The sequence below is a fragment of the Anaerotaenia torta genome, assembly GCF_050433395.1.
Taxonomy (GTDB): Bacteria; Bacillota; Clostridia; order Lachnospirales; family Lachnospiraceae; genus Mobilitalea; species Mobilitalea torta.
On sequence record NZ_JBNPXH010000015.1, the window covers coordinates 31444 to 146786 of the forward strand.

General features: G+C 46.2%; 94 protein-coding genes, 2 tRNA genes and 2 other annotated features (1 of these 98 running past the window's edge). Of the genes, 17 read left to right on the forward strand and 79 right to left on the reverse strand.

The genetic code is table 11. The features are described from left to right. Nucleotides 1-275: 275 nt before the first annotated feature. The 3 genes from HNQ56_RS20800 to kduI all read right to left on the reverse strand — a co-directional run bounded on the left by HNQ56_RS20800 (nucleotide 276) and on the right by kduI (nucleotide 2851). Nucleotides 276-1061 carry a gluconate 5-dehydrogenase gene (locus tag HNQ56_RS20800; RefSeq protein WP_429150254.1) on the reverse strand — a complete coding sequence of 262 codons (786 nt, stop codon included), beginning with the start codon at nucleotides 1059-1061 and terminating at the stop codon, nucleotides 276-278. Between the two features lie 46 nt (nucleotides 1062-1107). Then, nucleotides 1108-1914, reverse strand: a complete 807-nt coding sequence (locus tag HNQ56_RS20805; protein ID WP_429150092.1) for a carbohydrate-binding protein — start codon at nucleotides 1912-1914, stop codon at nucleotides 1108-1110. Between the two features lie 109 nt (nucleotides 1915-2023). After that, on the reverse strand, nucleotides 2024-2851 hold the full coding sequence (gene kduI, locus HNQ56_RS20810; protein WP_429150093.1) for a 5-dehydro-4-deoxy-D-glucuronate isomerase: 828 nt from the start codon (nucleotides 2849-2851) through the stop codon (nucleotides 2024-2026). Nucleotides 2852-3159: 308 nt separating this feature from the next. Between kduI and HNQ56_RS20815 the strand changes: the two genes are divergently transcribed. Beyond that, nucleotides 3160-4029, forward strand: a complete 870-nt coding sequence (locus tag HNQ56_RS20815; protein WP_429150095.1) for an AraC family transcriptional regulator — start codon at nucleotides 3160-3162, stop codon at nucleotides 4027-4029. 5 nt (nucleotides 4030-4034) lie between these two features. On the opposite strand, the gene HNQ56_RS20820 is transcribed toward HNQ56_RS20815, so the two are convergent. The 4 genes from HNQ56_RS20820 to HNQ56_RS20835 all read right to left on the reverse strand — a co-directional run bounded on the left by HNQ56_RS20820 (nucleotide 4035) and on the right by HNQ56_RS20835 (nucleotide 7547). Continuing rightward, nucleotides 4035-5387: an MATE family efflux transporter gene (locus HNQ56_RS20820; RefSeq protein WP_429150097.1), complete on the reverse strand. Its 1353-nt coding sequence runs from the start codon at nucleotides 5385-5387 to the stop codon at nucleotides 4035-4037. Between the two features lie 105 nt (nucleotides 5388-5492). Next, nucleotides 5493-5897, reverse strand: coding sequence for a DUF2680 domain-containing protein (locus HNQ56_RS20825; protein ID WP_429150099.1), 405 nt, complete (start codon nucleotides 5895-5897; stop codon nucleotides 5493-5495). A gap of 105 nt (nucleotides 5898-6002) precedes the next feature. Beyond that, the gene (locus HNQ56_RS20830; RefSeq protein ID WP_429150101.1) at nucleotides 6003-6536 is read right to left on the reverse strand and encodes a DUF3267 domain-containing protein; all 534 of its coding nucleotides are present in this window, start codon (nucleotides 6534-6536) and stop codon (nucleotides 6003-6005) included. Nucleotides 6537-6545: 9 nt separating this feature from the next. Next, nucleotides 6546-7547, reverse strand: coding sequence for a tetratricopeptide repeat protein (locus tag HNQ56_RS20835; RefSeq protein ID WP_429150103.1), 1002 nt, complete (start codon nucleotides 7545-7547; stop codon nucleotides 6546-6548). A 163-nt stretch (nucleotides 7548-7710) separates the two neighbouring features. On the opposite strand from HNQ56_RS20835, the gene HNQ56_RS20840 reads away from it, so the two are divergent. Both HNQ56_RS20840 and HNQ56_RS20845 read left to right on the forward strand, forming a co-directional pair. After that, entirely contained in the window at nucleotides 7711-8730 is a 1020-nt protein-coding gene (locus HNQ56_RS20840) for an asparaginase (protein WP_429150105.1), read from the forward strand. A 168-nt stretch (nucleotides 8731-8898) separates the two neighbouring features. Continuing rightward, nucleotides 8899-9924, forward strand: coding sequence for a CPBP family intramembrane glutamic endopeptidase (locus tag HNQ56_RS20845; protein ID WP_429150106.1), 1026 nt, complete (start codon nucleotides 8899-8901; stop codon nucleotides 9922-9924). Here the strand turns inward: HNQ56_RS20845 and HNQ56_RS20850 are convergent. The 5 genes from HNQ56_RS20850 to HNQ56_RS20870 form a co-directional block, all read right to left on the reverse strand. Continuing rightward, the gene (locus HNQ56_RS20850) at nucleotides 9809-11089 is read right to left on the reverse strand and encodes a pyridoxal phosphate-dependent aminotransferase (protein ID WP_429150107.1); all 1281 of its coding nucleotides are present in this window, start codon (nucleotides 11087-11089) and stop codon (nucleotides 9809-9811) included. The two genes, HNQ56_RS20845 and HNQ56_RS20850, sit on opposite strands and share 116 nt — an antisense overlap. Before the next feature lie 87 nt (nucleotides 11090-11176). Further along, nucleotides 11177-11429: a binding site (T-box leader), on the reverse strand. A gap of 86 nt (nucleotides 11430-11515) precedes the next feature. Then, nucleotides 11516-12607, reverse strand: a complete 1092-nt coding sequence (locus HNQ56_RS20855; protein ID WP_429150109.1) for a glycoside hydrolase family 43 protein — start codon at nucleotides 12605-12607, stop codon at nucleotides 11516-11518. A gap of 59 nt (nucleotides 12608-12666) precedes the next feature. After that, nucleotides 12667-15390: a DUF5050 domain-containing protein gene (locus HNQ56_RS20860; RefSeq protein WP_429150111.1), complete on the reverse strand. Its 2724-nt coding sequence runs from the start codon at nucleotides 15388-15390 to the stop codon at nucleotides 12667-12669. A gap of 186 nt (nucleotides 15391-15576) precedes the next feature. Beyond that, nucleotides 15577-15648, reverse strand: a tRNA-Gln gene (locus HNQ56_RS20865). A 248-nt stretch (nucleotides 15649-15896) separates the two neighbouring features. After that, nucleotides 15897-17075 (reverse strand): cation diffusion facilitator family transporter, encoded by a 1179-nt coding sequence (locus HNQ56_RS20870; RefSeq protein WP_429150112.1) that lies wholly within the window; start codon nucleotides 17073-17075, stop codon nucleotides 15897-15899. A 142-nt stretch (nucleotides 17076-17217) separates the two neighbouring features. Between HNQ56_RS20870 and HNQ56_RS20875 the strand changes: the two genes are divergently transcribed. Next, nucleotides 17218-19080 (forward strand): glycerophosphodiester phosphodiesterase family protein, encoded by a 1863-nt coding sequence (locus HNQ56_RS20875; protein ID WP_429150113.1) that lies wholly within the window; start codon nucleotides 17218-17220, stop codon nucleotides 19078-19080. A gap of 47 nt (nucleotides 19081-19127) precedes the next feature. On the opposite strand, the gene HNQ56_RS20880 is transcribed toward HNQ56_RS20875, so the two are convergent. The 13 genes from HNQ56_RS20880 to HNQ56_RS20940 form a co-directional block, all read right to left on the reverse strand. Further along, nucleotides 19128-20303, reverse strand: coding sequence for an iron-containing alcohol dehydrogenase (locus tag HNQ56_RS20880; RefSeq protein ID WP_429150114.1), 1176 nt, complete (start codon nucleotides 20301-20303; stop codon nucleotides 19128-19130). Between the two features lie 36 nt (nucleotides 20304-20339). Continuing rightward, complete coding sequence (locus HNQ56_RS20885; RefSeq protein WP_429150116.1) at nucleotides 20340-21296, reverse strand: CPBP family intramembrane glutamic endopeptidase; 957 nt, start codon at nucleotides 21294-21296, stop codon at nucleotides 20340-20342. A gap of 37 nt (nucleotides 21297-21333) precedes the next feature. Further along, nucleotides 21334-22695: a D-alanyl-D-alanine carboxypeptidase family protein gene (locus tag HNQ56_RS20890; RefSeq protein WP_429150118.1), complete on the reverse strand. Its 1362-nt coding sequence runs from the start codon at nucleotides 22693-22695 to the stop codon at nucleotides 21334-21336. Nucleotides 22696-22977: 282 nt separating this feature from the next. Beyond that, nucleotides 22978-24681 carry a S8 family peptidase gene (locus HNQ56_RS20895; protein WP_429150120.1) on the reverse strand — a complete coding sequence of 568 codons (1704 nt, stop codon included), beginning with the start codon at nucleotides 24679-24681 and terminating at the stop codon, nucleotides 22978-22980. A 15-nt stretch (nucleotides 24682-24696) separates the two neighbouring features. Beyond that, nucleotides 24697-26400: a S8 family peptidase gene (locus HNQ56_RS20900; RefSeq protein WP_429150122.1), complete on the reverse strand. Its 1704-nt coding sequence runs from the start codon at nucleotides 26398-26400 to the stop codon at nucleotides 24697-24699. 154 nt (nucleotides 26401-26554) lie between these two features. Beyond that, nucleotides 26555-26911: a 50S ribosomal protein L20 gene (rplT, locus tag HNQ56_RS20905; protein WP_429150123.1), complete on the reverse strand. Its 357-nt coding sequence runs from the start codon at nucleotides 26909-26911 to the stop codon at nucleotides 26555-26557. Between the two features lie 26 nt (nucleotides 26912-26937). Next, entirely contained in the window at nucleotides 26938-27135 is a 198-nt protein-coding gene (gene rpmI, locus HNQ56_RS20910; protein ID WP_429150124.1) for a 50S ribosomal protein L35, read from the reverse strand. A 29-nt stretch (nucleotides 27136-27164) separates the two neighbouring features. Then, a complete protein-coding gene (infC, locus tag HNQ56_RS20915; RefSeq protein ID WP_429150125.1) occupies nucleotides 27165-27659 on the reverse strand; it encodes a translation initiation factor IF-3 in 495 nt (164 codons plus the stop codon). Nucleotides 27660-27945: 286 nt separating this feature from the next. Then, on the reverse strand, nucleotides 27946-28572 hold the full coding sequence (locus HNQ56_RS20920) for an ECF transporter S component (RefSeq protein ID WP_429150126.1): 627 nt from the start codon (nucleotides 28570-28572) through the stop codon (nucleotides 27946-27948). A 426-nt stretch (nucleotides 28573-28998) separates the two neighbouring features. Then, nucleotides 28999-29733, reverse strand: a complete 735-nt coding sequence (locus HNQ56_RS20925; protein ID WP_429150128.1) for an N-acetylmuramoyl-L-alanine amidase — start codon at nucleotides 29731-29733, stop codon at nucleotides 28999-29001. A 103-nt stretch (nucleotides 29734-29836) separates the two neighbouring features. After that, nucleotides 29837-31549 (reverse strand): glycosyl hydrolase family 18 protein, encoded by a 1713-nt coding sequence (locus HNQ56_RS20930; protein WP_429150129.1) that lies wholly within the window; start codon nucleotides 31547-31549, stop codon nucleotides 29837-29839. A gap of 517 nt (nucleotides 31550-32066) precedes the next feature. Then, nucleotides 32067-32708 (reverse strand): CpaE/TadZ family protein, encoded by a 642-nt coding sequence (locus HNQ56_RS20935; RefSeq protein ID WP_429150131.1) that lies wholly within the window; start codon nucleotides 32706-32708, stop codon nucleotides 32067-32069. After that, on the reverse strand, nucleotides 32668-34167 hold the full coding sequence (locus tag HNQ56_RS20940) for a serine/threonine protein kinase (RefSeq protein WP_429150132.1): 1500 nt from the start codon (nucleotides 34165-34167) through the stop codon (nucleotides 32668-32670). The genes HNQ56_RS20935 and HNQ56_RS20940 overlap by 41 nt, the downstream gene beginning before the upstream one ends. A gap of 324 nt (nucleotides 34168-34491) precedes the next feature. On the opposite strand from HNQ56_RS20940, the gene HNQ56_RS20945 reads away from it, so the two are divergent. Continuing rightward, entirely contained in the window at nucleotides 34492-35265 is a 774-nt protein-coding gene (locus HNQ56_RS20945; protein WP_429150133.1) for an adaptor protein MecA, read from the forward strand. Nucleotides 35266-35341: 76 nt separating this feature from the next. On the opposite strand, the gene HNQ56_RS20950 is transcribed toward HNQ56_RS20945, so the two are convergent. Continuing rightward, the gene (locus tag HNQ56_RS20950) at nucleotides 35342-35542 is read right to left on the reverse strand and encodes a DUF1858 domain-containing protein (RefSeq protein ID WP_429150135.1); all 201 of its coding nucleotides are present in this window, start codon (nucleotides 35540-35542) and stop codon (nucleotides 35342-35344) included. Between the two features lie 242 nt (nucleotides 35543-35784). Between HNQ56_RS20950 and HNQ56_RS20955 the strand changes: the two genes are divergently transcribed. After that, entirely contained in the window at nucleotides 35785-35952 is a 168-nt protein-coding gene (locus HNQ56_RS20955) for a DUF362 domain-containing protein (protein ID WP_429150137.1), read from the forward strand. 108 nt (nucleotides 35953-36060) lie between these two features. On the opposite strand, the gene HNQ56_RS20960 is transcribed toward HNQ56_RS20955, so the two are convergent. From HNQ56_RS20960 to HNQ56_RS21060, 21 genes are all read right to left on the reverse strand, one after another. Further along, the gene (locus tag HNQ56_RS20960; RefSeq protein WP_429150139.1) at nucleotides 36061-36840 is read right to left on the reverse strand and encodes a helix-turn-helix domain-containing protein; all 780 of its coding nucleotides are present in this window, start codon (nucleotides 36838-36840) and stop codon (nucleotides 36061-36063) included. A 161-nt stretch (nucleotides 36841-37001) separates the two neighbouring features. Next, nucleotides 37002-38330 (reverse strand): replicative DNA helicase, encoded by a 1329-nt coding sequence (gene dnaB / locus HNQ56_RS20965; RefSeq protein WP_429150141.1) that lies wholly within the window; start codon nucleotides 38328-38330, stop codon nucleotides 37002-37004. Nucleotides 38331-38537: 207 nt separating this feature from the next. Then, complete coding sequence (rplI, locus tag HNQ56_RS20970) at nucleotides 38538-38984, reverse strand: 50S ribosomal protein L9 (protein ID WP_429150142.1); 447 nt, start codon at nucleotides 38982-38984, stop codon at nucleotides 38538-38540. A 41-nt stretch (nucleotides 38985-39025) separates the two neighbouring features. Then, a complete protein-coding gene (locus HNQ56_RS20975; protein WP_488167877.1) occupies nucleotides 39026-41086 on the reverse strand; it encodes a DHH family phosphoesterase in 2061 nt (686 codons plus the stop codon). A gap of 161 nt (nucleotides 41087-41247) precedes the next feature. Then, nucleotides 41248-41439 (reverse strand): hypothetical protein, encoded by a 192-nt coding sequence (locus HNQ56_RS20980; protein ID WP_429150145.1) that lies wholly within the window; start codon nucleotides 41437-41439, stop codon nucleotides 41248-41250. Between the two features lie 187 nt (nucleotides 41440-41626). After that, nucleotides 41627-43156 carry an alkyl hydroperoxide reductase subunit F gene (gene ahpF / locus HNQ56_RS20985; protein ID WP_429150146.1) on the reverse strand — a complete coding sequence of 510 codons (1530 nt, stop codon included), beginning with the start codon at nucleotides 43154-43156 and terminating at the stop codon, nucleotides 41627-41629. Between the two features lie 52 nt (nucleotides 43157-43208). Next, nucleotides 43209-43772 (reverse strand): alkyl hydroperoxide reductase subunit C, encoded by a 564-nt coding sequence (gene ahpC, locus HNQ56_RS20990; RefSeq protein ID WP_429150147.1) that lies wholly within the window; start codon nucleotides 43770-43772, stop codon nucleotides 43209-43211. A 318-nt stretch (nucleotides 43773-44090) separates the two neighbouring features. Then, nucleotides 44091-46166 (reverse strand): glycoside hydrolase family 5 protein, encoded by a 2076-nt coding sequence (locus HNQ56_RS20995; protein WP_429150149.1) that lies wholly within the window; start codon nucleotides 46164-46166, stop codon nucleotides 44091-44093. A gap of 243 nt (nucleotides 46167-46409) precedes the next feature. After that, the gene (locus HNQ56_RS21000; protein ID WP_429150150.1) at nucleotides 46410-47378 is read right to left on the reverse strand and encodes a glycoside hydrolase family 16 protein; all 969 of its coding nucleotides are present in this window, start codon (nucleotides 47376-47378) and stop codon (nucleotides 46410-46412) included. 64 nt (nucleotides 47379-47442) lie between these two features. Continuing rightward, on the reverse strand, nucleotides 47443-48408 hold the full coding sequence (locus HNQ56_RS21005) for a carbohydrate ABC transporter permease (protein WP_429150151.1): 966 nt from the start codon (nucleotides 48406-48408) through the stop codon (nucleotides 47443-47445). Then, the gene (locus tag HNQ56_RS21010; RefSeq protein ID WP_429150152.1) at nucleotides 48409-49296 is read right to left on the reverse strand and encodes a carbohydrate ABC transporter permease; all 888 of its coding nucleotides are present in this window, start codon (nucleotides 49294-49296) and stop codon (nucleotides 48409-48411) included. A 1-nt stretch (nucleotide 49297) separates the two neighbouring features. After that, the gene (locus HNQ56_RS21015; protein WP_429150153.1) at nucleotides 49298-51718 is read right to left on the reverse strand and encodes a DUF5696 domain-containing protein; all 2421 of its coding nucleotides are present in this window, start codon (nucleotides 51716-51718) and stop codon (nucleotides 49298-49300) included. Next, nucleotides 51705-53738, reverse strand: a complete 2034-nt coding sequence (locus tag HNQ56_RS21020) for a YIP1 family protein (protein ID WP_429150155.1) — start codon at nucleotides 53736-53738, stop codon at nucleotides 51705-51707. The genes HNQ56_RS21015 and HNQ56_RS21020 overlap by 14 nt, the downstream gene beginning before the upstream one ends. Nucleotides 53739-53765: 27 nt before the next feature. After that, on the reverse strand, nucleotides 53766-54635 hold the full coding sequence (locus HNQ56_RS21025; protein WP_429150156.1) for a carbohydrate ABC transporter permease: 870 nt from the start codon (nucleotides 54633-54635) through the stop codon (nucleotides 53766-53768). Between the two features lie 7 nt (nucleotides 54636-54642). Next, nucleotides 54643-55581 carry a carbohydrate ABC transporter permease gene (locus HNQ56_RS21030; protein WP_429150158.1) on the reverse strand — a complete coding sequence of 313 codons (939 nt, stop codon included), beginning with the start codon at nucleotides 55579-55581 and terminating at the stop codon, nucleotides 54643-54645. Nucleotides 55582-55587: 6 nt separating this feature from the next. Then, entirely contained in the window at nucleotides 55588-58548 is a 2961-nt protein-coding gene (locus HNQ56_RS21035) for an extracellular solute-binding protein (RefSeq protein WP_429150160.1), read from the reverse strand. A gap of 176 nt (nucleotides 58549-58724) precedes the next feature. Beyond that, on the reverse strand, nucleotides 58725-60350 hold the full coding sequence (locus HNQ56_RS21040; RefSeq protein WP_429150162.1) for an ABC transporter substrate-binding protein: 1626 nt from the start codon (nucleotides 60348-60350) through the stop codon (nucleotides 58725-58727). Between the two features lie 489 nt (nucleotides 60351-60839). Next, a complete protein-coding gene (locus HNQ56_RS21045; RefSeq protein WP_429150163.1) occupies nucleotides 60840-62717 on the reverse strand; it encodes a heparinase II/III family protein in 1878 nt (625 codons plus the stop codon). Nucleotides 62718-62727: 10 nt separating this feature from the next. Beyond that, on the reverse strand, nucleotides 62728-63552 hold the full coding sequence (locus tag HNQ56_RS21050; protein WP_429150165.1) for a sugar phosphate isomerase/epimerase family protein: 825 nt from the start codon (nucleotides 63550-63552) through the stop codon (nucleotides 62728-62730). Nucleotides 63553-63799: 247 nt separating this feature from the next. Further along, the gene (locus tag HNQ56_RS21055; RefSeq protein ID WP_488167878.1) at nucleotides 63800-63985 is read right to left on the reverse strand and encodes a hypothetical protein; all 186 of its coding nucleotides are present in this window, start codon (nucleotides 63983-63985) and stop codon (nucleotides 63800-63802) included. Between the two features lie 209 nt (nucleotides 63986-64194). Continuing rightward, nucleotides 64195-64470 carry a CD3324 family protein gene (locus tag HNQ56_RS21060; protein ID WP_429150169.1) on the reverse strand — a complete coding sequence of 92 codons (276 nt, stop codon included), beginning with the start codon at nucleotides 64468-64470 and terminating at the stop codon, nucleotides 64195-64197. A 583-nt stretch (nucleotides 64471-65053) separates the two neighbouring features. Here HNQ56_RS21060 and HNQ56_RS21065 point away from each other — a divergent pair. From HNQ56_RS21065 to HNQ56_RS21075, 3 genes are read left to right on the forward strand one after another with little or no spacing between them, the layout of a single operon-like run. Continuing rightward, on the forward strand, nucleotides 65054-67390 hold the full coding sequence (locus HNQ56_RS21065; RefSeq protein ID WP_429150171.1) for a xanthine dehydrogenase family protein molybdopterin-binding subunit: 2337 nt from the start codon (nucleotides 65054-65056) through the stop codon (nucleotides 67388-67390). Continuing rightward, nucleotides 67377-68216, forward strand: coding sequence for an FAD binding domain-containing protein (locus tag HNQ56_RS21070; RefSeq protein ID WP_429150173.1), 840 nt, complete (start codon nucleotides 67377-67379; stop codon nucleotides 68214-68216). Before HNQ56_RS21065 ends, HNQ56_RS21070 begins: the two co-directional genes overlap by 14 nt. Beyond that, entirely contained in the window at nucleotides 68203-68673 is a 471-nt protein-coding gene (locus HNQ56_RS21075; RefSeq protein ID WP_429150175.1) for a (2Fe-2S)-binding protein, read from the forward strand. Before HNQ56_RS21070 ends, HNQ56_RS21075 begins: the two co-directional genes overlap by 14 nt. Nucleotides 68674-68812: 139 nt before the next feature. Here HNQ56_RS21075 and rpsR read toward each other — a convergent pair whose 3' ends face one another. The 4 genes from rpsR to HNQ56_RS21095 form a co-directional block, all read right to left on the reverse strand. Beyond that, entirely contained in the window at nucleotides 68813-69085 is a 273-nt protein-coding gene (rpsR, locus tag HNQ56_RS21080; protein WP_429150176.1) for a 30S ribosomal protein S18, read from the reverse strand. Nucleotides 69086-69164: 79 nt separating this feature from the next. Further along, nucleotides 69165-69626 (reverse strand): single-stranded DNA-binding protein, encoded by a 462-nt coding sequence (locus HNQ56_RS21085; RefSeq protein WP_429150178.1) that lies wholly within the window; start codon nucleotides 69624-69626, stop codon nucleotides 69165-69167. A 41-nt stretch (nucleotides 69627-69667) separates the two neighbouring features. Continuing rightward, nucleotides 69668-69955 (reverse strand): 30S ribosomal protein S6, encoded by a 288-nt coding sequence (gene rpsF, locus HNQ56_RS21090; RefSeq protein WP_429150180.1) that lies wholly within the window; start codon nucleotides 69953-69955, stop codon nucleotides 69668-69670. Nucleotides 69956-70155: 200 nt separating this feature from the next. Then, nucleotides 70156-70677: an STM3941 family protein gene (locus HNQ56_RS21095; protein ID WP_429150181.1), complete on the reverse strand. Its 522-nt coding sequence runs from the start codon at nucleotides 70675-70677 to the stop codon at nucleotides 70156-70158. 172 nt (nucleotides 70678-70849) lie between these two features. Here HNQ56_RS21095 and HNQ56_RS21100 point away from each other — a divergent pair, with 172 nt between their 5' ends. Beyond that, nucleotides 70850-71509, forward strand: coding sequence for a nitroreductase family protein (locus HNQ56_RS21100; RefSeq protein WP_429150183.1), 660 nt, complete (start codon nucleotides 70850-70852; stop codon nucleotides 71507-71509). A gap of 134 nt (nucleotides 71510-71643) precedes the next feature. Here HNQ56_RS21100 and HNQ56_RS21105 read toward each other — a convergent pair whose 3' ends face one another. Beyond that, complete coding sequence (locus HNQ56_RS21105; protein WP_429150185.1) at nucleotides 71644-72180, reverse strand: inorganic diphosphatase; 537 nt, start codon at nucleotides 72178-72180, stop codon at nucleotides 71644-71646. Here HNQ56_RS21105 and HNQ56_RS21110 point away from each other — a divergent pair. Next, nucleotides 72163-72384 carry a hypothetical protein gene (locus HNQ56_RS21110; protein ID WP_429150186.1) on the forward strand — a complete coding sequence of 74 codons (222 nt, stop codon included), beginning with the start codon at nucleotides 72163-72165 and terminating at the stop codon, nucleotides 72382-72384. The genes HNQ56_RS21105 and HNQ56_RS21110 overlap by 18 nt on opposite strands. A 17-nt stretch (nucleotides 72385-72401) precedes the next feature. On the opposite strand, the gene HNQ56_RS21115 is transcribed toward HNQ56_RS21110, so the two are convergent. The 7 genes from HNQ56_RS21115 to HNQ56_RS21145 form a co-directional block, all read right to left on the reverse strand. Next, entirely contained in the window at nucleotides 72402-72665 is a 264-nt protein-coding gene (locus HNQ56_RS21115) for an HPr family phosphocarrier protein (RefSeq protein ID WP_429150187.1), read from the reverse strand. A gap of 27 nt (nucleotides 72666-72692) precedes the next feature. Then, nucleotides 72693-73952 carry a zinc-binding dehydrogenase gene (locus HNQ56_RS21120; protein WP_429150188.1) on the reverse strand — a complete coding sequence of 420 codons (1260 nt, stop codon included), beginning with the start codon at nucleotides 73950-73952 and terminating at the stop codon, nucleotides 72693-72695. A gap of 54 nt (nucleotides 73953-74006) precedes the next feature. After that, on the reverse strand, nucleotides 74007-74942 hold the full coding sequence (gene pfkB, locus HNQ56_RS21125) for a 1-phosphofructokinase (RefSeq protein ID WP_429150189.1): 936 nt from the start codon (nucleotides 74940-74942) through the stop codon (nucleotides 74007-74009). Between the two features lie 123 nt (nucleotides 74943-75065). Then, complete coding sequence (locus HNQ56_RS21130; RefSeq protein ID WP_429150191.1) at nucleotides 75066-75521, reverse strand: PTS mannitol transporter subunit IIA; 456 nt, start codon at nucleotides 75519-75521, stop codon at nucleotides 75066-75068. A gap of 169 nt (nucleotides 75522-75690) precedes the next feature. Next, entirely contained in the window at nucleotides 75691-77790 is a 2100-nt protein-coding gene (locus HNQ56_RS21135) for a BglG family transcription antiterminator (protein WP_429150193.1), read from the reverse strand. Nucleotides 77791-77929: 139 nt separating this feature from the next. Further along, nucleotides 77930-79312, reverse strand: a complete 1383-nt coding sequence (locus tag HNQ56_RS21140; protein ID WP_429150194.1) for a PTS mannitol transporter subunit IIBC — start codon at nucleotides 79310-79312, stop codon at nucleotides 77930-77932. A gap of 372 nt (nucleotides 79313-79684) precedes the next feature. Beyond that, nucleotides 79685-80515 (reverse strand): alpha-helical endospore appendage domain-containing protein, encoded by an 831-nt coding sequence (locus HNQ56_RS21145; RefSeq protein WP_429150195.1) that lies wholly within the window; start codon nucleotides 80513-80515, stop codon nucleotides 79685-79687. Between the two features lie 382 nt (nucleotides 80516-80897). Here HNQ56_RS21145 and HNQ56_RS21150 point away from each other — a divergent pair, with 382 nt between their 5' ends. Continuing rightward, the gene (locus HNQ56_RS21150) at nucleotides 80898-82361 is read left to right on the forward strand and encodes a hypothetical protein (RefSeq protein WP_429150196.1); all 1464 of its coding nucleotides are present in this window, start codon (nucleotides 80898-80900) and stop codon (nucleotides 82359-82361) included. Nucleotides 82362-82541: 180 nt separating this feature from the next. Here the strand turns inward: HNQ56_RS21150 and HNQ56_RS21155 are convergent. From HNQ56_RS21155 to HNQ56_RS21175, 5 genes are all read right to left on the reverse strand, one after another. After that, nucleotides 82542-82612: transfer RNA gene (locus HNQ56_RS21155), tRNA-Cys, on the reverse strand. Between the two features lie 81 nt (nucleotides 82613-82693). Next, nucleotides 82694-83734: an HD-GYP domain-containing protein gene (locus HNQ56_RS21160; RefSeq protein ID WP_429150198.1), complete on the reverse strand. Its 1041-nt coding sequence runs from the start codon at nucleotides 83732-83734 to the stop codon at nucleotides 82694-82696. 192 nt (nucleotides 83735-83926) lie between these two features. Continuing rightward, nucleotides 83927-84364 carry an HIT family protein gene (locus HNQ56_RS21165; protein WP_429150200.1) on the reverse strand — a complete coding sequence of 146 codons (438 nt, stop codon included), beginning with the start codon at nucleotides 84362-84364 and terminating at the stop codon, nucleotides 83927-83929. A 75-nt stretch (nucleotides 84365-84439) separates the two neighbouring features. Beyond that, nucleotides 84440-84916 carry a GNAT family N-acetyltransferase gene (locus tag HNQ56_RS21170; RefSeq protein WP_429150202.1) on the reverse strand — a complete coding sequence of 159 codons (477 nt, stop codon included), beginning with the start codon at nucleotides 84914-84916 and terminating at the stop codon, nucleotides 84440-84442. 49 nt (nucleotides 84917-84965) lie between these two features. Further along, the gene (locus HNQ56_RS21175) at nucleotides 84966-86735 is read right to left on the reverse strand and encodes an alanine--tRNA ligase (RefSeq protein ID WP_429150203.1); all 1770 of its coding nucleotides are present in this window, start codon (nucleotides 86733-86735) and stop codon (nucleotides 84966-84968) included. A gap of 59 nt (nucleotides 86736-86794) precedes the next feature. Then, nucleotides 86795-87040, reverse strand: a binding site (T-box leader). 175 nt (nucleotides 87041-87215) lie between these two features. Between HNQ56_RS21175 and zupT the strand changes: the two genes are divergently transcribed. Then, nucleotides 87216-88064: a zinc transporter ZupT gene (gene zupT / locus HNQ56_RS21180; protein ID WP_429150204.1), complete on the forward strand. Its 849-nt coding sequence runs from the start codon at nucleotides 87216-87218 to the stop codon at nucleotides 88062-88064. Between the two features lie 86 nt (nucleotides 88065-88150). Here the strand turns inward: zupT and HNQ56_RS21185 are convergent, their stop codons facing one another. Together HNQ56_RS21185 and HNQ56_RS21190 are read right to left on the reverse strand one after the other, a co-directional pair. Then, nucleotides 88151-88717, reverse strand: a complete 567-nt coding sequence (locus tag HNQ56_RS21185) for a histidine phosphatase family protein (RefSeq protein ID WP_429150205.1) — start codon at nucleotides 88715-88717, stop codon at nucleotides 88151-88153. Between the two features lie 15 nt (nucleotides 88718-88732). Next, on the reverse strand, nucleotides 88733-88861 hold the full coding sequence (locus HNQ56_RS21190) for a dihydrofolate reductase family protein (RefSeq protein ID WP_429150206.1): 129 nt from the start codon (nucleotides 88859-88861) through the stop codon (nucleotides 88733-88735). A gap of 238 nt (nucleotides 88862-89099) precedes the next feature. Here HNQ56_RS21190 and HNQ56_RS21195 point away from each other — a divergent pair, with 238 nt between their 5' ends. The 3 genes from HNQ56_RS21195 to HNQ56_RS21205 are packed head-to-tail and all read left to right on the forward strand — an operon-like array spanning nucleotide 89100 to nucleotide 91519. Then, complete coding sequence (locus HNQ56_RS21195) at nucleotides 89100-89681, forward strand: TetR/AcrR family transcriptional regulator (RefSeq protein WP_429150207.1); 582 nt, start codon at nucleotides 89100-89102, stop codon at nucleotides 89679-89681. Further along, nucleotides 89674-90366, forward strand: a complete 693-nt coding sequence (locus HNQ56_RS21200; RefSeq protein WP_429150208.1) for an ABC transporter ATP-binding protein — start codon at nucleotides 89674-89676, stop codon at nucleotides 90364-90366. The genes HNQ56_RS21195 and HNQ56_RS21200 overlap by 8 nt, the downstream gene beginning before the upstream one ends. Continuing rightward, nucleotides 90356-91519 carry an ABC transporter permease gene (locus HNQ56_RS21205; RefSeq protein ID WP_429150210.1) on the forward strand — a complete coding sequence of 388 codons (1164 nt, stop codon included), beginning with the start codon at nucleotides 90356-90358 and terminating at the stop codon, nucleotides 91517-91519. The genes HNQ56_RS21200 and HNQ56_RS21205 overlap by 11 nt, the downstream gene beginning before the upstream one ends. A 117-nt stretch (nucleotides 91520-91636) precedes the next feature. On the opposite strand, the gene HNQ56_RS21210 is transcribed toward HNQ56_RS21205, so the two are convergent. The 11 genes from HNQ56_RS21210 to HNQ56_RS21260 form a co-directional block, all read right to left on the reverse strand. Next, nucleotides 91637-93946, reverse strand: a complete 2310-nt coding sequence (locus HNQ56_RS21210) for a GH36-type glycosyl hydrolase domain-containing protein (protein WP_429150211.1) — start codon at nucleotides 93944-93946, stop codon at nucleotides 91637-91639. After that, a complete protein-coding gene (locus HNQ56_RS21215; RefSeq protein ID WP_429150213.1) occupies nucleotides 93946-94188 on the reverse strand; it encodes an SGNH/GDSL hydrolase family protein in 243 nt (80 codons plus the stop codon). Before HNQ56_RS21215 ends, HNQ56_RS21210 begins: the two co-directional genes overlap by 1 nt. 96 nt (nucleotides 94189-94284) lie before the next feature. Then, nucleotides 94285-95748, reverse strand: coding sequence for a sulfatase (locus tag HNQ56_RS21220; RefSeq protein ID WP_429150215.1), 1464 nt, complete (start codon nucleotides 95746-95748; stop codon nucleotides 94285-94287). 4 nt (nucleotides 95749-95752) lie between these two features. Next, nucleotides 95753-97387, reverse strand: a complete 1635-nt coding sequence (locus tag HNQ56_RS21225; protein WP_429150217.1) for a glycoside hydrolase family 3 protein — start codon at nucleotides 97385-97387, stop codon at nucleotides 95753-95755. A gap of 18 nt (nucleotides 97388-97405) precedes the next feature. Further along, nucleotides 97406-103189 carry a sugar-binding protein gene (locus tag HNQ56_RS21230; RefSeq protein ID WP_429150219.1) on the reverse strand — a complete coding sequence of 1928 codons (5784 nt, stop codon included), beginning with the start codon at nucleotides 103187-103189 and terminating at the stop codon, nucleotides 97406-97408. A gap of 53 nt (nucleotides 103190-103242) precedes the next feature. Continuing rightward, a complete protein-coding gene (locus tag HNQ56_RS21235) occupies nucleotides 103243-104796 on the reverse strand; it encodes a glycoside hydrolase family 3 protein (RefSeq protein WP_429150220.1) in 1554 nt (517 codons plus the stop codon). A 42-nt stretch (nucleotides 104797-104838) separates the two neighbouring features. Next, a complete protein-coding gene (locus tag HNQ56_RS21240; protein ID WP_429150222.1) occupies nucleotides 104839-106323 on the reverse strand; it encodes a sulfatase family protein in 1485 nt (494 codons plus the stop codon). Nucleotides 106324-106454: 131 nt separating this feature from the next. After that, entirely contained in the window at nucleotides 106455-108113 is a 1659-nt protein-coding gene (locus HNQ56_RS21245; protein ID WP_429150224.1) for a DUF3502 domain-containing protein, read from the reverse strand. A 77-nt stretch (nucleotides 108114-108190) separates the two neighbouring features. Then, nucleotides 108191-109081, reverse strand: a complete 891-nt coding sequence (locus tag HNQ56_RS21250) for a carbohydrate ABC transporter permease (RefSeq protein ID WP_429150226.1) — start codon at nucleotides 109079-109081, stop codon at nucleotides 108191-108193. Nucleotides 109082-109107: 26 nt separating this feature from the next. Next, nucleotides 109108-110046, reverse strand: coding sequence for an ABC transporter permease (locus tag HNQ56_RS21255; RefSeq protein WP_429150228.1), 939 nt, complete (start codon nucleotides 110044-110046; stop codon nucleotides 109108-109110). A gap of 182 nt (nucleotides 110047-110228) precedes the next feature. Continuing rightward, complete coding sequence (locus tag HNQ56_RS21260; protein ID WP_429150230.1) at nucleotides 110229-111497, reverse strand: FAD-dependent oxidoreductase; 1269 nt, start codon at nucleotides 111495-111497, stop codon at nucleotides 110229-110231. A gap of 198 nt (nucleotides 111498-111695) precedes the next feature. Between HNQ56_RS21260 and HNQ56_RS21265 the strand changes: the two genes are divergently transcribed. Then, a complete protein-coding gene (locus HNQ56_RS21265) occupies nucleotides 111696-112574 on the forward strand; it encodes a helix-turn-helix domain-containing protein (protein ID WP_429150231.1) in 879 nt (292 codons plus the stop codon). Between the two features lie 119 nt (nucleotides 112575-112693). Here the strand turns inward: HNQ56_RS21265 and HNQ56_RS21270 are convergent, their stop codons facing one another. Then, complete coding sequence (locus HNQ56_RS21270) at nucleotides 112694-114520, reverse strand: sensor histidine kinase (RefSeq protein ID WP_429150233.1); 1827 nt, start codon at nucleotides 114518-114520, stop codon at nucleotides 112694-112696. Further along, nucleotides 114517-115343, reverse strand: partial view of a response regulator gene (locus tag HNQ56_RS21275; RefSeq protein WP_429150235.1) — the 3' portion only. It continues 757 nt past the right edge of the window; 827 of the gene's 1584 nt are visible here — the last part of the coding sequence; the start codon falls outside the window, past its right edge; the stop codon is at nucleotides 114517-114519. The genes HNQ56_RS21270 and HNQ56_RS21275 overlap by 4 nt, the downstream gene beginning before the upstream one ends.

The following is a 115343-nucleotide window of genomic DNA, read 5'->3' on the forward strand; positions in this document are numbered from 1 at the left end:
AACATAATGCATGTTCCTGTAATCGTAGTGCACCATACAGGTGCAGTTGTTTTCATAGCTTATATTACAGGAACATAATGCATGTTCCTGTAATCGTAGTGCACCATACAGGTGCAGTTGTTTTCATAGCTTATATTACAGGAACATAATGCATGTTCCTGTAATCGCGGTGTACCATACAGGTGCAGTTGTTTTCATAGCTTACATTATACGCGAAAAAGCAGCCCGGATCAACCAGAAGCTGCTTTTCGCTGTTATAATAACTGATGAATAGTCTAGTCGTTGGCAGGCTGCTTACCAATGTAAGCCAGAATACCGCCGTCCACATACAGAATATGGCCGTTTACAAAATCAGAAGCATCGGAAGCCAGGAAAATTGCCGGCCCGGTCAGATCCTCGGTCCTGCCCCATCTTCCTGCCGGAGTCTTGGCAATAATGAACTCATTAAACGGATTGCCAGGCACACGCAGGGGTGCTGTCTGAGGCGTCTCAATATATCCGGGTCCAATGCCGTTGCACTGGATGTTATAAGCTCCGTATTCCGAGCAGATGTTCTTGGTCAGCATCTTCAAACCGCCCTTGGCAGCTGCATAAGCAGATACCGTCTCACGGCCCAGCTCGCTCATCATGGAGCAAATGTTAATAATCTTGCCGTGTCCCTTCTTAATCATGCTGGGAATTACCGCCTTGGACACGATAAAGGGAGCATTCAGGTCAACATCAATAACCTTGCGGAAATCCGCAGCACTCATCTCCGTCATAGGAATACGCTTGATGATTCCCGCATTGTTCACAAGGATATCAATCACGCCTACTTCCTGCTCAATCTTTGCCACCAGCTGGTTGACTCCATCCTCATCGGTTACGTCACATACATAACCATGCGCCTTAATCCCCAGTTCGTCATAAGCCTTCAGACCTTTATCCACCATCTCCTGGTTAATATCATTAAAGCAGATGGCCGCCCCTGCCTCCGCATAGGCAACCGCGATGGAAAAGCCGATTCCGTAAGAACCTCCGGTAATTAAAGCAACCTTCCCCTTCAGGGAAAAACGTTCCATAATCTGACTCATTGTGCTTCCTCCTTTTATTTCATCTGAAATTTACCTAAATAGCCTGTTCCGTTTCACTTTCTGTACCATATATCTCAATCTGTGTCAATGCGGGGAAGGGGGAAGGGTCTTCCGATTTAATCAGCTCACACAGCTCCACCCAGCGGACTTCCTTCCTGTCCAGCTCCAGGATATGGGCTTCACTGGATTTCTCCATCTTCCACAACCGGCTTGTTCCGTCACTGAAGCACAGGGTAATCTGCTGCCACCAGTTGTCATGAGGAAAGTCGGCTCTGGTGTAGAGCACAATTTTATCAATTACAACCTCTCTGCCAAAATCTACTCTCATCCTGGCATCCTCCTGGCGGTTGATACCCCAGGATTGGTAAGGCCAGTCCCCGTGGGAGCGGTTCTCCCTCACTCCGTCAATGGCATTTCTCGCGGCAAAAACAGATTCTCCGCGGGTCTCCACATTGGCCGTAGCATGGGGGAATACCCCCTCCGCTTCATGCTGGTCCATTACATTGAGTGCCAGATTCCGGTAGGAGGATACCTCCTCCGGGGTTGCCTTTCTCACCCACAGATAATGCAGGCTCCCGGTGAACACCTTGGGAGAATAGGCTCTTCTCTTCTCCCCGAAGGGAATAGGATAGCATATCTTCCCGTCGGTCAGATAGAGGAAGGCGCTGCCCAGGGCATCATCGGCCTGAACCATCAGATATGTCTTCTCTTCCGTGCTGCGGATGCGGATCTGATCTCCCTCCTGGTACTCCCGGGAATAGACCAGCCCCGCTTCTCCCGAACCGCTGCTTTGCGCAAGGACATTGCCCTCACGGTCCACTATCTCAATTGTCAGTTTCATATCCTTCTCCTCCCGGCAGATTATCGGCCTTTCCTCCATAGGGCTGTTACCTGCTTTGCGATAGGCTGCTCCTTCTGCCTCAATATCCGCGCTCCGACTCAGTGTACAATTACGCAAGATCCTTCATTGCAACTGCATCCATATCATCAAAATCCTGGTTTTCTCCGACCATACCCCAGATAAAGGTATAAGCCTGGGTGCCGCAGCCGGAATGGATGGACCAGCTGGGGGAAATCACGATATCCCGGTTTCTCATAACAATGTGCCTTGTCTGGGTGGGCTCGCCCATGTAGTGGAATACCAGAGCATCCTCCGGCATCTCGAAATAGAGATAAACCTCCATTCTCCTGTCATGGGTATGGCAAGGCATGGTATTCCATACGCTGCCGGGCTTCAGCTTGGTCATTCCCATCACTAACTGGCAGCTCTCCACCTGTCCCGGCAGAATATATTTGGTGATCACTCTGTGATTGGAGGATTCCAGAGCTCCCAGCTCCACATTCACACAATTCTCCGGCTTGATATGCACGGTAGGATAGGTCTTATGAGCCGGCGCACTGTTGAAATAGAATAATGCGGGGTTCTTCTCGTTCTCACTGGCAAATACAATGTCCTTAGAACCCATTCCAACATACATGCCATCCTTATATTCCAGGGTGTACTCCGTTCCGTCCACCGTCACGGTGCCTCTTCCGCCGATATTGATGATGCCCAGCTCTCTTCTCTCCAGGAAATACTTCGCCCGGATCTCCTCTCCGGCTGTCAGGGTCAGAGGGGTAACGGGCACTGCCGCTCCGATAATAATGCGGTCAATATGGCTGTACACCGTCTTAATCTCGCCGGGTACAAACAAGCTTTGTACTAAAAATTCTTCTCTCAGCTGCTCTGTGGTGTAATGCTTCACGTCCTTGGGGGATACTGCTGTTCTTAATTCCATGATAATCATCCTCTTTTCTTAAATATACAATTCATCGTCTATGGTTACTGTTCGTTCGCACTCTCGCTGCTTCATCGGTGCAAATCCCTTCAAAATGCTTTATTAAATTGCTGCCAGGGTATCCGATACTGTAATTCTATCATAACATATTTTCTTTTTCCTGTCGTTTGTTATTAAAAATATTGAATTTATTGAACACTAATGATAGAATATCCTTATACATGACCGGAATTAGCAAAAACAACCGGATCGTACCGGGTCCGCTTGAATAATAACCGATTTGAATCATAATAGAAAGGAATAAGGCGATGAAGGAATTCAACTCCTGTCAATCGGCAATCAATGCCTGTATCTCCAATAAGTACTTTGCTATCGCGCATTTATTTTTCGAAGAGAAGACCATGAATATACACATTCACGACTGCTACGAGATCTATTACTCCATCTCGGGAGGCAAGCAGTTTCTCATCGATAATAAGGCGTATAAGATTGAACCCGGAGACCTGTTTTTTATTAACCAGTACGAGAGCCATTACCTGACTCAGATTGACCATGAGGAGCATGAGCGCATCGTCATCTCGATTCACCCCGATTTTCTCCGCTCCATCTCCACTCCGGCAACGGAGCTGGATTACTGCTTCCTGAACCGGAGCCCCGGCTTCAGCCACCGGATTTCCCTGGATAAAAACCAGCAGCAGCGTTTTATGTATTATATCCATAAGATTACCAGCCTATCCGGATATGCCGAGGATGTTCTGGAGCGTATTGCCATTACCGAGCTGATGGTGTTCTTTAATAAGGAATTCCATGCAACCCAGCAAAATGAGAATCTGACGGAGGATTTCAATTACCAGTACGACCAGCAGGTAAATGATATTCTGGAATACATCAACCAAAATATCGGTGAACCCCTCACCATCCAGCAGCTGGCAGACCATTTCTTCCTCAGCAAGTCCTTTATCTGCCGGATCTTCAAGCAGTCCACCGGAACTACGGTGAATAAATATTTAACTGCCCGCAGAATCAGCATCGCCAAAGCGCTCCTCTCGGAGGGTGCCAGCGTCAATGAAGTCTACGAGCAGTGCGGTTTTCTGGACTATAGCACTTTCTTAAAGGCCTTTACCAAGACCGTGGGGCTTTCCCCCAAAAAATACTCCATGTACAATAACCGGATCTGATCCGGTTATTCTTCTATGTTCACCGTTCTCCGCCTCCAGCGCCCTGAGAAGAAGAATAAGACGCCGAGCACCACCGTGGTGACGGTGGCCAGGGGAACCGCCAGGCCCACACCCGGCAATCCCATTCCCGCCACATCACTCAGCAGGTATGCCATGGGAATTCGGATTACAAGAGCCGACATGATATTGCTGAATAAGGAGAAGGTGGTATGCCCTGTTCCAACAAAGAAGCCAATGAGAGAAAAGGCGACGGGAACCACAAGGTAATCAATGGAGAAGATCCTCAGGTACGGGACACCGATTGCCACCAGCTCCGGATCCGGGGCAAACATACGCAGCACCTCTCCGGGAAATATGGCCGTTAATATGAAAATCGGGATGGATATTGCATAGGCCAGTCCCATTCCCGTCAGCATGGTTTTAATGGCGCGGTCCTCCCGCCGGGCTCCGATATTCTGGGCCACCATGGCGGATATGGCCGCATTCATGGCGATTGCCGGAAGAATGGCAAAACCGTTGTACTTGCCTACCGCTCCTACCGCCGCAGACGCCGTCACTCCCATGACATTCACCAGCATTGTCATGAATAAGAAGGAAAGATTGCTGATCAAATTCTGAATGGTAAGGGGAATCCCCAGTTTCAGGATGTTTTTCATCTGTTCCATATCGATCCGGAAGGATTTTATATTAAAGTCAAACACAAATTTTCTTTTCCGAAGATAGATCACACATAATATCATGCTCAAGGCCTGTGATATTATCGTTGCAACCGCCGCTCCCAGGGCTCCCTGATGAAAGACTCCTACTAAAAGCAGATCCAGGACAATGTTGGTGATGCAGGCGATGGTGACAAAATACAGGGGGCTTTTGCTGTCTCCCATTCCCCGCATAATAGCGCTTAAGGCATTATATCCAAAGATAAACACGGTTCCCAGGGCAGTGACCATCAGATAGACATTTGCCTCGGAAAAGGATTCCTCCGGGGTATGGATCATGCGCAAAATCGGCTCCTTCAGCAGCAGCATGAATGCCATCAAAACCACCGCCGTGACCATCAGAGAGGTAAGGAGCGTACCGATGATTTTCTCCAGCTTCTTCGTCTTCTCCGCACCCACGGACTGGGCTATCATGATCGTTCCGCCCGTACTGATCCCGATTGCCACATTGAGAACCAGCATAGTGACCTGGCCTCCGATATTGACCCCCGACATGCTGGCCGTCCCGTTGAACTGCCCGACAATGACCATATCTGCAACACTGTACAGAGTCTGGATAATATTTGAGATAATAAATGGAATGGCAAAGATAATCAGCTGCTTTGCCACATTTCCCTTCGCAAGATTCTTCTGTTCGTACATTGTTAATTCCTTTTCTTCTTATGATATTTAAATAAGGTATTCTTGTAAGGAAAGCCCTTACCTGCCTGGGGTTATTTCAATCGCTTTCCATCTGACTCACATCTATTATTTGTGCTTTCTGCAGCCCTTAGGCCTCATAAGCGGAAATTCTCCGCTTTCTCTGATCCTATTCAAACGGTTCATCCGTTCCGTCTTTATCATAACTGCATCTTCCTTTGCCATTACGCCAAGGTCTGTCAGCTTGTCCAGAATCTTATCCTGTGCCGTCATCTCATTTTCTACGAGAGCATACACCTCGTTCTTCTGGTCTATGGTCAGAGTATCCCATTTCTTAATGGCATTGTTCATTTTTTCTTCAAAGAGCGCACGGTTGGCTTTCCGGTCCTTATTCTTTTCCGGCAATTGCTCCGTCTGCTCCGGTGCCTGGGATGCCATGGCAGCCACCGGATGAATTCCGGGCATCGCTGCCATTACTACGGCTGCTAATACAAATAATCGCGTTTTGTACATATTGTTCCCTCACTTTCTCAATAACCACAGGCAGGGAAGCAACTTTCACCGTTAGTATTGCCCAAAACCAGAAAGAATAATTAGTGAAACAATGCGCATTCTTTGTTATATAAAAGATATAATTAAATTCGGCAGCAGCAATGCCACCGCCGCGGCATAGATTGCATCCAGCCAGAAGACGGAGCCTATGGCTCCCACATATACCAGACCGATAAACGGTGCGGCTAAAATCTTAGTCAGCAATCCAATCTCTTTATTTCTCAGGATATGATCTACCATTACCTTGGCATCCCCGGTGCTGGGAAAGGAATGCATTAATATGGAAAATCCCAGCCAGGCCAGCACCAGATTCAGTATATTATTATATTCCTTAAAGGCAACCACCTCAATGGAAGCCGGCAGAATGATGAAAAGTCCGATTACCGTATTCACAAAGAAAGGCCCCATAGAAGTCAGAAATACCTTTCCGGGCTGATCCGAGGCTTGATGGATCACATAGCCGCTGGGATTCTTAAATTGAAAATATTTTACCTCATAGACCTCCAGCCCGCACAAATAACAGAACAGCTGGTGTGCCAGCTCATGTATAATCACACCGGGAAAGGTCACAATAGAAATCAAAAAACCGGGTATCAGCATATTCTCCTCCTATTCACCGATATAATAATCCCGCAGGGAAATCTCTCCCGCCAGTAACTGCAGGGTATTCTCTTCCAATACCTCGCCGCTCTGCTCTATTTCATTGCGGATCACTTGCGCTTCCTCCTGCATTCCATTCACGGTCAGGGCAATCAGATAGGTCTCCCTGACATACCTGCCGTCGGAGCTGCTCTCATATGCATCTTTTGCCGCCCGGAGCCCGGCCTGCAAATCCCCTTTCACCATAGCCAGGGTAGCTGATGCACGAAGGGCGCCGCTATCCCTCTTATCCTTCTGCAGTGCCTCTTCCAGAATCTCTCCCGCTTCCTCCAGCTGCCCCAGCCTCCGGTATACAACACCAAGCTGAGCCCGGACATCAAGACATTCGGGGTCAATTTCGTAGCAGGTCTGCAAATAATCCAGTATTGTCCGGGAATCAGGCGAGAGCATTGCCATATTGTAATTCAGATAGGCATCATCCTGCCCCTCTGTATACATCAGCTTTTCAATCTGTTCCCGCAGGTAGGAAAGGTACTCCTCTTCCCCTGCCAATCCCTGATTCGCTGCTTCCTCAACAACCTTTGTCACAGCTGCAACCGAATTGAAATAGTTCTCCAGTCTGATATAATGGCGGTCAATGGTATTATAATCTTCATCCTCCAGACTTTTCCCTACCAGGTAGGTATCAATTACATATCCGGCAATATCATAATACCCCGTCTTCATGGAAAGCCCCGTCAGCTTTATCATAATCGGAATAGAATCCGGATGTCTCTCCGCCACCTCCAGCAGCTCCTCCAGCGCGGAGGATGCCTCACTGTTTTCAACCCTGTTCCCTGCTTCTTTATATATCTTGTAATCCCTCACTGTCTGAGGAAAGCTTATCCAGCTGATCACTTCCAGAACAACAATCCCTGCAAGAAGAGCCAGGACCCATACCGGTATTCTTAATTTTACCGGCTCGGGACCGGCTTCTTCAAAATCCTCAAACCCCTCAAATTCCTCATCCATAGGAATACTCCTTCCCAGGCCGATGTCATTAAGTTAAACTGGCAGCATCAGCACTATTATTTTACTTTACACTAATTCAAAATTCATGTAAAGTGAATTTATTCAATTCTATACTGCTTCCGCTAAGAAGACGGTATGATTTTAAGCAAAGAAGGGCAATTTTATGAAAAAAATTCTTATGATCGGAACCGGCGGGACCATCGCCTCGGCAAAATCAGGACAAGGGGGGCTTCATCCCCAGCTCACATCGGACGAAATACTTATGTACATTCCGGGAATCTCACAGATCTGCCAAGTGGAGACCGTACAGATCTGCAATATGGACAGCACCAATATCTCTCCCGATATCTGGCTTTTGCTGGCCCAGACACTTCGGCAGCACTATCATGATTATGACGGCTTTGTCATCAGCCACGGTACGGATACCATGGCCTTCACTGCCGCGGCCCTGTCCTATCTGGTTCAGAACTCGCCAAAGCCCATTGTTCTCACCGGTGCCCAGCGCCCTATTCATATGGAGGTGACAGATTCCAAGACCAATCTCTTCGACAGCTTTCTCTACGCCTCCGATGAGCAGGCCAGCGGTGTCCAGATTGTCTTCAACGGCAGGGTGATATTGGGAACCAGAGGAAGAAAGACGCGTTCCAAAAGCTTCCAGGCCTTTAGCAGTATTAATTATCCCTATCTTGCATCCATCCAGGACGGGCATCTCATCCAGTATATTACCCAGCCGAAACCGGAGGAACCTCTTTTTTATGATAAATTAAATCCAAAGGCAGGCTTGTTCAAGCTTACTCCCGGAGCAGATTCCGATATCCTGGATTATATGTTTACCAGATATGATGCGGTGATTATTGAAAGCTACGGAGTCGGAGGAATTCCTTCTCTTCCCCACCACCATTACCTTGAAGTAATCCGGGAATGGATCCGCAAGGGCAGAACGGTTGTAATGACCACTCAGGTACCCAATGAGGGCAGCGATATGAATATCTATCAGGTGGGACACGACCTGAAGAAACAGGTCAGTGTGCTGGAAGCCTATGATATGATTACGGAGGCTGTTGTCAGCAAGCTGATGTGGATTCTGGGACAGACCAGCCAGCCGGAGGAGATTAAGCAGATGTTCTACACTACCGTGAGCAACGATATCCTATACTACAGGAACAAGAGCATGTTCCTGTAGTCAACACTTACTACGTAATATAGTTACCCTATATTCTGGTACTACAGGAACAAGAGCATGTTCCTGTAGTCGGCTCTTTTTTAACATTTCGGCATAGAGTTTCTGACCCGCTTGTGCTATGATATTCGTAAACAACCATCAGTACCTTTACAGAAAGGAATTCAAATTATGAATAATAATCCCTCCTTCCGGCAGCAGCCTGCAGCCGGAGCACCTGCTTCCCGTCCCGCGGCTGATCCAAAATTGGAAACCAAAAGAATTATATTATATCTGGCAATTACCTTTATCCTTACTTACCTTGTGGAAATCGCAGTAATCCGCCCCATGGTCACCGGAGAGGATGCCCAGCTCGCCCTGGCGGGCCAGTCCCTGGTATCCGGAATGATGTTTGTCCCGGCTCTGGGCGTATTCCTGACCCGGTTGATTACCAAAGAGGGCTTTCGCAATACTCTCCTGATACTTCCAAAATTGAAAACCCATCTTCCCTACTATCTTATCGCCTGGTTTGGGCCTGGTCTGCTGACACTTCTGGGTGCCGGTATCTATTTTGCGCTCAATCCTTCCCAATTCGACCCGAACCTCCCCATTCTGGTGGAGCGTTATCAGAATGCAGGTGTGGAGGTCTCCGTCAGCCAGCTGCGATCCTCCCTGTTAATACAGACAGCTACCGCCCTCCTGATTGGCCCCCTGGTTAATCTGATTAATTGCTTCGGAGAGGAATGGGGCTGGCGGGGCTACCTGCTTCCCAAGATGAAGGAGAAATTCAAAATCATCCCCATGCTTCTCATCAATGGCGTTATCTGGGGATTATGGCATGCTCCTTTGACCGCATTGGGCCATAATTACGGCTTGAACTATAAGGGCTTTCCTTTTACCGGAATCCTTGCCATGATCATTTTCTGTATCGTAATGGGAACCATATTCTCCTTCCTGACAATTCGGACTAAGAGCTGTATTCCTGCCGCTTTTGCCCATGGAGGCCTGAATTCCATTGCAGCGGCAGGCCTTTACCTGACTGAAAACGGAGGTAATCCTTTTATCGGACCGGCTCCCACGGGCTTCCTCGGCGGAATTGGCTTTATTGCAGCTGCGGTTGTAATGGCAGTGCTGATGATAAAGGACGAGAAACGAAGAAGTGCGTATCCTGCCGGTAGTCAGCCAGGAAGTCCCGCAGGGAGTCAACCGCTGTCTTGAGCTGTTCTATCTCCGGCAGATATACCATTCTGAAGTGATCCGGCGTCTCCCAATGAAAGCCTCCCCCATGGGTCAGCAGAACCTTTTTCTCCTTCAGAAAATCCAGTACAAACTGCTCGTCATCATGAAGGCGGAACCTCTTCCTGTCCAGCCTGGGAAAGATATAAAAGGCGGCCTTCGGCTTTACAAGGGTAATTCCCGGTATTTCACCTAATGCCCGGCAGACATATTCCCTCTGTTCATAAATTCGTCCGCCGGCCTGGAGCATGGCCTGTGTCTCCTGCTGGAATTGCAGAGCCGTGCTGATGACGGACTGCGCCGGAACATTGGAGCACAGGCGCATGGAGGACAGCAGATTAATTCCTTCTATATAGCCTCTGGCACGGGATTTGTCACCGCAGAGGCACATCCACCCGCAGCGGTATCCGCAGATGAGATGGGATTTGGACAGGCCGTTGAAGCTGACAGTCAGTAAATCCGGCACCAGAGATGCCAGGGCAATATGCTCCTCCTGATCCATCACCAGCCGGTCATAGATTTCATCCGCAAACAGAATCAGATCCTGTTTCCTGGCAATCTCCACAATTTCCTCCAGAAGCTCTTTCGGATACAGGGCTCCTGTGGGGTTGTTGGGGTTGATCACTACGATACCTTTGGTCTCCGGCGTCAGCTTTCTCTTAATATCCTCGATATCGGGATACCATCCGGCTTCTTCATCACAGATATAGTGAACCGCCTTACCTCCTGCCAAAGTTACGGAAGCCGTCCATAGGGGATAGTCCGGGGAAGGTACCAGAATCTCATCTCCGGGATTCAGCAGTCCCTGCATAGATAAGGTGATCAGCTCGCTGACACCGTTTCCGGTATAGATATCCTCCATGGTAACATGCTGCATCCCTTTCTTTCGGCAATATTCCATAATTGCCTCTCTGGCCGGAACAATACCTCTGGAATCAGAATATCCCTCCGTATCGGACAGATTTTCCGCCATCCTCCGCACCAGCCTCTCCGGTGCCTGGAAGCCAAAAGCCGCCGGGTTGCCGATATTCAGCTTCAGAACCTCCTGACCGGAAGCGATCATCCGGTTTGCCTCCTCCATCACCGGCCCGCGGATATCATAGCATACATTCTCCAGCTTCCTCGATTTTTCAAATACTCTCTTCATACGAATCTCCTTCCTTTCTCCTGGCTTGTCAACTTTGTTTTGTCTGTGTTTTTGGCAACAAAAAAACCCCAAGCGTTATATTCTAACGCTTAGGGCGAATGTTAATCCATCCGTGTTACCACCTAAATTCAGAAAGGAATGAGACACTCCGTCTTCTGCACTCTGCCAGTACTATCATACTGCCTCCCTGTAACGCGGGAAAACGTTGAAGCCTACTAAGCCGCGGCTGTTCGGTTCAAAGCTCCAAGACTGCTTCCATGATAATTCCATAAAGATTCGCACCAACCATCTTCTCTCTGTAATATCCTTACCATGTACTACTTCTCTTCATCGCCTTTTTGAATTTTCTACATTCTAACAGACAGAACGGGGATTGTCAATACAAAAGCAATAAACTTTCCGGTCAGATCGCTGCAGTCCATTCGGCTATTCTTCAAATTCATAGCTTTTAATCCGCTCATACTCCTCCGAAGTGATCTCCAATACGGTTCCGTGCTTGAAGCCATAGGGGAAGGAGAACCTTGCATCCGATCTTTTGAAGATTCCGCCCTGGATATCATCGCACAGGAACGGCACATAGCCCTGTCCCTTGCCCGGTACCCCGTAATAATCCAGCATTAGACACCATCTGCCGTCCTCCAGCCGGAAGGCGGTAGGAGCCTCATACAACCCTGCCTGCAATCGGTTCATCTCTGCGTCAAAGGCTTCCATCCGCTCAAAAGGCCCTGTGGGATCAGCTGCCTTCAGCAGAATAATCCGCTCCGGATTCTTCTCGCTTTTAACAAAAAGATAGTAAGTGCCGTTCTCCTCCACCATGCAGGAATCGATCACACCGCTGTCCTCCTTGCGGTACAGAAGCTCCGGCTGGGAAAACGCCTCAAAATCCCGGGTCCGTGTATAATAAATCGCTTTTTCGCCGTAATCATTGCTCTCATGAGGAGAGGACCAATGCAGAATATAATCCCCCTTCTTCTTATCGCGGATAATATCCGGCGCCCAGCGGCAGCCGAATTCCTTTCCTCCCAGGGTAATCATCTTCTGCTGCGACCACCGGACCAGATCCTCGGATTCCCACATCACCAGCTCCCTGCTGCCGTTGCGGGAGATTTCCTCCCAGGAATGATGATACTGATTCCGCATCCCGTAAGCCAGGCTCAGGTCCGTTGCAAAGATGCGGAAGCTTCCGGTGTCCGTTCTCACAATGGTAAAATCCCGCACTCCTTTATCCCCATGGTAGCTCCAGAGCACCGGATTTCCGCCGTTCACCTCTTCCCAATGAAATCCGTCCTTGCTTACGCTAAAATAAACCTGTTCACCATCCGGTGTTCTTTTCTCTTTAAAATGTACAAATAAATATGCCTTCATCTCTTGATCCTCTCTCCCATACCGACTCCTTAAATTCTTAAGCGCATCCTTTGCATCCAAGGTTTTTCCTTCGGCTGCCTCTTGCTCCGCAGCTTCAACAGTCTGATAAATCCCATTAAGAAACATTGATTTCTCATAGGTCTCCATACTCATAAGAACCATATCTCCATAACCGCTTTTTGTCAAGAGTATAATTATGCATATCGTAAGTTTTAGTGTGACACAAGTTTCATTCTAATTAGGGAATGGTAACCATCCTTATCATTATAATAGATATATCCTGCTGTAATATTCATCACATCTCCATAACATTCGGTCTCCATAATTAAATCTGTACCATCCAGTTTGCATGAGTATATCTTATCTGATTTTACATAGTAGATTCTATTGTTCTCTATAGTCATCCCATATCCGCCTTTCGGAACCACTACAGTACCGGTACCGCCGTTAACAGGCATCCGTTTGATCATATCAGCACTATAATTATAATAATAGATATCATCTTCATATACAACCATGCTATGCAGACCTTCCTCCTCGGACAATCTCCTATCCTGTGAGCCGTCTGTCTTCATACGATAGATACTGCTGCCATGAGTATCATTGATATAATAGATATAATCCCCGACGATGTTCAGAGCTCTTCCATATCCGTCGCTATCCGATTCAATATACATCTCCTGCGTACCATCAATACGCATCTTGAGGATATGACCGCTGCCAGTATAATATCCGCCCTCGGCCGGTTCCTGTGTGAAATAAATCCAATCTCCCACAACGGTCATATAATCCGCCTTTTTGCCGGATAGATGAATGGGAGCCTCGGTTCCATCCTTGCGGACTTTATAGATACCCTTTGGAGATGAATTATGCGGGTACGACAATGAATAATAGATATCATCTCCAACCGCATTCAAGCTATGGTAGCCGTAGTAGACTTTATAATTATCAAATTGGATCTTTTCAGAACCATCCATATTCAAACGATATAGCTCACCTTGGTCAGCCAAAAAAATACTCTTTCCATCGGATGCAGTAAATGCGCCATTAACGATATTACTTGCTGTATTCCCCCTTGAATTGGGATCATTGTGTTCCTCCGCCAGGTTGACCGTCTTCATTCTTATATATTCTCCGACCCAGCCAGAGCTGTCATAAGTCTGGCAGATGACCATGTCCTCCGCAATGTAGATCCATGCTACAGATTCATCGCGAAGCTTCGTTCTGGCTTTACCATCAATTGTTATCCCATATAACTTCCCATTGTCTTCTAAATTGCTATAATATAAGGTATTACCTGAAACATTCATACGGGAAGATTTATCCGTATTTAATGCTTTCAATCCTGTACCATCAAATTTAATTCGATTGATAAAGCTATTCTCATCCGTGAAATATACATATTCGCTATCCGTTATAATATTCTGAACATAATCATGAAGCTTTTTCTGGCTTGTACCGTCATGCTTCATTCGGATTAAATCATACTTATTATTTCTATAGAAAATAAAGTCCTTCGTTATATTTATTTCGTCACAGCTCTTATCCTCTGTCAGTTTTCTTCTATCCGACCCATCCAAATTCATTCGATAAATAGTTCCATTACTAATATAAAAGATATATTTATCATATAGGACGAACTTATAAATCGAATCCTTATTGTTAATCACTTTGGCTTTATTTCCTTCTAAATCGGATTGGAAGAGCTTATGATCAGAATGCTTCCTTGTGTAATAGATAGATTTGTCGGTTACATTCAGATTGCCTATATCGGACAGCCCCTCCAGGAAAAGCTTCTCCGTACCGTCTAATCTTTCTTTATTCGCCATGCTGATATCCCGCGAAGTAGTATAAAGCCAACCGTTCTTATAAGCAAATTCTCCCCCGTTATTAATGTTGTTTGATGTATTGCCGAAAGCGAAGGTGCTTTCCTTATCCTTCTCCGCATTCTTCTTTGAAGTAATCTCAGAGGTTTTCTTCCCTGTATTCCACTTATAATCATAACCTAAGGTTTTAGCAGTAAAGCTTCCCGGCACCATGATATAATTCGTACTTACATCATGGTTTGCCAGCTGAATCGGGTATGCAGACATTGTCACTTTTGTTCCGTTAACATAAGCCGTTCTGCTTCCGACCATCATCACAATCACCGTATCGCCCTTGGATATGGTAATCTCTTTCGTTTTACTGTTATAAGCGTATTTTGCTTTAATCTTAGAATCAGCAAATACACTCTTGGCTCTAACCAGGGTAGTATCATTATGAATAACACTTGGCATATTACCCTGTTTTACTTTTACGCCATCAATCGTCACTTCACCTTGAACACCTGCATATTCAAAGGCCTTGCCGCCATTATAAGAAACCCGGATCGTCTTCTTATCAAGCATAAGTGTCTTCTTATCACTGCTCCAATTATATTCATAGCCTAAATTCTCTGCTACAAATTTTGAAGGAACATAAATCTTAGTAATGCTATTTGCTGTAAACTTATATTTTACCGGAGCTACAGTTAAATTCACCTTTTTGCCATTCACTACGGCTTTCTTACTGTTGATGGTCAGAACAATCTTCTTATCATTCTTTGCGATTGTTATGGTACCCTTAGACTTATCATAGACACAATCCGCATCGATCGGAGAGTTCTTAAAAACATCTGCATATGATACAAGAGCTACTCCATCCGCAAGGATTCCCGGAGTCCTGCTATCACTTATCTTCTTACCCTTATAAGTAACCTGAAATTGTCTTCCATTGTATGTAGCAGTCTTCTTTGTGGTATAGTTATAAATCTTTAGTTTGGAGGCTGCTTGAGCATCTTTTGCTGGTATAAATGAAACGAGAGCTAATAATATCAGTAAATAGCTGATAAATACTTTCCACTTGTTTCTCCTGTTCTCTTTTGTAATATGTGGCTTGATCTGCTCTGGTTTCATATCTTATTCATTCTCCTCATATAGATGATTAATAGGGAAAAACAGTATAATTCCTATCAATTATCCATCATTAGGAATGATATAGCAATATGAAACTAATTGATAAGCCACCATAATATGGACTATCCAGCCCAGCTATAAACAAAAAACCTGATCATCATTGGATGACCAGGTTTTTGCTTATAACTGGGCTACAAGGATTCGAACCTTGAGATGCTGGAGTCAGAGTCCAGTGCCTTACCGTTTGGCGATAGCCCAAAATTTATTCTTTTTTCTATTTTATGGCCTGTCTTGACCGCCACGAATGCTATTATAATATATAGTTCATTTTTTTTCAAGCATAATTTTCATTTTTTTCAGTTTATTTTTTTACCCGTTTTTTTACTGCTGCTTCCCCCTTGCCTTTTCCATACCCCTACCATCAACTATCTTGATATAATCTGCCCCATTTCTCTGAAATATATACCGGGCCGGACAGAATATCCGCTCTGTCCCCCGCCAGCTTGCTACTCTTCCTCCACAAAACTGTTTTCCAGGGTAATAATACACTGATATCTGGAATCCTGCTGCCGTATCTTATCAATAATTCTGGACAGAAGCTTCTGCTCCTCCGCCTTGGTATAGGAATAGGGAAGAACCAGGTCAAAGATCAGATTAATCTGATGCTCTCCGTTCACGATACGAAAATCGTGGATGGAGGCCTTTCCTTCCATTTCCCGTACGATACCAAATACCATTTCCTTCTTCTCGGTTACGGTACAGTCATTCACCTCGATGGGATCCATATGAATTACAAGGAAGATATCCAGTTTCTCCAGCACATCCCGTTCAATCCGGTCAATGGTCTCATGGGCGTGTTCAAAGCCGATATCATTGGGCACCTCCGCGTGAATGGTAGCCATGTGATGGGTCGGCCCGTAATTGTGAATAATCAGATCATGGGTTCCGCAAATTCCCTCGTAGCTCTCCACCATGTCCGTAATCTTGTGGTATAACTCCCGCCCAATGGCCTGCCCCAGGAGGGGCTCCAGTGTCTCCTTCGCAATCTTAATCCCGGCAACCATGACAAAAAGGGATACCAAAAGACCCACATAGCCGTCAATATTCACTCCGGTAATCCCTACCACCAGGGCGGAAAAAATGGTGGAGGAGGTTACAATAACATCATTCCTTGAATCCGACGATGCAGCTAGCAGCACGGAAGAATTAATGCTTTTTCCCAGCTTGCGGTTGAACAGGGACATCCATATCTTCAGCAGCACCGACAGCACCAGAATTCCCGTCAGCACCGGATTAAAGAGCAGCTCTTCCGGATGCAGCACCTTATCCAGGGCTCCCCGAAACAGCTGGAAGCCCACCTGCAATATGATAAATGCCACCGCAAGGGCCGCAATATATTCAAAGCGCCCATGTCCAAAGGGATGCTCCTTGTCCGCCGGCCTTTCCGCCAGTTTTACACCGATAAAGCTAATAACCGAGGATGCGGCATCCGACAGGTTATTAAAAGCATCTGCCATAATAGAGATACTATTAAGAACCATTCCAACCACCAGCTTTGTAAGAAAAAGCAATACATTACAGGCAATCCCCACCAGGCTCGCCAGGATGCCATAGCTTGTGCGCACCTTGACATTCTCTGTATTGGCATAATCCTTAATGAACAATTTTACTAATATCTGTGTCAACTCCATATCCCCTTTCATTGCCTGGCATCATATAATAAATTAAGCGGACATTTTTCTTCTTATTTGCTTGTCTAATTTACACGAATCGTGCATAATACATATATAGGACGTAAGGCCTGTTTCCATGGATCGGAGAGCAATTATGAAAAAAGTCAGACAGCTTAAGGCAAAGTATTTTCATTATCACAATCGTTCCATCTTTTTGCTGGACACCCTGTACAACCTGTTCTTTCTAATGTTTCTCCTGCCCTTTGCAGGATCTGTTATAAAGCTGATTATGAAGCTGTCCGGAATCAGCTACATTACCCAGGAGAATTTACTCAGCTTTCTGGCTTCGCCCTATGCTCTTGTGCTGCTGACGGCGCTGTCCTTCCTGCTTCTGCTGTTCCTCCTGGTCAAGCTGACCTCTCTATTCTACTACTGCAATACGGAAGGTATGGCATCTCCTCCCCGCCTGCTGCAAATCGCGGTATCCGGATTCCGAAAAACAATTCACGGGATACACAGGGAAGGCCCTGCACCGCTGTTCTTTACCATATTATTTTACATTCTGTCCAATCTTCCGGTTTTGTTTGGCGTTATCTTTCTTGCGGATATAGAGTTTACCAAGGGAAAAGGCAATGATCTGCTGGTAAAGAGCCTGCTGCTCCTCCTCCTTCTTGCCTCCGGCCTCTTTTCTCTCCGGAGCTTATTTACCCTGCATTATTATATGAACGAACAACTGACCTTCTCCAATGCCCTGCGATATTCCAGAGAATTGCTGAACGGGCGGCGTCTTCGCACCCTTCGTATTCTGGCGGTGAATTACCTTCTCTTCACACTGGGATTTTTTCTCTTTTATTTCGGACTCCTTTTCATCACGGCTATGGGTGCCTATTTCTTTGCTGATAAGAGCCTGGCCATCACGGTGTTCCTTGCTGCCTACCCGAAGATTAATCTTTATGCAACTCTTTTCTACAGTATGTTCACCTTTGCATCCTATATCAATATCACCGCCTCCCTGTTTCACACCTACCAGCGGGAAGCCTTGAAAACCATTATGTTCAGGGACATCATGCCCGATTATCCGGACGCCGAATATCATTTTTCATACAAGAGCAGAAAACAGAAATTCGGGATCAACGGGATTCTCCTGCTCTTCCTCGCCGCCGGAATCTTCAATCTCTATTCCCTGATCTATCACGATTCCTCTTATTTCGGAAAAGCGCTGACCGGTGTTACCATCTCCTCCCACCGGGGTAATTCCCATATCGCTCCGGAAAACACCCTTCCGGCCTTGGAGAGCGCTATCCTCGCCAATTCCGACTATGCGGAAATCGATGTCTGGCAGAGCAAGGACGGCACCCTGGTACTCCTTCATGATCAAAATCTGAAGCGCACCGCCGGAGTCAGCTCCTTTATCTGGGAACTCACGGATGCCCAGCTGAATGAACTGGACGTGGGTTCCTGGTTCTCTCCGGATTATCTGAACACCAAAATCCCCACCTTGGAGGAGACTCTGATTTATTGCAAGGACAGAATTATGTTGAATATTGAAATCAAAACCTCCTCAGATACTCCGTCTTTCGAAGAGCAGCTGGTTGCATTGATTGAAGAATATGGCTACGAATATCAGTGTATCGTATCTTCAACCAATTACAACTCTTTGAAAAAAATTAAGGAGCTGAATGATGAGATTCGGACCGGCCTTATTCTATCCGCAGTCTACGGTAAATTCTATGATAAGGATTATGTGGATTTCTTCAGTATCCGGCATAATTTTGTAAACGAAACCGTTGTGGCTAATATCCACCGTGCAGGTAAAGAGGTCCATGTCTGGACCGTTAATAAGGTCAGGGACATGGAGCGGATGAAATCCCTGAACGTGGATTCCATTATTACCGACAATCCCTCACTGGCCCGTGAGATTCTCTATCGGGACAACACCAACTCCACCTTCCTGCAATTAATCCGCAGCATGATCCAAAACCGTTCCCCCTACCGTCTTTCACAGGCATTGGATTAAACGACCAGCGGCAAGCCGCTGGTCTTAATGTTCTATATTTTCAAATCTTACAGCTCAGCTGCCAGCCGGTAAATGTTCTCCACATCCTTGCTGCCCAGCTTTTTGAAACCGCCGATGGTTCCGTTCTCCCCAAGACCCAGGGTCTCCACCATATAGGGAATATCCTCTTCCTTTGCTCCAAGCTCCAGGAAATTAACCGGCATACCGATAGAAGACAGGAACCTCTTTAAGCATCGGATGCCTTCCAGGGCGGTCTCTTCCGGATTACTGTAATTCATATGGCAGCCCCAGACTCTTTCGGCAATCTGGGCAAAACGCATTACATCCTGCTTATACACATAGGTCATCCAGGCCGGGAAGATTACGGCAAGGCCGGCACCGTGGGCCACATCATACAGAGCGGAAAGCTCATGCTCGATCATATGGCTGGACCAGTCCTGTTGCCTTCCCACGCCCACCAGATTATTGTGTGCCACCATGCCTGCCCACATAATATTGGCTCTTGCATCATAATTGCCCGGCTCCAGGATCGCTCGCGGAACCTCCTTAATCATGGTCAGCAGAACCGCTTCACAAAGGCGGTCGGTTATCTCAACCTCCTTTGTATTGGTAAAATACCGTTCAAACACATGGGCCATAATATCCGTGGCTCCTGCTGCCGTCTGATAAGCGGGCAGCGTGACGGTCAGCGCCGGATTCAGAATGGAGAATACGGGACGAAGCAAGTCACTTCCGGCCCCTCGTTTCAGCATTCCTTCCTCCTTCGTGATCACCGTATCCCCGGAACCCTCACTTCCGGCTGCGGCAATGGTCAGGATCGTACCAACCTTCAAGGCTGCGGTAATAGGCTTTCCCTCATAGAAATCCCAGAAATCACCGTCATAAACAGCTCCTGCCGCAATTGCCTTAGCCGAATCAATGGCGCTTCCTCCGCCTACAGCCAGGATAAAATCCACACCCTCCTGCCTGCACAGATCGATTCCCTGATATACCAATCCGCTTCTGGGGTTGGGCTGCACACCGCCCAGCTCAACATAGGCTATCTTCTCCTGATCCAAGGATGCCTTCACCCTGTCCAGCAGGCCCGACCGGAGAACCGACCCGCCGCCATAATGGATCAGAACCTTCGTCCCTCCAAAACGGCGCACATAATGCCCGGCTTCCATCTCCGTATTCTTTCCAAATACAAAATAAGTAGGGCTGCAAAATGTAAAATTATTCATAGCTTAAACTCCCTTTCACTAAAAGTAAATTGCTGGTTAAAGTGTTACTATTTGTATTACAATCATGGCCAGGCACAGCAATACATAGAGTATCGTACCCAGGTTCAGAAAATACCCCGATTTCTTCTCTAATGGCTGCCACGGGCCATAGAGGCTGATTTTCTTAATATTCAGCACGAAGATAAGCACACCCGCGGTAATGGCGGAGAATACCCAGACAACGATAAGCAGGGGAAAGATTATATTTTTCCCTGTGGCAAGGGGCACCATGGACGTTCCGATAAAATTGATCATAATGTGCAAAAGGATGCTATACCTCAGCCGGTTGGTCCGAATTACAACATAAGCAAATATGATCCCCAGAGCCGTCGCATAGAAGAATTGGGATAAATTCATATGGAAAAAGCCAAAGGCAAAGGCCGACAGCAGGATGGCCGGAATATCGCCGTACCTGCGAAGCTTATCCAACAGAAGCTTACGAAAAATCACTTCTTCCACAAAGGGAGCCGTCATAACCGCATACAAAAAAGTTAACAACCGATTGGAATTAGTAAGTGCATCCGTCAGCGGATTCAAATCCGTCAAACCCTTTCCCTTGAGCAGGGCCATAAAGAAAGTAAGAAATACACTGAAAAAATTTGTAATATACATTGCCGCCGTACAGACAAAGAAGATGGCGATAAATTGCAGAGGCTTCAGCCTGACTTCCCTTCCCTTCGGCGAATCCGGTATCCTGCCGGAAGCAAAATAGAAAACCGGAAGCCCCACCCCGATAATAGATAATGCCGTCAATGCCCAGACATACCACTGGGTGTCAATCCATGCGGGGTAGAACCGGGCCACGGCAAAGTTTACCGCATTCTGAACCACCAGAACTGCTGCTGCCATAAGAAACAAGGCAAGGCCTGCCCGGTTTAATATGGATTTCGTTAATCTCTCCGTCTCTTGATTTCCGCTCTGCTGCTCCTGCAGGTTATTCTCCTGTTGATACATATATGTCCCCCTGTTCCAGGCATTGCTGCCTTAACTGCTATTTCAGCCCGTATTTTAATAATGTAAGCGTATCCTTCCACCTGCCGTTAGAGCTGGAATTCATGACGGCACATACCACCTTCCGGCCGTCCTTCTCCGCTGCCGCCACAAGACATTTCCCCGCCATTGTGCTGGTGCCTGTCTTAAGTCCGATGGCCTTGGAGTAGTACCATTCATATCCCTTCCTCACCAGCTTATTGGTATTCTTCCAGGTAACATCCTCTCCGCTTGGGAATAGATTACGGGAAGATCCCTGGCTGCTCACCTTAACGATTGTCTCATTTTCTGAGGCGGCCATTCCGATCAGTCCCATATCATAGGCCGTCGTATATTGACCAATGGCATCATAGCCATCCGGTGTCTTAAAACAGCTGTTTTTGACTCCCAGCTCCTCCGCTTTCCGGTTCATAAGGCGGACAAATTCAGCTATGGCCTCTTCCTTGGAAGCCAGGGTATTCTTAAGGGATTTTCTCCCCACATAAGCTGCAATTGCATATGCCGCATCATTTCCTGACGGGAGGAGCATACCATTGAGTAAATTATAGATGCTTAATACCTGTCCCTGTTTCAGGTAAGCAATGGTAGAATCCGAGGGAATCATGGTAATCTCCTCTCCAATCACCGCCTCTTCCTCCAGCCCGCAGCAGTCCAGTGCCACCAGGGCGGTCAGCAGCTTTGCCGTACTCGCCGGAAAAACCGCCTGCACCGCATTCTTATAATACAGAACCTTCCCCGTTACGGCATCAAATAATACTGCCGCCGAAGCGTCCACACTGATATCCGGATTGGAAATATCCAGGGCCGATTTCAGCTCATTGTCAACCGTCATTTCGGGAATGAATGCCATATAATCAATTTCATTGCTGTTCCGGATAAGCTGAGGTGCCTCCGCTGTTCCTACGGAAGTGCTGAAGGTGGCTCCTGCCGACTGGCCGGTCTCCGCATCCTCCCCATGGTCCGTGGGATTTGAGGCCAGCCAAAATTCCCGGTTTTCCTCACCGCCTGCCGCTGTGTCTCCTGCCTCATCCGCTTCTTCCCGGACTGCATCTCCCGCTGCACCTGGAATATCCGCATTATCTTCGGCTGCGTCAGCATCTTCCGGTTCCCTCTGATTTCCTGACGCAGTTATACTATCCTCTGTCTCTCCTGCCTCATCCGCCAGGATTAGCTGCTCTCCTGAATTCCCCGACAGGCTCCGCCCCTCTTCATCCCCGGCATCGTCACTCTCTAATTCCTGAACTCGTGCTACTCCGCCGTCGCCGCTGCTCTCCAGGCGCGTCAGATAATTCGCTCCCCCAAGCATTCCTGCCGTAACCAGAAATGCAAATAATAGTAATCCCAGAAAACTCTTTTTGTTCATTGACTTCTCCTCAATACTATTCCCAATATCATTGGATACATCTGCTTTTTTAGCTGAATAGGGACGTTACTAATTTGCACTATTAACGTCCCCATTACTATTCTCTCTCATTTTAATATTTGTATCCGAAGAATGCAACTGTTTTCTGCCATCCTTCTATTTATTCCTAATTTATTGCCTTCTCCCACCCTTTTTTAAGTCATTTTTCCGTATATTCCTTCTAAATATATTTTACCAAAATTTCAAATCAGAGTTGTACTCCGCTTCGGGTTTGCTGGCAGACTAATTAACGTCTGAGCGGAGCATGTCAAAAACATTATAGATATCAATCATACCATATCCCCAGTCTCGATTGGGATAAATCAGCGTGGGGCTTCTGTTCGCCCCGCGGATTAGGAATTGCTTTATTTCAACCGAGTTGATGCCGGGATAATTATTTCTTACGTTTCCCCATTCCAGCAGAATGGCAGCTACTCCTGCAGCATGGGCCGCAGCCGCTCCTGTCCCCGACATTGACGTAAACCCCTGCTCCAGTGAAGGAGCCAGGATATTCACACCCGGAGCCGCAAGCTCAGGCTTGACTGCCCCTCCTCTGGTGTATCCGCGGCTGGCTCTCTGATACAGGTTGTTATTGACAGGATTATAGGCCGTCACGGTAATCGGGATACTGGTATTGCCCGGTGAAACGATGGTTGTATAGGGATCCGGCTGCACAAAGTAGGTATTTTCCGAAATAAAGCCATTCATTGGAAGCCAGATATGAAAGCTTCCTTCCAAGTCTCCCCTGGTGTACACCTGAAATCTCCATATTCCCGGAGTCGGCTCTACAAACCGGAGCATAATTACCTGATCCCCGGTCCGGGTTTCAATCATCTGATAGCTGATAAAAATTCTGGTTCTCTCAAAAACAAATCTTATCTCCCTGTTCACATAGAGTCCCTCCGGGATTCTGGGAATGTATTCTCCCCCTGGAGACAGAATATCAACGGAATAAGTATTGGGGGCCCTTCCCCACAGCTCCATTACAAAACCTTCTTCGTCCTCTGCCACGTTCATCTCCACAGTACTGTAGCCGGTATTGGCATCGACCTGCGCAAAAAAATGCCTTCGTGTTGTTCCTTCGTTTCCCGCAGACACGCTTATGGCCACTCCCGGAAAATCTCCTGTAAGATATAATAAGGTCCCCAGACCTCCAAAACCGTCATGGGCCCCCTGGGAGGTACCCAACGCCAGGCAAATAGCCACTGGTTTCTGAAGCCGGCGCGCCATATCTATCACATACTGAACCCCCCACATAATATCATTCTCCTGGTAGGCCGGAACTCCCGGCGGTATAATATAAAATTCCCTCAGCACCTGTTTCATCGGCTTGAGCTTTACCACTACCAGTTCCGAATCCGGAACTACTCCGCTGAATCCGTTTGCCTCATCCTCCGTCCCCGCCGCAATTCCCGCCAGCATCGTACCATGTCCGTTCTCATCTGTACTAGGGACAATACTAAGGGGATCCTGGCTGCTCAGAGCGACATTAATATCATCCGACAGATACTCCGTTCCATACTGTGCTCCGGCAGGATATCTGTCGCTCTCTACTGTCTGATCCCATAGGGCGGCTATTTTTGTGGTTCCGTTACTTCGGCGGAAGACCGGATTGGTATAATCAATTCCGGTATCAATAATTCCTACCAATACTCCCTCCCCCCGAAGATTGAATACCGGAATGCGGCGCAGCCTGAGAATTCCCGAGGCCTCCAGGCTGATTTCACTGGTAAGTCCGAAGGCAGAAGGTATGGAGGAATAGTCATACTGACTTATTGTCCAAAGTAAAAGCTGGGATGCCGGAAGGTAGGCTATGGCAAACCAGTCATTCATAGACTGCACCACAACATCCGGAAACTGTTCCAGCAGCCTGGGATTCTCATTGAGTTCTATAATCACCTCCATATAATCCTCACTGGTTATCCTGTACCTCTCTTCTCCTATCATCTCTTCTCTCCTTCCTTACATAGCGCCAATCCGCAGCGAGTCAAAGATATTGTATACATCCAGAATACCATATCCCCAATCCCGGTTCGGGTATCGGATATTAAGCTCCCGCCGTGCTCCCCGAATCATAAATATTTTCATATCAAGGGTATTGAGACTGGGTTGGTTCCCGCGCACAATGGCCCACTCCAGCAGCATGGCGGCCACACCTGTGGTATGGGCGGCGCTGGCGCTGGTCCCTGTCACCTCTCGGAAGCCTCCTCCCGGTACCGGGGCTACGATGCCGACCCCCGGCGCTGCTATTTCCGGCTTAATCACTCCTGTTCTGGTAAATCCCCGGCTGGAATTGAGATAGAGACTGCCATCCTCCACATTATAGGCAGTAACGGTTATAGGAACAACAGCATTGCCCAGGGACAGGATTGTAGTATAGGGATCAGACCGCACAAAATAAGTGTTTTCCGATATAAAGCCCTGCATTGGCAGCCAGGAATGAAAGCCTCTGGACAGCGTTCCCCTTCCGTATACATTAAAGCGCCAGATTCCGGGACTGGGATTCCGGAACCTGATTAAAATCAGCTGATCCCCGCTCTGGGATTCTATAACCTGGTAATCCACCTGTATTTCTGTTCTTTCAAAAATGAAGGTCACATCCCTGTTCTCATCCAGCCTGGGAACAATCTGAGGTACATATTCGCCCAAAGGTGTCTGTATGTCAATAGAGAATACTCCGCCGGAATCACCCCAGATTTCCATGGAGAAGCCAGGCTCATTCTCACCGATCAGCAATTCCATGGTATTGTAGCCGGTATCCGGATCAATGGTTCCATAATAATGCCTTCTGGCATTCCCTTCATTCCCCGCTGCAACAAGGAAGCCGTATCCCATATTTTCCGCCTGCAGGGAGATATAGCTGCTGAGGGTTCCTCTTCCGTCATGCGCTCCCTGGGAGGTTCCCAGTGCAAAGCATACCGCCATAGGCCGCTGCAGTCTGGATGCGACGCGCATTAGATAATCAACTGCAAACAGAATATCATTCTCCTGATAGCAGGGCACATCCGGAGGAATCCGAAAAAAGTCTCTCATATACTCTTTTGCCTGTTTTAATTTGACCACTACCAGCTCCGCATCCGGTGCGACACCATAGAAATCACTCTCCGGCACTTCATTCCCGGCCGCAATGCCGGCTATCATAGTGCCATGTCCAATTTCATCCACGGTCGGAACAATTTCATAGGGATTCTGGCTCTGCAAAGCCGCATTGATCTCTTCCCTGTCATACTCTGTTCCATAATTGGCTCCCTCCGGGAAATTATCGCTTACAATCGTCTGATCCCATATGGATACAATCTTTGTGGTATTATCGGCTCTGCGAAAGACCGGATTAAGATAGTCAATTCCGGAATCCAAAATCCCCACCAGAACTCCCTGGCCCCGTAAATTGAAATTGGGAACACTGCGGATCCGTGGAATCCCGGAAGCCTCCAGACTGGCTCTGCTGATCAGTCCGAACATAGAGGGCATAACAGAATACCCCAGGCTCATTACGGTAGTATTGGTAATCTGGTTTACCGGCACATGCACCACTGCGGTAAAAAAATTTATGATCTGAACTGTGGCATCGTAGAAATTAGTTAGTATGCTCAAGTCCCCACTGTAGTTAATCAACAGATCCGCATACTCGTTGCTGATAATCCGCTCCCGTTCCTGCTCTGTCATAATCTTATTCCTTTTCTATACACGAAAGGCTTTCATATATAATATATGAAAGCCTTTCGTAATATTTCACTTTTATAAAAATAAAGAGCCCGCTTGCAGATTCTCCCGTGCAACAAAAAGAGATGCCGCAGCATCTCCCTCGTTCATTGTATTCTTATGCCAGCTTAGACTTTGCAACCTCAGCAATGGCCTTAAAGCCTTCTGCATCATTAACTGCCAGCTCCGCAAGCATCTTTCTGTTAATATCCACATTTGCTACCTTCAAACCATGCATTAATCTGCTGTAGGAAAGGCCGTTCATTCTGGCTGCAGCATTAATTCTGGCAATCCATAACTGTCTGAACTGTCTCTTTCTCTCTTTTCTTCCTGCAAAAGAAGAGGCTAATGCTCTCATCACTGATTGCTTTGCTACTCTATACTGTTTGGATCTGGCTCCCCTGTAACCCTTAGCCAGCTTCAATACTCTGTTATGTTTTTTCTTAGCGTTCAATCCGCCTTTAATTCTAGCCATGTTCTATTCCTCCTTATGACCAATCTCTACAGATATGGTAAGATCTTCTTCATATTTTTAATATTGGTTGCATCCGTCATAGCTGCTTTTCTGAGATTTCTCTTTCTCTTAGCGGATTTCTTTGTCAGGATATGGCTCTTATAAGCTTTCATTCTCTTTAATTTACCGGTTCCTGTGATGGAGAAGCGCTTTGCTGCTGCTCTGCTTGTTTTTAACTTGGGCATGGTATTTCCTCCTTAATAAATCTAGTATTTTAACGTTTTTCTGTTAAGAACATAATCATATTTCTTCCTTCCAGCTTTGCGGGCTTTTCCACTACAGCCACATCTTCCAGCTTTGCAAAGAAAGTATCCAAAATTACCTTTGAGGATGAGGTATGGGCCATCTCACGGCCGCGGAAGCGCAATGCCACCTTCACCTTATCGCCGTGGGTAAGAAACTTACGGGCCTGGTTTGCCTTTGTATTCAAGTCATTATCATCGATATTCGGTGATAAGCGGATCTCCTTCACTTCGGTAACCTTCTGCTTTTTCTTGGCCTCTTTTTCTTTTCTTGCCAGCTCATATCTGTATTTGCCGTAATCGATAATCTTGCAGACCGGCGGCTTGGCGGTCGGGGCTATTTTGACGAGATCAAGATTCGCATCCTTGGCAAGCTTCATTGCATCCCTGGAAGACATGATCCCCAACTGCTCTCCGTTTTCCCCAATCAATCGAATTTCTTTGTCCCTGATCTGTTCATTAATCATTAAATCGCTAATAGTACTACACCTCCATAGGTTATAAGTCAAACTGTTACATGGTTCCTTTGCCAATAAAAAGGGTGGATAAAGAATATCCACCCAAATGCACAATCACATAATGCTCTCTTACAGAACAGTACCGAAATCTTATTTGCATTAACCCGTTCACAGTAAATACTTCTACGCTATGGGTGAGAGATGGATTCTCTTCTTCGTACCTTATGAATACCGTCAAAAGTATTCATAGCTCATATACCATAACACAATAATGAAGCCGTGTCAATCACTTTTTTCAGCCAACCTGCATCCCGGACTTTCTGACAAAGATCTCAACCGCCTTGGACACTGCGGTGCCGGCTACAAAACAGATCAAAGCTTCGATCAGTCCATTGATCCCTACAAATAACAATACAAATTCCAGCGGATTGACCGCACCCAGACCGGCTACAAAGCCCTGGATATATTCCGTATTATAAAAAATCAACGTTAATGCCGTCATAAAGAACAGAGTGTTAAGCAGCGGCCCTGCCAGATTGGCAACCGCATGGGAAAGCATATTTACCTTTCCCCATTTCTTCATCCCCTGGAAGATCAGTCCGGCCAGCCATCCCATAAGAATACGCGGTATCAGGCACAGCACCAAAGTTCCTATCGGGCTGATTCCCAGCAGCGCCGCCCCAAAGGGACTCATTCCAAAGCATTGGATGAAGCTGGTCAGGCCAAAGACTCCTCCCAGGATGGCTCCGGCTGCCGGGCCCAGGATTACCGCGCCCACGGTGACAGGCACCACAATCATAGTAATCTCCAGTCCTGGAGTACGGATATACCCCAGGGGTGTGAATGCCATCAGCAGTATAATGGCCGTAAATAGTGCCAGCTGTACCATTTTCAAGGTTTGCTTGTTTGTAATTGTTTTCATTTCTTTCCTCCAATCTGATTGTTCCAATCTAAATTATAGTATTGGTCAATTTACGATTGAATAATTTAAGCACCGTACTGTCTAATCCGAAATCCTCCGGCTCTGCAATACGGTGCTCACTTTAACGTATATTAATTCATGCGAATGATATCATTCACATCCTTACGAATTTAACCACGTTCCAGTTCCTGCCGTAACTAAAAGAGGGTCAGGACTATCCATCGGGCGAGAGAAATCTCCAGGCTGCCTCACCTCATCCGTGTCCGCTTCACGACCGCTTCTATTGTCCCGGCTGCGGGTACAATGAAGCTTACCTGAATCATATCCGACACACCGGACAGGCCCGGATTGTCTCAAAGAATTCTCTTACTTATTCAATTGTAATAGTATACTACCTTATTTTTTCTAAAAATGCAAGAAAAAATATTAGTTAATATCCAAATAAGCTAATATCCCCTGGCAGATGGCCTGGGCCATCTTACCCTGATATTCATCATCAATTAGCAGTGCAGCCTCCTCCCGATTGGAGAGGTAACCGCACTCCACAATGACCAGGGGGCATTCTACCTTCTGGAGCATAAAATAATTGCTGTTGGGCTTGGCCTTGCGATGATTTCCGTCCGCCAGGGTTTCCACCAGCGTCTCCTGCATGATCTGAGCCAGCCGTTTCCCCTGTTCCGAGGTGGAATAATAGAATACCTGGGCTCCTTTGACGTATTCCTCCGTAAAGCTATTCTGATGGATGCTAATGGCAATATCCGCGTTGCTTTCTTTGATCAGCGCAACCCGCGCATTCAGATCTGCGCGCTTCTTGTTGGAATCACTCTCCGAATACAGTCCCACATCCTCTTCCCTGGTTACAATAACCTGTATCTTCTTCTGAGCCAGCAGCTCCTTCAGCTTCAGGGAAATGCTCAAATTAATATCCTTCTCCAGAGCATTATTTACACCGATCTTCCCCGGATCTCTTCCGCCATGTCCCGGATCAATGACAACTATGCTTTGTCTCCCGTTGCCGGTATCCAAATTCACGGCCCCTGAGGCTGCTTCATTCCAGCTCATCTCATCCGCATTTTTTATTACTTTAACTCCTGCCTCCGAGGACAGGATAGTGACAAGGCTAATAAAAAGCAGAAAAATAATATTAAAATATTTTTTCATAGTACTTCTTCCCAAACCGGACTCTTTATATCTTATGAAAGGGATAATCGTACTATTCCAGTGCATTTATGCGGGGCTGCATATGCGGTGGGTACAACGGTTCTTATTTTGAATTCAAATACGGCGTAATGACGTTCCAGACAATCTCCTTCTCCAGACCAAGTTTCCAGGCTGCGATACCTGCCACATCCGCTTCATAGATCACCTTCATCTTCTCTTCGATAGACTTTTCATCCTCCAGCCAGACTTTATAGGTTGCACCATCCTTCTCATACTCGGCATAATGGCAGCCGTATTCGTCACTCCACTCAACCTCCGCTCCGTTGTCCTCCAGCAGCTTGGCAGCGGGAGTCATGGCGAAGCTCTCCGAGCTTACCTCTCCTCCCGGAAGCTCCTTCCAAAGACGGGTATAGAAGGGGATTGCAATAATCGTCTTTTCCCTGGGCACCAGCTGAAGGATGTTATTGACCGCATCTGTGACAAAACCTATGGATGCTACCGGCCCCGCCACCTCGGAGCCCGAGTAGAACTCATCATATGCCATTACAATAACATAATCCACTATCTTTCCCTGCTCCTCCTGGTCATAATACGTTCGATAGGGCGCGGGAACATAATTATCTACCGATAGGACAATTCCGTTATTTCTGCATTTTACAGACAGCTCTCTCAGAAATTGAACATAATGCTCTCCCGTATCCTTTGATATCTTTTCAAAATCAATGTTAATTCCATTCAGCTTATAATCCAGTGCGGCCTGAATCAATGCATTGGACAAATTATCTCTCCGTGAGGTGCGGGAAAACAGATCATACTTGCTGACCTCTGTATTAAAATCGTCCACCAAAGCCCATACCTCCAAGCCCAGCTCCTTTGCCCTTGTTACATACTGTTCTGTTGCCAGGGAAGAGATTGTGCCGGAGACATCATTGATACTGAACCAGGTAGGAGATACTACATTCACTCCCTTGGTCTGAGCAATTAAGTTGCCCAGATTGTCCGCCGCGTCCTTGTTGAATACCTGATGAAATACCAGATTCACAGAGCCCGACCTGGTCTGGGAGGTATACTCCGGTTCCTGGTAACTGCTCTCGATGGTCTTATAAGAAGATTCTTTGGTATTCCTGGACTTTACATATCCCTTGATACCATCCTCTGTCATGACCTTTATGAAGCCCTTCTCAGGAACCTCGTCCGTATCCACCAGCATGAGGCTTGTACCCGATGAGAGCTCCGTCAGTATGGGGCTCTTGATATCCGGCCCGGTTCTCAGCTGGGTGTCCTTCAGAACCTCTGTAAACAGATAATCCCCCCATTTGTACTGAACCACCGCACGGCTGGGATTTTCATAATACTGGTACGTAAGGTCTGAATATTTTTGTACAAAATCCAGGGAGACATAGACCTTGTCTGCAAAGATATATACTGCGGGTATCTGTGTATCCATATCTGTCTCAATCATACTCTTGGTAACCGAGTAGCTTTTGTTGCCGGCCTCCGTCCGTATGATCTCGCCGGGTGTCGTATAGGTTAATATATTTTCATTGGAATCCCAATAAAACCGGTGGTTGAACTGTTCGACCACCGTATCATAGTCTATAAAAACGGAGCCGTCAATCAAGAGTCCTCTGGTGTCGTAGATCTCATCCTGAAGCACGATCAATACCTCCGATTCCTTTACTTCGTAATAGTCTTCCAGAGGCATAATCTCGTCACTGGGGGACAGCTTCTCTACCGCCCAGGCTCCTACTAATATCAGTATAATAATAATTCCGGCAGCTGCTCCGATTACCGCCAATTTAAAACGTCTATCCATACCAGTACCTGTGCCTTTCCTTCTATAATGCTCCTCTCAGAGACTTTTGCAGCAGCTTTTTTCTGCTCATTTTGTATTATAGCATTGTTTCGGCATCCCGTCATTACTAAATTCGACTTTATCTTAGCTATTCCTTAAATTTCGTTCCAGTTCAAAGGGTGGCAGGGAGTACTATGCCCTCCTCCCTGCCACCCTTTGGACTGGAACGAAATTTCATAATGGTTCAGGCTTCCCTGCCGCAGCCAGCCGGAGTGACAAGATGTCCCGGTCAAAAAGTATAGAGGGCTTTTTAAGTGCCGGTTATCGGCTGTTGCAGCAGGGAAGACAATGATACTCCATGCCATGATGTTCATTCACTGTGTTCGATGCAGATATTCCTCCGGACAGAAGCGATGGTGTCATTGGTTGAAATTGTTTGGCTCCATGGATAAGAAGGTCATTTGTGATATGTTATACATTGTTATGAATGTATCCTTCCTGATCAGAGGTCCAGGCTCCTTCTCCGGAAACGATTCAGCTACCTGAACCGGAAGCAGCGTTCCATCAATAATTTTACATCACGGCTGATACGGGTGGGATCCGGGGACTCCGGAACCTCCCATATCCTTTGTTTTATCTTTTTTTGCAGCTTCTGTATCATCTCCTTTCTTCCCCGGGGGATAAAATAGAGCCAGGAGTCTCTTCCCCCTATATCGTCCAGGCTTTCCATAAAGCAGCCAAGCTTTTGTAAGTCCCATGCCGAGGGTCCGCCTACCGCAATCCGAATAGAACAGCGGAGCAATTCCTCCCGATTTTTCATCAGATCTGTTCCAAAGTCCAGAAGAACATATTCGTAATCTCCTCCCAGCAGCCGCACCAACTGACCGGGTACAACCTCCTGGTAGCAGCTTATCCTGTGGTAGGTGAAGCCCTCTTCGGCCGCACTGTTCCATTGATAGGCCTCCCGGATCAACCCCATATCTCCATGCCCATTACACTCCAGCAATGCGGTTCTTTTACCAAGCTCTTCCCCGAGATAGAAGGCAAGCAGCAACCCGGTATGGGTTACTCCGGTTCCATGATGCGTTCCGACCAGTCCGATTACCTTCCTGGTCTTTCTTTCGGCCCGATGAGCCAGCTTATTGAATAATATCGCCTTGGTTTTCATAGTAGTCTCCATTCCGTCCCCGGCACCGGCGGCGCAAATCACTCCTTTCTTCCCGCCTGCCCCTATGCAGGAAGGCGGTCTTCTTCCTTCTTCCCCGGCAGCCGTTTCTAAGTCCCAGTAATTCATCGAAGAGTTCCTGTCCGTTATGAAGGGCAGTTCTGGCAAAGGGATCCGGTTCATAGGGAATACGGCAGCATCTTTGCCGCCCCATATTTGCCGCAGCCCATTGGAATTGCTTCCCGCTGAGGAAATTAAACAAATAGAAAATCTCTTTATATTCTGCTATTCCATCCAACACCTCTTCCGAATAAGCCAATTCCCATTCCTTGGCACCGAGTACCAACAGCTTTATGTCCGCCTCCAGAAATTTCTCCCGGTTGTCCCTGGACAATCTTCCATAATCCACTACCAGCACACCGGTATCAATGGAATCTCCGGCAGGGGTTCCGCCCATGGTCTCCGGCTTTCTGTCCAGAACAGATATCCCTTTAAAGCGCAGCACCTCCTCTCTCTCTTTCTGCATTGCCGCATCGTCCTTCAGCGACTGAAGACACCCGCTTTCATTACTCTCCCGGTATAGGCAGCAAATACCGCGGCTTTTCATATAGAGGCATAACCGAAAAGCCAGATGGGTCACTCCAATTCTGGGCTGTGATCCCGCAATCGCAACTGTAATCCCATGATCGGGCTTCCGGTTGCCGTGACTGTTTCCTCCTAATATTGATAATTGTTTTTTCAGCTGCTCCACGGATGAATATCTCAGTGCCGGCCGATACCGCAGGCAGCGGTTAATAATCCTCTTCAGCTGCTCCGAACAGTCCGCACTTTGATCTATATTGGAAATGCTCCCTGCTTCCGGTGATATTGCCGCTCCGGATGCCATATAATAAAGCAGCATCCCCATTCCGTATATATCACAGCGTTCATCGATCCTCCCCCGATGGTAAAGCTCCGGAGCGGCAAAGCCCTTTGTTGCAGCCGTTAAGCTTCCGGCGGAATGCTCGTCCCGATAGACGGCACTGCCAAAATCAATTAATTTGAGCTGGGAATTATGGATCAGAATATTATCCGGCTTGAGATCTACATAAAGAAGGGGCGGATCAGAAGAATGAAGATAATGGATTAAACCGCAGAGCTGAACTGCATATTCGATTAGGATATTTTCCGGAAGCGGTCCCTTAGTCCGGATACATTCCTTCAGAGTGCTTCCCTCCAGATATTGCTCAATGATATAGGAACCTTCTTCATCTTCCTCAATATCATAAATTATAGGGATACAAGAATGTCTCAGGCTCTTTAATATGATTGCTTCCTTACGTTGTAACTCATATAGGGGATTGTTTTTTGAAATACATTTGATTGCACGATAAGAATTTAACTTGACATGTCGGGCCAGATATACCCTGGCAGTGCCTCCGCTGCCGAGAAGACCCAAGATTTGATATTTTTGAAACCAGATTTCCTGCTGCATTCTCTCCTTTCCTGCCAGTTTGTCTTACCGACTTAAGGGCATATACCAGGAAACAGATCACATTTTTATTATATCCGAATAATGGGTGGAATGCAATTCTTTTCCTATTGTTAAAAATCATGATAATTTATAAAACTTTTGTTACAAATAACGAATTAAACCCCCAGCATAGCCCGAAAATACAGGATTTATTAACACAAATTTCATATCTGGGCATATTGACTTTACCTGTGTTTTAAATTATACTTTTTTTACACCGATGGATGCTTATCGTATATCCGACCATAAGCAGTTCCTGTTTAGTTCAGAAAGGGGTGTAACTTTATGAAAATAGAAAAGATCAGTGACAATCAGATCCGTTGTACCTTGAATAAAAGTGATCTAATTGACCGTGAGCTGAAGATAAGTGAATTGGCATATGGCACAGAGAAGGCAAAGGCTCTGTTTCGTGATATGATTCAACAGGCTTTCTACGAATTCGGATTTGAAGTAGACGACATTCCGCTGATGATTGAAGCTATTCCGGTTTCCACCGAATGTCTGATCCTGGTAATTACCAAGGTAGAGGATCCGGATGAGCTGGACACCCGCTTCTCCAAGTTTTCCTCCTTCAATCTTCCCGAAGGCCAGGGAGAGCCGGATACCGATGAGGATTCCTATGCGGACGAGATCATAAATTGCTTTGACCAGATGGATGATGATATAAATGAAGATATTCTGGACCAGTCAAAGGAGGATATTCTGGAAGAGCCGGCTCTTCCTGTGAATGAAGTTCCCGCCAAATCCAGTGCCCATGTTCCTGCTAATCTGGTTAAGATCTATTCCTTCCGCTCCCTGCAGGAAGTGACCCAGCTGGCCTATATCATGGTGGGCACTTACAACGGCAGCAATACCTTATATAAGAATCCGGTGAATGCCACCTACTATCTGGTAGTCAGCATCTCCGACCACACTCCCGAGGAGTTCAACAAGGTATGCAATATCATTTCCGAATACGGCCGGGTGGAGCGTTCCACTTATGCCAGCTCCAGTTATTATGATGAGCATTTTGAAGTAATCGTCAAGGATCATGCTTTGCAGATTCTTTCCGTTATGTAGTGACAAGCAAAGAGCTGTGTACCAGGGGTTCCATCACCGGTACACAGCTCTTTTTACATATATTATTTTATACACATTATTCGCCGACTTCGGCTTCAATTCTCTCCATCAGATCCTCCGGATCTAATCCATGAACCATAGCTGCCTCTTCCAAGGTCTCAGCCTGGGCGGACGGGCATCCAAGGCAATGCATCCCTATATCTAATAATACCGGAATAATGCTCTGATCAATAGCAATCGCCTGCGCAATTGTCATGTCCTTCGTAATCTTTGCCATATTTTCTTCCTCCTTAATAAAATGATATTTTAACCTAACTTGTAGGATTTCGTCTATTATGACGCGGTTTTCCGCTTTCGCAATAGCTTAGGCCTATTATATTCTATTGATCCGGGAACGTCAAGCCTCCATTTAAAATGGGTGTCTGTCAGCAGCTTGTCAAATCTTCAAAATAGCCTTGCAATATTTATCATACTATATTAAAATATAATGGATCTTTAGGAAAAGGAGGTTGTTTGAAGATGGCATATACTATTAGCGATGACTGCATCAGCTGCGGCGCATGTGTAGATTCCTGCCCCACAGAATCCATTTCTGAAGGCGCTAATCATTATGAAATTGCTCCGGATACATGTATTGACTGCGGAGCATGTGCAGATACATGCCCTACAGGCGCGATTTCAGCATAACAAAAGCTACATAAAAAGAGTGAGGCCCTTTGCGTTTTCTTCGCATCTGCTTCACTCTTTTTTTCTATCTATTCCCCTGTAACAGTTCAGATGGCAATGCCCTCTCCTTTATATGTACACCCTGTTTTTCTTAAAAAACTTTGATTTTTTTCTGCGGTCTGTTGTGGCCGCGGACATCATTCTGCTTTTCTGGTAATCCCGCAGGGTCGCATCAAATTTGCGGTAACGCTCTTCCTCTTTTTCCTCCTGCAGGCGCATCAGATAATTCATTTCCTTGATTACACCGTCTGTAACATTGGCGCTGATGTCCTGGGAAAGGGCGATATTATTCTCCTTCAGAGCCTCTAATACAATATGGCTTAATACAGCCTTAAACTGATCCATCTTCGAGCCTGTCCCTTCGGTAATGTCGCCGCTGCTTTCTGCAATCAGGCTTGTCCCGCCTTCCTCCGGTTCCCCGCTCCCCGGCTCTTCCTTTTGCAAGCCCTCATCTTTAAGCCTGTCCTTTCCCAGTCCTTCTTTCTCTAACTCGTCCTTCCCCATATCCTCTTTCCCCATCTCATTCTTCTCCCGTTCTTTCTCATCCTGCTGCATGTCCTGCTCCTTTCCATCCTGTCTTCCTATCAGAAATACCTCAGCCTGAGCATCCAGCATCTCCGGTTTATCTAAATCAGATATCAGCATTTTAATGGCCTTTAATTGAAATCCCCGTTCCTTTAATATCTTGACCTTTTTAAAAAGCTCAATATCCGCTTCTTTGTAATATCGCTGTTCCATTTCATTTCGGGAAATCGGTAAGCCCAACTGCTTTTGCCAGTATCTGAGAACATGGGCTTCTACATCGACTCGCTTTGAGGCCTCAGAAATCATATACCTAACTTCCTCCACTCCAACACCCTCCCTTATTATGTAATTATTTTCTACTTTTTACATTATAACATAGCAAATTTCAATTGCAATATTATATTACATATATTACCATTTTTTTGTCGACATAAAAAAAGGAAACCTCAAAGAAGTCTCCTCTTTTCTACAGTATAAGCATTCCGCTAACGTTCCAGATTGGCAAACTTGGTAAACTGGGCCTGCCATGCAAGCTTGACGGTACCTACCGGGCCGTTTCTCTGCTTACCGATAATAATTTCTGAAACACCGGGTTCTTCGGTATCCCGGTTATAATAATCGTCACGATAAATGAACATTACCACGTCGGCATCCTGCTCAATGGCACCGGATTCACGAAGGTCGGACAACATGGGACGCTTATCCGGACGCTGTTCCACCGCACGGCTGAGCTGGGATAAGGCTACTACGGGCACGTTAATTTCTCTGGCCAGGGATTTCAGCGATCTGGATATCTCCGAAATCTCCTGCTGCCTGGATTCTGATTTCCTTCCGGCTGTCATCAGCTGCAAATAGTCAATGATAACCAGCCCGAGATTTTTCTCCAGCTTCAGCTTGCGGCATTTGGAACGAAGCTCACTGACGGATATTGCCGAGGTATCATCAATGACCAGGTTGGAATTACCGACAAGACGGGCACTTTCCATCAATAATGCCCAGTCCTCTCCGCTTAGATTACCGGTTCGGATTGCCTGGGAGTCCACCCTGGAGTTCATTGCCAGGACACGCTTTACCAACTGGTCCTGGGACATCTCCAAGCTGAAAACAGCAGTGGTTACATTGGATTTTAATGCCACATATTCCGCAATATTAAGTGCAAATGCAGTCTTACCCATGGAGGGTCTGGCAGCAATCAAAATCAGATCCGAGGGCTGCAAGCCCGCCGTCTTATAATCCAGGTCATAGAAACCCGTTGCAACACCGGTAACACTTCCCTGGTTCTTAGCCGCCGCTTCAATGCTGTCGATGGACCGGAGCACCACCTCCCGGATATCTGTAAATTCCTTGGTCCCCCGGTTCTGTACGATATCAAATACCTGCTTTTCCGTCTTCTCCAGAATGCTATCCAGCTTCTCCTTATCCAGATAACATTCGTTGGCTGTCTCTTCTGCCACTCTGATCAGCCGGCGCAGTACCGCTTTATCCCGAACAATCTGGGCATAATACCTGACATTGGCGGAAGTGGGAACGGCGGTCACCAGATCCCGGATAAACTCCAGGCTGCAGACCTGGGGGGGTACATCCTTCTCCTTCAGCCGGTCCTGCAAGGTGACCAGATCCACCGGCTTTCCCTCATTATGTAACTCCAGCATGGTCTCATAGAGGATGGCATACTGCTGTTCGTAAAAATCTGTGGTAGTGATGATCTCGGAGACCGACACAATGGCATCCTTATCCATAATCATAGATCCGATTACGGACTGCTCTGCCTCCGCACTATGGGGAAGTATTCTCTTTATAAATGATTCATCCATCCTTACCCCGATACCTCCGTTCCTGCCGCTAGGCTCATACTTATGTCCATGTCTTTTACCGCATAAATCGCCACGAAAGTGCTGGCATGGACTCGGTTCCCGCTTTATTTAAACTTTTATTTTCTTCCACCTTGCTCTCACAAAAAGAAGTGGCAGCCCACTTCCCTTTGATCGGATATCATTATTCTCTTACCTGGCCAAGCTCCTTTATACCGCTTCCACCAGTACCTTCAGCTCCGCTGTCACCTGGGGATGAAGCTTTACCGGCACCGTGTAAGAGCCCGCATTCTTAATGGGATCATTGAGTACCAGCTTTTTCTTATCAAACTCCAGATCAAACTGCTTCTTCGCGGCCTCTGCAATTTCCTTCGTGGATACCGAGCCGAAGGTCTTGCCGCCCTCACCCGCCTTGATGGATACCTTGATGGTAAGTCCCTCCAGCTTCTTGGCAAAGGCTCTTGCTTCCTCCAGAATCTCCTTCTCCCGTTTCTCCTGTGCCGCCTTCTGCATATTCAAATCATAAAGGTTCTGCTTCGTCGCTTCCAGGCCAAGTTTCTTCGGCAAAATGAAGTTTCTGGCATAACCGTCGCTGACCTTGACAATCTCCCCCTTCTTTCCGAGGGCTTTTACATCCTGAGTTAAAATAATATCCATTTCTATCTCTCCTTTCGTTATAGGGGCAAAAACACCGAGGACTACAGCTCTCCTTCTTCGTGCATCTTCATTAAAGTATTCTTTACTCTTGTAAGCGCATCCTGAACGGAGATACCCTGCAATTGCGCACCGGCAACACTCAGATGGCCTCCGCCGCCCATCTTCTCCATGATAATCTGAACATTGACTTCATCAATGGACCGGGCACTGATATATATTGTATCATTATAATCTGTCAAAACAAAGGTAGCTTTGATATCATTGATATTCAAAAGCTCGTTGGCTACCTGGGCTCCCAGAATCATCGGACTGTCTCCATCGGAACCGGCACAGACGGCAATGGCAAAATGATTCAAGAAAAGCTCCGTGCTGTTGATGGCATCCGCCTTAATCTTGAAATCCGTCATCTCACCGCGGAAGGATTTCCGTATTCTGGTCACATCCGCACCGCTTCTTCTCAGATAGGCCGCCGCTTCAAAGGTGCGGACGCCCGTTTTGGTCAGAAAGTTATTGGTGTCAATCATAATTCCCGCATAAAGCGCATCCGCCTCCACAGGCCTCAGCTTCAGATTACCGCCGATATACTGCATGATTTCCGCAATCATCTCACTGGTAGAAGAAGCATAGGGCTCCACATAGGAAAGCACTGCCGTATCAATTGCCTCATTGGTCTGGCGGTGATGGTCAAAGATTACAATCGTTCTGGTATATTCCAACAGCTCAGCGCACTCCAGATAGCTGGGGCGATTCACATCAACAATCACCAGAAGGGTGTTATTGTCCACCACTTCCTTGGCCTGATCATTTTTCAGGAACATGTCCTCTTCATAATCCGGGCTTCCCACAAAACGGTTCATCATGGGACGCAGAGAGGAAGTAACCTCATTAATGACGATATGCACTTTCTTGTTGAAGGATTTGGCAATGCGATATACACCGATAGCGGCCCCCAGAGAATCAACATCACCGATTTTGTGTCCCATGACAACAACCTTATCCTTGGCTTCCACAAACTCACGAAAGGCATGGGCCTTGACTCTTGCCTTCACTCTTGTGCTCTTCTCTACGGAAATACTCTTTCCTCCATAATAGGATATCTTCTCCCTGTCCTTCACTACCGCCTGATCCCCTCCTCTGCCAAGGGCCAGGTCAATGGCAGCTCTCGCATACTCGTAGCCGCTGATATAGGTATCGGCATTCACGCCAAGGCCGATGCTGATTGTGACGGACATGTCATTGCCGATATTAACCCCCCGGACGTCCTCCAGTACAGAGAACTTACCGTTTTGCAGACAAGGGAGAAACTTTTGCTGGAATACAAAGATGTACTTGTCCTTCTCCAGCTTTTTAATAATCGCATCAATATTCTGCATATACTTGTTGATCTTCCGGTCAACCAATGCAATCAACAGGGAACGTCTTACTTCATCGATGCTTTCCAGGGCCTCTTCATAGTTGTCGATATACAGAAGACCGGTAATCAGCTTCTGCTCCTTATTCTCCCTTAAAAGCGAGATAATCTCGGTTTCATCATAGAGGTACATTGCAATTAGTGCATTACTGTCATCCCAGACCTTTTCCGTATCCACCAGATCAAAGCTGATATCCTCTGTAAAATCAGGCGCTACCACCTTGCGCAGCAGAACCTTGTAATTACGGCCGTGAAGAACGATATGGAGCACCTCATCCTTCTCCTTCTTGGGCAGGATCTCCTGGGTGATCTCCGGAATGATATTCGTAATGGAACGCTTGGCTGCACTTCTCTCCTGAATGATATCCATAAACTCATCATTGCCCCACTGCATCCTGCCTTCTGTATCCAGTATGGCATAGGGAAGATTCAATTCCTTCAGCAGACGCTTCTGAACCTGACCATAATCCATGGCATAACGGACCAGTTCGGCTGCTATCTTATGGCGCTTCGCCAGGTAAATGGTCATCGCCATGGCAAAGTATACAGCGGTAAATGCCGTCATAACATAACCGGCCAGCCGGTCAATGGGATAAATACTCAGATTCATGCACAGTAATACTAACGTTAATAAAACAGGCCATAGTAAATATGCTCCAAGTGCACCTCTAAGTTTGAATTTACGGTTCATCCTAAACTCCTTAATTTAAAATACAGAATTAATTGCAGCTTATCAATATCCGGCGATACACGACCTATTGCCTTTGATAACCTACATTATAACATTAAAATGGTATATTTAAAAGACAAAATATTGAAAATCCGGTAGTTTCAGTATTACTGCTACCGGATTCATATGGTTTTCCTCTGGATATATCTGGTCCAGATCAATGTTCCCTTGATAATACCTGCTGCGCTTGGGAAGATTCTTCCCCGCTTTTGTTGGCGCTCACAATTAGATACGCTTCCTGCCTTATCGTTTGCATAAATATCCAATTTTATTCCCCTGCTGTCCGGGAGCAGGCCAATTGGCTTCTGATTCATTCCCTTGGCAAAGAGAAAATCATTCCCAAGACTGAGTTCTTATAAGCTGCTATTGTCATTCCATCTCTCATTTCATAATTTAATTATAGCATATGGCATAGCTTTTGTCAGTTTCATTTTTTATTGACTGCCATGAAAAAAAGTCATTCCCGGTAGGAATGACTTTTCACTGTTTATTATTTCCTCATCAATTTCTTATAAGATAGTCAAAAGCGCTCAGCGCCGCAGCGGCACCGGAGCCCATGGAGATCACAATCTGCTTGTACGGGCTGTCGGTACAATCCCCTGCCGCAAATACTCCCGGAAGGCTGGTGGCATTATGGGTGTCCACCAGGATTTCTCCCATACGATTGCGCCCGACCGTATCACCGAGCCAGTCGGTATTGGCTGCCAGGCCGATCTGGACAAACACACCCTGCAATTCAATGTGATGCTCTTCTTTCGTCTCCCTGTCACTATATGTGATGCCGTCCACCTTACTGCTGCCGGTGATCTCCTTCGTCTGCACATTCTTAAGAACCGTCACGTTGGGCAGACTGTAAAGACGCTGCTGCAGCACCGCATCCGCCTTAAGTTCCGGCAGGAATTCCAGAACCGTCACATGACGGACAATCCCAGCCAGGTCAATGGCCGCCTCAATGCCGGAATTACCGCCTCCGATCACCGCCACATCCTTCCCCTTAAACAGGGGACCGTCACAATGGGGACAATAGGCCACTCCTTTATTCTTAAACTCCTGCTCTCCCGGCACCCCCACATTCCTCCAACGGGCGCCGGTAGACAGGATTACGGTCTTACTCTTTAATATGGCACCGCTCTCCAGCGTAACCTCAAGATACTCCTTCTTCTCCAAAGCCCGGGCACGCTGGGCCGTCATGATGTCCACGGGATACTTTTTCACATGCTCCTCAAGGCCGGCAGCCAGCTGGGGTCCCTCAATGTAGGGAACACTGATCAGGTTCTCGATCCCCATGGTATCTCTTACCTGTCCTCCAAACCGTTCTGCCACAATGCCGGTGCGTATTCCTTTTCTCGCAGCATAGATTGCCGCACTGGCTCCGGCAGGACCTCCGCCGATAACCAGCACATCATAGGGCTCCTTTTGCTCCAGCTCCGATGAAGCTGGCTGGCTTCCCAGCTTTGCCAGGATTTCTTCCAGAGTCATCCGGCCGCTTCCGAAGAATTCTCCGTTGAGATACACGGAGGGTACGGCCATAATATCCTTGCTTTCAACCTCATTCTTGTAGGCCGCGCCGTCAATCATGATATGGGTTATACCAGGATTATAAATACTCATGACATTCAGTGCCTGAACCACCTCCGGGCAGTTATGGCAGCTCAAGCTGATATAGGTTTCAAAATGATATCGCTCCTTAATGCCTTTTACCTGTTCCAGTACTCCGGCATCCACCTTCGGCGCTCTGCCGCTGACCTGAAGCAGTGCCAGCACCAGAGAGGTGAATTCATGTCCCAGCGGAATTCCGGCAAATACTACCCCGGTATCCTCTCCCGGGCGGTTGACACTGAAGCTGGGGGTTCTGTCCAGGACCGCCTGCCCCACTTTAATTCTGGAGGACACGGATGCCAGTTCTTCTGTCAGAGCAGTCAGGTCCCTTGAGATGTCATCGCTTCCCGCACTTAACTTGATCTGTACATCACCTTCCATGAGCTTTAGGTACTCTGCCAGCTGTTCTTTAATTTCCGCATCCAATATCATAATTATGTCCTCCTTCATTTATCCATTCCACTTCCTGCAATCTTATGTCTCCTTAAATCTTCCCTACCAGGTCAAGGCTGGGCTTTAATGTCGCTGCTCCTTCTTTCCACTTTGCAGGGCATACCTCACCGGGATTCTTTCTTACATACTGGGCGGCCTTGATCTTATTGATCAGGATGCTTGCGTCACGCCCGATATTGCCGGCATTGATCTCTACGGACTGGATCACGCCATCGGGATCAATGATAAAGGTGCCCCGGTCAGCCAGTCCATCCGCCTCGATTAATACATCAAAGTTCCTGGAAATAGTATGGGAAGGGTCGCCAATCATGAGATATGTGATCTTCTTAATAGCTTCCGAGCTGTCATGCCATGCCTTGTGTGTGAAATGGGTATCTGTTGAGACAGAGTATACTTCCGCACCAAGAGCCTTTAATGCCTCGTAATTATTCTGGAGATCCTCCAATTCGGTGGGGCATACAAAGGTGAAATCAGCGGGATAGAAGCATACGATGCTCCACTTTCCTTTGAAACTCTGTTCTGTAACTTCTACGAATTCTCCGTTGTGATAGGCCTGAGCCTTGAAGGGTTTTACTTCTGTTCCTACTAATGACATAATTAATTACCTCCTGTGAATTTGAATTTATAAATTTTTTGGTTATAAAATGATTATAATAATTAATAACAGTAACCATTACTATTATTATATCAAGGATTTACAATCTGTCAAGAGGAAAACATAATTTTACTTATATATTTTTACGTAAATTTTCAAAGAAACTATTAGCGTTACCTGGGCTGTATTGCCTTATGTCCATGATCAATATGGTAAGTGAAGCATCCCGGATGGAATGAACTTAGTATAAGCCGATTTGGAACGATAAAATGCAGCCGGTTGGTATCCAACAAGCTGCATTTTATCGTTCCGGCGTTACTATCTCTTTCTATATCTCCGATACCCTATCCATGACAGAACGATACCGCAGAATACCACCCCTGCTATGGCGGCGGCTTTCCAACCTCTCCATGGCTTATCTTTCTCCGCTTTGGGGGCGTTCTCCCCACTCCGGCTGCTTTCCGGTATGTCATTCCAGTCTGTTACCGTTCCCTTTACCCCCTTGTCCAGAGCCATCTCCTCTGCTGTTTCCTCCGGCAGAGGGGCCGCATAGGAGTCGGCAAAATAAATATTATCAAAATAATAGGTTCCCATATAATTCGCGCCGATACGAATCTCAATAATTGCTGTTCTGTCAATATCGGCATCGGTCATATCCAGATACAGCTTCTCCCAGCCGTACGCGCTGGGCATAACCTGGGCCGAGGTGAAGGATGACCAGGTACGCCCGTCCTTATCTGCCAGCGTCACTTGAAGTGCCTGATTTCCCTTTGGTACATACGCATCAAAAAGCAGATAGTCCAGCCCCGTTGTATCTACTGAATCCCTGATTGCAGGCGTGATGCATACATTCCTTGAGGTTGCCGTAGGCCTTCTTTCCGCTCCTTCTACCACAAGCTGGATTACCTGACCGTTTTCCGCATCGGAACGGATCTTTGAGGCAGGGACGATATCGGCCGACGCATCCGTGCCGGCACGCAATGCCATCCCACCAAGCTCGGCATTCTGAAACCACCTTCCAGCCCCGGCAGAAGCATCTTTCACCGTAGTATTCTTCCCTGCCGCCGCAACCCGGAGAAGATCAAAGAGGGTTCTATTCTTCTGAAAGCTCTCAGCTGTTCCCACCTTACTCCATTTGCTCCGAATTTTCTCTTCTGAATCATTATAGATATCCACCTTGGGCGTGGTGCCTGCCGTACTGTTATAGATACCCCAGCTTCCCTGATCCACGGTCTTGTAGGTCCAGGTAGTCCAGCTCCATCCGTTTTCTTCGTATACCTTTAATGCATAGGCCCAGCTGTTCAGCTTCTCAAACAGGGTGAATTCTCCGACCAGCACCGGAACATCAAAGCCTGCCTGACGGTCATTTACCACCTTGGAGTCTGTGAATTTACGCTGTGCCACCGCATCTCCGATTCCGTCCCAGCCATAATAGTGATACTCATACATCACATTCTCCCAGCCATACTCAGAAGGCTTCGGCATATGAGCCGGGTCCCAGATGGCATTGAAGATTATGATGTGGTCCGGATCAACCGCCCGGATGGCCCGGTATAGACGATCCATAAACGGAAGCTGCACCCCTCCCCATGGATGCCTCTCGCTCTCCGCTCCCTCCGGCTCGTTCAGCAGATCATATCCGGCTATCACAGGATTGCCTCTATAATGCTGTGCCAGCTGCTCCCACAGGGAAATCGTCTGCTGCTGGGATGCCTCATCCGTAAACAGAATCGATCCCGAGGTATCCCCGGAATGGTCCTTGCCATTCTGAGAACCCGGCGCCGCATGGAGATCCAGAATAACATAGATTTCTCTCTTGCCGCATTCCTCCACAAACCAGTCCAGTGCTGCCATGGTATCTGCCCGGAGTCTTCCTTCTTCATCCAATAATCGGTAGCAGGAAAGAGGAAGCCGTACGACATTGAAATTTAGTTCCTTAAAATTATCGAAATCCTGCTCTGTCACCCAGGCCTCTTCATATATCCGGAACAGCTCATCCGCCTTCTCTTTTCCAAAACGCTCTGTTAAGACTGCGATGGCCGTCCTTTGGTCAGCTGCCGTGGTAGGGCACATCCAGGCTTCCATCACCTGCCATCCGCCGATATTGGTTCCCCGAAGAACTACTTCTTCCCCTTTACCGGCATCATTACGCAGTACTTTTCCATCCGCCTTTAGAAAAAGCTTTGATAATTCTCCTGTCATATCCTTCTCCTCCTCTGATCCTAATTCTTCCCCCGGTTTTACCGCAGTCTCTGTCTCCCCGACTTCTTCCTTCTTCCAAGCTTCTCCGGATTCCTTAACCTCCCCGGCCCTCACCGTAATGACAGTTCCCTGCCATGAAGCCATGCTTCCCAGAAAAAGACACAGGAAGAAAACATATCTATACTGTTTCATTCCCTTATTCATCCCAACCTCCATCTCTTTCCTTATAATCTAGCGCAAATGTCCTCTTTATACAACTCCTCTGCACCGGGATATCTACCGTCACAAACCTGCAAAGGGCCGCCGCAGAATCTTTCATGTGAGGGAAGTCCATACGACCCCAGGCCTTACATGAAATGTTCTTGCGACAGCCCCTCGCAAAGATATCTTCACTCCTTCGTTACAGTTCCTTCCGTCCCAGCTCTTTGCCGGGTCTTATTTTTCTTCCGCCAGGCGATTGATCTCCTCACTCTGGTATACTCTTACATAATCCACAACCATCTGCTTGGGAAAGATACCCTCATCCACACCCTTCGCTCCGCCCCAGTCTCCGCCTACCGCAATATTGAGCAGCAGATGCATTCTCTGGTCAAAAGGCCATTCTTTATAAGTGGGGTTAGGCTTGTATTTCACCGGCTCAAAGGTAAAATACTGCTCACCGTCAATATAAGCGATTATTTTATCCGGAAGCCACTCTACCGTATAGACATGGAAATCCTCACTGACCCCCTCCACACGCTTGGTTGCCGACTTCTGTGTGTTAATTTTGTGATAATAGGACTGGGTATGGACGGAGGCATGAACCTGGTTCATGTCATAGCCTACATGCTCCATGATATCAATCTCTCCCGAAGCAGGCCATGATCCGTAGAACCAGTCTGTAGGAAGCATCCAGATTGCAGGCCAGGTTCCCCGTCCGTCCGGCAGCTTCGCCCGAATCTCAAACCGGCCGTAGAGCCAGTCTCCCTTTTCTTTGGTGATCATCCGGGCCGAGGTATACTTCATCCCCTCATAATCCTCTTTTCTCGCTTCAATCACCAGATTGCCGTCCTCTACATAGGCATTCTGATCGGAGGTATAATATTGCAGCTCATTATTGCCCCAGCCGCTTCCGCCGACATCGTAATTCCATTTGGTATCGTCGGGCAGACCCTCGTAATCAAATTCATCGGACCAGACCAGCTCATAGGTCAGAGAATCATAGTCATATTCAAAATTCTTTGCCTTCAGATCCTTCTCCGGTACCTCCTCTATCTTGCTGGGATCAACGTATGCAATGGAAACCGAACTGCCGGTCCGAAAGCCGCTCTCCTTCTTGCCTCCCATAAGGCTGCATGCCCCTAAAGGCAGGCAGAGCAAAAGCCCGGCTGCTGCCACTGCAGTTCTATATATTGCTTTCTTCATGAAATACCTCCATACTTTTGTTGTCTTCCTCCCTGCCATAGGCTGGACTGTTACTGCCGCTTTCCTATTCACCAGTGATACCCGTATTCTCAATACCCTGTATGAACTGCCTCTGTACAAAAGCATACAGAATCAGCAGAGGGATAATCGATATCAGCGTAGCTGACATCTTATAAGCTTCATTAATTCTGAAATCTCCCCTTCCGCCTGACGAGGAGGCATAGCTCTGAAACGCATTGTCAAAGATATTCAGCCTGGCCGGCAGAAGCTTGATACTGTCGCGCACCAGGGTTGCAGTAACATGGGTCTCGTTCCAGTTCCACACAAAGGAAAACAGGAAGACTACCAGCACCGTAGATGCGGAAATCTTCACTACAATCTGGTAAAAAACCTGTAAGGGACTGGCTCCGTCAATCATGGCCGCCTCATCCAGAGAGTAGGGAATCAGGTTGAAAAAGTTATGAAAAATCAATATGAGTATCGTCGAGTTCACTCCCTGCCCGGTGATCGCCATAAGTATCTGGGGGATGGGCGTCCCGATCAGATTAAAGCCCAGTATCCCCTGGGCCGTAAGAAACACCATCAGACGAGGTATCATCAGCAGCGGCACAGGAATAATGAAAGCCAGGATAATCAGAATAAACCACAGGTTTTTAAACCGGAACCGGAACCGGGACAGGGCATAGCCGGTCAACGCCGACACTATGGTCTGTGCAGCAGCCATCAAGGCGGAAAACCAGATGGAATTCACCAGGGTGGTCTTTAGATCCAATACCTTAGCGGCTACAACCAGGTTGCCAAAGGAAGGCTTCTTGGGAATCCACTCCACCGACGGGTCAATTACATCCTTCGTATTCATCATGGACAGGGATACCATTTTAATCAGCGGCTGCAGGTAAACGAAGCTGACGCAGATCAATACAAAATAGATGCAGAGCTTCAAAAAGGTACGGAATTTATTCATCCTTACCAGTCTGCCCAGAAAGCCTCTGCCGCCAATTCCGTTCCGGCCGGATAATGTTTTCTTCATTTAATAACGCCTCCTTCCCTGTTCCCGGTTATGAAAGATCAAGTATACCAGTCCGATCAGAACAAGCACCAGCAGACTGTATATCCAGGCATAGGTTGAGGCAAACCCCAATCCTCCGCTGGTGTTGGCCATGGATTTCAGAATCAACTCATATAACGGGTTAATGGAGAATGTTCCCATATTGGCAATGGTGAAGATAATAACTACCAGCACAATGGGCTTAATAATAGGAATGGTTATCTTCCATAGTATCTGCCAGGAATTCGCCGAATCAATCTGGGCTGCCTCATACAGGCTTGGATTGATCTTCTGAAGACCATTGACATAGAGGATAATAGGTATCCCCGTAAACCACAGGATAATGGACAGCTGTTCAAAAACGTCCATCAGCATCCTGGCCATAGGCCTTGAATAAGCGGCAATCATCTGTACAATGAAAATATCACCCAAAGCCAGCATATTATCGTATTCCTGCGCCGCGGTGCTTGCCTCCAGCAGCTGGGACAGCACCGGACCTGACATGATAATAACCGGAAGAAAATAAATGGTCCGCATCGCTCCCCGGAGGAAGGTAATCCGATTTAGCAGATAAGCCAGAATAAAGGACAGCACTACAATAACAAAGGTATAAGGAATGATCATCAACAGATACCCGACCAATGCCGGAAAAAACTCCGTGTTCTTAAAAAATGCGGTAATATAATTATCCAAAGCAATCCATTTGATTTCAAATCCGCGCACCGTCTGTCTTACATCCGTAAAGCTCAAATAGATGGTAGCTAGAAAGGGAAACACGGTAAAGACGGCAAATCCAATAATCCACGGCAGCATAAACAGATATCCGTACCGGTTCTGCCTGCTGGCAAACGATCTAGTTTTCTTCTTCATATTATTGCACCCCCTCAGCCTTAATCACGGATGCACTTAGAGGGGCAACCGCAGTCTCGCCATAGATGAACTCATCCTCGGTATAATTGATAATAATCTCTTTTCTCTCTGTTCCCTTTTCATAAGCATTGCGGATCACACCGTTCTCCAGCACTGTCCGGTTCGTCCACTCATAGCCCCTTACCTGACCCAGAATGGAATTCACCTGCCCATATATCTCTCCGATCAGCTTCTCATACTGATTATATTCCGTCGTGTACAAATCGGCGGAGGGTGTATGTGCCAGCAGATAAGAGGGCTCCTTCGACAGGATAAAGGAGGGGAACAGATTATAATCCATCATCCTCAAAATATCCGGCTGGGTATAGAAGGAGAAATTACAATAGGGCGCATATGCCTCCATGGTGCCGTTCAGCACCATCTGCAGGAACGGAACCGCATCGGTCTCAAATACATATTGGGAAGTGCCTACCGGACATTTCAGATAACGGTCCGTATATTTCCACAGGTACATATTCGGATTCTCAAGGTTCAGCTTAACCTGCTGACTAGCTTCTTCAAAGGTCTTCTGGTATAAATCAATAACCTGGGTCGCCGTAATATCCACCCCGTCACTGGTATAATTGCTCAGCAGCATCTCAGTCATACCCCCCACAGTCATGGACTGGGAATAGGGTGCTACTCTCTTTAGCTGGGTCTGGAACCACTGAACGCTTTTCTGCGGCCTTGCATAGCTGTAGAAGACAACCGGCGAGCTCTCCGGCAGCACCATGCCCCGATCCAGAAGAAGATACCAGGAATTTACATGCCTTGTCGCATTGTTGTAATAGCTCATCATCTCTTTATTGATCATGGTGTAATTTCTGGCAAGGGAAACATCCATGCCGCGCTGGGCAAATTCCGTAATTAACTCCTTAAAATCCTTCTTGCTTCCGATTTTATGATAGTAATTAGCCGATGCCGGCGAAGCAATGGTCTCTCCTCCCTGCTGCCAACCATAGAGTCCTGAATTAACATTGGTTATTCCCGTATTCTCCGCTACTGCGTCCAGAATACTCCTCACATCCTCTGCCGAGGTAACAACTACCTCTTCCGTACCCACGATCCCCTTTTTGGAATCAGACATGATAAAGTCCAGACGAATAGGAATATCCTCCTCCGCAGCCGAAGCCTCTCTCAGAACACCCTGTTCCATCAGGTGACTGCGGTAGGCTGCCGCCATTCCGGTATAGTTTGCCGCCGGGCTTCCATCCGAACCGTCCCCTGCAAGGAAGGTGTAGGTCATGCGGATATCCATCTGATTCGGCTGATCCATCAGGGTAAAATAGCCCTGACCTCTGTTGTTATATACCTGATAATAATTCACATTATAGATAAACCTGGGATAAACATAGTTATACGCCGTCAGATTCTCTTCGGGTCTCACAGCAATCTGCATATACTCCGCACCGCTGTCCGCATAAGCAAGAAAAGCTGCCTGGTCATTACCATGAGCAACGCCGAATACCGGCATAACCGGGTTCTTCAGCGGAACCGTGTCTGTCAGACCCTCGCCGTAATAGGGATTCTGAGCAGGGTCCGGGCCATATACATCCCCATAATACATGGAGAAGGATGCGTTATTATTCTGAAACCGGATTAAGCTTCCGCTGCCGTCCGGCACGAAAATATAGCCGGGTATCATGTATTTATCCTTGATGATATCATACATTTCCGTCTCAGGATTGTACTCCTTGGTTCTGCCGCCGCTGGCACCCAGGAAGGGAGTGAGGATAAAGGCTATAATATTTTTGGCGCCCTTACCTGTAATCTCCTCACTTCGGATCTCATAATGAATAGAGTCCTCCCCAAAGGTGATATAGACGCTGACCTTAACCTCCAAGTTCATAAAATTCACATCCAGCCTTCTGGTGGCCGGATTGTCATTCAGCGTCATCAGAGTGGATTCCACCAGATCCTTTGCAGCAGAGGAGGTATTCTTAATCGTCCCCTCCTCATCGTATTCCAGGGTAAGGATGGAGTTGGAGATGGCAGTATAGGTGCTGGTCATATCCGCCTCCAAGGGAATCGCCAGCTCCAGCGCCTCCTCCGGTGACTCTGCATCCATTACCAGCTGGCTGATCTCCTGTCCGAAGGGAATATCCAGGCCGGTCTTCCAGGTATAGCCGTTTCGCTTATCCTTGATAGCAATCACGTCCCGGTCCTCGCGGTAATAATAAATCATGGTATCTGTTTCATGAATTTTCTCAAACTCATCCACTTCTACAATATCATAGCTGACCTTATCCGGCGGAAGCTTCGTGTCCCGATTCGTCGTCAGGTAGGCAGCCCGGACACCGGGTATGGATACAGCCCCCACAGCCAGAAGAGCCAATGCCAGAAGAAGCGGTTTTTTCAATTTCTTTATTTTAGGACTGTACATTCCGCACCATCTCCTTTCCGACAGTCTGCAAGAACTGCCACAACTGATTCCACATAATGATGATTACCAAAGCCAGTATTGCTGCCACAATCATAAACAGCACCGTGATAATCAGACTGACTACTGTCTCGCCGAAGGTATAGTCATGCACCGTCATAAGTCCAATGAAGATGGAGATAATGCTCCACACTGTGCCCACTACCAGAAGCAGAGTCAGCAAAAAGGCTTCGTTATACGTCAGGGCGTAGGAAGCAACCGTAATGATCAGCATTGCCCCCATGATCGGAATACAGCCGTAGGCCGGAACCATGTAGACCTGGGCGAAGCTCCCGTCCCCGTCCTTGATGGAGGTCACAAGGTAGTTGCAGATTACAAACAGGGTAATCAGCGCAAAGAAACCGATGACAATGGAGTTGATATCCAGATCCTCAACCTCCGAATACTGGTAAATAAATCCTTTCATCGTTGTATATGCCATAAAGATTACAAAGAAAAGCAGATACAGCGCGGTAGCGCCGGCCACCGTCCCTTGCTTCTTCACCCTGATATCATAATACCGGTCGATGGGATGTCTTGGAATCCGGAAAGCATAGAGGGTATCTCCCAACATCGGAACCTGGAACAGCTTCTCCTTCAGCCGTCTCCTTGCCTGCCTGATCCGGCGCTTTTTATCAAAAATCCGCGTCAGGCGGCTGGTCAGATACAACAGAACGATCACCGCCACCAATAAGGGCATACGCTTCTGAATCCAGTCATTTCTTACTTCCCAGAAGGCCTCCGAATAATACTTGCGGTCACCGGACACCTTAAAATGCTCCATTGCCTTCGGATATTCCTCCGAATGCAGATACGCTTTACCCACACCGTTATGGGCGAGAATGGACATCTGGTTCAGGCGCAGCACCTCATTCCAGACCTCCATGGACTCCTTATACTGCCCCTTTTCATATAGTCCCATGGCACCATAGACCGTCAGGGCATATTCCGTCGGAGTAAAGGATTGCAGATAGCCCTTATCTCCGTCCACTGTCCACAGATTCCGGTTCTGGTCCACCGCGATGGAAGGCAGCCGGGTGAAATAGCCGGAGACATCAATATCCAGCACATAGGCTCCAAAACTGAAGATCTGCTTCCCCTCTCCGGAATAAATATTAATATATCCGGTGTGGGAGCTGGTATAGATAATTCCCTGGGGATCTACCCACACATCCGTCATTTCATCGGATACCCAGTCCTGAGTCTTAAATATATTGCCGCCTGCCGTGTTATGCTTTTTTAATCCGTCCACATTGGTTCCCGTGGTGGTGGTGTACACCACATTGTGGACATCGATGAATACATTAGAAAAGGTGGTAGGCACACGCGGAACCAGATTGGCCAGCTGCGCCCTGGTAAAAAACATATTCTGCAGCGCCTGGAGGAACGTGAGCCTCGCCTTATTTACACTGAAATATCCCAGGAAATCACCGGTAGGGCTTAACTGAATCACACCGTTATACACACCCTCACCGATAATATACAGATTTCCTCCGTTATCTACGGATACCTTCATCGGCTCAAACCTGGTGTCAGAGAAGCTGGGGGTATCCGGACGGCCGAATTCCTCGACAAACTCGAACTTACTGTCAAAACGAAACACCTTCCTGGCGCTGGGATCCGCAACATAGAGATCTCCTTTTTTGCTAACGAAGATACCCTTGGGATTGCTCATTCCCTCCCAGGTCAGCTCATTAGTCACCTGTCCGGTGCGGATGGAATATTTCAGAACCCGGGAGTTGCCAGAGTCTGCTATATACAGATTATTATCCTGGTCGATATAGAGATCCTCCGGTGACTTCAGCCCCAGATCAGTTATCGTCCGATCCGGCAGATACGCATCCTGGGTCCGGGTATAATTTCCCTTCTTATCGAAGGTATAAGTATAGCTTGTCGCCTGGGAGGCAGATGCAGAATGCGCCGGAAGTCCGGTGATGACGAGGATCGTCAGCAATGCAAGAACCGCCCTGATTAGTTTTTTCATACAATAATACCGCATACGCCTCACCTCCTATTTGATGCCGGAATGGGTCATGGTGTTCATAACCTTCGACTGCATGATAATAAAGATAACCAGGTTCGGCAGGAACAAAATTACCGATGCCGCCGCAACCATGCCGGTAGCCGCCACCGTACTGTTGGTGGACAGCGAATTCAGGTAGAAGGCCAAAGTACGCATGGTATCATTGGATATAAAGTTATTGGATGCCTCCGTTGCCTGCCATACCGCCTGAAAGGTTAGTACTACTGTTGTCGCCAACGCGGGCTTTGTCAAAGGAATAATCACCTTCTGAATGATTTTAAAATCCTTAGCCCCGTCCATGATGGCCGCCTCGATCAGCGCGTCCGGTATCTGATCCACAAACTGCTTCACCAGGAACAGTCCCACGGGCATGGCAATCAAAGGAAGAATATGAGCCAGCCAGGTGTCGATCATGCCGCTGTTGACGATTACCAGGTATCTGGGAACCGAAACGGCGGTGGCCACAAACATCAGCGCCATCTGATTCAGATTGAACAGCAGGTTCTTGACCCTGAACTTCTTCTTGGAAAAAGCATAAGCTGCACTGACGGTAATGATCAGATTTATCACAATAGTCAGCACCGTAACAATGACGGAATTGTATAAATATCTGGTCATGGGCACTCCCGTGGTGCCTGAGAGGGCAAATAAATCCCGGAAATTCCTCAAGGTAGGATTCTTTACTAAGATAGTAGGCGGGAAGGCATATAGTTCACCCAGGGGCTTAAACGCCTGATTAATAACAAAGATAACCGGCAGGATCATGAAGACTCCCAGTGGCACCAGTATAATATAAAATTTTAATTGTGAAAGCGAGAACCGCTTCGGATTAATTCTGGATCCTTGTAATTTAGCCATATATCTCCTACTCCTTTTCTCCGAATAATCCATGGGCCACCTTGGAAAACAAGGTTACAATCAGCAGGAGCGCTACCGACACCGCCGCCGCATAGCCCATCTCATACCTCAGAAACCCGTAATCATCGATATGGTTGGTAATCAGCTGTCCCGCCAATCCCGGTGTGGGGTTCTGTCCCGACAGAGTTACTCCGATGTATCCCATATTAAAGGCATTCACAATGGCCATAACCGCGCCGAAGAGCATCTGCGGCTTCATGGAAGGCACCGTGATATAGACGATCTCCTGGAAACGGTTGCGTATTCCATCCACATAGGCCGCCTCATACAGCTCCTCGTTCACATTGAGAATTCCCGATATCATGGCCAGGAAACCGATTCCCATGGAGGACCACAGGGATACGAAGATCATGATATTCATCAGGTAGTCCGGCGACAGCAGGAACATCACCGGCTTATCAATTACCTCCAGATTCATTAATATATAGTTCACAATTCCCCTCTGGTCTCCGGAGAAAATGGTTCTCCAAATAACCTGGATAAACACCGTGCCCAGCATGGAAGGGGTATAAATCGCCAGTGTCAGGATGGTTCTGGGAATACGCTGGATCTGGGTCAGCATCCAGGCCAGGAGAAAGGACATCACATACCCTCCAGGCCCTACGATCAAAGCATATTTGAGGGTATTGGGAAGTACAAATTTAAGAAAAGCCTCATCCTGGGTAACCAGCGTGATATAGTTATCCAGCCCGGCGAATCTGGGGCTGTTGATCACATCAAAATAAGTAAAGGAAAGCCCGATTGCAATTGCGATGGGGATTGCGATAAAACCCAGGAACAATAAGCCGTAGGGCAGGAGCAGCACAAAGGTGCTTATCGCATTGCTGCGTGACTTGCGCTTCTCCCGTTTTGACTGCTTTACCAGCATTACATTCAAGTCTGCCATATTAACCTATTCTCCCTTCTGCTTCGCTTTCTCAACCTGTTCTTCAATCCAGTCGATATCGCGGATGACGTAGGGCTTCAGCAAATTACCCTTTTCATCGTAATAGCCTAATTCTTTCATCTTCTTTCGGATCTCACGGTTGATGGGAATTACCTTCTCATCCACGGCAACCTGAGCCGAGGTTCCGTCGTCAATCATCTTGTTCCAGATATCAGAGATGGATCGCTCCAGCAGATACTGTCCCGGTGTTCTGGGGGTATCCCTCAGCCACTTTACCTGTTCCAGTATCACTCTCTTATCCGCCTGGTCGATGGGAACCTCCTTAGCCGCCTCCAGATTGGAGGAAAGCCAGAGAAACGCTTTGCCATAGGTGGATTGGAGGGAGTAGGTATAATTAACCTGGGTCTCATAGTCCGTCCACCATTTCAAAAATTCCCAGGCATCCTCCGCCTTCCGGCTGTCCTTGAAGATAACTCCGCCGGTGCCGTTAGCGATAAACCATCTGTCAATAGTGCCATCCTCCTGCACTGTTCCGGGATAAGGTGCCAAAGCCCATCTTCCCTCCAGTTCGGGTGCGCCGTTCTTAATCAGAATGTAATCACTCAAGGTAACAACACCTACCGGCAGGGTTCCATACCGGAAGGAATTGAAGAAGGATACCACTTCCTTAGGCATGGAGTAGGCAATGAACAGATCTCCCAGCGCCTGAATCCCCCGTACTGCCTCCGGCTCATTAATGGCTGTCCTAAAGCCGTCATCCTGATACAGCTTACCGCCGTTCTGGAAGATCAGCGAGCCCGTCTGATAATACCATTTATAGCCCACACCCGCAGAAATATTATGGAAGAAATTCATTCCATACCGCTGCAGCGTCGGCAGCATATCCGTTGCCTCCTGCCAGGTATCCGGCGGAGTCAGCCCGATCTCCTGGAAGATATCCGTCCGGTAAATCAAGGCATGGAATTCCAGTGTCTCCGGGATCGCATAGACACCTTCATTGAAAATATAGGGCACTGAGGCTCCTGGCACAAAACGTCCCTCCACCTCCCACAGATCGTCAAACCGGGTCAGATCATACAGCGCTCCCCGGCTTGCCAGCTCGAAGGGTATATGGGACCCCAGTCCAAGCGCCACATCCGGTGTATTGCCGGCGGCTGCGGACAGGGTCAGCTTATTCTGATCCGGCATGACAGAGATCTTCACCTCTATTCCTTTCTCCGGTGTAAACTGGGTATCTGCCATCTTCTGCATCAGGTCTACATGGGTAGTAGCCCGGTTCACCCATACATTCAGAACCTCCGGGTCATTCTCCATCTTGAATTTCTCTGAGAAGAAGGAGTTCAGCATGGTCTTTACTCCGTTTACCGCCGTCTCCCAGGCAGTAGCTCTGGGATAGGGCAGCGCCTCATTCCCATAGAGATAGATCATATCCAGGGAAAAATCCTGGCCCATCAGGCCGGTGGAGAATTCGCTGATGGATTTTAATACGGAATTATCCCTCGCCTTCGTCAGATTATGTTTATACAGAGCAATTTCATCGGGGTATTCCGCCATCTGATCCAGGAAGGCCACCGCCTTATCCAGCTCCGACAGCATGGCAGAATTAATCCCATTGGGGGTATAGTCCTGCAGCAGGTATTTTATTTCGTCAATTAAAGTCTTATAGGCAGCCAGATAGGCCGGAATCTCCGGGATGTACCTGGTCATCTGCCAGGTCCGGTTCTTATCCATGACGCTTCCGGTGATTCTGGTAAGCTCCAGATCAAACTGGGTCACATGATCCGCAATCAGCTTGGCATACTGCCAGGCGCGGATGATGGGCTCCTGCTCGGCACGAATGGTCAGCGTATGGCTGCCCTCGGTCAAATAGACCAGATAGGGATTGCCCTCCGGATCGCTGAGCACTTCATTGTCCCATTTTGATCCGGTGGAGGGAAAGCTGTAGTTGGTCAGTTCCTGAAAGGGAACCTTCCCGTCAATTTTAATGGTATTGAATACATCGAATTCCTCCTTGGAATTCCTGTAATGAAAGGCAATCTGATAGAGCCCCTCCTGGGCGACAGGGAACTGGTAGCTGATCTCCGTACCGGCATCCGACCAGTTCAGGGTGTTGATTTTCTTATATTCACTGTCATGGGGGGTCAGGGCCGGATTATTCTCGGCAGAATAAGTGGCCTGGGTAGTATTTTTTTCAATATAATCAATGGAATTCACCAGAATCTTCGCCTTCACGGGAGAGCCCGGATAAAGGTCACGATACTCTGCATAGGAGGGGGTATCATACACCGGCGCGTCTGCCCGGAGATTGCCCACCCCAAGCCCGTCACCGGAGATATTGGTGACAGTAATGGTATTACTGCCCGCCGCCAAAGGAAAGAGCAGGGGGGCCGACGTAGAATAGGTGCTGTTATACAGAGAAAGAGAGGTCCAGTCATCCTTTCGGATCTGATAGGGCTCCGTCTCATCTCCGTACCGATCCGTCGGAAATTCCTTAGTCTCATCCGTCCAGGACAAAGGAAGCTTGATGCTCTTCATCTCCTCATAGTCCTGTTTGCCATTTATGCTTATTTCTATATTAAAGTCTGCCAGGGTATTACCCATGGGCTTATAGTCCAGAACCAGATAGTACAATCCCGGCTCGCCGACCTCTACTTTGTATTCTGCGCTTTGGTTATAATCCAGGGTCGCCGTCAGTCCTTCATAATTCTCCACCCTGCTTCCTGCCTCAGGGGTGGCTGTCCGACCCTCACGTCCGTACTCCGGAACCTGCCCCTCAATAAAATCCAGGTAGGTAACCGTCTCCGTCCTAAGGGAATTCTTTAATAATTGAAGGGCCGCTCCTACCTTCTTCCCATCGGTTCCATCAATATATTCCGGCCTCTTCCCTAAAATAAATATAGTTGCCATCACAGCAACCGCAACTATACATACCGATAAACCAGCGATCATTTTTTTTCTATTCTTCATTGCAGCCATTCCCCTTTGCTGGGTTGTATACGTTATGATAGGGGACCCGACAGGTGATGCTCGGCCATAAGTCTCCCTTTTCGGAAGCGGCCGGTTCTGCATCACCTGTAATCCCCTGTCTATCTTATAATCTGAATACCATATGTATTCTTCTATTCCTTTATATCAGCTGTCTGTTACTTCTTAACCTTGAAATTCTCATCCGTGAAGCCGTAATATGACTTTAAGCCTTCCCTGAGCTGGTTGTCTGCCTCAACAAATCTCTGATTGATATTCGTGTTCCAGTCCGGGAGCTTAGACTTAACCTCATCCAGCCAGTTAGGATCCGTCCTGAGAACTGAAACGTTCTCCGCCTGATAGATGAATCTCCACTCTTTATCTGCCTCCACACGGGTGCCATCCTGCATAATCTTGAGAGGATAAGCCTTGTCGGAAATATCCCAGAACTGACCCTTCTCCCAGATTTCAATAACCTTCTGGAAACCGGGCATCTTCTTGGCATCGCCAAAACGCTGATGCGTCGGTACCGAAGCCCAGATCTCCATCTGCTTATCAAAATCCTTCCCCGTTACCAACGGCAGGGAATCATTTAAAGAAGTCTTCAGTGTACCCTGATCATCGAAGGTCTGATCCGCTCTTACCTGGAAGCTCTCATTGCTGCCAACCCAGAAGGAAGCAAAGGTATAGGCCACTTTCAGGGCATCCTTCTCTGCATCACTCCACGCCGGATCACCGTCATCCATTGCATAGTTGTGAATTGCCATAGGATCAAGCACGATACCCACGGTATTCTCTACATAGTCCGTGCTGGGTCTGGGATAGATATCCCAATCCTTGGATTTGGCTGCGTTCGCAAATCCTTCCTCAGGGTTGGCGGCGTCACCCATCATCCAGGGATCTCCGTCATTGGTTAAGATTGCATTCTCGATGAAGAACTTGAAGCCCCACCACCAGTTTGCATCCATAACCTCTGCCGGAACACCGCCCACATCATTCTGTGTCCAGACTGCAGATTTAGACCATTTCGGCACATACTCCAACAGTTTTGCAACCGCATCGGAGTTGAGATTGACATGGTCTCCCTCTCCCTTGTAATTGGCCAGGGAATAGGTAATGTCCTTATTTCCTCCGTTGATGAAGCTCATGGGAACATCCATTGCTCCCCAGAAAGTCTTGTTGTCGGCAGATGATACAAAGGCTGTGTACTCGTCAATATTCCAGTCAGCAGGAGGAACATCAATGTTATTCTGCTCCGCCAGCTCCTTGTTCACATAAACACCCCAGGGAAGCATATACTGGGGGAGACCGGCCTGGAATCCATAATAATTCATCATATTCATAATGGATTTATTAAAGGACTGGTATACCGGATCGTCAGCGAATACCGACAGATCCGCTACCATACCCCTGGCCACATCACCTGACAGATCCGTGGAGGCATAGATATCGGGATACTTACCATACTGCGCCTTGAAATTCTCCAACTCCTGTGCCCAGGGCGTGTCATTGCTGTCAGGATCACCCGTCTTGGCATATACATTGATCTTAATGTTGGGATAGGTCTCGTTGAACTTCTTGGCCATAGCATAGACTGCGGCGTCATTCTGACCCTTCAGTTCTCCCTCTGCATAATTCTGATGGCCGACATCCTCCAGATACGTGCTGGAACCAGACCATAACATAACGTCAATCTCCCCGGCCATACCGGTACTCAGTGCTTCATACTTTTTACCACAACCGGCAAGCATGCCTGCGGCAAGTACAAGAAGCAGAGCCATACATAATGATTTCATTCTTTTCACTGCTGTACCCTCCAAATCATAGTTTATTTTCCTACACCCCTATTATAGATGAGATTTATAAAATTTGCAATAATAAAAACATTTTTATTTTGTTTTTATGATATTTTTTTATGCAAGTTTTTATATATATACTATTCTCATGATCCAATTATGGTTATTTTCTATATAATATGTTTTTCTGTTATGTAATATTTTTCCTGTTTTCTCGTTTTCCCCCTTATTCTATGGGCCAAATGAATTAAAATCGTTTTTACGCAAATTCCGCAGGGCAAAATTAAACAATAGTATCTTAACTGCAATGCCTGCTTCCATACTATTTTCTATATATTGAACAACTCTGTACAAATAATGCGGGAGCGTAACCGGTAAGTAAGATCTCATCCATCTCTGACCGTAGAAAGCGGTACAAAAAAGAGCCCGGCAGCCTGCGGCTACGCCCCCCTGCTGTCAGGGTAAGCCAAGCCATAGGAAATCGGACTCTCTTCTTTTTTATCTTATTCTGAGTTCCAGAGTCATCTCCTCTTCCGCTATCTCTGCCTCAAAATCAACGCTGTAAACAGTTCTGCTAATTCCGGCATGATCCGTATGCTCATGCTGCCGGATACACGGCTTCAGCATCCGGTCATCATATTCAATCCGGCACTCCGTTCTCTCCCCCTTAATCAAAACAAAACCGCGTTCCAGCCTCGGTTCATGAAGTGTGACCACTCTTTCTGTGATATGATTCACTTCATCCGATATACGGGCCATACGGAAGGTATCTCTTAAAACAATTTCCTCTTCCCGGTAAGTCATATCCCGAAGGAGCCCCACCAGGTTCCTGTTATTGTATGCCGGGGCGATATCCATAACCATCCGCCCCTTTTCCGGGAAGGCAGCGTCCCTTGCCCCGTGCTCTCTTCCAGGCTCCTGTCCTTTGCCATTGATAATGGGAACACTGTGCCCGAAGGAGCCGGTGCAGAATACGGAGTACCTCTTTTCTCCAAAATAATCCCTGGTATACTCACCGCTTCCCAGGTCACACAGCAGGCATTCTCCCTCTTTATAAAACACGAAGGATCCTATATCATTATGGTTATGGGGTTCGTCGTTATGCCCTCCCTTCACCGCCAGACCCAGCCGGCGGCCGCCGTATTGCTTGCACAGCATCCACTGCGCCTCGGGCAATACCTCACAGATAACATCCGAATGTTCCCCTGCCGGCTCTTCCATTCCTCTCACCGCTGTATCATGATTCGGTTCTTTCTCTGTCCACAATAGATCCCTCAGACCCGGGCACCAACGAAAACAGCCGTCAAAGGAGTAGCCCGCCTTATCCGCATCTGCCGGAATCTGCACCGACGGGAAGCTGCTTCTTAAGTAGTCGGTCAGCCCGCTCCGGTAACAGTCCCTGGCATTGGCATCGGAGAAGCTTACCGTCCAGCCGCCGGGGAAATAGCATTTATGCTGAAAAGCAGCTATTTTCTCAAACCGCTCATCCATCAGAAGATCAATCTGCCCTGCCGTTCTCCGTTTCAACAAATCCCCATATGCAACGTAGAAGCTAATCCCATAGGTCCAGTAGGACAGCCCTTCCAGACAGGTGCCGTCCGCCTCGAAGCTTTCCAGAAAATGATCCAGGGAGGGGCTCAGACGGCTGTGCAGCTGTGCCAGCACAGAAACATCCTCCAGCAGATAAATGCCCGCTATCCCGATAGATCCGGCACATACCGCTGCCCAGTTATTCCTCATCATCTCCCACGAATAGATTCCGGGATAGCGCAGATAACTGTTCAGAACACGCCGGAAGACTTCCTTTCTCGCACGCTGTACCACCATGGGTGCCAGGCACTCCTCCAGCATATATAAAATCTCTGCCAGCGCTGCCGCGGTCTCTGCGGCAAAGAGATCAATGTTGGTCTCCGGGTCAAACCCTGTATGCAGGAATCTGCCTGCTTTATAAACATCTTCCGCAGAGGGCTCCAGGCTTCTGCGGTTCAAATGCGCGGGCAGGCACCAAGTATACTCCTCGCAGACTGCCCATATGATATCCTCCAGGGCCGCAATATCCTCAGGCTCCCGATACAGCCAGGCCATAAGGCCGAAGGTCATAAGAATTTTACGGTGTTCAAAATACTCCTTCTCATATTCCGTCCGGTTTCCGGTGGTATCAAACCCTTTGAAGAGATGCCAGGGCAACGCTTTGATGGCTGTATTCCGGCACTCCTGTGCCACCCGGCGCAATTCCTCCAGGTATTCCTTCAGTGCCGGGTTACCGAGTATGCCTTCCCTTACCTTCTCATCATGCAGCTCTCCAAATAGCTTATGCCCACTGTTTCCCTTCTCCATGCCCCTCATAAGCTTTTCTCGTAATTCTATAATATCCATTGGCCTCCTCCTATCTCCCCAGCTTTATCCCCAGCTTTCCTGCCACCCCTTTGATGTACCTGGCGGCCAGGATATAATCTTCCTCTTCTGTCATATGCTCCAGCATCAGGCAAACCCTGTCATCCAGCTTGGATAAGCATCTCAGATAGGTCTCATAATCCAGCTCTCCAAGACCCGGCCTGCATTCATCCAGATGAACCGTAAGCTTCCCGCTGAGGGTAATGTCCTTGGCATGACAGCTCACGATATTGGTTCCCAGCTTATCAAACCATTCTTGAATCACCTCGCCGTTCCGGTAGAAAAGCTGGGGACTGGATATGATATTCACCGGATCAAGATGGGCGGCAAAGCCTTTGCGGTCAATGCTGCGGATCAGCCGCAAGTAAGAATCCGCCGTATCAGGATACATCCAAGGCATCGGTTCCTGCGAGTAGCAGGTGCGCTCCGGATTAACCGCATCAATAATTCTCTGGGTGGTGAGAACAATCTCCTCAAAAGCCCTTTCCGTCAGATTATCCTTATGAGGCCCGTCCCATTGCTCGCTATAGGAGCCGGAGATATTAACACAGCAATTTGCCCCCACATACTCCGCCAGCTCAAGCTGATGGATTGCCCGGTTGATATTCTCCTCCCTTTTCGCAGGGTCCCTTGTCAATAAATTATTCCACACACCGATCTCACAGATCACAAGATCATAATCTGCGGCGGCTTTTACATAGCCGTCAATAACGGATATCTCCGCCGTATGATCCACCGGGAAATATACCGCCGAATAGCCCGCATCCACTGCGGCCTGGGCCCACTCCTGGGGCGAGGTCCATTTTCTAAATATCAATCCTCCAAAACGCATTAAAATACTCCTCTCTTGCTCATCTGCTTCAGGTATGGTAAGGGATACCTGCTGACTCCCCTTTTCTACTGCTATTATATTTATTTTACCATATCGTTCCTTTCCGTACAACCCGACGTAACATTAATTTGACAAGAGAGCAAACTAAAAGGATTGTGCCCTGTACAGTACAGGATTCAATCCTTATTAGTTACCTTATTTAGTTTGTGTCTGACATTTTGGGGTTAGGGCATTATATAGAATGGACAGATACCATTTTTTTGTTGCGGCATCTTTTACATACCGTTGTTTTGCTCCCATCCTCTGCAATGAAAGGATATAAAACCTTGATCCTTTTTGTTTTGCATAAAGGGCAGGTTCCTCTGCCATGTGACGGTAAGCTCCATAATGTTTTACCCCTATGCGGCTTTAATGCCATGCTATTCCTTCCCTTCTCTGTAAAATCGTATCATGTATTCCGATACCTACAAGATAAGTTATCAGAAGTTGCATTTCAAACTTCTGATAAAAGGCGCTGCCTCTGCGCCGTCCATCTTGACTACGGGAACACGGATTATGTTCCTGTAATATACGATTATACATAGGGATTATTATAAAATCCATTGCATAAACTCTTCTGCAGCGAACTCAACCATCATTTTTTACCTGACTCAATATACGCCGGATGCTATGCTCTGACAAAAAATATTCCATAGCCAGCACCTCTGCGGTGTGCCCATTCTGATACTTATCATAGATTTCCTTGTTTCTTTCCTTTAGGAGATTCCTGGCTCCGCTCATTTCTCCCCATATTCTCTTTTCCCCATCCTTACGGGGAATATATAGATATTCGCCATTCACATATTCTTGCAAGATCTTTACCAGTTCCTCCGGCAGCACATCCTGTGCTTTCCTATATTTCATACTCCCTGCTCCTCTAAAATAATTTAATTTAGATGAAGCAAAGACCAAAAAAACTGCAGCCCGGCACACCATGCTGCAGAAAAGATTTATTAAAATCCATATCCAAATCCGAAACCAGACAAGTGAAAGTATAACAAATAAACCTTCTGTAAATACAAGGCTTATGGACTGTTATATTATCACCAGCTACTCCAGTATCAGATCTCCGAGCAAAGCATCGCCGACTATTTTATTTGTGGTCTTTGCGCGGAGATAAGTTTGCGATCAACTGCCTTTATGGATTTCATACGGATTCCCCCTGAATAAATATCATTTACTATAATTGTATCCATTCCAGTATAGCATAAATATACTGCATATCAAGTACAAAAACAGTTCTGTATCAAATATGATTCCATCCGGATAAAGCAAAGCCGCAATATGGGAAGAGAATGGCGAACGCACTTACCGTTTCATTGAGGGAGTGCCGAAAAGGATTAGCTATGGAATGGATTTATATAAATCGGTATTTAAAAAACAGGTCTAGTATAATTTTTGCTAAATAAATCCATAATACAGTTGAAATCCTTTTAGGAGGTCAAAGATGAGAACAACCATTGACGAAAGTATTCACCGGAAAGAAGCCTGGGATAAGGTCTCAGGAAATGCAAAATACACGGATGATAAGCCTGTCATAGGATATTTTCATGCGAGAATTTTAACCTCTCCTCATCCTCATGCGAGAATCAAATCCATTCACTGTTTAGAAGCCCGCCAGCTAAAAGGAGTAAAGGCAATCATTACAGGAAATGATTTTCCTGTTTTAAGCGGCCCCTTGCTGGAGGACAGGCCCCCCATTGCAAAAGACTTGGTAAGATATGCCGGGGAGCCGGTAGCGGTTGTCGTAGCGGTTACGGAAGCCATTGCACTGAGAGCGGTCCGAATGATTGAGGTGGAATATGAGCCGCTCACAGCTGTTTTTTCTCCTGAGGAAGCGCTGAAAAAAGAGGCTCCTTACCTTCACCCTGATCTGGGAAAGTATAAAAAATTACAGAAAGATATCCAACCTGTTGAACACAGCAATATTGCTTCTAAATTCCAGGTGCGGAAAGGAAATATAGAAGAAGGATTTTCAGAAAGCCATGTGGTGATTGAACGAAATTATAAACTGCCGCCTTCAGATCACCTGGCAATGGAAGTCAGAGCCGTCAGGGCGGAAATATCGGCGGACGGAAAAGTAAAAATCGAGACCTCCTCCCAGTCTCCCTATACGGTTGTAAAGCAGCTTTCCTCCTGCTTTCAGATCCCTGCGGGAAATATTGAAGTAAATGTCCCCTTGGTAGGGGGTGCCTTTGGCGGGAAAGTACCCGTAACACTGGAGTTCCTGGCCTATATGGCCTGTACAAAGGTAAACGGCGCACCGGTTCGTCTTACGGTTTCAAGAGAAGAAGATATGACAACCGCGCCCTGCCGTTTGGGATTGGAAGCCAATATTAAAATAGGCGCAAAATCAGACGGAACCATAACTGCCGCCGATTTTACTTTTTACCTGGATACAGGGGCGTATTCGGATATCGGCCCCTATATGTCCAAAGCAATTGCTGCGGATTGTACCGGTCCCTATAGCATAGCCAATTTATCCTGTGATTCCTATTGTATTTATACCAATCACACTTATTCCACTTCTTACAGGGGGTTCGGACATTTATGCTATACCTTCTGTATAGAGAGGACCATGGAGGATCTGGCTGAACAATGCGGTATAGATTCAATGGAATTCAGGAAAATAAACGCCATCCGGCCGGGGCATCTGACACCCGCCCAGGTGGTCAGCACTTACAGCAATACCGGGAATCTGGAGCTTTGCCTGGATAAATTAAAGAATTTGCTTCATTGGAAGGGAGAGAAAGTAAGAAAAATAAATGATAATAAGGTGTTGGCAACAGGGATTGCCTGTCTCTGGAAATCCGCCACTCCTCCGGCCAATGCCGTCTCCGGTTCCATTATCACATTTAATTCAGACGGAAGCTTAAACCTGAATACAGGTGTGGTTGAAATCGGAAGCGGAGGTCAGACTAACCTGGCCCAGATGATTGCCGATAAGCTGAAAATGGATATCAAAGACATCCATGTAAGTCTTGCAGTCAATACACGGTTAAATCCGGAACATTACAAAACGGTTGCAAGCATGACAAATTATATGGCGGGCAATGCGGTGATGAAGGCGGCAGATGATGTACTGGGGCAGTTAAAGGCCATGGGCGGACAGATCTATTCCTGCAGTCCGGAGGAAATTGAAGTTGCGGATAGCCGGGTTTTTAAAAAGGAGCAGCCGGACCGGTATACCTTATTTAAAGATATTGTCTCAGGCTATCAGACCCCCAATGGGGCTTCCATCGGAGAACCGGTCATTGCAAAAGGCAGCTTCATGTTAAAAGGGCTGTCCATGATGGACCCCAACACAGGGAAAGGCCGTACAGGCCCCTCCTGGACCGTAGGCGCACAGGCAGTGGAAATAGAATTTAACCCCTTGGATTTCACCTATAAAATAATAAACGCAGTAACGGTAATGGACGTAGGAAAAGTTATCAATCCCGATGGTATGAAGGAAATCATATATGGCGGAATGTCCATGGGGCTTAGTATGTCCAGCAGAGAAGTCTATGAATATAACAAAGAGGGGAGATTAAATACTCCTAATTTACGAACCTATAAGCTCCTGCATATAGGGGAGGAGCCCCGGTATCAGGTAGAATTCGTAGAAACACCTCAGACAGATTCCCCTTTTGGTTCTCGTAGCATTTCCGAACATGGAATTATAGGGATTCCCGCCGCCCTTGGAAATGCATTGGCCGCCGCTTCCGGCATTCCCGTCCGGGAGCTGCCTCTGACACCGGAACGTTTATGGAGGGCAAAGGAGGGTATCCATGATAGCAAATGATTTTATCTACTGTAAACCGGAGAACAGGCGGGAAGCGGTAAAGGCTTATAAAGCCTTAAGCAAAGAGGATAAGAAAGTATTTTACTATAATGGCGGAAGCGAGATTATCACCATGGCAAGGGCAGGAAGTAATGCTCCCGATGCTGTCATTGATTTAAAAGGAATAGAAGAATGCAATAAATTAGAGATAGAGGAAGAGTATTTAACCATAGGAGGAGCGGTTTCTTTAAATGCTATCGAAGAATCCGGCCTCTTCCCTCTCCTGGGCACAACGGGGGCGCGGATTGCAGACCATACCAACCAATGCCGCATTACTCTGGGAGGGAACATCAGCGGCACGATTATTTATAAAGAAACTGTCCTGCCTTTACTGCTTACGGATGCAAAAATTATTCTTTACGGTCCCCATGGTTTTCGAAGATTGCAGTTTAAAAATGCTTTTGACAAAAGGATTAAATTGAGACAGGGTGAGTTCATTTATCAGATTAAAATCAAAACAGAAATGTTGTCGCTGCCTTTTACCCATGTAAAAAAGACTGCAATAGAAAAAATAGATTATCCTTTGGTAACCGTTTGCAGTATTACCTATGAGAATCGTTTACGCTTCGCTTTTTCCGGCCTTTGTTCCTTTCCCTTCCGGAGCGCAGAAATAGAAAAGGTTTTAAATGACACACGGCTGTCATTAGGTGAAAAGCTTGAAAAAACTCATGCTTTCTTGCCGGAACCGCCAATTACAGATTATGAGGGGACCGGGGAATACAGGCTTTTTGTATTGGATCATATTATCAAATCTATTTTAGAAAGGCATAATGATGAAGTATTATGAAAACGATTGTGTGATCAACCTTGACGTGAATCATGAGATGAGAAAAGCAACCGTTCGTCCTGCTGATGTCTTGTTGGATGTATTGAGAGAACAATTCGGCCTGACAGGTGCCAAACCAGGATGCAAAAACGGTGACTGCGGCACCTGTACCGTATTAATGGATGGGCTGCCTGTTAAATCCTGCCTGGTTTTAGCCATCGAGGCTGTAGGGCATAAAATCTTAACAGTAGAGGGACTTGGAGGACATACTCCTATACAGGAAGCCTTTGTTCAATATAATGCTTTTCAATGCGGTTATTGTACTTCCGGATTTTTAATGGTTTGCCATGCTCTTGCCGAAAGGAAACCCAATGCAGATGAGTATGAGATAGAAAAATGGCTTCAGTCCAATATCTGCAGATGCACCAGCTACCAGGAAATAAAGGAAGCTGTGCAGAGTGTGCTGAAGCAGATTTAGAAGGGCTATTTTTTAGAGTAAGCTGATGCTTCCACAGGCCGAAACCGGAACTAACAAAGTATTGAATTAGTCAAAAAAGCCGTTACACAACCTAAGTGAAGCATCTCACTCTCGTCATGTAACGGCTTCATTACTAAAATCAATCCATAGTATAAGGCATCAAAGCAACATGTCTTGATCTCTTAACAGCTACGGTCAAAGCTCTCTGATGCTTTGCACAGTTGCCGGTAATTCTTCTGGGAAGGATCTTGCCCCTCTCAGATACATATCTCTTTAACTTGTTAACATCCTTATAATCGATTCCTGCGTAGTTCTTATCTGCACAGAACACACATACTTTCTTTCTTCTGCGTCCAAAGGTTTTTCTCTTCATCGGAGCATCGCCTCTATCTTCATTTCTTCTGAATGCCATGTCTTGACCTCCTTATCCGATTTTTTCACGTTAGGCGGACTAATGAAGGAATCCGTCTATCTATGATCATTCTGCTTTTTTAATTAAATGGTAATTCTTCGTCAATACCGTCCGGGATGTTCATAAATCCATCCCCAATTGCCGAACTGGGCTCCGGCCGGAACTCTCTTTGATAACCTCCCTGCTGGAAGTCAGATCCTCCGCCGCTGCCGCCGCTGTTCTTGCTTTCGGCAAACTCTATATCCTCTGCCACAATATCAGTGGTATAAACCTTCTGACCGTCTTTATTGGTATAGCTTCCTGTCTGAATTCTTCCAGCCAGTACCATCTTCATTCCCTGCTTAAAGTACCTCTCCACAAACTCCGCCTGCTTGCCGAAGGCAACACAGCCGATAAAGTCCGCTTCCGAGTTCTCCCCGGCTCTCCGAAAACGCCGGTCCACTGCCAAGGTAAATCTGGCAACTGCTGTTGAATTCTCTCCCTGGGAATATCTCACCTCGGGATCTCTGGTTAAACGGCCGATTAATATCGCTTTATTCATAAGTTAAATACCTCCCTTTCGTTTGTACGCCTTAGGGTGTATTAAGCATCTTTTCTGATGCACAGATATCTGATTACATTCTCCATGATACGAACTCTTTGCTCGATTTCGTTGGGAACGGTAGAATCAGCGTCGAATTGGATGAAATAGTAGTGGCCTTCTTTCATTTTCTGAATTTCATAGGCTAATCTCTTTCTTCCCCAGTCGTCAACATTAGTCACAGCTCCGCCGAATCTGGCGATCAGGTCTTTTGCTGCTTCCAAGGTAGCTAATCTGGCTTCATCCTCGATTTTTGCGTTTACAACTAAGGCTAATTCATATTGATTCATAGTTGTTTGGCACCTCCTTCTGGTCTCTGGCCCTTTTTGAATGTAATTTGACTGACGAAGAATCAAATTATCATTTAAAGAGCAAGGAAATTATAGTATAACATATCACAATTAACTATGATAACATAGCTTGTTCTGAATTACAATCTATTTTTTTAATAAGAGTGAATCTTTTTCCTGTGCAGAATCACCATACAAAATCATTCAAACAGGCGGCTGTAATCGCTCAGCCTCTTGTTCAGAAGTGACAGGATGTCCTCCGGCTCCATATCCTTTGCCATATCCGCCATGATCAGAACGGGCGGCAGCTGCTGGCTGATGTTTCTCTTGGCCACCCTTCGCTTCACTACGGTAAGTTGGGAGAGAAAATGCTGCGTATCCTTGGGAACCACCGCAATCGCCGGCCTGTTATGGGCGGTCACAATCAAGAACTCCTTGATATCGTCAAAGGATAGAAAACCCATACCGCTCAATGAGGAACTGTCATGAATTCCTTCCCGGGTAATGGTCAGCAGATTTCTGACCTTCATGGTTTTCACTGTTGCTATTGTAAATAGAGTCAAAAACAAAGCAGAGGCCATAATCCCCGGAACGAAATAGACTGCTCTTTCCCGATGTACACCGTATATTGTCATGGCCATGGAAGCAATCAATGCAAACATACTTCCGGCCGCCATAACGAAGGCCTTATAATTCACTTCCTCAATCACAATATCTCCCACAAAATCCCCTGCCCTTACACACATGATACTTTAATTGTATCTGTTTCCTATTGCTTTTGCAATACTCTGCCGCCCCTAAAATGATAATTTTTTCACCATCTTTTTTTCTGCTGTTGGTTATACTAAAAACTATGCTATAATCTAGGTAATTAGAAAAAGGAGGCATTTGTTTATGGATGTTCTAACTGCAATTCAAAACCGCCATTCTGTGAGAAGTTATACCGACAAAGCCATCGATCAGATAACTCTCTCCCAGCTCAAAACAGAAATTGATGCCTGCAACAAGGAAAGCGGGCTCCGCATTCAGCTTGTTGTCAACGAACCCAAAGCCTTTGACGGCATGATGGCACATTACGGCAAAATCACCGGCGTGCAGAATTACATCGCTCTTGTGGGAAGGAAGGCGGCTGATTTTGATGAAAAGAGCGGCTATTACGGCGAACGTATTGCCCTAAAGGCTCAAATGCTCGGTTTAAACACCTGTTGGGTGGCATTGACCTTCAGTAAAGGGAAGGCAAGGAAAGCCATCACAATTAACGACGGGGAGAAATTAGGATGTGTTCTCGCCCTTGGGTACGGCAAAACACAGGGCGTTGTTCACAAAAGCAAGCCGATGGAGCAATTATGCAAAACAGACGGAACGATGCCCGAATGGTTCAAAAGCGGGGTGGAAGCGGCAATGCTCGCTCCTACTGCAATGAACCAGCAAAAATTTATGTTTACCCTTGCCGGAGATACGGTAACGGCAGAAGCAACCGCAGGCTTTTATTCTAAGGTTGATCTTGGCATTGTGAAATACCATTTTGAAATTGGATCCGGAAGAACATTTTAATCCAAGATCTGCAGTGAATTGCAAAAAACGGCCTGCCGCAAACGTGATCAGGAACCGCAGTCCGCTTCGACCCGAAGCGGACTCAGTTCCTGATCACGTTTGCGGCAGGCCGTTCTATTCCTCTTTCCTTCATTCTATCTCTGAGAGAATAGCTGACGGTAATTCTCGATGCAGTGTTCGATAATCCTTATGGCTTCTGTCGGCCCTCCAAACTCATTGACCGCCGTATCCTTATTCTCCAGTTCCTTGTACACGCTGAAGAAATGTCTCATTTCATCAAAGATATGGGGCGGCAATTCATCGATGTTCTTATATAGATTATAGGTAGGGTCATTAAAGGGAATCGCGATAATCTTCTCATCTCCCATTCCGTTATCTATCATGTTCATAACGCCAATCGGATAACACCGGACCAGGGAAAGGGGCTCAATCGGCTCCGAACAGAGCACCAGCACGTCCAGCGGGTCCTTATCGTCGCCGTAGCTTCTCGGAATAAAGCCATAATTAGCCGGATAGTGGGTTGAAGTATATAGAATCCGATCCAGAATAATAAACCCTGTCTCCTTATCCAGTTCGTATTTCTTCTTGCTGCCCTTGGAAATCTCAATAACCGCCACAAAATCGTGAGCCTGAATACGCTCCGGGCTGATATCATGCCATATATTACTCATCCGTATTTTCTTCCTTCCAAAATTATTGATTTCAGTGAAGCATCAGCCGGCGATCCTGCCTGTCCGGCTGTCTTATCCAGATTATCTGCTTTCTTCTCTGATTTTATCACATGCCGCGGTCATTTCCCACCAAAATTTTTGATTTTAAAAGAATCCCCTTATAAAACAATGACAGGCTGCAAACCGCCTGTCATTGTTTTATAAAAAGGAAAGTTTATCAATTATTCTCCTAATCCGCCTTCTATTGCTGCAATAATTGCTTCCAGGTCTTCCTTCTCCGTCTCGCCGGTGCACTCCACTGTGACCTCGGTTCCGCAGCGGATTGCCGCGCTCATGAGGATCAGTATGCTCTTGGGATTGATTTTCTTCTCTCCCGCCGCAATGGTGATTTGAGATTTGCACCGGGAACACAGCTTCGCCAACTCCCCTGCCGGCCTCGCGTGAAGCCCGGAGGGATTTTTTATTGTAACCCTCTGACTTACCATATTAACCTCCATTCTGCCGCATCCTGCTTATACTCCAAAGTGTTCAAACAAAAGTTTCTCTGCCTCGCTGTTCCACAAGCCCTTATGACGTTTGCAGGAATCTGCCAGCTTCTTATACAGCGGATCGGTCCTGCCCAATTCTTCAAAATCCTCAATCGCCGTCAGCGGCATGTTGATCTGCATGTAATTCAGCTTCTTCCCGCCGGGGATGTTGGGCAGATTCAAAGTAGCTTCCGCCACGCTGTCAATTCCGCCCACATGGGTTACCATTACTGCCGGTTCAATCATTTTCTTTGACGCCAGATCGATGGCCTCTATCAGATCATCGGTATTGCCTCCGGTAGTTCCAATGATATGAGTGCTGGTGTAATGAACATTATACAGGTTGATTTCTGCTTTGAACCGGCTGTCCGTGGGTCCCGCAAAGAAGTTCATACAGCCGTCAAATGCCAGCAGGGCATCCCCCATCTCTGCCACCGGGCGGATGGGAACATATACAAATACATCGTCATAGCCCTTGCCCTCACTGATGGACATCAACTCCTCGAAGGGTTTCTCCAGCGCCTGGGTATTCACATAGACCAGCTCTACCCCCTGTTCGGCGGCAGCCGCCTCGGAGATCACCTCTCTGGCCCGCTTGATCCGCTCGTCACTGATATCTGTTACCACAAGCCTTTTGGGTCTATTCTCTATGCATAAGCCGTAGCTTACGGCTCCCAGGCCCATGGGACCGCAGCCTCCCATTACCAGCAGATTGCCTCCCGCCTTCACTCCCATGGCATGGTTATAATTCTGCTTGTTGGTGTGATAGTTGGCATGATAACCTCCGATAATGCAGCTCATGGGCTCTCCGAGCGATGCTTCGAAATAGCTCTCCCCTTCATAATTCAACAGACATCCCAGCTCCATTACCTCCTGGGGAATGATACAATAGGTACATGCCCCTCCGAAGAATTCATAGGAATATCCCGGGGAAGCCAGACTCCCCTTATAGTTCAGGGCGGGCTGCAAGGCAAATTTTTGTCCGGGCCGGAACTGATCCTCCCATTTTCTGCCCACCTTAATAATATCGCCGGCAAATTCATGTCCGATAATAATCGGGTTGGTATCTATATTCTGAGGCGCACGTTTATGCTTTTTTCCCTGCTTTACTAATTTGTAGGTGGACATGCAGATGCTGTCGCTCACCACCTTCACCAGGATCTCATCCTCCCGGATCTCCGGTAATTCAAACTCTTCCAGACGTAAATCGTCTGCGCCGTACATTCTGACCGCCTTTGTTCTCATATCAATAACCACGCCTTTCTCACAGCCTGCTCACCCTGGGCCGCGTTCTTTGTCCTAACAACCTATGCTTTGCACTGTAACCCGTCTCCGCAATTCCTCCACCAGCTCCCGCTTCGGAGGCTTGGTGCCCTTCGTGGTCACGGCTCCGGCGGAAGCGGCAATTCCCAACGCGGCGCATTCACTGAGGGACATCCCCCGGTTCACTCCATAGGCCAGCGCCGCCACCATAGCATCACCTGCGCCGACTGTGGAATGGGCTTCCACCTTAAGGCCGGGGCAGCGCAGTACCTGATCCCCTGCTAAGAACAGCGCGCCCATCTGACCCAGGGATATGGCCAGCATGCCGACACCCTTTTTCAAGAGGGTCTGTCCCATTCCGACCAGCTCCCCTTCATCCACCCGGTAATCCTTATGAAAATATTCCTCCAGCTCATGGCGGTTGGGCTTTATGATATCCGGCCCAGCCTCCAGAGCATGCGTGAACAATTCCCCGTCCGCATCGACAAACACTCTGGCGCTCCGGGCTTTCAGCTTCCGGGTCAGGGTCTGGTATACGGTTTTACTAATTCCGCCGGGGATGCTGCCTGCCAGGACAAAGAGGGCTTCTTCATTGGCATAACCCAACAGCTTCCCGGTCAGCTGCTCCAGCTCCTCTTCGGATATCACCGGCCCGGCTTCATTGAATTCCGTTACATTCCCGTCTGCTTCCACCACCTTGAGGTTGGTTCTTATCTCTTTCTCAATCTCAACGAAATCCGAAGGGATGCCCATTTCCTTTAAGGCCTTTTTAATCAGAAGCCCGCCGCTGCCTCCGACGAAGCCGGTGGCAACCGTCTCGCCGCCCAGCTCCTGAATGGTCTTGGAGACATTGATTCCCTTTCCCCCGGCATCCATAATCACATTTTTAACTCTGTTTAATCCGCCATGATGCATTTGCTCCAGATCCACGGTTTTATCAACCGCCGGATTCATCGTTACCGTAATTATCATCTCATCCTCCATTCACTGCTGAAAACATAGCATAATTACACGCGCAAAGCGTTTATGATTATGCTATGGCACTGCGCGCCAAGATACGCACTCCCCTTGGACGGCACAGGTATGCCGTTTTCTTTACTTTCCTGTAAAATGAAGATAGATTTCCTCGGCACTGCTCCGGACCATATCTTCAACCGCCTGCTCCGTCGATAATTTTTCCGCGATATTGGCCAGAACGTCCAGATGCTCTTCTCCCTTGGCCGCTATGCCCACCACAATCTTTACCACATCCCCGTTCCAGTCGGTTCCTTCCGGAAATATCATTACCGCGATACCGGAATTCCTTATATTCTTTTTAACCGCTTCCACACCATGGGGAATTGCAATTCCGTTCCCTATATTAGTGGGAAAGCTCTTCTCCCGTTCTATCATGCCTTCGATATAATCCTGCTCCACATAAGCGCTGTCCAGTAATATCCGGCCAATCTCCCTGATGATTTCCTCTTTTTCTTTGGCCTTGCAATTTAATATAATGTTCTTCTTCTGAAGCAATTCCATCTCTCTCGATCCTCTCTGTTCAACTTCTGTCATTGTGTCATCGCTGCAACTTTCTTTCTGATTATTATTATACACGCACAGGAACCCTAATATCAAATGATACAAAATCGAGTTTGACATCATTGGTTAGCGACATTTTTAAATACGGTCAGCACAAAAGTGACTTGATGCGGTGCCGCCAGCCAAACTTCATGACATTGCATTATACCCGATCCAGATACTGGCCGAAATATCTCTTTAATTCCATCTTGAGATAGGAGCGGATCTCCTCCCGGTTCCCTGCAAATATGGTCTCCAGGAACTCGCTGCTTTCCACCAGCCTGCTGCTCAAATACCCCATGATACCGGTATTCTCTTCCATATGCTCGTCTTCCGGCACCAGCATGATAATAACAGCCCGGACATTTTGAAAGAAGGGGTCCTGGAACTCGCCCAGATCCCTGGCCAGGCAGACCGAGAAACAGGGGCGCATCACCCCTCTCGTCCGGCTGTGCAGCAGGGCAAAGTTATATTCCGGAATAACCTGGGAGGCAATCTTCTCCCTTCGTCTAATATCCTCCTGAATCAAAATTCGCTTGTCATTATAGGGTGACAGCCGCTCCGTCACAGCCACCAGCAGTTCATCAAAAGAAATACAGCTGCTGACCTTCATACACTGGAACTCCTTGATGATATATTTGATCTGGGTCACAGTATAGTTCACCTGCTCCAGCTGGCGTTCAAAATCATTCTCTGTCCGGGAGCTCTTCGGCGTCTTGGCATAGACCCGTACCTTTGCCTCAATCCGCTCCAGATCATTCTCCAATAACAGCGGACTGACGCGCACGATATCGGCGTCTATCCCGTCCAGGTTAATACTGGAAATCAGAAAATCCATTCTCTTAAGCTGAAGCGGTGTGAGATCCTCCTTGCCATAGGTCACCAGCTCGGCACTGTCCTTCAGAAAACGCTTCAGCTTGGAATGCATGAGTCTGGAAATTCCGATACCGCTGGCACATACAATACCAATATCAACCTTGCGCCTGCTCTCCCGGTTGTTTTCCAGCCGCACACAGGCCGCGCCGAAATGCATGGCCAGAAATCCCGTCTCTTCCTCCGGAATCTCAAAGCCGTAATGCTGGGTGATTAACCGGCTGACCTTTTGGCTTTTCTCATAAATCACCGGATAGGTATCCTTAATCTGCTGCAGCAAGGGATTGGTAATGGTCATATGGTTGCGCAGCCGGACAAGGGTTGGCTGGAGGTGTGCCAGGAGCCCGGCAATGAACTCCTCATCCAGCTTCAGTTCGTAGGCAAGCCCTTCATCGTAGGCATCAATCATATCATTGATAAAATTAAGAAGCTCCTGGCCTTCTCTCTGATTCTCCGCCTCCATTTCATCTTCATCGATATATTGTAATTTTGACCCCTTAATATGCAGCAGGATATAGGCAATCTCAATATCCGGGATGTCAATCTGGAATTCTTCCTCCAAAGAGCTGGCAATATGGGCGGCCAAATTATAGTCTTCATTCTTCACCAGCTTTTCCAGCAGCTCCTCATTTGGTTCTATGATTTCCCGCTGCAAGATCCGGTTTACCGCAATGGTTACATGGAGAATCAGCCCAATATAGGAATTCTCCGTCAGTCTGGTCAGTCTCCTGTCCCGGATACTCTGAAAACAGATGATGACCCGGTTCAGGATATCATTATTTAATAAGGAATAGATATTGGGGCCTTCCTTGTCCCGCAGGATATCGATAATATTGCGTTCATTTTCCATGGTAAAGCTCTTCATCAGCTTGTTGTCGGAATTCTCATCCACAAAGCGGCGCACGGCCAGCCGGTAATCCTTCTCACTGCCCTCCAGGGCAACACCATAGCCCTGTCTCCGGGTGATGGACAGATTAAACTGGCGAAACCATCCCTCCACCGCTTCCATGTCATTGCTTACAGTCGCTTCACTAACATCAAAGATATTGGCATAATAGTACAGTTTCTTAGGCGTCCGGTCACGGAGGATCTCAAGAATCAGCCGTTTCCTTCGGTTCTCCTTGTCCCCGGAATCAACGGTATCCTCCATCTGCAATGTTTCATATAATTTTCTCTTATCCTCTGCCTCCCCTTTCAGCCAAATACCGGTACCTGTCTTTGTCTGGAGCGAAACATGATATTGCTGCAAAGAGGATCCGATATATTCCAGCTCTCTCTGAACCGTTCTTTTACTGACTTTTATCTCATCAGCCAGCTTTTTTACCGATATGGTCTGGTCTTCCTTCAATAAGATCAATAATATTTGGCGCAGACGTGGTGTAAAGCCCATGGTATCCTCCTTCTTATTTCTATATAATAAAGTACCGCACTCTCTGTCTTCGGTACAGACATCTCTACGCACGAATAGCGGCAAATGCCGCTGATTCGTGCGTAATTATACGGTTAACTATATTCCCCAATATAGCAAACTATTTTCCGGCCTTCAACTCCTCCACCAGCATATCATATTCCGGCGCTGCCATAAAGTTGGTAATCAGCACCAGCTTTGCATTGGGATTCTTCTTCATTGCCCTCTCCTTCAGAGCAGAATGAGTGACGATGATCTGTGCATCTTCGGGAATGGAGGACACCGACACATGCATTACATTAATATCCGTAAAACCTGCCTCCGTCAGCTTCTTTTTCAGGATCGTGGCACCCATGGCACTGGAACCCATCCCTGCATCACAGGCGAATACGATGTTCTTCAAGGTCTTTGTATCTACCTTAACATCTGCGGAAACAATTCCTTTTGATTCATTCTTCATATCCCGAACCTTTGCCTTTGCCGCTTCGATATCATCATCCTTGCCGAAGATCTTCAGCAGAGGCATTCCCACAACACAGGAAACCGCGGCAGAGATTAATACACTTAAGATGACCGGCAGATATCCTCCCTTGGGAGTCATGGCCAGAACCGCAAGAATACTTCCGGGAGAAGCAGGACCAACCAGTCCGCCGCCTAATACGACATTGGTAAGCACACCGCTTGCGCCTCCGGCGATTACTGCAACGATCAATGCCGGGTTGGACAGGATGTAAGGGAAGTAAATCTCATGAATACCGCCCAGAAAATGAATTACAATGGCGCCCGGTGCGGAGCTTTTGATCATGCCCTTGCCTGCAATGAGACATGCCAGCAGAATGCCGAGACCGGGACCGGGATTAGCTTCCAGAAGGAAGAAGATGGATTTCCCCAGCTTATCCACCTGCTCGATTCCCATGGGAGTCAGAATTCCGTGGTTCAACGCATTGTTCAGGAACAGTACCTTGGCAGGCTCGATGAAAATGCTTGCCAGAGGAAGTAACTTATGATCAACAAAAAAGCCAACGCCAGCTTCCATTACAGAATTTAAAGCTGTCATAACGGGACTGATCGCCTTTAAGGCCAGTGCAACCAGAATGGCGCCGAAGATACCCAGAGAGAAGTTGTTTACAAGCATCTCAAAACCTGCTCTTATCTTGCCTTCTATCAGTTTATCAAATTTTTTAATCAGAAAACCACTGAAAGGTCCCAGAAGCATAGCTCCCAGGAACATCGGCACATCGGATCCCACAATCAGACCCATGGTAGTGATTGCTCCAATTACTCCACCTCTGTGGCCGGCCACGTTATAACCGCCGGTATATGCAATTAAAAGGGGAAGAAGTGATTTTGCCATCGGGTCAACCAATGCCGCGATGCTTTCATTCGGTATCCAACCCACAGCGATGAATAAAGTGGTAATGATACCCCAGGCAATAAATGCTCCAATATTAGGCATTACCATGCCGCTAAAAAACCTGCCAAATGCTTGAATTCGTTCTTTCATAGTTAATCCTACCCTCTCACTTCAAAAGTATTTGTTTACGGTTTTCTGAAGAACTGATCGGCCAATCATCTTCTTAAATATAAAATAACTTTGTTATTTTATATTTTGGATAAAATGATATTATTCATTTCATCTTTGGATAATCTCATTATAATATTTTAGTCCTAAGGTTTCAATTTGAACAAATATTATTTTGTCGCTATTGAATAATGACATGATTAAATACCTGTCACTTTTAGGCATTGTGCATTAAAAACAATCTCCATTCAGCATAGTATCCTCTTGATTCCATCTAAAAAAATGGAGATGCCGCTGCATCTCCATCTCTTTCCTTGCATTCCCTATCTCTTAACCGATAGAAGCCGAGGGTATTTAATTGCTTAATTGAACAATGGTTAAAGAACGATTCAAATAACCTAAGATAGGAAAATTCGTACTAATGCTTACTCCTACTTCATCTCCTGCCGTTAATGAGGCTTGAACGACAAAGGTTGCGCTGCTTCTGTTCGATATCTTAAAAAAGGTAGTAGTATCACCAAAAATCGGTGAGCCATTGACCGTAATAATAGCAGTTAGATATGGTTGATCCGGATCCGGATCAACAGTGGCCTCCGCGTTAATCGATATCGTTATCTGATAAATCCCGCTTTCTCCTACCACCAATTCATTGCCGGATAGGCTAACTGTCACCGTATCCGATAAAGGTCCGGCCACACTAAACGGTACCGGTGTAAACACTGCCCCAGGTACCTCTGCACTGCCTCCTCTTAAAGATCCATAAGCCAAAACAACTTCTCCAATGGGACCGGTTGCTCCGGTTGGACCCGTGCTTCCGGTTGGGCCGGTTGCCCCAGTTGCTCCGGTGGCTCCAGTTGGGCCGGTTGCTCCGGTTGGACCGGTTGCTCCTTGCTGCTCCGAGGCCTGCAGAGCACTTTGCATCTTATTCTTATAAAGCAGCTGATTCTGTGCGATGACGTCCAACATTGACCTTACACTATCGTTGACGGCAAGTACATCCTCTACTGTTGCCTGCGGTCCGCTGATACCTGGCAGAGTTCCTATAACATATTGGAGCTTCTCACCCTCTGCATTGATGATATGGCTTAACCCCAGTTCCTCCATAGCGATGGAAGATAATATCTGATTTATAGCATCCTCCCGTGTGATTGCCGGGCTGATTACCGGAAAATTAGGCATAGACATGTTAAATACACCTCCTTTCTGATCAATATATTGTTATTATCTGTCCTGTTTCTCCCACCAGCCCTGCCATCACTGGGTTAAACCCGGATTACATAAGGCCGCCTGACAATATAATTCCTATACAACTTCGTAATTTTACGCTGTCCGGAGACCATATCTACTTTTACATATTCAATATATCTTATGAGGAATATTACATCATGTTACAAAAACACCCTTTATTCATCAATAATCGCAAAAATTTATTATAGCAAGATAATGGAGAAGAATATGCATTAAACCTCCTTGAACACGCCCTTCTCATCATGCAAAATTGCATTTTACATTATTTTATAATATAATAAACATACATGGCGAAAAAGCCACAAAAAGGAGGATAACAATGGAACAAAAATTTGATCCAATAACCGGGGAAGCAGTAGGGGAGGAAGTAAATTCCGATCCGATGTCCGAAGAGGAAGTAAAACCGGAGGTAAGTTTCGATATGATGTCCGAAAGGGCTGTCGACGCCGCTCAGCAGGAAGCCGTTACGAATAGCCCCAAAAAGAAGCCTGACACAAAGATACTCTTTGCCGCTCTTGGTGCTTTGGTAATCATTGCGGTAGTTTTTCTTGTGGTAAAAAGCGGTCTCTTTCTAAGCAACAGAGAAAAAGTGGTGCTCGCCGCTTATAAAACGGCACAGGATCAGCCCCAATTTGTGCGGGATCTGAATCAAATCCAAGAAATCTCCTTGTCTAATGACTATACCATGGCCATAGAGGGTAATTATGATAATGCCGGCTTTCATTTCACCTATGCTTCAAACAACATCCAAAAACAATTAAAAGGGGTGCTGGATATCGGTATCATAAGACTGGATCTCATTGCCGGATTAACCTCCGATAGTCTTAAATTAAAATTCCCCTCCATCAGCAAAAAAGTGCTGACTTATAATTATAAACAAAACAATACCGGGTATCTCATAGATATCATAGGGGAAGATACCATAAAAGACATAGACAAAGCACTGGCCAATCAAACCTCTTCAAAAAATCAGGAAGCAGCACAAAAGGAATTTAATGAATTAGTAGAAAAGGAATTCAAGAAGCTGGAATTTAAGAAAATTGCCAAAAAAGAATTTCTGGTCAATGGCTCCCAAAAGAAGAGCCAGGGATATGAATTTATTCTTACTCATACCAATGTAGAGAATATTTTAGATGGCATGAAAGAAGTATTCGGGGAAGATTATGAGGAATTGCTTCAATTCTATCAAACCGGCTCTCAGTCAGAGGATGTTAAGAGCTCTATTCGCAACCTGAGAGATACACTTAGTAATATGAAAGATATCCGGGTACAATGCTATCTGTATAAAGGCAAACTTTCAGCAGTTCTTCTGAATATGGAGGATGTGGAGATTAAGCTTCTATTGGAAGGCGGAAACAGCCGGACGGAAAACATGAGACTGGTGGTGAATTCCAAGGGCAACGAAGCAGAAGTGGCAATAAAAGGCTCCTCTGACAGCGATAAGGAACATTATCAATTATCCTCTAAGAATAATACATCCTCCTACGATATAGGTGAGATAGAATATCATATCAAAACCGGAGATTTTGAGATTTCAAGCGGGCTCTCTTCCTTCCGGCTCACCGGCAGCATGCATTCGGAAAAGGATCTGTTTAACGTCGATATTGATAAAATCAGAATTGATCAAATAGGAAATTTAGATGCTTCCGGCACACTCTCCATTAAAAAAGGCGCTTCCATGGATGAAATCCAGGGGGATGAATTTGACATTGGCAATGCTGCAGCCGAAGACCTTCAAGAATTGTACATGGAATTTTATGATTTACTCGGCATGTTCTTCTAGCCTGCCGAAGTAAGCTCCTCCGCACTACATTAAAAAGGGTTCTATAGTGAACGTTGGAATAGATCTATCATATCCTAACATTCATTATAGAACCCTTCCACCATCCATCTTCTCTCTGAAATAACGTTAATATATACTATTCCTTCTCATTGCCTTTACTATATTAGAAACTTCTCTGAGAGGCGACAACCAGATTTGAACTGGTGATCAGGGTGTTGCAGACCCATGCCTTACCACTTGGCTATGTCGCCGTAACCTTATTAGCTTAGGCCATTATAGCAACTGAATCCGGTTTCGTCAAGGGAAAGCCGGTGGAATCAAAAATAATTGTATTACAGCATTCTTATAATTTTTACACCATTATCATCGTCAGCAAGATCAATATACCGGTCTGCCACCTGGATAATCGGGCTCTCCATGCACTGATACGGGACATATACCACATCTCCTGTTTCACCGTTGCTCAACTGCACCCTGCTGCCTATGAGATAATTTGTCATCTTCCTCATAAATAAGTTAAGGATGCTGAGATCAAAGATAGCCGGTCCCTCCAGGGTGAACATTTCAAAAACCTCAAAGGGTGTATTTCTCTCCTTATATACCCTTTCTGAGGTCATGGCATCAAATACATCCGCCACGGCAACAATTCTGGAATAGAGATTAATATTTCTATCATGATAATGGAAGGGATATCCGGAACCGTCCAGTCTTTCATGATGATGAAGAATAGCAGCCTTAATATCCTGGTCAATCAGGTCGACCCCGTCTGCAATCTCATATCCATGAACAGGATGGCTGCGGAGGATCTCTATCTCTTCCTGCGTCAATTTTCCCTTTTTATTCAGCAGCTCATCCGGTATCCGGGTCTTGCCGATATCATGCAGCAGGCCTGCTACCACAGACTTGCGGATTCCAGCCTTGGGAAGCTTCAGCCAGCTTGCGATTAACATAGAATAAAAAGCAACATTGATGCTATGATAATAGGTATACTCGTCTACTTTATAGATTTCGCTGATACAGCGGATAATATTCCCGTCATCCTGTATGCTGCTCTGGATCTGATCTGCCACATAGGACAAGTCATTATAATTCAATGTCTTTCCTGCAACGATCTCCTGAAATATACCTTTGGTCAGAGAGACCATCTCTCTATACTTTTCCTGGACCTCCTTATACCTGGAAGGAACCTCCTCCCCTGAGTACTGACAGACCCGCACCGTCTTAATCCCCATATCCTGCAGACGCTGCATAATATATTCGTTCAGTACGGATCCTTTGCTCAAGATAAGGCTGTTCCCATCGGTACTGTATATATCGGAGGCCAAAACATCCCCGGAATGGCATTGTACAATACTTTTATTCGTATAATACATATATTCTTCCTCCCGGCCCTTTCCTAATCATTGCCGTTTCCATCTTAAAGTCGGAAGACAGCGAATCCTTCCGACTTTATATAGGTCTTAAATTATTAATTTTCAAGTAAGATTATTGTTGTTTTGATTTGTTTTTATTGTCTTTATTATAACGTAATCAGTTCCTATTAGCAATCAATTTCTTCCTGGGTATCAATTGTTCTTCTTGTAAGAAAATATTAATTTTTCGATTTCCTCCTTAAGTTCCCGCTTCATATGATCTAATTCCTTTTCACTCGGACAGTTAGCATCGCTATACATTTCTTCAACCGGCATCCACCACACGGGACCTTTGGCGGGAGTATCTCCGGTTACTCTGGGAAACAGGTGCCAATGTAAATGGGTGTCTCCATTACCCAGTAATTCATAATTCAGTTTTTCAGGCTTAAATACGTTAAATACTGCTTCGGCTACCAGTGCCATTTCTTCCAGGTATTTTAATCGATACTCTTTCTGTAAATAATGAAGCTCCGTTACATGTTCTTTGCACAGGAACAGCGTGTAACCCTTAAAATGCTGATGATCTCCTATTACAACATAACCTGTTTCAAGTTCTTTAACAAAATAGGGATTCGCTCCTGTTTTTATCATTTGAATTCGTTGGCATACCAGGCACTCCATGATATATTCTCCTCCATTATCAAAATATAGTTTATTACCTCTGCTTCACACCTGCAATGTATTTTTCAATTTTCTATTGTCTAAAATCATACCGTTTTTGCTTTCTATAAATCCCATTTTGTAATATAGGGGCCTTCCCATATCAGAAGCGCTAAGCATGATTATCTCATATCCTTTCTGTGCCGCCTTATGAATAAGTTCTTTCAGAATCGTAGTTCCAATTCCGCCCCTCCTATATTCAGCTTTTACATACATGCTGGTTATATATGCATTTTTTCCTGCCATATTAAATGCAGATGGTACGGATAAATAATAAAAGATAATTCCTGTTCCGATACATTCTCCCTCTTCTTCTGCCAGGATGATATCACACATATCCTCCTTTATCGCTTTTTCAAAGTACTGACAGCAGTTGTTATAAACCGTCTCATAGCGAATATCCTTTTCATTGATCTTAATAAAATCAAGCCTTTCTTTTACTAAAAGATTAAGATCTTTTATATCAGCCGTTCTATAATTCATTTCCACTATCCTCCTAAGCTACTTTTTATCTTACTTATATTCTCTACATTTATTCGATTTTTGCCTTAATTCTTCTAACCCCGGCGGAAGATGCCTCTTCCTTTAGAATAATAAACGTTCCAAGCTCTTTTGTATTGGACGCGTGAGGGCCGCCGCAAATTTCTTTCGAATAGCCGGGGACGGTATAAACCTTAACTATATTGCCGTACTTATTATCAAATATACCGATTGCGCCTGAATTCCTGGCCGATTCCAATGTCATTTCTTCGCATATCACATCTATTTCCTTATGGATGGCTTCATTAACGATCCTGGATACTTCATCTCGTTCTTCTGCCGTCAATTTCCGATCAAATGCAAAATCAAACCGTAATCGTTCTTCCGTTATATTACTACCTCTTTGATATACGCCATCACCTAATACTTTTCTTAATGCACCATTCAAGAGATGTGTCGCCGTATGCAGCCTGGCTGTCTGGATGCCGGCATCGGCAAGACCACCTTTAAATTTTCCTTCCGCTCCCTGTCTTGATTTTTCCTGATGCTCTATAAATTTTTGTTCAAAACCCACAACGTCCGCTGCTATGCCGCGTTCCGTTGCTAATTCCATTGTAAACTCAACAGGAAAACCGAAGGTATCATATAATTTAAATAAAATATCACCGCTTAGCAACTCTCCTTCTTTTAATAAAGAGAAATATTGTTCTGCCTTTCTCAATCCGGAATCAAGGGTTTTTTTAAATAGCTGGAACTCCTTTTCTATTTGCTCCAGAATAAAGTCCTGATTTTCTTCCAGCTCGCCATACACCTCTTTATATTGCTGTATAATTACCATTGCTAAGTCACAAAGGATGTTCTCATGCAAGCTCAGCTTTTTGATTAATCGGATTGTCCTTCGGATCAGCCTTCTTAAAATATAGCCCTGTTCTGTATTGGAAGGGGGAATTCGCTTTGGATCTCCAAGGATAAACGTGATTGCTCTGGTATGCTCGCAAATAATACGGAATTCTCTTTTGGTTTCATCAGAATAGGGAAGATCCGTTAAGCTTTTTAGTTTATTCATGATGGGGATAAATAATTCCGTGTCATATACATTGTTTTTCCCGTTCATAATGGTCAGAACTCTTTCCATTCCCATTCCGGTATCCACATTTCTATTCAGCAGAGGTTCATAGGAACCATCCTTCTCTTTATGATACTGCATAAAAACATTATTCCATATTTCAACGTATTTACCGCAGTGGCAGGCTGGTCCGCAGTCCTTACCGCAAGGTTCTTTCCCCATATCGTAAAATATCTCCGTATCCGGACCGCAGGGCCCGGTCAGCCCCACCGGCCCCCACCAATTTTCTTCCCTGCCATAGAAGAATATTTGATAATCCGATAATCCTTTGGATTTCCATATCCCCGCCGTTTCATCATCCCGGGAAAGCAATGCATCACCGTTAAATACGGTCACCGCAATTCGCTCCATTGGAATATGCAGAATTGTGGTTAAGAACTCAAAGCTTAATGAAATGGACTCTTCTTTAAAATAATCTCCCAAAGACCAATTCCCAAGCATTTCAAAAAAAGTGAGATGAGTATCATCTCCGACTTCATCAATGTCACATGTCCTTACGCATTTTTGAACATTAACCAAACGTTTGCCCAGGGGGTGCTTCTCACCTAATAAATAAGGGACCAGGGGATGCATACCGGCTGTAGTAAACAGAACGGTAGGGTCATTGTCCGGCAGCAGCGAAGCCGAGCCGATTTCTTTATGCCCCCTCTCTTTGAAAAATTCAACATACTTTCTTCTTAATTCTTGTGCAGTCATTGTAATACTCCCTTCTGAATAAAGTTTTATAATAAAAAAGCCCTAAACTGAATAATTCAGCTTAGGGCGAACAATTATGTCCGTGTTACCACCTAAATTCAAGGATAACTTGCACTCTGTCAGTACGGGGATAGACCCGATACCAATTTCCTTTTAACGGCGGAAACTCCGATGAAGTCTACTTAGATTCCTCTGTTCGGTTCATAGCTCCGAGACTGCTTCCACGCTACCTTCGTAAAGATTCGCACCGCCATCTTCTCTCTGGGACTCCGTTAACGCTTACTATTTCTCTTCATAGCCTTTTATTTTTAAATTAGGAGTATGATATCATTCTTTGCTGCATTTGTCAAACAAAAATACGCAGAATACTCCCCTGAACTAATATTCCTCTTTCCCAATAACACAACCATAACATTTGCTTGTTTTGCTTTGATTTTCTTGTTACAATAGTACTGACACAGCATACAGGAGGATTACAGTATGGAAAATGTACTATTTGCTTTTTTACTTACATTATTTGCCGGACTCAGTACTGGTATCGGAAGTGCTTTGGCTTTCTTTACGAAGAAGAGTAATACTAAGTTTCTATCCTTAAGTCTCGGGTTTTCTGCAGGCGTTATGATATATATTTCTATGGTAGAAATTTATTTTAAATCCAAGGATTCCCTGGTAGCTGAATTAGGATTGAAAGCCGGTTCCTGGATTACAGTAATTTCCTTCTTTGGAGGAATGTTTTTAATTGCTCTCATCGATAAGCTGATTCCCAGCGGAGAAAATCCTCATGAGATGCACTCCATTGAAGAAATCCATGAAGAGAATCCCAGTGAAAGTCATCATTATGGCATTAAGGTAAAGCATGAGACGGCTAAAAGGAATCATAAGCTTTTACGAATGGGTGTCTTTACTGCCTTAGCTATCGGCATTCATAATTTTCCGGAAGGTTTGGCAACCTTTGTTGCAGCGCTTCAGGAACCCGCCATTGCTATCCCCATCGCTGTCGCGATTGCCCTGCATAATATCCCGGAAGGTATCGCAGTATCCGTTCCTATCTACTATGCAACAGGAAGCAAGAAGAAAGCCTTTCTTTATTCCTTCCTGTCCGGTCTTTCCGAGCCCGTGGGTGCTCTCGTCGGCTATCTGATCCTTATGCCAATATTAAATGATACCGTAATGGGAATTATCTTTGGAATGGTTGCCGGAATTATGGTTTACATCTCCCTTGACGAACTCCTCCCTTCCGCCAGAGAATATGGTGAGCATCACCTTTCCATTTATGGGCTGGTTTCAGGAATGATATTAATGGCGGTGAGTCTATTACTCTTTATCTAAACAGGATTAATGTTCCTATAGCGTATAATTTTCGCCCTGGACTGATTGATTCGGTTTAGGGCGAAAATTATATCCATGCCTTATTCTCAAAGGTTCAGCTTAATTTCTTCAACATCTGCCAACTGCTTCCCTTGAAATGTCAGCTTCACAATCCATGGCATGATATGCCGTATCCTTTGGAAATCATCAAATCCATAGGTTGGATCAAAATAGTTAAGGATTGTACTAATTGCCGTCCCATGGCTGCCGATCACAATATTCTTATCCTTATGAGCGGTCAAAACCTGCAGCAATGCATTAATATTGCGCTCTTGAACTTCCTTCAGGCACTCACCGTCTGAAAGCTTGTAATGGAAATCCTTCCACTGCAGTTCCGTGAATTTATTGAAATCTTCTATCCAAACATTATCTACTTTTCTTTCCCTGAAGTCTTCTATCGTATGAATTGGAAGCCCAAAGGAGTCCGCAAAGTCCTTAACCGTATCAACCGCTCTGGCATACGGACTCGACAAAACAATATTGATATTTTTATCCTTTAAATAGTGTGTCACTAATTTACTATCTTCTTTTCCTTTTGGCGTCAGCGGCCTTTCCATATCATTATGATTTGTATAATCCGGCTCAGCATGCCTTACAAAATATATGGTTGTCATGTCCATCCTCCAAACCTAAAACTTCGAATATCCGTTATCGCCCTCGCCCTTAGCAGAAAGCAGCCAATCCAAATCATGTTCTTCGGTTGCTACAAATCCGTCTAAACTGGCTGCAATATAGAGCACTATTTTACGCTGTTCCATCCTTAAATCCCCCTGCTCTTTTTTTATCTGCAAAGTGGGAAGATTGAATTATATACTCCCACAACTTCTGATTGAACCTTTCACTCTATCTTACCATCTCATTACTTTCATGTAAATTAAATATTTCGTCTTTTAAATAATACAAATCCCCGCCACCTATTGACTTTAACAACAGGATTAATTACAATTAAAACATGTGTTGCACAACAATCGTTTTAGAATGGAAAGGGATACTGATATGCCGCCAAAAGCAAAGTTTTCAAAAGATGAAATTATAGAAAATGCATTAAATATCGTTAGAACAGACGGTGTTCAGGCCTTGACCGCCCGGGCATTGGGTACAAAGCTTGGCAGCTCGGCAAGACCGATTTTTACAGTATTTCAAAGTATGGAGGAAGTACATCAGGGAGTGGTTGAGGCAGCTAAAACACTTTACAAAGAATATATTGAAAGAGGGTTATCTGAAAAACCATCTTTCAAGGGTGTGGGAACCCAGTATATCCTGTTCTCGGTAAATGAACCAAAGCTGTTTCAGCTTCTTTTTATGACAGAACAGAAACATATCCCCGATTTATCCAACATATTGCCTTTGATTGATGATAATTATAAAGAAATTCTTATTTCGATTCAAAAAGATTATGGGATAGGGGATGCCTCTGCCAAAAAGCTATACCATCACCTATGGATATACTCCCATGGTATTGCGGCCTTATGCGCCACCAAGATGTGCTGTTTTACAGGAGAAGAAATCAGCGGAATGATCACAGAAGTATTCATCAGTCTTTTAAGAAAAATGAAAGCGGGGAAAGATCATGATTGACATCAGAGAAATCACAAAATTTTACGGAAGGGATGAAAGCCGCTTCCAAGTATTAAAGGGGATCAGCCTTAACATCGAGGACGGCAGCTTCACCGTTATTTTCGGAGCTTCAGGTTCAGGAAAATCTACCTTTTTGAATGCGATTTCCGGTCTTGAACGCCCGGACAGCGGCAAGATTTTTTATGATACAACAGATATTACCGCTCTTTCCGATTTTGAATTGACTGAATTTCGGAAGGCAAAGGTTGGCTTTATTTTTCAGCAGTATTATTTATTGTCCAATATGGACGTTGATAAAAATGTGAAAATGGGTGCGGATCTAGTGGGAAACAAAGATTATAAGGCAGCTATTAAAGCGGTAGGACTCGGAGAAAAGCTGCATAAATATCCCAGCGAGCTTTCGGGAGGGGAACAGCAAAGGGTGTCGGTTGCCAGAGCATTGGCGAAGAAGCCAAAGGTTTTATTCCTGGATGAGCCTACAGGTGCATTGGATGAACAAACAGGCCGGCAGGTGCTTGACTATATCTGCAAGCTACAACAGGAATATGGCTTTACCATCGTAATGGTAACGCACAATCTGAATATTGCAGAAATGGCTAATACTGTTATAAAGATGAATAGCGGAGAAATATCGGAAATCTGCAACAATGAAACACAGAAAACCGCTTATGAGATTGGATGGTGATAATATGGTGGTAGGAATAAAAGATGCCGCAAAACTTATGGGAATTTCTATCATCGCTTGCTGTGCAGTCCTTGTATGTACACTGTTTTTGAATTTTAATATGGATATTATCGGGATTCAAGAAGAAATAACATCAGAACAAATGATGATATTTTATGATGCACAAGTTTCCACTGCAAAAGTGGTCAGTATGGTCAGCGGGGGCTGCCTGCTGATTACTTCTGTCATTATGCTGCTCTTCTACATCAAGCATTATATAGATACCCACAAAAAGGAGCTTGGCATATTAAAAGCTCTTGGGTATTCTAATTTGAAAATAGCCAAAAACTTCTGGGTGTTTGGAATAACTATCTTTATTGGAACAATGCTCGGTTTTTGCGGGGCGTTTCTTCTGATGCCATCTTTGTATAAGATGCAGAATAAGGATAAAATCCTGCCGGACGTCTCCGTACATTTTCACCCGACGCTTCTTCTGTATCTGGTGATCGTACCGGCAGTTGCTTTTTCCATTCTCTCCGTTTGTTATGCCTGTTATAAACTCCGAATGCCTGTGCTGGCGCTTTTGAAGGAAAATGTTCAGGCTTCCTTCAAGGGGAAGAAACATAAGACAGCCAAAAATAATGATGGTTCCTTTATCGATGACTTGAAAAAGAATATTTTGAAAAGTAAAAAGACACTTGTGTTTTTCATTATCTTCGCTTCCTTTTGCTTTTCTGCAATGACACAAATGTCCTTTAGTATGAATGAATTGGCAAGTGTTATGATGGGAGCGATGATAATGCTGATTGGAATTGTTTTAGCCTGTACGACGCTTTTTCTTGCAATAACAACAGTAATAAATAATAATACAAAAACCATTGCAATGATGCGAGTGTTTGGTTATTCACAGAAAGAATGCTGTCGGGCACTCCTTGGAGGATACCGTCCTATGGCGTATATCGGCTTTGCCATTGGAACAGTGTATCAATATGCCTTACTCAGAATTATGGTTAATATCGTATTTAAGGATGTTGAGGGCGTTCCGGTATATGAATTCAATTTTCCTGTTATGCTCATTTCCCTTGTTACTTTTATTGTAATTTACGAAATTGTGATGTACACCTACTCTGAGAAGATAAAGAAAATCTCTATCAAAGAAATAATGTTTGAATAGCGGAGGGCGATGTATTAATTTCATACTATCCGCAGGATATCTCTTTTCTGGACGTAAATTCAAAAAATGCCTTAAGTCCTTTAATTTATAAGGATTTAAGGCATTTCGAACGCTGCACTATTTCATTTCCACTATAATATGATGCTCTTTTCCATCTCCAAACAGCTTTATATTGTTTCCTTCTATCAGCCTGCCATCTACGGTTATGTTGGCAATACCATACTGGGAACGATTGCGGTTTATAATATTAATCTGATAAATATCGCCTCTGAAAAGTCTCCTCATGGAGCAGGTTTCCCAATCCTCCGGAATACAGGGGTTGATGGTAAAGCTGTCATAGTCAGGGTGGAAGCCCAGCATATACTGTGTCACGGAGCGGAACATCCATCCGGCTGTCCCCGTCACCCAGGCAAATGCGGTTTCTCCGGCTCTCGGATTATCCGGTCCGAAGTACATATTGGTAAATACATAAGGCTCACAGCCTGAATGCCCGGAGGGATTTAAGTCACTGTCCGGCATGATTTTCATCAGGGTCTGGTAAGCTTCATTGCCGCGGCCTTTACAGCAATCGGCAACGATCTTGAAGGTCCCTCCATGGCAGTACGGAGTTCCATTCTCCCATATTCCCGGTACGAAGCCTGTCAGTCTTCCGATGGAGGGCTTATAGGATGTGTACGGAGGGTATAAGGTCAGCGGGCCATAGAGGGAATCCAGCTTTTCATCGATTGCCTTGAAGCATTGATCTACTCTCTCCCCTTCCGCGACTCCGGTCATGACAGCCCAGGTCTGGCTGTTCAGATAGATGCTTCCCTCTTTTTCCGTATGGGTTCCCACCTTTTCGCCGTCATCATTATAAGCCGCCAGATACCAGTCCCCATCCCATCCCGTTTCATTAATCTGTGACTTTATCTTCCCGGCACGTTCTAACATCTCCCCATGAAGGGAGGCATCCTTTTTTACTTCTCTTGCTATTTCAGCCGTGTTCAGCAGAGCATAATATAATGCAATGGAAGTCCAGACACTTTCTCCCTTCCCGCCGACACCTATTCCGTTCAGGGAATCATTCCAATCGCCGTCATGCGCTAAGACCAGCCCCCGCTCTCCCAGATCCTCCGAAGAATATCGCACCGCGGTCAGGATATGCTCCCAAACCGTTCCTTCCCCTTCATCCAGATAAGATACCTTTGTATCCAGGAAGCCAAAGTCTCCTGTTTCCTTTATGTAAGCATTCACCGCAGGAGAAATCCAGGTAGGGCCATCGGAATAAATATGATGGTCTAAAGGAAGCCATCCTCTGACACATCTGCCGTCGCTGTATTCATGCTTTAAGGTTTCAAGAATCTTTATCCTGGCCAGCTCCTGATTGAAAGCGGCTACCGCCCAGGAATCCTGCAGTTGGTCTCGGAAGCCTTTTCCGGTTGCTCTTCCGGCTTCCGCACACAGCTGAACCTGCTGCTTCACCCAGATGTTTGTGATATGATTTATTTTCTCCACAGAAGTACTGACTGTAATGTCCTTCTTCATTTTCTTTTTTGATGCCAGAAGCTTCTCGAAATCCCCTTCGATTTTCCCGGGCTCCAGCAGCTTTTCCACCATTCTTCCGGCTTCCCGGGTAGAGTTTGTAGAGCCGATGAGTACATGATAGCTGACCTCTTCTCCTGCATCTAATACAAAGCTATTCTCAAGAGCACCTACCATCAGCTCACAGGCTGCCAAACTGCCGGAACACTGTCCTTTTGTTACCGCAAGGGGAGCGGTAATATCCCCGTAGGTTCCCAGAAAGGCTCTTTTACTGGTATCAAAGCCTGTTACAGCAGCACTGGAAGCGATAAATCCGTCAAACCAGTCATGCGGTCTTTCCTGTGCGGTGTTGTGAGCTACAATCATATTGCGGCTTACGTCAAATTCGCAGGAAACGTAGGAATCATACTCGCTGTACCTTGCATACCCCTCTAAGGAAAACTCAACGAAGGAGTACACCTTTAGCTTTCTGGGACGATTGGATTCATTTTTTAAGGATAATGTCCATAGTTCCACCGGGTCCTCTGCATTTACGAATACGCGGGCAGACAGCTTTACCTCGTTGCTCGCTCCGGCTATGGAAGAATAGCCCAGTCCATGAATGCATTTATATTCCTCTAATGGCTTTTTAGCCGGATACCAGCCGGGGTTCCAGAACTCGCCCGTTTCTTCCTCCCGCACATAAAAATATCTGTTTCCGTCTCTGATCAGGGTCGCCCGCCCTTTTCCTTCTGAATCAATATAAGCTGCCGCCTTTGCCCCATAGGCTCCGACGCCTCCTCCAAAATGATTGATTCCCGACATTATACGGGAATTCCATAGGTAGTTCAGCAAAGGTCTTGGCGCATCCGTCTGCGTTATCACATACTCCGAACCATTCTCGGAAAAATAACCCAACTTTTTCATTAAACATCCTCCTGGACGCGCTTTAGCAAATCCACTGTCGTATCGCCGCCCACCCCTTTGTTGTATGCTTCCGCTTCCAGCTCGGGATACCGGACCAGAATTTTTTTCAAAAGGATATCCACATAGCTTTCACAATAATCCAACGCATATCTTCTTGCTATGACAGAGGTATCCTTCATCCAGGACCTGCGTGTAAGGCTATCGCCAAAAAACACAATTTTTGAATTCTTTTCTATTATCATACTGGGCCCCCATCTGCGCACAAATCACAAGGTATGAAAGTTTTCTACTTTCATGCCTGTCTTCTTCTGTAATATAACCGGCTTTTCTGCTTCTCATTATACCGATATCCCCAACCGCTCAAATTGTTCCGCCGGAGCGTCATTTTCCTTCATAAGCTCTATTATATGGGAGAGCATTTCCTCTTCCAGCTCCGGATTATGAATTGGCTGCTGCTGATACGGATCCTGTTTTAAATCAAATAGCAGGGTTCCGAACTTGAACATCTCATCATTGCTCCCTGCCATGATCTTCATGGTTCTGCAGCCCTTCGTAAATTCAAAAGGCTCCTGCAGCTGTATATCCTGCAGCTCCGTCACATCAAACATTCTGCTCATGTGCGCGGGCATCAGGGTATATTCATACAATGGCTGGTTCTTAGGAGACGCGGGCGCTCTCATATACACATACTTACCATCCGTGCAGTTCACATGACCTCCAAAGGCTCCGAAAAGAGCCGCCTTTCTTACAGGCTCATCATGGCTGATTACGGCTTTTAAGCTTCTTCCCCGCATATCCTTGGGAATATCCACCCCGAAGAATTCCAGGAGAGTGGGCGCCAAATCTATGGTCTGCACCAGGCTATCCCGCCTCTCCCCTCTTGCTCCGGAACGGGGGTCCCAGATAAACAACGGAATGTGGGCGATTTCATTATAAAAGGGCTGAACATTTTTCGCCCACCAGTCATGCTCTCCTAAGAGATAACCATGGTCCGTATTGACAATGAGCAATGTGTCCTCCCACAAATCAAGGGAATCCATTACATCAAGCACCTTGCCCAGATAATTGTCACACATGCTTAATAACGCCGCATATTCATAACGGCAATGGTTTACCTGTTCTGCCGTCTCCGTCACTCTGCGGTAATCAGGCCAGTCAAACTGAGGCCCTTCATATTCATGAGGATATAAATCCTTATATCTTTGCTGCGTAAAAAACGGCTCATGAGGGTCAAAGGTTTCAATCTGTAAGAACCAGTTGTCCTCCTTATAATTAGTCTGTATAAATTCAATTCCCTTTTCAAAGGTCTTTACCTGGGGCTGATCCTCTTCCTTCGCCATGTATTTCCTGTTGATTTGGTCTTGCCGGCAGAGAATGCCTTTACTCTTTCCAAGCTGTTCGATCCATTCAGGATCTGCTACCTCCCCCTTCCACGGATCGCCCTCCTGTCCGCGAACGCTCTCCCAGGTGCTGTAACGGGAATGGTAGGTCGCTCCTCCATCCTCCCAATAGTGGTAATGGTCGCTGACTAAGTGGGTATAAACTCCGTTCTTTTTCAGGATTTCCGGCATGGAATCATCAAAAGGTTCCACCGGCCCCCAGCTTCTGTGAAGGAAGTTAGCTCTTCCTGTATGCAATTCTCTTCTTGCGGGCATACAGGGCATACTGCCTATAAAACAATTGTCAAAGGTAACGGTCCGCTGTGCCAGTCTCTGGAAATTAGGAGCATGCGTCCAGCCGCAGCCATAAGGCGGCAGCATGCGCCTGTTTAAAGTGTCAAACATAATCATGATTGATTTCATCTGTCTAATACACCTCCAGTTTTACGGGCGATTTTCCTGCTGCCTCTATTTCTCCAAGCCATACTTTTACGGCTGCTCTCTGGGACACCTCCGTATTGCTGTAAACATTTACATAATTATGAAGGGATGGCAGATCATACAGCTTATAGGGTTCACCAAAGGATGTGAATACTACTTTTTTATTTTCTACCCACCATGAATTCTGAAACATCAGGAAGGAATCTCCATACATTCTTACACTTCCATAACGAGGTGTATATTTGATATTGATAAAAATAGCATCATAATCCTTCTCTATTTGGCTCAGTTGGCTTGAATCCTTTGGATTCAGCAGATGATCCACCTCAAATCCGCGTTTCCTCAGTTCCTCATCTACAAATACCAGATCATAGGAATCCCTCGTCGTCCGGTATCCCTCCACATACTGTGCGGTAATGGTCAGCACCCTTGAGCCTGGCTTCAAATGCTTCATCGGAAGGGAATGGAACACATCCCTGACAATGGTAATACTCTTGTCAGCCACCTCCTGCGCCAATCTTTTATTCTGCCGGAACTCCGCTTCCGTCACTGCAGGATAGATTCTTTCTTCCTCCAGAAGCCCTACTCTGGCCTTTAATTCCAGAACTCTCCTTACCGCTTCATTTACCCGTTCCTCTGACAGCTTTCCCTGCCTTATGGCTTCCATCATGAAAGGAGTATCCTTCGGCGGATTTGTCCATAACAGCATATCCGCTCCTGCCTCCAATAGCCTCCAGCCATACTCCTCTCTGCGGATATGAGCGCCGTAGCCTACCATATTCAGCGCATCCGTTACAACCAGGCCTTCAAAGCCCAGCTCCTTCCTCAGAAAGTCAATCTGTATTTTAGAGCTTATGGTGGCCGGGCGGGGACCCTTATACCTTTCTGCCTCGCCCTCGTACTGAGGATCAATAAAAGGCAGTGCGATATGTCCGCTCATAATAGCCATCGCTCCGGAATCTATGATCCCCCGCCAGATAACCCCATAGCTCTTTTCCCAGTCTTCCCGGCTTAACCCGTTAATAAGCGTCGTAATATGGGTATCCCTCGCATCCGTTCCATCACCGGGAAAATGCTTTGGGGTTGCCGCCATCAAACCTTCTTTTTGAATTCCTTTTACAAAAGCCTTACTCATCCTTAATACCTGTTCCGTATTATCTCCAGCGGTTCTGACATGCATCATCGGATTATTCTTTTCAAGGCATAGGTCCACCACAGGTCCGAAGGCCCAGTGTACCCCGAACGCCCGCCCTTCCCTGGCTGTAATCTCTCCCATTTTTTCCACATACTCTTCCGAATCCGCGGCGGAGCATGCCATGTAATGAGGGAATTCAGTCACGCCGAACATTCTGGCGCCGGCACCGTGCACCAGATCCGCACAGATGATGACCGGGATATCGGCACCCTCGGCTGCATCGGCAATTTCCTTAAACCTCTCTTTTGTCTGATTTCCAATGAAAATGGAGCCTACCTTTTCCTTTCCTGCAACTTCTTTAATTTCTTCCGCAGTCCAGGAGCTTCCCATGATGCACTGCACCTGGGAAAGCTTTTCTTCCAATGTCATTTCAGTAAGATATCCGTCAATTTTTTTACGCTGTTGTTCTGTAATAGGCTTTAGCACAGGAATTCCTCCAATTTGTTATTTTTTACTATATTCGTATATGGTATGCACTATTTTTACTGTCTTTTTAGCTTTATCATATTTTCCTTTTATCTTGACCAGCTTTCCGGAATTATCGATGTAATAAACAACAACGGAATTCGTCTTCTCGCCGGGCTTTAGGGTATATGGTACCGTAATCTCTGCTTTTCCTTTTCCGAATTCAGATATAACTCTATTCCCTGAAGTGACGACAATCTCATACACTGATTTATCACCAACCGCAGCCCTCGCCGCTTTCGTAAGGGTTGATTTGTCCACAGCCCGGATGGATACCCTGATATCTCCTCCCGCCGCACTGCTGCTTATAGAATCAATAGCCTTTCCATCCAGAATAACAGTTGCGATACCGGCATTCATCCTGACTTCGGCCTTTGTGCTATCCGCCAGTTTTTCAAATGCACTTCTCTGTAATGTAACCTCTATCTCTGTCGCCCCTTTCGGAACATCAACTGCTATCTCAATGGCCTTTGCTTTCTTCTGAACTGCCTGTTTGGTTAAAGCATTCAGTACATCCCCAGCTATCTCAGCTGCTCCCTTCTCAGACTTCACCTTAATCGATACAGTGGCAGTCTTTTTATCATGCTTCACTACAACAGGAGTTGGTGTAGGTGTTGCTGTTGGTGTCGGTTCCGGCGTTGCTGTCGGTGTCGGGCTTGGTGTTGCTGTCGGATTCGGCGCTGCTGTCGGTGTCGGGCCTGGTGTTATCGTCGGTGTCGGGCTCGGCGCTGCTGTCGGTGTCGGGCCTGGTGTTACCGTCGGTGTCGGGCTCGGCGTTGCCGTCGGTGCCGGGCTCGGCGTTGCCGTCGGTGTCGGGCCTGGTGTTACCGTCGGTGTCGGGCTCGGCGTTGCCGTCGGTGTCGGGCTCGGCGCCGCTGTCGGTGTCGGACTCGGTGTTGCCGTCGGTTCTTCCTCTCCGATTAAAATCGCGGTTCCCCACTTGTCTCTGTTCTGTGCATTTCCTTCCACACCATTCCAGAAATACTGGCCAATTCTTGCATTTCCATCTCCATTGTCAAAGCCTGCATCAAATCTTATTTTTCGCCCGTGCTGAGCGTTCTCAATTCCAAGTAATGCAAGAGGAATGGCCGCTTCTATGGCATACTCTTTATTTACCTCATCCAACCTCACGGCAGTAACAATGGCAGGCTGCTCCACTTTATTATAATTATACCAGTAATACAGACCTTTGGCACTGATAATAACCTGTGAATCCTTCTCTCTCAGCTGACCCTTTGCTTCCAGCTCCTCCGGTCCTACAAATAATTCAAGAGCATCTCCGTTCCATATCCAGGCTATCCCTCTACTGGGGTTATCCGGCAGCGGATAAGGATTCAGGCCCGGCGTGTCATCCTTAATAAGTGCATACACGTACAGATTATCATTATCCCAGGCCACATCGATATTAGCAGAGGTGCCTTTTCTAACCAATCCGTCAACCTGATGCTTCTCATCCAGATAAAGGGGTTCTCCTGCCGGCCATTGCGCGTCCTTCTCGCCGTCGATTACAATTGGAGCCTTTGCCTTTTGAATCTCCACAACCTGATCCGAAGGCTTTTCCGGCGCCAGCGAATATTCGTAAGGCTCCTTCCGGCCAAGTACAAGGTCGTAGATGTCGTAGTTAGTTTCCATAACATGCTCTAACAGATTTTTGTACGGTCTGTCGGTTACATCAATTAAACCAATTCCATAGGCTTCTCCGTTAAAGCCTTCCAGATAACGCCCTGTCGCAGGCTGATCCAAATATTCAAACCAATGGGTTCCTACCACAAGGCCGGATGCTGCCGCATGCTCCACATAATTTCTGTAAGCCTTGCCCTTTTGCTCTTCATTCTCTACCACTCTGATTCCGCCATTTAACCCGTGGGTAGGCTCCGCATAATGAAATTCGGTAAACATAACCGGCTTTCCTGCCAAGTCAGTCATCTCTTTTATTCTGTCCAGGTCAACATTGTTTGTGTAATAATTGTAGGATAACACATCCATGTATTTACCTGCTGTCTTGCTGATGATTCTTCTGGAATCGCCATTGTTCATCGGTGCTACCAAAAAGCGGTCTCCTACCAGCATATGATTTGGATTTAGCTTGCGGAATTCTTGTTCCACCGTTGAATAATATTTGTCCAGATACTGTTCAAAGAATTCCAGCATATCGGCATAAGCCTCATTTGTCTTAATGGGCATGCCGGCACCTAACAGCTCGGCAAAGCTTGTATACGTGGTTTTCCAGTTTGCATTCATTGCAGCAATGTCTGTATACTTCTCTTCCAGCATAGTAACCAATTCTTTCTTGGTGGCACTGCCGGAGGCGCCGGCACCCGTTACCGCCGTGTTAAACTGCTGGTACTTCGCCTCATTGCCAAAGAACCACCCTATAATCCAGGGATCGTCTTTATAGGTGTCAACCTTGAAGGATTTCATGCTGGCGGAGATTACGCTGGCCGCATCCTCGCGATAGGCATCAAACATCTTCCATTCCGCGTTGCCGACATAGTATTTTGCATCTGTAGGGAAATAGATAAAACCATATTGGGGGAAATTGTATGGATTCGTTCCCTGTTGAGGGGTTCTTGCCCAGGCTCCTTCGCTGGTAAAGCCCCATTTCTTCATACGGCTTACTCTTTCGCCATATAACTCGGCTTCTGAGAAGGATTTGCCATATTTCTTAATCAGATTTGCAATATGCCATGAAAAACCGTCTGTATTCTGATATGCCGCCTGATATTTGCCGCCTTCCTCCGTCGGTGACGGAAGCCATTCAAAGATATGCTCCCTCGTGTCAACACGGGTCATTCCGGTACCAACGATACTGTTGACACCTGAGCTGTAGAACACATTGCCCGCCGGGTCAACCATGACATATCTGTCGCCGATTTTCTGGATATTGAAGAAGCCCTTCGCATCTAATCCATACTGTGCTCCGCTTCCCGGAAGCCCTCCGTACTCATCCCTTTCCGGGGGATTCAGCGATCCGTAGTAGGTTCTGTCTGCTTCCGCATCATCCAGCAGCTCCTGATCACTCATCACCTTTCCGGGAAAGCTTTTGTTCTTTACCTGCCCGAATCTATCAATTATAATTTCACTTTCCGACACATACCTAAACTGTCTTGTGATGCTCTTTTCTTTCCCGGGCAGCTTTGCATAAGCTGATATCAGCGTATTGCCCTTGACAGGAATAGGTTCCTTGAATTCTGCATCTACCTGGCTGCTGCCCAAGGTGTAGTATATCTTCGCATTGGGATCTGCACAGGAAAGGGAGATACCCGTGGTATAATCCCCCGATGCTATTACAAAAGGAGTGCTCAAATTCGCAATAATTCTTGAAATCTGAATTGCGCCGCTGTCATACCCTGCCATAGCCTCCGGGAATTCAACCTTAATATATCTTGCATTATTAACGGGCATGCTGTAATTGCCGAATACAACCTTCTGCCATGTTCCCTGCTCGGTGAATTGGTCAAGGGGAACCGCCGTATAGGTGCTATTATCTGCCGAAACAGAAACGGAAATGTCTCTTATCGCATCCCCGGCTTTATAGAATACTTCCGCGGTAAAGGATTTAATATCATAAGCCGTATGATAGACCACATAAGCCCTTGAACCTGCCGCCAGATTGTTCCTTTGTACCAGTCTCTTGTCATCCCCTTCAAAATCCTTAGGAGACTCGCTGCTCCAGCTTACCCCATAGCTGCCTTCCTCTTCTGTGTAATTATGTATCTTAGAGGAATCATCTAATTCGTCAATCAGTCCCTCTTCGTCTAATTTTTCCTCTATACGCCCATTTTCCGTATCAATCCACACAAAATAAGGTGCGTTTAAGGCGCCTCCTCCCCATTTGAAAAAGCCCTCCTCAAAGCCCGGGTTAATCAAAAGGTTTTCCTTGCTTCCGCTTTTGCCTAAGAAGAAATCATCCATCCAAAGATCCGATTCATGGGTTCCGAAGACCCAGATGGCGATGCCGTCTGCATCTGTTACCGTGGTCTCCGGCAAATCATACTTCCTCCAGGTCTCAGTAGCTTCCAGCACCTGTGTGCTGTACTGTACATTGCCTGCCGTGTTCTGTACCCGTACGGTTACCCGTCCGCTTCCCTTCATCCAGAAGGAGGATTGGAAGGTCTCACCTGCTGCGGCGCTTACTCCCTGGAAGAAAGGTCTCCAGGGAATGGAGCCTTTTATCTCCATCTTAACCGCGCTGGCCGACGGGCCGGCAATCGCTCCCCTTCCGTTCACGGTATCAATGGTCAGAAAGGCCGGCGTATAAGTCCAACCGGCTCCGCCCCATCCGGTCTTTCCGTCTCCAAAGCTGGGATTGCTCAAAAGATTAACATCGCTTCCCTTTTTAACCAAAAAGAAGTCATCCATCAGGATGTTACAGTTATGAGACCCAAAAACCCAGATGGCAATGCCGCCTTCCTGCGTCACCGTAGTCTCCGGCAAATCATATTTCTTCCATCCGCCGGTTGCCGTCAGCACTTGATTGCTATACTGCTTGCTGCCATTAGAGCTTTGCAGCCGTACGGTAATCTGTCCGGTTCCCTTCATCCACAGGGATGCCTGGCAGGTATCTCCCACTGCGGCATCTACCCCTTGGAAGAAAGGCTTCCAGTATGCCGCCGGGTCTTCTATCTTTACCCTGACAGCGCTGGTATCCGTATCCGGTATGGGGGTCGGAATCGGGGTGGGGATGGGCGTCGGCTCCGGTTCGATAATATGTCCGTTCTCCGTATCAATGGTTAAAAAGGTTGGATTATAATCCCAGGCCGGTCCGCCCCATCCTTCACGGCCTTCCTCAAACCCCGGGTTACTCAAAAGATTCACATTGCTTCCTTTTTTGCCCACGAAGAAATCATCCATCAGAATCTCACACGGCCCAAATACATTGATAAGGAGGTTAATATCCTCTGCTTCCTCTACTGTAAAATCGGGTAAGGTATATTTCATCCAGGTATCAGTTGCTGTCACCCAGCCGCTGCCAACCGGGTAAGCTGTGCCCTCAGAATTCTTCAAATCTGTTTTGATTTTACCCGTTCCCTTTATCCAGAAAGACAGCTGGTACACTCCGCCTGAAACGGTCTGGATACCTTGCGAAAGCTCCTTCCAGGGATTTTTCGTCTCATTTATCTTCGCCTTAACGGCACTGCCCTTTGGAGCAGGAATTGGAATATCGGTAGGAGTCGGAGCAACGGTGGGCTCCGGGGTAGGCTCCGCTCCCGCAATACGTCCGTTCTCCCGGTCAAGCCATACTAAAGAGGGATTATTCAAAGAGGCTCCGCCCCATTTTAGAAAGCCCTCTTCAAAGCCTGGATTAAGCAAAAGATTATCTTCACTTCCTTTTTTATTCAAAATGAAATCATCCATCAGGATATCACACTTATGAGATGCAAACACCCAGATCGCAATCCCATCTGTTCCTGTTACGACAGCCTCCGTTAAGTCGTATTTTGTCCATTCTTCCTTTGCTACCAGAACCTGATTGGTATAATCCTGACCTGCGGAATTTCGCAGCCTCACGACAACCTTACCGGTTCCTTTCATCCAAAGGGATGCCTGATAGGTATCCCCGACAGCCGTGGCACTGATCCCTTGGAAAAAACCTGTCCAAGGTCCGTTTTCCGTGTCTATCTTCATTCTGGCCGCCGCATGTTCCTGGGCAGCAGCCGGACCTGCTTCAGGCATCGCCAATCCATAAGATGCAGGAAACCAAGCCGTGACAACCATTGCAATTGTACAAAGTATTGCAATGTATTTTTTCATTTTCCCCATTGTAAAACCTCCCATATATAGTTGTGTTGGTAAGAATTTTTCTCCTCCTGGCTTTAGCCCATTTTTACCGGCAGCACCCCATTCGGCACAAATTGCTTTTGTAATAGCTCTGTAATTGCCCTAAGGCTTTTGTGCGTGTATTCATAAGCAGCTATCCCATATACTCCCTTTGGCAATTCCCTTAAGTCATATGGATTTCTTAAGGCGATTACCAGAATATTGGAATAATGATCTGCCAATGCCCTGACTAACTCCATCTGTCCTGTGTACAGATGGCCGTTATAGGTGCCGATCACAATGCCGGTTACAGCCTTTTCTTTTTTTACCCTCTTTATTACCTCCGCTATTTCTTCCTTGCCGGGATCAGGGGATATGCGGATACCCGTTCCTCCCATATTCTCCTCCATATAATCCGCAAACTGGGCAGCCTCCTGTTCATTGGACACATTGCTGGCACGAAACGCAGGCGCGCCAATAAATACCGGCTGGTTTCCCGCAGAAAAACCTTCTGCCGGAAAATTCACAGGAGTGATACTCTGCTTCAGTAATTCAAAGGCCGTTTCTCTTCCCTTCTCTGCATCAAAGCCGTGAGCCCTTTTCTTCTTCCTTAGTTCCTCCTTGCAGCCTATGATTTTCTTTACCGCATTCTCCATATCCCTCACAGACAGCTCGCCGGTCTCAAGGGCCTCTGTCAGCTTATCGGACACTTCACGGACAATGGACGCGGTATGTGAAATAAAAACCAAATCCACACCAGCCTTAATCGCCTGCAGACTGCCCTCCGCTGTTCCGTAATATTTTTTTATGGCGCTCATTTGCATGCAGTCACTCACTACCAGACCCTTGAAGCCCAGCTTTTCTTTTAAAAGACCGGTAATGATCTTATGTGACATCGTAGCGGGTACGTTTCCCTCTTCCATCTTTGGGAACAGGATATGGGTCGTCATCACCGCCGGAATTCCCGCCTCAATTACACGCCGGAAGGGAATTAGCTCGCATTCCTCCAGCTCATTGATATCCTTATCAATTAAGGGTAATCCCACATGAGAATCCACATTGGTATCCCCATGTCCCGGAAAATGCTTTGCGCAGGCATAAACGCCTCCTTCCAGCAGACCCTTTGTCATCGCCACAGCATACCTTGCGGCTTCCTCCGGCCTATCGCTGTAGCTTCTCACTCCAATAACCGGGTTGTGCATGTTGGAGTTCACATCTACTGTCGGTGCCAGGTCAAAATTTACTCCTACGCTTGACAGCTGTTCCCCTGTTATTTTCCCTGAAAGAAAAGCATTCTCTACCTTCCCCGTTGCAGCAATTGCCATGGCTCCGGGCATATTAGCCGCATCCTGTCCCAGTCTGGTTATCATTCCTCCTTCCTGATCAACGGCAATAAAAGCCTCCTGTCCTGTGTGCTGCTGTATTAAGTCCTGCAGGTCCCCGCACAGTTTTTTAAGCTGCTCATTGTTTATAATGTTGTGTTTAAATAAAATGATATTACCAATCTTATAATTGATGATTAAGTCCTTAATATCTTCATTTATTTCCGTATCGCCAAAACCTGCTACCATACGCTGACCGACTAATCTTCGTAAATCTGACCGTTCCATTCCGCTTCTCCTTAATACCTGTGTTTATCCTTCTCAATCCGCCTAAAAGGTTCTCTTGTCGTCATCCTGGGGTACGGTATCTGAGGTTTTTAAGTACCACTCCAGCAGCTTTGCTTCCAGCTCTAAGCGAATATCTGTATATTTCGCATTGTTGTATTGGTTTTTCAACTCCTTGGGGTCCTCCTGCAAGTCATATAATTCATTCTCCCCAGAGGTCCGCTTAACCAGCTTATGGCTTAAGGTACGTATCATAGCCGTACGGCAGACGCTTTGGGGATATTCCTGCTGCTGTATCGCTTTCGGATAATAGATAAACCGGGGATCTAACAGGCTGTCATTTCTTCCTGCATATCCTTCAAAGCAGTTTGGCTCATGAAGGTCATATCCTCCTTCCGCAAAGGCTGCTCTGTCCGGGTCTCCTGCCGCCCCCTTCAGCTGAGGCACCACAGAGCGGGCAAAATGAGTATGATTTTCCTTAATCTCTGCCAGCTCCATAACCGTCGGCATAATATCAAACATTTCCACCTGTTCCTTTATCACATGACCCGCTTTGTTGCCCGGAGAACGAATCAGGAAGGGCACTCGCACCAGATCATCATCCATGGCATTGGGCCACTTTTCTACCAGTCCGTAATTCCCCGCCCAATCCCCATGGTCGGAGCAGACAATAACCGTCGTATTTTCTGCAAGTCCGGTTTTATCCAGGGTATCCAGCAAATGCCCCAGCATCCGGTCCGCATAACTGTTCATCCCCAGATAGATTGCATATATCTCTGCAAATACCTCAGGCTCCAGCTCCTCCAACCGCCTGTATTTACGGATCAGCTCTGCAAAAGAGGGCTTCCCCGAAGCCTCTCCTGCTCTGATCATTTCATCCGGGAGCTGTTCCCGGTCATACATGTTGTGAAACTGTTCCAAAGCATTATAAGGAGGATGGGGCATGATAACGGGCAGGTACAGCATAAATGGATTATCCTCTTCTGTCCTGCTCTCAAGAAAGTCCACCGCCCTTGCAATATTATCATCCAAAGGTATCTCCTCCCCTTCTTTTTTAATGGGGGGATAAAGGAAGGAATAATATTTGGGATCTTCAAAGGAATAGGGATTCTCTCCGCCATGGACAGGGCCTGTTTTCAGAGAAACTCCTGTTTTATAGCCGGTTCGTTTTTCCTGCACATCATCACAGATTTCCTCCAGGTATTCCTGAGAATACAAATCATTCTTTCCATACCACGCAATATCATAACCGTCATTTTTCAGATATCGAAGCAGGCTTGGTTCATGGGGTCTCAACAGATGCCACAGTGTTCTATGCCCCATATTGTGTACATACAGCCCTGTCATCAGGCTGCATCTGGAGGGCGAACACACCGGATTTTGTACAATACAATTTTCAAAACGCACTCCCTCCCTTGCCATCCTGTCATAGTTCGGCATCTTAACAGTCGGATTGCCGTAGCATGAAACGCTGGAAGCCCGCATCTCATCCGGAAAGAAAAACACAAAGTTCATTCTCTTTTGGTTCATTATCCTGTCTCCTCCGGTTTATAAAAAGGCCGGCAATGAAAAGCCAGCAATAAAATACCGCCGACGAAAAGCCGGCGGTATTGATAAAAGTGGATACTCCGCAGTTCGCTTCGTTCCTTAATCTGATTCTATTACTTTAGGCTGCTTTTGTACGCTTCTGCCTGTTTGGTTACTTCTTCAACCAGCTTCTCATAGCCTGCGCTTTTCAGCTTTTTCAGATAAGTATCCATCATAGCGTCTACATCATCCGTCATACCGATCTTCAGAGAATTTCCTTCCAAATCATCCACGCCCTTCGTGGCAGAGGCTTCCGTCTTGAAGGCTTCCGCGTCTAAGCTTAAGGCATTTAACACCGGCTGTACCGCCTTGGTGGCATACTCCGTCTGAATGTCCATTTTCTGCTGCGGCCAGGAAGCCATAGGCCTCTTAAATGCGTCATCACTGAACCAGAAGGCAACCGCACCCTGTGAATACGGTGAATTGGATGCATTCACTCCTTCCGGGAGGTCAATTTTACCATCCGGTGTTACCACATAGCTCTTGCCTTCCACACCATACTCCAGCATTTCAACGATTTGAGGATGTTCAAAGATATAATCCATCGCCATTAAAACCCGTTCTATATTTTTGTTGCCTGCTTTGATGGCAACTCCCTGACCTGCTACCGGTTTTAACACTCTGCCTTTTGAGGAAGTCATGGGATAAAATTCAAGTTCAAAGCCATTTCCCTGTGCTTTTACATAGTCGATGGCGAAGCCGGTCAGGTTATTTTTTGCCACACCGGATTGTCCCTCAATCAATGCAGTATTGGAACGAACCTCGTTGCCGAAGGGATTCTTAGGAACATAGCCCTTGTCATATAATTCCTTCATCTTTTCTGCCGTTTTCTTGTATGCATCATAGAATTTCTGATCTAACAGGCTGTAAACCGTGCCGGTTTCATCTTCATAGGGTGTCTGAACCGTAGTAAGGCCCGGAAGTGAGAACATGTAATCCCCAAAATATTCGGTGAAGTATAAGTCGAATAAGCCTGTGGTTACTTCCGCTTTACTGACATTGAAAGGAATCATGCCCTCTTCGTTTTCAGCGACTGCCGCCATGTACTTTTCTAAATCAGCAGTAGTTTCAATCGGCCCAATTCCATACTTCTCTCTTAAATCCTTTCTGATCTCAACACCCGTGGGATTTACCGCATTATAGGTCTGAGGCAGGCAATAAAGCTTATCATTAATGGACATCGCCGTTAAGTTTACCTTGTCTACTGCCGCATAATACCTGGGCATATATTTGGCAAGCATATCTGTGGTGATTTCCTCATAGGCTCCCTTTGCAACCTCAGGACCGTAATTGCTCAGCCAGTGTGCGACAAACATAAAGTCATATTCTTCACCGGAAGCATTTACCATGGGTAATTTGGTTTTTGCATCACCCATAGGAACGATGGTCATCTCAATTGTTGTATTAATTTCTTTCGATAATATTTCGTTGACGGCGGCCTGTACCTCTTCCCACAGCGCCGGAACGCTTCCGGCAATGGTATATCCCTTTAGCACTAAGGGTGTTGATGTATCCGGCATATCGTCGGCAGCCTCTTCCCCGGCATCCTCCGGCTTCGGCGTGCTCGTCTCTGTTGTGTCAGCCGCTGTAGTCGGAGTTGTCTTATTGTCACTTCCGGTCTCTTCTGTCTTGCCGGGATCATTGTTTGAGCGTCCGCAGCCGCTTAACAGCGATAAGCTCAAGCAAAGAACAATAAGCACACTAATAAATCTTTTCCTGTTGATTCTTTTCATTTCTAGTTTCCTCCCATAATTTTTTTATATAATTAATCGGGATTACCCGATAAACTATCTCCTCCTCCAGGCAAAGCCTAGCCCTTTACCGCGCCGATGGTAATGCCTCTTACAAAATACTTTTGTACAAAGGGATATAAAAGTACAATCGGTCCCGTTACTACCACCGTCATCGCCAGCTTAAAGGTTTCCGAGGGAAGCTCTATGGACGACATACTCATCATATGTTCCCCCATCGTCATCATAGCCTTGATATTCTGGAACATTTGATAGAGCACATATTGCAGGGAATACCTTCTGTGATTATTAATGTACAGCATGCTGGTGCTCCAGTCATTCCAATAGGACAGGGCGGTAAATAATCCTATGGTTGCCAGGGCCGGTTTTAACAGGGGAAAAACCACCCGTGAAAATATGGTGAATTCTCCGGCCCCGTCCAATCTGGCAGACTCGGGAAGCGAGTCCGGTATGCTGCCTGTAATAAAGTTTCTCAAAATTAAAATATTAAATACACTGAACATGGGCAGCAGGATCAGAATCAAGACGGTATCCTTTAATTTCAAGTAATTTACATTGAATATGTAGCTGGATACCAGCCCTCCGCTGAAAAGAGTGGTAAAATAAATGTAAAAGGAGAATACATTCCGGTACTTAAATTCCTTTCTGGAGATAACATAAGCAAACATTCCCGAAAGAACCAGAGAGGAAATCGTTCCTACCACCGTAACAAATATGGTGATTCCATAAGCTCTCGCAATTCGTTCCCAGTTATAGAAAATCATCTCATAGGCTGATGTGGTAAACTTTCTGGGCAGTATGCTGAAGCCATATTTGATCACCGACGACTCCGTGTTAAAGGAGTTGGATACCACCATCAAAAAAGGCAGCAGACAGGCAATTGCGGTAAAACCAACGGACAAGCGTGAAATAATATTGATGGCAGTGATATCTTTTGATTTTATTTTCATTAAATGTTCACCTCAGAATGATAGATTTAAAATAATGTATTTTCACTTTTAAAATGCTTGAGAATGGAATTTACCGTCACAATTGCCACGAAGCATAATACCGACTGGAGGACGGAGGCGGCTGAAACCATTCCAAAATCCGAGCTTTGCATCAGGCTTCTGAAGACGAAGGTATCGATAACATCCGTACGCTCCATCAATGTGGGAACATTGGAAACCAGATTGTAGAATTCTTCAAAGTTTCCTCTGAATACTCTTCCCAGCGCCAGGAGCAGCAGGGTTACATAGGTGGGCATCAGATTTGGAATTGTGATGTAGAATATTTTCTGAAATACATTGGCACCGTCAACCCTCGCCGCTTCAAAGCATTCCTGATCCATTCCCATAATAGAGGCGAGATATAATATGCTGCCGTATCCAATTCCCTTCCAGATATTCACCACCGGCATTATGAAATACCATAGATTCGGTTTGGAATATACATCAACCGGTGCCAAATTCAGGCTGTGCAGTATGGAATTTAAAAGTCCGTGTTCATAGTTAAAAATCGAATACATGAAGGTTCCTACAACAACCCAGGATATGGAATAGGGCAGAAACATCATGGTCTGACTTATTTTCTTAAAATATTTTCCTGACATCTCAGAAATCAAGATTGCCGCACTCATGGAAAATAAGGGGGTGACAAGCATAAAAATCAAATTAAAGGTAACCGTATTTCTTATAATTGACCAGGCTTTTCCTGAGAGAAAGAAAAATCTGAAATTCTCGAAGCCATGATGAGCCGCCCATGGGCTGAAAAAGATTCCCCCCTTATAGTTGTAATCCTTAAACGCTATGATGATCCCTGACATGGGTAAATAATGAAATATAAAAAAATACAATACTACCGGCATCGCCATGAACAATAATGATTTATTCTTTTTTATTTCATATAGGAAACCCTTTTTCTTCGATTTTGGCATCTGTCCTGCAACAGGTTCCATATAGAACCCTTGCATCCCCCTTTCAAGCTTTTTTCTTTATGCATTAATACTACCATCTAAAAAATCATAAAAAAAGCATCCAGCATTGTGATAAATGATAAAGAATTGCGATATTACACCGCAATTCTTTATCATAGTATCAAGTATTCAGGCTGTAAGCTCTAATAAAATACCGCTCCCTGCTTATGTAATCGCTCCTGCAGCACCTTAATATCCACATCTCTCACCTCTGCACCGCTCCCTGCCGCCACGCTCACGGCAGTACCGGCAGCTTCTCCAAGGCAGCAGACAATGGGCATAATCCGGATGGAAGCCTGCGCTTCATGGGTTACGGAGATACATCTGCCTGCTGCCAGAAGGTTAGTAACCTCCTTAGGGATTAGGCTGCGGTATGGAATGGTATAATATTGTCCTTGGGGAAAGTAATAATGGCTTGTACCGCTTCCTTCCGGATTGTGGATATCAATATCGTAATTGCCAAGGGCAATGGAATCCTCAAATTTCGTACAAGCTACCAAATCCTGGGCGGTCAGCAGATATTCTCCGTCAATCATCCGGCTCTCCCTTACCCCGATCTCCGGTGCCGTCATAAGCAGCTCGCTCTCCTGAAAGCCGTCGATATTCTCCTTCATAAAGGTGAACAGCTCCAGCACCTGCTCCCTGGCTTCAACCTCTGCTTTTGTCAAATCAAAGGCATCCACCGGATTGCACTTCACAATACGGGTGGAATTAAAATGCAGAACGCCGTCGGCCATGGTGCGGAAAATCAAAACATCCTCCCGTACATTTTTTATTTTCCCCTGCTTCTGCATTTCCTGATAGAGAGCATTCATACCCGGCCGGGCCTTTTCATATTTATCCAGATCCACCCTTCCCACCCGAAAGCACAAGGTCATAGGCTGGCACAGATGATCCCCTTCCCTGCCCAAATGATAGGGACAGCCGCATAGAACCGCCAAATCAGCATCACCTGTGGCATCAATGAAATAATTCCCATGGATCTCCTGCCTGCCCGATTTGTTTGCCACTGTTACAGATTTTATTTTGTTTCCCTCTTTCTTTGCATCGATGAGGTAGGAATGAAATAAAAGCTCCACCTTTGACCGGATGGCCATTCTGTTTAAGATGATCTTGAGAAATTCTTCCTGAAAGGCAGGCGATCCGCCCTTTGTTGCCGCTCCCATTTCCCGTAAGCTTTCCAATATCTCTGAAAATATCCCCTGGCTTAAAGGATAGGTCCTTGCTGCCCCGTTCTCCTCAACCTTTGTGACATTGGGCATAAACGGATTAACAAGACAGTTCACTGCCGCACCCCCCAGACAGTTTGACTTATCCACTAACAGAACCGACAGACCGGCTCTGGCTCCGCTAAGAGCTGCCGCCGTTCCTGCAAATCCTCCTCCAAGTACTACTAAATCATATTTTTTCATGATAAACCCTCTCTTTCTGTTATCGCTTTTTTATCGCTTTATCACTAAGCTTTACTTTTTCAGCTTTATCTTACCATGACAAAAATGCAAATTGCTTATACGAAATATAATTATTTCTTGAACAAACGAAACATATATACTACAATATTCATAAAAACCGATAATCACTTCAATATTTTAGGGAGGAGGGTATCTACTATGATGGAGCGCTATGAAACCTTGACCGATTTGCTTCGGCTGCTTTCCGGCTATACCAAAGCCCATGTATGCGTTCATGATGTTTCCGGAATTTTAAAATCCAGGAATTTGAACCTTGACTTTAACAATCAGATCCACTCAAAGCCTTTCTGCACTGCTGCAAAAAGCTCCCCCAAGGGTTATCGGATGTGTACCTGGTGCAAGATTTATGCAAACAGAAAGGCCAGCCTCTGTCAGACCATGTTTTATGACCACTGCCCTTACGGACTATTTGAAATCGTAAAGCCTGTTATCATTGACGGAAAATTGCAGTGTATTATTTATATTGGGAATTTGATTTGTGATTATGAGGAAACCATCCGTAAAATACATCGTACCTGTATGATCACAAAAGTAAATCCGCAGGATCTGCTTCTTCTCGTAAAAGATGCACAGCCTATTCTCTCCCCCGACTATTACCTTCAGTTTGCTTCTCTTATTGATAGTTACATACGTCTTCTAAATACGCATATGAAGGATTATGAATCCTCTGAGGGCCTGCCCTGTCACTGGGCTGTATCCGCACTGCAGAACTATATTCACAGTAATTATAGCCAGGGGTTATCCCTGCAGAGTGTGTCAAAATTATATTTTATTAATGACAAATACATTGGGAGAGTTTTCAAAAAACAGATGGGTTATACCTTTCACGAATATTTAAACAAGGTACGATTGGAGCATGCCGTCAAGCTCTTAACCCATACCTCGAATAAAATTATAACAATTGCCTTAGACTGCGGCTTTCAGAATGTCACTTATTTCAACCGGTCGTTTTTGAAGCAATACGGGCTTCCGCCTGTGAAATACCGACAGATGCATTCCAGACAAATCATAGATTGAACAGAAACTATTTAACACAAAAAATCAGGGATGTTTACCTGTTTTGCAGGTTCCAGCCCTGATTTTATTTTATGCGGTCTATTGCCATCCTTTTATGCGGTTTTCCCATTCACATTCTGTCATTTGATATGAGGAATTCTCACATAGCAGTGTGTACCGACACCCAGACTGCTATGAATCTCCAGCCCATACTCCTCTCCGTACTGAAGTGCCAGTCTGCTGTTAATATTTTTCAGGCCATACCCGCTGCCCGTATCCGTGCTTTCATAATCTCCGCTTCTCACCTCATCAAGCCGTTCCGGAGTGAAGCCCACCCCGTCATCAATGACTTCAATTAAGATACCCCTGTCGTAAATGGTTCCTTTTACAAGGACTTGTCCCATGGCATCCTTCTTTCTTCTGATTCCGTGAAGAATGGCATTTTCAATGATTGGCTGTAATATAATTTTAGGCACCTTATAATCGTATAATGCTTCCATCCCTTCTTCTACAAATTGAATGGAGTCCTTAAACCTCATATTCTGGATTCGAACATAGGAGCGTACCATTTCCAGCTCATCCAGAACAGTGATAATTTCATCCCCTCTGCTCAGGCTCATTTTATAGAATTTCGCCAGAGTCTGCACAATGGCACTGACGGAGGGAACATTGTGTTCCATGGCCTGCCAGTGGATTAAGTCCAGAGTGTTATACAAAAAGTGAGGGTTAATCTGTGCCTGCAACGCCTTAAATTCAGAGTTTTTAATGATTTCCCCCAGCCTCTCCTTCTCCTCCATGTAGTCTCTCATCTGTACTACCATATAGTTAAAGGTGCTGCTGAGTTCTCCCACTTCATCCTTCCCTGCGGACAGGATACGGATATTAAGATCTCCGCCCTTTACCCTGTCCATTTGTCTTTTCAGCTTGAATATCCGCTTTGTAATCGTATGGGATATGACATAAGACATTATATAAGATAATGCCACAACTCCCATTAACAGAAGGACCATCTCATTTCTCAGTTTATTGGTAATGCCTATAATATCCTGATAAGGGGACATGGATAACAGAAACCAATCGGTTCCCTGTATCTCCGAAAATTGAAGCAAATATTCCTGCTTATCTAAAACCCCCTTAAAAGCATCGTCCAAGTCCTTCTTCGATTTCGCCGTGTTCAGCAGATCTTCTTTTAAATCCCCGGCATAAAGGTTCTCAAAGCCCTCGGTACTGCTTATAATATCCCCCGCGGTGTTTACAAGCGCCACATGGGAGGAGGAGATTACCATGGCATCTGACAACACTTTTTTTATTCGCTTCTCATCAATGTCAATTCGCAGAATACCGATATCCTCTTGATAATTGTTTGGATTCTTTAAAATTCTTATATAGGTTATAAGCTCTTCTGCTGCTCCTTCTTCATCCATATAAGAAGGAGGCCCCCATATGGAATTGACCTTGGAGGTATGCAGCTTCTGATACCAGATGGATTCCTTGGCCTTATCCATCTCATAAAAATGTTTATTCTCGGAGGAAAAGAGCAAGCCGTTTTTTACATAAATTCTGATTCTGCCCACATCCTGATTTTTTTCCAGGCTGATAAATTTATCCTTTAGCTTTAGAAAGTCCCTTATCTGGTCGATGGTTGGGTAGAATTCCTGAATACAACGGTACAGCACGTCGTGGATTGTTTCGTCCATGAGGATGAGCTCCATTGTTTTATTAATGTTCAGGGCATTATAATTAATCACTGTCCGTGCCTGCTCAAAGGTTTTTTCTTCCGAGAAGACGGTCTGCTCTACCAGTGCGTCGGTGCTTTCATTATAGCTATAAGTGATATAGGTGCCAAAAGGAATCGCCGTAAAGATAAACACTGCCGCAAACAGCTTTTTCCGCATGCTCACATTATTGATAAAGCTTACAAAGCTTCGTATGATTCTGGCAAAATAAGAGATCGCTTTCATCTTCATCGATAATATTTCTCCTTAAACTCTGTCGGAGTACATCCCTCGTATTTCTTGAACAGCTTTATAAAATAGTTCGGATTGCTGTAGCCCAGCTTTTTTGATATTTCATATAGCTTCATCTTTTTATCCCCCAGCAGCTCCTTGGCTTTTTCCATTCTTATCTTGGTAATATAGTTATTTACCGTGGTTCCGGTATTCTTTTTAAAGAAGCTGCAAAGATAGTAATGGCTGTAATTGGCATATTCTGCGATAGTCTTTACAGAAAGACTGCTGTCGCCATAGTTTTTCCTGATATATTCCTGTATGTCAAACAAAGAGCTTCCAACCCGGTTCTTTTGTTCCAGGATATCGAAAAAGGTCTTGATCCGTTCTGTCAAAAAGCCGGATATCTCAGCCATCGTCTCCAGATTCATAAATACTTCTTCGCCATGTCCGTAATCCATCAGCGTTGTTTCCCGCAGCCCTCTCTTATCCATTTCCGCTTCCAGTGTCATATAAAGCTTGAGAAAGAAGGCGCGGATCTTCTCAATATGCGCGGAACTCATCTGATTCATCTGACCGGTTACTTTTTTTATTGTGTCTATCGCTTCCGTTCTCTCCCCCGTACTCAGCTTATCCGAGAATTCTTCTACCAATAAATTATCCCCTTTGTGAGGGATCAAGGTTTCCTCGTATTTGAGAATAGTGCCGTAGCCGCTGAAAAAAATCCTTCTGATTGCCTCCACTGCATACTGGAAGGAGGTATGTATCTCAGTGATTGCTGCAACAGGCTTTCCCACTCCGACGGATACGAGGGCCTGATGATGATACATATTGGCTATATACT

Excerpts from the sequence above, each read along its gene's own strand:
- HNQ56_RS21130 (WP_429150191.1), bottom strand. The coding sequence starts at position 75,521 with ATGACAGAAGTTGAACAGAGAGGATCGAGAGAGATGGAATTGCTTCAG.
- ahpC (WP_429150147.1), bottom strand. The coding sequence starts at position 43,772 with ATGTCATTAGTAGGAACAGAAGTAAAACCCTTCAAGGCTCAGGCCTAT.
- pfkB (WP_429150189.1), bottom strand. The coding sequence starts at position 74,942 with ATGATAATTACGGTAACGATGAATCCGGCGGTTGATAAAACCGTGGAT.
- HNQ56_RS21240 (WP_429150222.1), bottom strand. The coding sequence starts at position 106,323 with ATGAACCAAAAGAGAATGAACTTTGTGTTTTTCTTTCCGGATGAGATG.
- HNQ56_RS21025 (WP_429150156.1), bottom strand. The coding sequence starts at position 54,635 with ATGGCTAAATTACAAGGATCCAGAATTAATCCGAAGCGGTTCTCGCTT.
- HNQ56_RS21245 (WP_429150224.1), bottom strand. The coding sequence starts at position 108,113 with ATGAAAAGAATCAACAGGAAAAGATTTATTAGTGTGCTTATTGTTCTT.
- HNQ56_RS21260 (WP_429150230.1), bottom strand. The coding sequence starts at position 111,497 with ATGAAAAAATATGATTTAGTAGTACTTGGAGGAGGATTTGCAGGAACG.
- rplI (WP_429150142.1), bottom strand. The coding sequence starts at position 38,984 with ATGGATATTATTTTAACTCAGGATGTAAAAGCCCTCGGAAAGAAGGGG.
- HNQ56_RS21110 (WP_429150186.1), top strand. The coding sequence starts at position 72,163 with ATGCCATATATTACTCATCCGTATTTTCTTCCTTCCAAAATTATTGAT.
- HNQ56_RS20845 (WP_429150106.1), top strand. The coding sequence starts at position 8,899 with ATGAATAATAATCCCTCCTTCCGGCAGCAGCCTGCAGCCGGAGCACCT.
- HNQ56_RS20805 (WP_429150092.1), bottom strand. The coding sequence starts at position 1,914 with ATGAAACTGACAATTGAGATAGTGGACCGTGAGGGCAATGTCCTTGCG.
- HNQ56_RS21145 (WP_429150195.1), bottom strand. The coding sequence starts at position 80,515 with ATGTCTATGCCTAATTTTCCGGTAATCAGCCCGGCAATCACACGGGAG.
- ahpF (WP_429150146.1), bottom strand. The coding sequence starts at position 43,156 with ATGATATTGGATGCGGAAATTAAAGAACAGCTGGCAGAGTACCTAAAG.
- HNQ56_RS21045 (WP_429150163.1), bottom strand. The coding sequence starts at position 62,717 with ATGGATATTATAGAATTACGAGAAAAGCTTATGAGGGGCATGGAGAAG.
- HNQ56_RS20835 (WP_429150103.1), bottom strand. The coding sequence starts at position 7,547 with ATGGATGAGGAATTTGAGGGGTTTGAGGATTTTGAAGAAGCCGGTCCC.
- HNQ56_RS21160 (WP_429150198.1), bottom strand. The coding sequence starts at position 83,734 with ATGTATTATACGAATAAAAGTATTGTACAATGCCATTCCGGGGATGTT.
- HNQ56_RS21265 (WP_429150231.1), top strand. The coding sequence starts at position 111,696 with ATGATGGAGCGCTATGAAACCTTGACCGATTTGCTTCGGCTGCTTTCC.
- HNQ56_RS20925 (WP_429150128.1), bottom strand. The coding sequence starts at position 29,733 with ATGAAAAAATATTTTAATATTATTTTTCTGCTTTTTATTAGCCTTGTC.
- HNQ56_RS21140 (WP_429150194.1), bottom strand. The coding sequence starts at position 79,312 with ATGAAAGAACGAATTCAAGCATTTGGCAGGTTTTTTAGCGGCATGGTA.
- dnaB (WP_429150141.1), bottom strand. The coding sequence starts at position 38,330 with ATGGATGAATCATTTATAAAGAGAATACTTCCCCATAGTGCGGAGGCA.
- rplT (WP_429150123.1), bottom strand. The coding sequence starts at position 26,911 with ATGGCTAGAATTAAAGGCGGATTGAACGCTAAGAAAAAACATAACAGA.
- HNQ56_RS21135 (WP_429150193.1), bottom strand. The coding sequence starts at position 77,790 with ATGGGCTTTACACCACGTCTGCGCCAAATATTATTGATCTTATTGAAG.
- HNQ56_RS21270 (WP_429150233.1), bottom strand. The coding sequence starts at position 114,520 with ATGAAGATGAAAGCGATCTCTTATTTTGCCAGAATCATACGAAGCTTT.
- kduI (WP_429150093.1), bottom strand. The coding sequence starts at position 2,851 with ATGGAATTAAGAACAGCAGTATCCCCCAAGGACGTGAAGCATTACACC.
- HNQ56_RS20995 (WP_429150149.1), bottom strand. The coding sequence starts at position 46,166 with ATGAAACAGTATAGATATGTTTTCTTCCTGTGTCTTTTTCTGGGAAGC.
- HNQ56_RS21230 (WP_429150219.1), bottom strand. The coding sequence starts at position 103,189 with ATGGGGAAAATGAAAAAATACATTGCAATACTTTGTACAATTGCAATG.
- HNQ56_RS20935 (WP_429150131.1), bottom strand. The coding sequence starts at position 32,708 with ATGGAGACTACTATGAAAACCAAGGCGATATTATTCAATAAGCTGGCT.
- HNQ56_RS20840 (WP_429150105.1), top strand. The coding sequence starts at position 7,711 with ATGAAAAAAATTCTTATGATCGGAACCGGCGGGACCATCGCCTCGGCA.
- HNQ56_RS20815 (WP_429150095.1), top strand. The coding sequence starts at position 3,160 with ATGAAGGAATTCAACTCCTGTCAATCGGCAATCAATGCCTGTATCTCC.
- HNQ56_RS21250 (WP_429150226.1), bottom strand. The coding sequence starts at position 109,081 with ATGAAAATAAAATCAAAAGATATCACTGCCATCAATATTATTTCACGC.
- HNQ56_RS21215 (WP_429150213.1), bottom strand. The coding sequence starts at position 94,188 with ATGATAATAGAAAAGAATTCAAAAATTGTGTTTTTTGGCGATAGCCTT.
- HNQ56_RS21165 (WP_429150200.1), bottom strand. The coding sequence starts at position 84,364 with ATGATAAAAACAGGAGCGAATCCCTATTTTGTTAAAGAACTTGAAACA.
- HNQ56_RS21150 (WP_429150196.1), top strand. The coding sequence starts at position 80,898 with ATGGAACAAAAATTTGATCCAATAACCGGGGAAGCAGTAGGGGAGGAA.
- HNQ56_RS20975 (WP_488167877.1), bottom strand. The coding sequence starts at position 41,086 with ATGAACCGTAAATTCAAACTTAGAGGTGCACTTGGAGCATATTTACTA.
- HNQ56_RS21175 (WP_429150203.1), bottom strand. The coding sequence starts at position 86,735 with ATGACTGCACAAGAATTAAGAAGAAAGTATGTTGAATTTTTCAAAGAG.
- HNQ56_RS20880 (WP_429150114.1), bottom strand. The coding sequence starts at position 20,303 with ATGAATAATTTTACATTTTGCAGCCCTACTTATTTTGTATTTGGAAAG.
- HNQ56_RS21020 (WP_429150155.1), bottom strand. The coding sequence starts at position 53,738 with ATGAAAAAACTAATCAGGGCGGTTCTTGCATTGCTGACGATCCTCGTC.
- HNQ56_RS21105 (WP_429150185.1), bottom strand. The coding sequence starts at position 72,180 with ATGAGTAATATATGGCATGATATCAGCCCGGAGCGTATTCAGGCTCAC.
- zupT (WP_429150204.1), top strand. The coding sequence starts at position 87,216 with ATGGAAAATGTACTATTTGCTTTTTTACTTACATTATTTGCCGGACTC.
- HNQ56_RS20800 (WP_429150254.1), bottom strand. The coding sequence starts at position 1,061 with ATGGAACGTTTTTCCCTGAAGGGGAAGGTTGCTTTAATTACCGGAGGT.
- HNQ56_RS20820 (WP_429150097.1), bottom strand. The coding sequence starts at position 5,387 with ATGTACGAACAGAAGAATCTTGCGAAGGGAAATGTGGCAAAGCAGCTG.
- HNQ56_RS21085 (WP_429150178.1), bottom strand. The coding sequence starts at position 69,626 with ATGAATAAAGCGATATTAATCGGCCGTTTAACCAGAGATCCCGAGGTG.
- HNQ56_RS21065 (WP_429150171.1), top strand. The coding sequence starts at position 65,054 with ATGAGAACAACCATTGACGAAAGTATTCACCGGAAAGAAGCCTGGGAT.
- HNQ56_RS21005 (WP_429150151.1), bottom strand. The coding sequence starts at position 48,408 with ATGAAGAAAACATTATCCGGCCGGAACGGAATTGGCGGCAGAGGCTTT.
- HNQ56_RS20930 (WP_429150129.1), bottom strand. The coding sequence starts at position 31,549 with ATGGATAGACGTTTTAAATTGGCGGTAATCGGAGCAGCTGCCGGAATT.
- HNQ56_RS21070 (WP_429150173.1), top strand. The coding sequence starts at position 67,377 with ATGATAGCAAATGATTTTATCTACTGTAAACCGGAGAACAGGCGGGAA.
- HNQ56_RS21185 (WP_429150205.1), bottom strand. The coding sequence starts at position 88,717 with ATGACAACCATATATTTTGTAAGGCATGCTGAGCCGGATTATACAAAT.
- HNQ56_RS21235 (WP_429150220.1), bottom strand. The coding sequence starts at position 104,796 with ATGGAACGGTCAGATTTACGAAGATTAGTCGGTCAGCGTATGGTAGCA.
- HNQ56_RS21220 (WP_429150215.1), bottom strand. The coding sequence starts at position 95,748 with ATGAAATCAATCATGATTATGTTTGACACTTTAAACAGGCGCATGCTG.
- HNQ56_RS21255 (WP_429150228.1), bottom strand. The coding sequence starts at position 110,046 with ATGCCAAAATCGAAGAAAAAGGGTTTCCTATATGAAATAAAAAAGAAT.
- HNQ56_RS21170 (WP_429150202.1), bottom strand. The coding sequence starts at position 84,916 with ATGAATTATAGAACGGCTGATATAAAAGATCTTAATCTTTTAGTAAAA.
- HNQ56_RS20875 (WP_429150113.1), top strand. The coding sequence starts at position 17,218 with ATGAAAAAAGTCAGACAGCTTAAGGCAAAGTATTTTCATTATCACAAT.
- HNQ56_RS20860 (WP_429150111.1), bottom strand. The coding sequence starts at position 15,390 with ATGAAACCAGAGCAGATCAAGCCACATATTACAAAAGAGAACAGGAGA.
- rpmI (WP_429150124.1), bottom strand. The coding sequence starts at position 27,135 with ATGCCCAAGTTAAAAACAAGCAGAGCAGCAGCAAAGCGCTTCTCCATC.
- HNQ56_RS20900 (WP_429150122.1), bottom strand. The coding sequence starts at position 26,400 with ATGACAGAGCAGGAACGGGAGCGGATTATCAGCAACGAGTATGCGGAT.
- HNQ56_RS21075 (WP_429150175.1), top strand. The coding sequence starts at position 68,203 with ATGAAGTATTATGAAAACGATTGTGTGATCAACCTTGACGTGAATCAT.
- HNQ56_RS21060 (WP_429150169.1), bottom strand. The coding sequence starts at position 64,470 with ATGAAATATAGGAAAGCACAGGATGTGCTGCCGGAGGAACTGGTAAAG.
- HNQ56_RS20980 (WP_429150145.1), bottom strand. The coding sequence starts at position 41,439 with ATGAATCAGAAGCCAATTGGCCTGCTCCCGGACAGCAGGGGAATAAAA.
- HNQ56_RS21055 (WP_488167878.1), bottom strand. The coding sequence starts at position 63,985 with ATGGCATTAAAGCCGCATAGGGGTAAAACATTATGGAGCTTACCGTCA.
- HNQ56_RS21010 (WP_429150152.1), bottom strand. The coding sequence starts at position 49,296 with ATGAAGAAGAAAACTAGATCGTTTGCCAGCAGGCAGAACCGGTACGGA.
- HNQ56_RS20885 (WP_429150116.1), bottom strand. The coding sequence starts at position 21,296 with ATGTATCAACAGGAGAATAACCTGCAGGAGCAGCAGAGCGGAAATCAA.
- HNQ56_RS20890 (WP_429150118.1), bottom strand. The coding sequence starts at position 22,695 with ATGAACAAAAAGAGTTTTCTGGGATTACTATTATTTGCATTTCTGGTT.
- HNQ56_RS21100 (WP_429150183.1), top strand. The coding sequence starts at position 70,850 with ATGGATGTTCTAACTGCAATTCAAAACCGCCATTCTGTGAGAAGTTAT.
- HNQ56_RS20945 (WP_429150133.1), top strand. The coding sequence starts at position 34,492 with ATGAAAATAGAAAAGATCAGTGACAATCAGATCCGTTGTACCTTGAAT.
- HNQ56_RS20940 (WP_429150132.1), bottom strand. The coding sequence starts at position 34,167 with ATGCAGCAGGAAATCTGGTTTCAAAAATATCAAATCTTGGGTCTTCTC.
- HNQ56_RS20850 (WP_429150107.1), bottom strand. The coding sequence starts at position 11,089 with ATGAAGAGAGTATTTGAAAAATCGAGGAAGCTGGAGAATGTATGCTAT.
- HNQ56_RS21115 (WP_429150187.1), bottom strand. The coding sequence starts at position 72,665 with ATGGTAAGTCAGAGGGTTACAATAAAAAATCCCTCCGGGCTTCACGCG.
- rpsR (WP_429150176.1), bottom strand. The coding sequence starts at position 69,085 with ATGGCATTCAGAAGAAATGAAGATAGAGGCGATGCTCCGATGAAGAGA.
- HNQ56_RS20825 (WP_429150099.1), bottom strand. The coding sequence starts at position 5,897 with ATGTACAAAACGCGATTATTTGTATTAGCAGCCGTAGTAATGGCAGCG.
- HNQ56_RS21195 (WP_429150207.1), top strand. The coding sequence starts at position 89,100 with ATGCCGCCAAAAGCAAAGTTTTCAAAAGATGAAATTATAGAAAATGCA.
- HNQ56_RS20895 (WP_429150120.1), bottom strand. The coding sequence starts at position 24,681 with ATGATAGGAGAAGAGAGGTACAGGATAACCAGTGAGGATTATATGGAG.
- HNQ56_RS20920 (WP_429150126.1), bottom strand. The coding sequence starts at position 28,572 with ATGAAAACAATTACAAACAAGCAAACCTTGAAAATGGTACAGCTGGCA.
- HNQ56_RS21000 (WP_429150150.1), bottom strand. The coding sequence starts at position 47,378 with ATGAAGAAAGCAATATATAGAACTGCAGTGGCAGCAGCCGGGCTTTTG.
- HNQ56_RS21120 (WP_429150188.1), bottom strand. The coding sequence starts at position 73,952 with ATGAGAACAAAGGCGGTCAGAATGTACGGCGCAGACGATTTACGTCTG.
- HNQ56_RS21035 (WP_429150160.1), bottom strand. The coding sequence starts at position 58,548 with ATGAAGAATAGAAAAAAAATGATCGCTGGTTTATCGGTATGTATAGTT.
- HNQ56_RS21015 (WP_429150153.1), bottom strand. The coding sequence starts at position 51,718 with ATGTACAGTCCTAAAATAAAGAAATTGAAAAAACCGCTTCTTCTGGCA.
- HNQ56_RS21210 (WP_429150211.1), bottom strand. The coding sequence starts at position 93,946 with ATGAAAAAGTTGGGTTATTTTTCCGAGAATGGTTCGGAGTATGTGATA.
- HNQ56_RS21190 (WP_429150206.1), bottom strand. The coding sequence starts at position 88,861 with ATGGAACAGCGTAAAATAGTGCTCTATATTGCAGCCAGTTTAGACGGA.
- HNQ56_RS20830 (WP_429150101.1), bottom strand. The coding sequence starts at position 6,536 with ATGCTGATACCCGGTTTTTTGATTTCTATTGTGACCTTTCCCGGTGTG.
- HNQ56_RS20955 (WP_429150137.1), top strand. The coding sequence starts at position 35,785 with ATGGCATATACTATTAGCGATGACTGCATCAGCTGCGGCGCATGTGTA.
- HNQ56_RS20855 (WP_429150109.1), bottom strand. The coding sequence starts at position 12,607 with ATGAGTATGGAGACCTATGAGAAATCAATGTTTCTTAATGGGATTTAT.
- infC (WP_429150125.1), bottom strand. The coding sequence starts at position 27,659 with ATGATTAATGAACAGATCAGGGACAAAGAAATTCGATTGATTGGGGAA.
- HNQ56_RS21030 (WP_429150158.1), bottom strand. The coding sequence starts at position 55,581 with ATGGCAGACTTGAATGTAATGCTGGTAAAGCAGTCAAAACGGGAGAAG.
- HNQ56_RS20950 (WP_429150135.1), bottom strand. The coding sequence starts at position 35,542 with ATGGCAAAGATTACGAAGGACATGACAATTGCGCAGGCGATTGCTATT.
- HNQ56_RS21200 (WP_429150208.1), top strand. The coding sequence starts at position 89,674 with ATGATTGACATCAGAGAAATCACAAAATTTTACGGAAGGGATGAAAGC.
- rpsF (WP_429150180.1), bottom strand. The coding sequence starts at position 69,955 with ATGAATCAATATGAATTAGCCTTAGTTGTAAACGCAAAAATCGAGGAT.